Below are 115028 nucleotides of genomic sequence, written 5' to 3'. Positions count from 1 at the left end.
GAACCAGCAGGCGCGGTCGAGGGACGCGGGCACCCCGAGCCGCAGCCCGAGCCGGGGCAGCGGGACGTCCCACTCGCCCTCCGGCGTGACGGACACCGTCAGCCGCAGCCGCCCGGCGTCGCCCGCGGCCCAGCGGTAGACGGTGCGCAGCCCAGCGTCGGTGGCCGCGGGGGCCACCCGCGTGCGCACCACCAGCTCCCCGTCCGCGGCCTCCACCGCGTCCACCCGGTGCCGCATCCGGTGCAGGCCCAGCTCGCGCCAGATCGGCCCGAGGCGCGCTTCGGGCTGCCAGGGGGCGCCCTCGTCGTTGTCGGTGGGGGCACGCCACACGTCCAGGCGCGGCCCGGTGACGGGAATGCCGCCCAGCCGGACCAGGGCACCGCTCGCGGCGTCGAACACCCCCGGGCCGAGGACCACCTCGGCGGACCCGCCGCCCGTGGGCCCGGCCGCGGGCTCCGGCGCCGCCGCGGTCGCGGGGGACGCCGGGGTGAAGGCGGGCACCGTCCGGGGCACGGCCGGGACCTGCCCCCACGCCACCGTGTGACCGGCCTCCGCCCAGGCGGTGTCCCGCGCGAGCACGGCCCGCACCGTCCACCAGCTCTCGCCGTGCGCCTCGTCGTACGGGCGCGGCGGAAGCTCCGCCTCGGCGGACTCGCCCGGCGCGAGCGGCGGCACCTTCAGCTCGCCCTGCGCGACCGAGCCGTCCTCGGCCTGGTACGTCCAGCGGAACGTCAGGTGCGAGGTGTCCGCGAAGTCGTGGCCGTTGGTGACCCGCACCGTGCCCGCCTCGCCGTCGCCCTCGATCCTGACCGGCTCGATGACCTTCTTGTACTCCACGAGCCCCGGCGAGGGGGTGCGGTCGGGGAACAGCAGCCCGTCGCAGACGAAGTTGCCGTCGTGCAGCTCCTCACCGAAGTCGCCGCCGTAGGCGTGGTAGGGCGTGCCGTCGTCGGTGCGCCGGACGAGGCCGTGGTCGATCCACTCCCAGACGAACCCGCCCTGGCACCGCTCGTACCGCTCGAACAGGCGCTGGTAGTCGCTCAGCCCGCCCGGCCCGTTGCCCATCGCGTGCCCGTACTCGCACAGGATGAACGGCAGCCTCCGCCGCCTGGCGTCCGCGGCCGCGAGGTCGCCGATGTCCCGGCGGACGGGGCGCTGCGCGTCGCCGGGGCCGCCCTCCGCCCCGAGCGGCTCCTCCTCGCGCCGTCCGATCAGCTCCACCTCGGCGTGCGGCGGGTACATCCGCGAGTACACGTCGGCGTCGTCGCAGGACAGGTCGCCCTCGTAGTGGATCGGCCGGTCCGGGTCGCGCTCGCGGATCCACTGGGCCATCGCGGTCAGGCCCTGCCCCGTGCCGCACTCGTTGCCCAGCGACCACATGATCACGCTGGCGTGGTTCTTGTCGCGCTCCACCATGCGCGCGGCCCGGTCCAGCAGCGCCGGGGTCCAGCGCTCGTCGTCCACCGGGTTGTTCCGCCAGCCCAGGCCCACGAAGCCGTGGGTCTCCAGGTCGCACTCGTCGATCACCCACAGGCCCAGCTCGTCGCACAGGTCGAGGAAGGCGGGGTGCGGCGGGTAGTGGCTGGTGCGCACCGCGTTGATGTTGTTCCGCTTCATCAGCAGCAGGTCCTGCCGCATGGTCTCGGCGTCCAGCGCCCGGCCGCGCTCCGGGTGGAACTCGTGCCGGTTGACGCCGCGGAACAGGATCCGCCTGCCGTTGACCTTCAGCACGCCGTCCTCCACCACGACGGTGCGGAAGCCCACGCGCAGCGGGATTCGCTCGCCGTCGGTGACCAGTTCGGCGTCGTACAGCCGGGGGGTCTCGGCGGTCCACGGCTCCACGGGCACGGTCGCGCTCTGCCCGGTGGCCACGTCGATGCCCAGCTCCGGCACGGCGACCCGGCCGGAGGGCGAGCAGTCCACCCGCAGGGTGCCCTCCCCCGAGCGGTGGTCGTAGGAGGCGTGCACGAAGAAGTCGGCGACCGAGCCCGCGGGGCGGTGCAGCAGCGTCACCTCCCGGAAGATGCCGGGCAGCCACCACATGTCCTGGTCCTCCAGGAAACTGCCGTCGGACCACTGGTGGACCCGCACCGCGAGCACGTTGCCGCTCGGCCGCAGCAGGGCGCCCACCGCGAACTCGTGGGGCAGCCTGCTGCCCTTGAACACACCGAGCTCCTGCCCGTTGAGCCACACCCGGGCGCAGGACTCCACGCCCTCGAAGCGCAGCACCGTCTCGCCGTCGCCCGGCGCGGGCCAGTCGTCGGGCAGGTCGAACACGCGGCGGTGGTCGCCGGTCGGGTTCTCGGTGGGGACGTGCGGCGGATCCACGGGGAACGGGTACAGGACGTTGGTGTAGATCGGCGCGCCGTGGCCCTCCAGGCACCAGTGCGCGGGCACCTCCAGGCCGGTCCAGCCCGAGTCGTCGAAGTCGGGCCGGGCGAAGCTCTCGTCCTCGGCGGTCGCGGTCGGCGACAGGCGGAACCGCCAGGTCCCGTCCAGGGTCAGCCTCGGCGCGTCGGACGCCGGGAACCACGCGCGCGGCGGCAGGGAGCCGCTGCCCGGCGACCTGTCCTCGTAGTAGGGCAGTTCCGTGTCGGGGGAGGTGCTCATCGTGCTCCTTCACTCGTGTCGCCCGGCTGGACGATAGTCATCCGAATGGACTTCGACAATGGGTTGGACGAAGCCTCTTCACGCGAACTGCCGTACGGGGCGGGGAGCGGGACGGAGGCGGGGCGAACGGCGTGCTCCCGCGAGGGCCGGGCCGGGTTCGGACGGGCGGCCGCGCCCGGGCGCACCACCGGGCGGGCCCACGGCCGGGGGCGGGCCCGGGGCGCGGCCGGCCGCGGACGGAGCGCCGGCCAGGGTGTGCCCGCCGCCGGCCCGCCGCGGCGGGCCTCAACCCTGGGCGCCGGGCCGGGGCTGCCTCGTGGGCGGGCGCTGGCCGACGGAGGCCAGCGCGCCCTCCAGGGCGAAGGTGGCCGCGCCGAGGCTGACAGGGTTGCTCGGGATCGGGGACAGGGTGATCTCGACGGCGGCGTACGGGCGGCGCAGCGCGTGCCGGGCCGCCGCCGCCCGCACCTCGTCGAGCAGCGGCCGGCCCAGCCGGGCCGCGACCCAACTGCTCAGCACGATCACTTCCGGGTTGAGCAGGTTCACCAGGTCCGACACGGCCGCGCCGAGGTAGCGGGCGGTGTCGCGCACCACCTTCACCGCCACCGGGTCGTCCTCGGCCACCCCGCGCGCCAGCGCGTCGACGGTGGCGGTCTGGTCCTCCGGGTGCAGCAGCGGGCTGTCCGGCATCAGCTCCCTGAGGTTCTGCATGATGCCGGGTGCGCCGACGTACGTCTCCACGCAGCCGTGGTTGCCGCAGTGGCACAGCCGCCCGTCCATCACCAGCGTGGTGTGGCCCCACTCGCCCGCGCTGTTGGTCACGCCCCGGTACAGGCCGCCGCCGATGGCGAGCCCGGCGCCCACGCCCGTGCCGAGGTTGACCACCACGGCCTCGCCGCGCCCCCGCGCGGCCCCGAACCACAGCTCGGCCACGGTGCAGGCCCGCAGCGGGTTGTCCAGGTACAGCGGGTACGGCAGGCGCCCGGACAGCAGACCGAGCAGCGGTACCCCGTGCCAGTCCCAGTTGGCGGCGAACACCGAGACGCCGCCCTCCCTGTCCACCATGCCCGGCATGCTCACCCCGACGCCGAGCACCCGGTCGGCGTCCGTCCCGGCCCGCTCCACCACCGACTCCACCGCGGCGGCGATGTGCGCCACGATCCGCGCCGGATCGTGCTCGCCGGGCCGCAGCTCCACCTCGGCGCGGGCCAGCACGGTCAGCGCCAGGTCGAACAGCTCGGCGTGGACATAGGTCTCCGCCACGTCCACGCCGATCAGCGCGCCTCCCGACGCGAGCGGCGCGACGAGGCCGCGCGGGCGCCCCCCGTCGGAGTCCTCGTAGCCGACCTCGACCAGCAGCCCGGCGTCGAGCAGCTCGCCGACCAGGTTCGCCACCGTCGCCAGGCTCAGCCCCGTCGCCGCGGCCAGTTCCCGGCGCGAGACCGGGGACTCGGCGACGATGTGGCGCAGCACCGCGTACCGGTTGGCCGTTCGTATGTCCCGGGACGTCCGCTTCGCGGTCATCTGCCCTCCGTGCCGTGGCCGCGCTGACGAGGCGCCAGGCTAGGCCCACACGCCCCCATCGACAACCCTTGGACGAACCACCCGACGAACTCCTGCCCGCCGCCCACTCCCGGCCGCCGCCTTCACCCCTCCAGCGTGCCCAGCCACCCGTCGACCAGCTCCACCAGCTCCTCCGGCCGCTCCTCGTGGAGGTAGTGCCCGCAGTCCTCCCACACCTCCACCCGGGACCGGGGATGGGCGAGCCCCGCCCGCTCCCACTCGGCCGCCGCCCGTGTCGAGTACACCGCGAGGACCGGGCAGCGGCGGCGCGCCAGGTACTCCCGTGCCGCCGGGCGGGCCCCGAACGCGTCCGCGGCCAGGTACATCCCGTCCCTGCACCGGGCCAGCACCTCCGCGTCCATCGCCGCCACCAGCCGCTCGTGCCGCCGCCTCAGCGCCGCCACCCGCTCCGGCGCCCCCGGCCGGAAGGCCTCCCGCACGAACCCCAACGCCCACCGGGCGCCCTCGCCGCGCAGCGCGCGCTGCTCCCCGGGGACGCGGGCCAGCGCCGCCTCGTCCACGCCGTACGCCGGGTCGAGCACCACCACCGCCCGCACCGCCGCCGGGTGCTCCACGGCGAGCGCGCTGACGACCTGGCCGCCCATGGAGTGGCCCACCGCCACCACGGGCCCCGTGCCGAGTACGCGCACCAGCGCCGCCAGGTCCCGGGCGAAGTCGCGCGGCCCGTAGCCGTCGGGCGGCGCGCAGGAGCGCCCGTGGCCCCGCAGGTCGGGCACGACCACCCGGTGCCGGGGCGCCCACGCCGCCACGTGCGGCGCCCACTCCCCGCCATCACCGCCCCAGCCGTGCACCAGCAGCAGCGCGGACCCCGCGCCGTCATCGGTGACACGCAGCTCCACGTCGTTCACGGTGATCCGGGGCACGCACCGCATCGTGCCACCCCGAAGGGCCCCGCGACGCGCCCCCCGTCTGCCCGGCCCGCGCCCGGCGCCGCCTCCCCGTCAGCCGTCGAGCCCCGCCACGTAGCGCAGCCCGCCCAGCAGATGGCGGCGGAAGGCGGGGTCCCGGTACGCCTCGGGGGCGTGCCCGAGGGCGGTGTAGAAGGACCGGCCGGCGCCCGCCTCGCCCTCGCGGCACCACACCAGCGGGTGGTCCCGGCCCATGCGGCCGCCCTCGTAGGTGCTCTCGTCGGCGCTCGCCAGGACCCGCACCCGGCCCCGCGGGTTGGTGCGGAAGTCGTACCACTCGTCGGTGAACGGCCAGGTGGCGTCCAGGTGCGCGGTGGCCGGGTGGTCCCGGTCCTCGACGACGGCCACGCCCGGCTGGAGCTCGGGGTGCCGGTCGAACCACGCCCCGACCAGCTCGCCGTACCACGGCCAGCCGTACTCGGTGCAGGCGGCGGCGTGGACGCCCAGGAAGCCCCCGCCCGTGCCGACGTGCCGCCGCAGCGCCTCGCGCGCCTCGCCGGTGAGCACCTCGCCGCTGGTGGACAGGAACACCACGGCCCGCTGCGCGGGGAGCCGGTCGGCGAGGACCGCGGGGTCCTCGGTGTGCTCCACGGAGAAGCCCGCCGTGTCGCCGAGCTCGCGGAAGGCGGCGACGCCGTGCGGGATGGACTCGTGGCGGTAGTCGGTGGTCCGGGTGAACACCAGGACGCTGATCGCGGACATGGCACCTCGGCAGCACAGGGACGGGCGTTCGGCGTCGCCGTGGGGACGGCGAGGACGTTCGGCGATGTTCGAACGCCCGAAGTATGGCCTGCCTTCCGCGGAACCTCTAACATCCGAACAAATTCGATCAGTTACTGACAGTCGGTCGCGCTTCCCCGGGTCCTCCCGGGCCGACGACAGGAGCTCCGATGAGCCGCACCGGACGTCCCACGCGCCGTCAGGTCGCCAAGGGCGCCGCCGCCCTGGCCGTGGCCGCCGCGCTGCCCGGCACCGCGCGGGCGGCCGCCGCCACCGCCGCGCCGCGGGCGACGTACACCAACCCGCTGGTCAGGCAGCGCGCCGACCCCCACATCGTGCGCCACACCGACGGCTACTACTACTTCACCGCCACCGTCCCCGAGTACGACCGCATCGTCGTGCGGCGGGCCTCCACCATCCAGGGGCTGGCGAGCGCGAGCGAGAAGGTGGTGTGGCGCAGGCACTCCACCGGCGAGATGGGCGCCCACATCTGGGCGCCGGAGATCCACCACATCAACGGCCGCTGGTACATCTACTTCGCCGCGGGGCGGGCCGACGACATCTGGCGCATCCGCATGTACGTCCTGGAGAACCCCGGCCCCGACCCGCGCTCGGGCACCTGGACGGAGAAGGGGCGGATCACCACCGCGTGGGACACCTTCTCGCTGGACGCCTCCACCTTCGTGCACCGCGGCACCCGCTACCTCGCCTGGGCCCAGCAGGAGCCCGGGATCGCCACCAACTCCAACGTCTACCTGGCCCGGATGGCCAACCCGTGGACCGTCACCGGCCCGCAGGTGCGGCTCACCGTCCCCACCCTCGACTGGGAGACCCGCGGCTTCAAGGTCAACGAGGGCCCGTCGGTGATCCAGCGCAACGGCCGCGTGTTCATGACGTACTCGGCGAGCGCCACCGACAGCAACTACTGCCTGGGCCTGCTCACCGCCTCCGCCTCGGCCGACCTGCTCGCCCCCGCCTCCTGGAGCAAGAGTCCGGTGCCGGTCTTCACCAGCAGCGAGGCCAACGGCCAGTACGGGCCGGGGCACAACTCCTTCACCGTCGCCGAGGACGGGCGCACCGACGTCCTCGTGTACCACGCCCGCCAGTACCGGGACATCACCGGCGACCCGCTGAACGACCCCAACCGGCACACCCGTGTGCAGCGCCTGAACTGGAAGGCGGACGGGACACCGGACTTCGGCGTCCCGGTGCGGGACGGCACCGTCTCCTGGTGACCCCACCGGCCCCCGCGTGGCGCGCGGGGGCGGGCGGCGGCCCGGGGAGCGCACCGCCGCGCCCCGGGCCCGCGGCCTCACCGCTCGCCCGGCCGGTCCACGCCGAAGCCGGTGAACTTGATCAGGTCGGGCATGGTGAAGTCGCCCGACGTGGCGCCCGGCAGCACCGGCCGCCAGCCCGGCGCGCGGCGCAGGTACGACTGCGGGTCGGCCAGGAGCATGCCGCAGAACACCTCCATGACGATGCGGGACCCGACGATGCCGAGCTGCATGCCGCCCTGTCGCGTCTCCGCCTCGCGCAGGACGTAGTACCACAGCGGGGCGGGCCCGCCGCCCGGCAGGTCGAGCTCCTGGTCGCCGAGGGGCGCCAGGCCCATGAACTCCGCGACGTCCTGGCCCGACGGCAGCCCCAGCCGCGCCCCGCGGGTGAGGTTGCGCATGGCGAGGTTCCTGATGCCCTCGGCCTGCTCGGGCGGCATCTCCAGCAGCGGCGGCGCGAGCAGCCGGTCGATCCTGCGCACGCGCTGGAGCTCCGGGCCGGTGCCGTCCACCTCGAAGAACCGGCCCCACTCGATCTGCCACTGGGCGGGCAGCGGCCGGAACCCGCCGAAGTGGGAGAGCGGGTTCTCGTGGGCGGACTGCGGCGTGAAGATGGGCAGCTCCGGGACGACCGTGTTCAGGCGGTACCGCGGCCGCACCATCGAGTGGCCGAACCGGTAGGCCGCCGCGGCGAACTCCACCGGCATGAAGATCTGGCGGTCCCAGGAGAAGAACCGCAGCACCACCTGCTCCACCGGCCTGCCGCCGGGGATCAGCGGCTCCTGGCGCAGCACGTCGCGGAAGGTCGCCTCCTCCACGACCCGCCGCAGGAAGTCGTGCACCACGATCCACTGGTAGTGCCAGCGCACCAGCCGCTGGGCCGCGTCGAAGACGGTCTCGTGGCCCCTGATGTGCCGCGGGTTGTCCTGGAGCCACTCGGTGACCCGGTTGTGGAACATCAGCATCGTCATCTGCAACTCGCAGACGAAGATGTTCTCGTCGTTGCGCGGATCGCCGATCAGCGCGACGCCGTGCTCGTTGCGCGGCAGGTCGAACTCGTTCTCGGTGTCCTTCACCCGGCCGATCAGCATCTGCGGCGGCGCACCCGGCTGCGGGCGGTGGTACAGGTACGGCTGGTCGGCGGGGCCGCGCCCGTACAGCGAGTCCAGGTCGAAGCGCGGGGTGCGGAAGTTGGTGAGGGCGTCCGGGTCGTCGGAGCGCTCCAGGAGCGGGGTGGGGTCGAAGGTGATGTCGTGGTCCACGAACTGGCCGAGGTAGGTGTAGCCGGCCGGGATCTGGCCGTCGCCCATGGCCGGGTCCTGGTGCGCGGGCTCGGCCATCCGCTCCGCGATCGCCCTGATCCGCTCGGCGTCGGGGATGTACGCCTCCAGCTCGCGGAACATCCGGCCGAACAGCCCGGTGCTGAGCTTCGACTCCGGGACGTAGCCCAGGCCCCGCACGACGAAGGCGTGGTTGCGGATCGTGGAGTCGGGCAGGGCGAGGGACTGGCCGCCGCCGGCGATGTCGATCGGCACCTGCGCGGGCTGCCGCGCCTGGCCGTCGTGGTGGATCTTGGGTGTGGGGGTGACCTGTGTTGCCATGGGGATCCTCACGGGGGAGCGCGGAGGTCGGGGAGAGGCGGCAGAATCGGGCAAAACATATCAATATGGCCATAGGATGATGCGCTCATCCTTGAGGTGTCCGGGTGAACATGCGCCCCGCCCCGTCCGGCCCCTGCGCCACCGCTCCCGGCCCCCGCGGCCCCGGCCTCAGTCCCACCAGAGGCCTCAGTCCCACCAGAACGACCAGTGCCGCTTGCCCAGCAGGTTCTGCTCGGCGTAGCGCACCAGGCCGCCACCGCCCTGCCAGACGTTGTCCGGGCAGAACGCGAAGTGCTCGGCGGCGATCGGCAGCGCCTGAGCCACCGTCCGCGGCGGGCACGGCACCGCCAGGTGCAGCACATCGGACTCCAGCGCCACCACCCGCGCCCCGAACCGGTCCTCCCAGGAGCGCAGCACCGCGCTGAACGGCGCGGCGTCGTTGCCGTAGTTGAGCGGGCCCGTCCAGCCGACGGCCGCCAGCACGTCCGCGCCGCGCCGGGCCGGTATCAGGCCCACCCGGGGAGCGGACAGCGCCCGGAAGTCCACCAGCGCCCCCGCGACCCGGGCGGCCACCGCGTCCGGAGCCTCCCCCGGCGACGGCGACGGCGGCGCCGCGGCCGGGCCCGGCCAGCGGGTGCCGAACGGCGCCTGCCCGCCGCCGGCCGCGACGCGCTGGGCCCACCACCGCTCCAGCACGGCCACGCCGTCGTGGCCGTCCGGCTCGCCGGCCAGCTCGGGCGCGAGCTCCATGTGCCACGGCTCCCCGTCCTCCCCGCCGAGGAGCACCGGGTACAGACCGGCCCTCTCCCGCGCGGGGAGCAGCCGGGCCCAACTGTCCGCGCCGGCCGGCTCGTCCGACCGCCACAGCAGCGGCTCGGGCCAGGTGCCGCCGAGGGTCTCGGTGAAGAACGTGCCGGACGGCAGGCCGAGCCCGGCCAGGCCCAGGGAGCGGCCCGAGGGGTCGGCGGCCAGCGAGACCAGGGGATTGGTGCTCGTCGTCATGGTCCCGACGGTAGGGGAGGGGTCCGACACCGGCCGCCCCCGCGACCACCCGCGGCACCCGGCGCGCACGGGCGCCCCGCCGCGCGCCGGCGGGCCGCCGGGGGAGGGCGGTATGGCGCGGCGCGCGCCGCTCGGGGACGCTACGTGGTGCACGGTTTCCGCTCCTGCCGCACCACCCACGAGCCCCACCCGGCGATGAGGAGGATCTGCGCAGATGGCAGAGAGAACCGGATCCAGACGGCACACCAGGGCCCACCGCGCGGCCGCGGCGTCGATCGCCGCGGCCGCCGTGTGCCTGGCGGCCTTCGCGCTGCCCGCGAACGCCGCACCCGCCGAGGGCACCGTCGAGGGCGCGCACGCGCCCGGCGCGGTGCCGGGCAGCTACATCGTCGTCCTCGACCAGGACACCGCGGCCCGCGACGCCCGCGCGGCCGGCGACCGGCTCGCCGCCGAGTACGGCGGCACCGCGGAGCACACCTACTCGACCGCCCTGCGCGGCTTCTCCGCCCGGCTGACCGAGGCGCAGGCCAGGCGTCTCGCCACCGACCCCGAGGTCGACCGGGTGGTGCAGGACCAGCGCGTCCACGCCCTGGCCACCCAGACCGGCGCCCCCTGGGGCCTGGACCGGATCGACCAGCCGTCCCTCCCGCTGAACGGCACCTACGTCTACCCCGACAGCGCGGGCATGGGCGCCACCGTCTACGTCATCGACACCGGCGTGCGCATCACCCACAAGGAGTTCTCCGGCCGCGCCTCGAACGGCCCCGACTTCGTCGACGACGACACCACCGCGCAGGACGGCAACGGCCACGGCACCCATGTGGCGGGCGTGGTCGCGGGCACCGTGCACGGCGTCGCCAAGAAGGCGGACGTCGTCGCCGTGCGGGTGCTGGACAACAACGGCTCCGGCACGATCGCCGACGTCATCGCGGGCGTGGACTGGGTCACCCGGAACGCCAGGAAGCCCGCCGTCGCCAACATGAGCATCGGCGGCGGCCCCAACACCGCGCTGGACCAGGCGGTACGCAACTCCATCGCCTCCGGGGTCACCTACGCCGTGGCCGCCGGGGGCTCCAACAGCGACGCCTCGGGCTCCTCGCCCGCCCGGGTGGCCGAGGCGCTGACCGTGGCCGCGAGCACCCCCACCGACCAGCGGGCCAACTTCTCCAGCTACGGCAGCGTCATCGACATGTTCGCCCCGGGCACCAACATCACCTCCGCCTGGAACACCTCGGACACCGCCACCAACACCCTGTCCGGGACCTCCCTCGCGGCGCCGCACGTCGCCGGGGCCGCGGCCGTGTACCTGGCCAACCACCCCGGCGCCACCCCGCCCCAGGTGGCGAGCGCCCTGATCGGGGGCGCCGCGCTCGGCAAGATCGGCAACCCGGGGTCCGGCACGCCGAACCGCCTGCTCCAGATCGTCCCCTGACCCGGGGCGACCCCCGGCGGCGGGGCGCGGCGGCCACCGCGCCCCGCCGCACACGGGCGCGGCCCGGCCGCCCGAGGGCCCGCCCCCCGGGAGGCACTGTCGTACCCCGCCGCTACTGTGCGGAGTCGAGGGAACACCATCGACGACGGGGGGCTGCCGCCGCATGGCCGCTGACACCACGCACCGCGCCGACGCCGGGCTGCTGCTGGAGCACGCCACCGGGCAGGACGTGCGCGCCCTGCTGGACCGGGCGGCGGACGCGCTCGGCCCGTTCCTCGAAGCGGCCGGCCCGCCCGTGCCGCCCCCGCTGGTGGACGCGGTGGCGGCCGAGGGCGGCCCGCGGCTGGAGGCGCTGCTCGACGCCAGGACCGGCACACCGGCGGTGCGGGCCCGGCTCGCCCGGTCGGGGAGCCCCCAGGTGGCGGCCTTCGCACTGCGGTCCGCGCGCTGGACCCTGCCGGAGCTGCGGACGCTGCTGGCCGCCGCCGACCCCGCGGACGAGCGGTGGACCGCGCGGACCGGCGCGGTGGAGCACCTGCTCCACGACCGGGCGAAGCGGACCGCCTACCCGCCGGCCCTGCGCGCGGCCGTGGTCTCGCCCTTCCCCCGCCTGGTCCGCCACGCCCTGGAACAGGACGTGACGGGGCAGGAGCTCACCCGCGCGGAGAAGCTGCGCGCCCTGCTGTCCCTGCTCACCCACGGGGGCCCGGGGGAACTGGCCGCCGTCCTGGCGCAGCCCGCCCTGCGCGGCGCGCTCGGTGACGCCGCCGAGCAGGGCGCGGCGGCCCTGCGTGACCCCTCGGGCGCCGCCCGGTTGCGGGCGGCGGTGGAGGACGCCGAGGGCACCGCCGGAGCGGTGGAGGAGCTGTACCACTGCGCCACGGCGGCGCGGGCCCGCACCGGCCTGTCCCTGCGCGACACCCTGGACTGGCCCGCCCTGCACCGCGCCCACACCGACCGGCCGTTCCCGCCCCACGCGGTGGAGGCGCTCGCCGCCCGCGAGGACTGCCCGCGGTGGCTGCTCCCCGTGTGGTGCGCCGCCCACCCGCGGCCCGAGCAACTCCTCGCGCACCGGACGGCCCCGGTGCCCGCGGATTTCCTGGACGCGCTGCCGCCCACCGCGTCGTCCCCCGCGCTGCTCGCCGCCGTCGTCCGCACCAGCCTCGGCCGCACGGTCGAGGGCCCCGCCCTGCTGCGGGCCCGCCCGGCCTCCGCCGTGCTCCAGGCGGTCCGCGGCCCCGCCCTGCCCGGCAGCCCGGAGGAGGCCGCCCGGGCGGAGTTCCGCGCCGCGCTCTGCGCCCTGCTCGCGGAGCGGTTCGGGGACCGCGTCGCGCCCTGGCGGGTGCTGCGCCGCAGGCTGTCGCGGTTCCGCGGCTCGGTCGCCGACCTGCTGGACGACGCGGTGGCCCGCGCCGCCAAGGGCGAGGGCGAAGGCCCCTGGCCCGAGCCCGCGGAGCGGCCCGCGTTCACCGAGACCCCCGTCCCCAAGGGCACCAGGGCCGCCTTCCTCACCGTGCTCGACTCGGCCGACCCCGAGGTCCAGTGGCGCCTGCTCGGGCACACCGACGGGCTCACCGCCTACGAGCTGCTGGTGCTCGGCACCTGGCGCCCGCGCTGGCTGGAGCTCGCCCTGGCCGACCCGGACCCCCGGCCGCGCGGGCTGCTGGCCCGCCGCCCCGGACTGCCCGCCGAGGCCGTCACCGCCCTGGCCGGGCTGGACGACCCCGCGGTCAACGCCGGCCTGGTCCACCAGCGCCACGCCACCTGGGAGCAGCGCCTGGCCCTGGTCACCGGCGCCCCCTTCACCCCCGGCCGCGCCGGGCGGCTGCCGGTCGACGCGGAGGCCGCCGCCGCCCTGGCCGGTAACGGCAGGCGCGACAAGAAGGTGTGGCTGGCGCCGTGGGCCGCCGCGGGCGACCCCGCGATGACCGCCGCCGTCCTGGGCTCCGTTCAAATGAGCGCCCAACACCTCCAGTGGCGCATGCTGCTCGGCAGGTGGGAGCGGCGCGGCCCGGAGGGGCTGAAGGAGGAGATCCCGTACTGGTTCGCGGACAAGGTGCGCACCACCGTCCTCGACCTGCTCGCGGATCCCGACTGGGACGCCGCCCTGGCCAGACTGCGGGAGCTGGTGAAGGACGCGGGCTCGACCAGGCAACTGGCCCGGCGGATCCGCCAGTCCGGCGGCGACCCCGTCGAGCGCCTGCTCGCCGAGGGTTACGAGCTGGACTGGGCGGAGCTGCTCGCCGAGCACCAGCGCAGCCCGCTGACCCAGGACCGCCTGGCGGAGCTGGCCCGCATGGACGGCTGCCCGTGGCTGCTGCGCGAGGGCGTCGCCAGGATGACCCGCGCCGAGCAGCGGGCGCTCGGCCGGCTGGAGCGGGGCGAGCCCGCGGCGAAGGTCCTGGGCTCCGTCGCGCTGTCGGCGCCGGGGGACGGCGTGCCGTGGGTGGCGCCGGCCGTGCGCCGCGGTCTGCTCGACCCGGGCGACCTGCTCCGCCACGGCAGGCCGGCCCGGTTCGCGCTCGGCCCCGCGCTGGCCGGCCCGTCCGGTGAACAGGCCCGGCGGGAGCTGGCGGCGCTGATACACGAGCACCTCTCCGGCCGCCCCGACGCCTGGACGCTGGCGCTGCGCCTGTACCCGCAGTTCAGCGGCACGGCGCCGGAGCTGCTCCGGACGGTGGCCCGCGCGCTGGCCCCGGTGTGACGCCGCGCCGGGGGCGCCGTTCAGCCCTCGCCCTCCCCGCCGTGCAGCAGGTCGTGCTCCCGCACGGCCGCCAGGGACAGCGTCCGGTACCCCACCTGCTCGAACAGGGCGGTGACCCGGTCCTCCTCCACCCGCATCACCGTGCCGGCCCCCCACTCCCGGTGCCGCACCCGGGCCCCCGGGGCGTACGGGCCGCCGGTGCCGGCCTCAGGGGCCGGCTCCTGCTCGCGCGGGCTCCCGTGCTCGCAGACGTCGCACCGGCCGCACGGCTCGTCCAGTTGCTCGCCGAAGTAGCCCAGCAGGAACCGGCGGCGGCAGGTGAGGGTCTCCGCGTAGCCGCGCACCATCTCGACACGGGAGCGCTCCAGGCGGCGGCGCCGCTCGAACACCTCGGCGGCGCCCCGCGCGCCGTCCGCCGCGGTCGCGCCGGGCAGCGCCCGCACCCGGCGGCCCGGGCCCCCGGTGTCGACGGCACCCGCCTCCCGCAGCAGGTCCACCAGCACGGACGCCCTGCGGGCGGGGATGCCGCACCGCTCGGCCAGCAGCCGCCGGGTCACCGCGCCGCCGTGCCCGAGCAGCACCGCCATCACCTGCTCAAGCGCCTCGGCGTCCAGGGTCCGCGCGGTGAGGAACTTCTGGAGGCCCAGGTCCTGCGAGCGGTAGAACAGCACGGCGCGGGCCGGGTCCCCGTCCCGGCCGGCCCGGCCGATCTCCTGGTGGTAGGTGTCCAGGGACTCCGGCACCGAGGCATGGGCGACGAACCTGACGTCCGGCTTGTCGATGCCCATGCCGAACGCGGACGTCGCCACCACCACGGCGGGGCTGCCCCCGAGGAAGCCGTCGTGCACCCGGCGCCGCTCCGCGGCCTTCATTCCCGCGTGGTACGGCGCGGCGTCCACGCCCCGCTCGCGCAGCCCGGCCGCGTGGGCGGCGGCGTCCTTGCGGGTGGCGGTGTACAGGATGCCGGGACCCGCCGCGCGCGCCGTCCACTCCCGCACCGCCCGCCGCTTGTCCGCGTCGTCGGTGAAGGTGCGCACACCCAGGTGGATGTTGGGCCGGTCCGTCCCGGTGGCGACCACGTGCGGGTCCCGCATGCGCAGCCGCTCGGCGATGTCCTCGCGGACCGGCGCCGCGGCGGTCGCCGTCAGCGCGAGCACGGGCGGCCGCCCCAGCCGCTCGGCCGCCTCGCCGAGGCGCAGGTAGTCGGGCCGGAAGTCGTGCCCCCAGGCGGAGACGCAGTGCGCCTCGTCCACGACGAACAGGCACGGCCGCAGGGCGCGCAGCCGCTCCGGCACCCCCTCCTTGGCGAGCTGCTCCGGCGTCAGGAACAGGTACTCCGCGTCCCCGCGGCGCACCGCGCGCCACGCCTGCTCGGTGGCCGACTCCGGCTGCGCGGAGTTCACCGCGACGGCGTCGGGCGCGCCGCTGGCCCGCAGCCCCTCGACCTGGTCGCGCTGGAGGGCGATCAGCGGAGACACCACCACGGCGGGCCCGCCGAGCACCAGCGCCGGCACCTGGTAGACCGCCGACTTCCCGGCGCCCGTCGGCATCACCACCAGCACGTCCCGGCCCGCGAGCAGCGCCTGCATCGCGTCGAGCTGCTCCGCGGTGAGCTCGCTCCAGCCGAACGCCTCCCGCGCGGCGCGGCGCAGCTCGTCCGCGTGACCGCCGCGCGCCCCGGAGGGCATCTCCGTCCGCACGCCACCGCCCTCCTCCTGCCACCGGCCGGCCTCCGTCCGCCCGGGTGCCCCGGCCGGGGACGCTCACACACCGCGCCGCGCGCCGGTGCAGTCCGCCCGGCGCGCACCGGCCGGGCCCGCCCGCGCGGGTGAGGGCCCGCACGCCCCGGTCTACCTGCCGGCCCCCTCGGCGGGGCCCGCCTTCGTCGCGGCCGTGGCGGCGTGCACCCTGGCGGCCCCCCACACCCGGTGCAGCACCTCCAGGTCGGCCCCGTAGGCGTGGGCGAGCCGTTCGGTCACCTCCCAACTGGGGAGGCTGTGGCCGGCCAGGATGCGGGAGAGGTGGGAGGGCGAGACGCCGGCGCGCTGCCCGACGGTGCGCAGGGAGAGGCCGGAGCGGCGGTGCAACTGCGCGAGCACGGGCGCGAGGTGGTTGGTGAGCAGGGCGCCGGTGGGCGCTTCCGGTTCGTGGGTCATCTCGGTCTCGCTCTCCGTGGTCAGGGGGCGTGGGTCGTCGGTCGTGGGCTCCTGCTCGCCGATCCAGGGGCGCCCGGGGTCGGGAGCGGCCGGGCCCTGCGGGTGGTGCAGCATGCGCTGGATCACGGCGGCCCGGTAGGTGCGTCTGGCGGTCTCCGGGCTGATCCGCAGCTCCCTGGCGAGCTGCTCCCAGGTGTGGCGTTCGCGGCGGGCCCGGGCGACGAGCCCTCCCGTCAGGTTCTGCACACGCTGGCCGATGGCCACTATCCCGGCCACGTGGTCGAGCGCGGACGTCTCCTCGCCGGACAGGCCCTGCACGAGCCTGCGCACGTCGTCCTGGAGGTCGTGCGCCAGCTCCAGCACCCGCGCGTCGAGGGAGTCCCCGGGTGGCGGCGCCGCGGCGAGGGCCCCGCGGTTCCTGCGGGCGCGGTGGGCGGCCTGCCGGCACCGGGAGTCGCAGTACTCGACGGGCCTTCCCCTGGGCTCCTCGCGGACGGAGAGGGGCTGTCCGCAGTGTCCGCAGACAGCCGGCGTTGCGGCGAACGTCACCGTGGTGTCCCTTCCCTGCGTGGGGTGTGCGTGACGAAAAGGGCGAAGGGGAGGACGGGTGTGCGACGGAACGGCAGGATGCAGACTTTCCGTCCACGCCCGCCGCGGGCCGCCGCCCGCGGGGGCCGGAACCGGGGCCGGCGCGGGTGGCCGGCCCCGGGCGGGGCTCAGCCGGCGCGTCCGCCCTCGCGGTGGTGCCACCAGGTCAGAGCGATCGACACCGCCGACGCGGCCAGCAGGGGCAGCGGCTCGGCGGGGGTCTGCGGCGGGTGGCAGACGAGGACCACGCCCAGCGCCGGCACGGCCACGAAGCCGGCGGAGGCGCCACCGCGGCCCCTGTTGACTCGCCGGGGAACACCTACCGGTCGGCGGTGCTGGTTGTTATCGTTCGGGCGGCGGCTTCGACGCTTTTTCGGGCGTCCGGCGCCGCGGCGAGCAAGGAAATCGAACATTGATGTCCTTTGTTTCGTTCTGTGGAAAGCGGGGCCCCGGCGCGGTTGGTGAGCCGTCGAGAGCCGGGGTCGTCCGCTCGCCGAGCGTAAAACCTGCGGCCTCCCTGACGCCAATTCCACCGACCGGCCGACCTCCGCGCTGCGCAGATCGTTTCTGCGTTTTACGTATCCGGTCGCGGGCGCGCCTGGGGTGAAAACGGTGAAACGCTTCCGCAGGGGTTTGTCGCGTGGTAAGAGCCCGCGCCATGCGCTCCGTCCTCTACATCATCGCAGGTCAGGTGGTCCAGGCGGGGTGATCAACACCATGTGCGGTGAGTTCGCGGACCCCGCCCGTGCGCCTGAGCGAGCCGCCCCGTGCCCCTTTGGGAATGCCTCGCGCAGAAAGCGCGCAAATTCGCGCACAAGGGAACACGGTTTCATCAGTAAGCCCTGACCAGGACTTTTGTGCGTCATGTGATCTGCATAACGCTGACTCGACCGTGGAGGGAGGTGCGCCGAAAAGGGCTAACCCTCGAATTCTTGACCGCACGACGGTATGAGTGCGGCCGGGTCGCTGTCACCGGCTGTTTTTCCTTGGGGATGGATTGAGTTCCGCGCAGGTAAAAGCCGTGGAACCGATCACTCCTCTGTCGCCGTCCTTCGCCGCGTGCGTCACCCCGGCCCCTCATCGCCCCGGTCTCCCGTTCCGGCCAAGGTGGGCACTCCGCCGCGACAGGGATCGAACAATCCGGTTGTCCCCTCGCGAAAGCTCCCCGTGCCCGCCCCGCCGTCGCGGCCGCCGCCGGGTGGCCGGCACCGAGACCACCGCCGACGGCACCCGCCCGCTGCCGCTCCGGGACCGCGGCACGCCCCGGGCGCTGGACGTCCCGCGGCCCTACGGCGTCAGGACCTCAACGAGCACGCCCGGATGGCCGACCTCGGGGTGCCGGAGGACTACGTGACCGGCCAGGGCCTGGGCGTCACCGAACGCGGCCAGGTGCTGGGCACCGCGACCCGCGCGGACGGCAGCACCGACGCCCACCCGCGGACCGTCCGGTGACCGGCGGCCGCTGACCCCGGGCGATCCCTCGGCGCCGCCCACGGGACCCCGCCGGGGAGCACCGGCCCCCGCGCGGCCCGTCTCACCGTGACCACGTGGGGCAGAACTCCACATGGATCTGCTCCCAGTCGTGCGCCTCCAGGTCGGACCAGTGGTACAGGCTGCGGCAGACGTGGTAGTTGCAGGCGCCGGAGATGTACAGGCGCCGCTCGGCGGCAGCGGCGGGGGGACCGTCCCTGGTGACGGCGAAGATGTGCGCCGCGGCCTGCCGGAAGGCCCCCGAGCACCCGGTCAGGAACAGGGTCCTGGCGTGGATGTGCTGGCGCAGCAGGTTGGGGCGCACCGGGTCGCTGGGGGCCGCGTAGGCGATCTCCTCGGCGCCGCCGGCCAGGTCGCGCTCCGGAACGCCCGCGGTGCGCAGCTCACGTGGAGCGTTACCGGCCGCGAGGCGCTCCCGCAGTCGCTTCCAGCGGGACGGGCGGAACTGCACCGCCCGGTGGGCCAGCACGAGGTCGAGCGGCTCCTCGTCCTCGTAGGCCGTCCCGGGCGCGATCCCCGCGGTGGCCCGCATCGGAAGGTGGACCAGGGACCGCGGCGAGCGCGCGGCGAGCAGCCACAGGGCGCCGACACGGTGGCCGTCCGCCCGGTCCACATACATGTCGAACGAGTGGCCGGTCTGGTAGATCGCGGCGTTCCGCAGCGGCCGGGCCGGGCTGATCACCCGGTACTCCTCACCCCCGAGCCGCACCCGCTGAACGACGACCTTCACCCGCAGGCTGTCGCCCGTGAGCACGCCCCTGGACGCGGACATACCGCCGAACTCCCTCCACCGATCCCGCTGCACTTCCGCGATTGTGACAGCCCTCCCGGAGACGGGCGGGACATGGGTTCGGATCACGGGAGAGAGCCCGGGCAGGACAACACCGTTGCACTTGCCCCGACTTGACGTTGCGTCGGCACCGGCCGGGGCGCACGGCCCGCCCGCTCCCGGCGAGGAGCACCCGGCAGATCAGACAGACGCGGTCACACCCGCCCCACCACACCCGTCCCGGCGCCATCCGCCCCGCCCGGGGCATCCGCGCCAGCGGCAGGCGCTTCGCCCGGCCGGCACGGTGCCGAGCGACTCGCCCCCCGCACTCACCGAGCCCCGTGGGCGTCACCCCACTCCAGAACCCGCTCTCACCCCCGCGTCCTCCGCCAACGGCGGCCACCGGCCCGGCGCCAGGCCACCCGTGGCAGCGGGGCGGACCGGATGCCACCGGGGCGGTGGGCGGCGGGCGGGTCGCGTGCTGTTGGGGCGGGTGGCGCCCAGGCAGGTGGTGGCGGGGCGGACCGGGTGCCGCCGGGGTGGGTGGACCCGGCCCACCCGACCGCCGCCTCACCCACCCCAACGCCACGCCACCGTGCGACGCGACACCCCCCAGCGCACGCAGGCAGCCACCCCGCCACCCACCCCGGCCGCCCCGGCCGCCCCCACCGACACCCCGCTCACCCACCCCGGGTGAATCGTTTCACAAGCGGGGCAAGGTAGAGGGCAACCCGTTCGCCGTCAACGCTCCCGAGCGGCGTCGTGCGGACTTCCCGCAGCGTGGCCGAACCGTGGCCTTCGCTTCGCAACTTTCGCCGCCAGACCCCTTGACGCGCCCTTTCGCCGCCGCTTAACGTCCCGGAAACCGGCATTGAATCCTTTCACTGAACTTCTTTCCGCAGCTCACAGCAGCATCGCCCCACCACAGCATCGCCCCACCACGGCACCACACCACCACCACGGCGGCACCCCGAGTGCCACCACCAAGTCCCACCACCCCACCCACTGTCATGGCGACCTCCGAGGCAGGCCCATGAGGAGCCCCACCATGAACCAGTCCGACACCGCCCGGGCACCCGTCCTGGCACTGCGCGGCGTGAGCAAGTCCTTCGGCGCGGTACGGGCGTTGCGGGACGTCTCCCTCGAACTGCACGCCGGGGAGGCGCACGCGCTGGCCGGGGAGAACGGGGCCGGCAAGTCCACCCTGATCAAGACCATGGCCGGGGTCCACCGGCCGGACACCGGCGAGATCCTGCTGAACGGCCACCCGGTCACCTTCCACGGCCCGGGCGACGCCCGCGACGCCGGGATCGCAGTCATCTACCAGGAGCCGACGCTCTTCCCCGACCTGTCCATCGCCGAGAACATCTTCATGGGCCGCCAGCCCCTGCGCTCCGCCCGCCGCATCGACCACGCCGCGGTGCGCTCCGCCACCGAGGCCCTGATGCGGCGGCTCGGCGTCACCCTCCACCCCGACCGCCCGGCCCGCGGCCTGTCCATCGCGGACCAGCAGATCGTCGAGATCGCCAAGGCGCTGTCCTTCGACGCCAAGGTCCTGATCATGGACGAGCCCACCGCCGCCCTCACCGGCAGCGAGGTGGCCCGGCTGTTCTCCGTGGTGGAGGCGCTGCGCGCCGAGGGCTGCGCGGTGCTGTTCATCTCGCACCGCCTGGAGGAGATCTTCCGGCTGTGCCAGCGCGTCACCACCCTGCGCGACGGCCGCTGGATCGCCAGTGAGCCCGTCGCCGGGCTCACTGAGGACGACCTGGTGCGCCGCATGGTCGGCCGCGACCTGGACGAGCTGTACCCGAAGCAGGCCACGAAGATCGGCGAGGTCGCGCTTTCGGTGCGCCGCCTGACCCGGGAGGGCGTCTTCCGGGACGTCTCCTTCGAGGTGCGGCGGGGCGAGATCGTGGCGCTGGCCGGGCTGGTCGGCGCGGGCCGCTCCGAGGTGGCGCAGGCGGTGTTCGGTGTGGACCGGGCGGACGCGGGCGAGGTCCACGTCGCGGGCAGGAGGCTCCCGCCGGGCTCGCCCACCTCGGCGATGGACGCGGGCGTCGCCCTCGTCCCCGAGGACCGCAGGCAGCGCGGCCTGGTGATGGAGATGTCCATCGAGCGCAACATCGGGCTGACCGGGCTCGGCACCCTCGGCCGGGGCGGGCTGGTGCGCCGGGCCCTGGAGCGGGGGCGCGCCGCCGACTGGGCCGCCCGCCTCCAGTTGAAGTACAACCGCCTGTCCGACAGCGTCCACGTCCTGTCCGGCGGCAACCAGCAGAAGGTGGTGCTGGCCAAGTGGCTGGCCACCGACCCGTCCGTGCTGATCGTGGACGAGCCCACCCGCGGCATCGACGTCGGCACCAAGGCCGAGGTGCACCGCGTGCTGTCCTCGCTCGCCGCCGACGGACTCGCCGTGCTGATGATCTCCTCCGACCTGCCCGAGGTGCTGGGCATGGCCGACCGGGTGCTCGTCATGCACGAGGGGCGGCTCGTGGCCGAGATCCCCCGGGACCTGGCCACCGAGGAGACCGTGATGGCGGCGGCCACCGGCCGGGCCGACGACAGGAGGGCGGCATGACCGCGACGCTCCGGCAACCCGCCGCGCCGCCCGGCTCCGACAGCCGCTCGGCCAGGTCGCTGGTGGACACCGTCTTCCGGGCCCGGGAGATCAGCATCGCCGGCGCGCTGGTGCTGCTGATCCTCGGCACCTACCTCGCCAACCACCGGTTCCTGTCCGAGCAGGGCGTCAAGGACCTGCTGCTCAACGCGTCCATCCTGGTGCTGCTCGTCGTCGGGCAGACCGTGGTGGTGGTCACCAGGAACATCGACCTGTCCGTCGGCTCCGTCGTCGGCCTGTCCGCGTTCGCCTGCGGCAAGTTCGCCGCGGGCACCGACCGCAACGTGCTGCTGGTGATGCTGCTCGGCCTGGCCATCGGCGCGGTGTGCGGCCTGGTCAGCGGGTTCCTGGTCAGCTTCGGCCGGGTGCCGGCGCTGGTGGTCACCCTCGGGATGCTCTACATCATCCAGGGCATCGACCACTGGTGGGCCCACGGCGAGCAGATCAGCGCCTCCGAGGTGCCCGGCGGCGTGCTCGACCTCGGCAGCGGCAGCGTCCTCGGCATCCCCTATCTGGCGCTGATCTCCACCGCGGTGCTGGTCGCCGTCGCCTGGTACCTGCGCTCCTACCGCAGCGGGCGGGAGCTGTACGCGATCGGCTCCAACCCGGACGCCGCCCGCCTCGCCGGAGTCCCGATCCGCCGCCGGGTCCTCACCGCGTACATCATCTCCGGCTCCATCGCCGGGTTCGCCGGCGCCCTGTGGCTGGCCCGCTTCGGCACCGTCGTCGCCGACAACGCCCGCGGCTGGGAGCTCACCGTGGTCAGCGCCGTCGTCGTCGGCGGCGTCGCCATCACCGGCGGCATCGGCACGGTGTGGGGCGCGGCGCTCGGCGCCCTGCTGCTGACCACGATCGGCAGCGCCCTGGTCGTGCTGAAGGTCGACTCCTTCTGGGAGGACGCCATCACCGGCGCGCTGCTGCTCGCCGCCATCAGCGTGGACCGGATCGTGAACGTGCGCATGACCCGCGCCCTGAGGAAGAGGAGCGCCCGCCATGGCAATGGCGCCTGAACCCGCCGCCGCCCCCGCCGGGGGGAAGGCGAAGCCCGGCCCCTCCTTCGAGGCGGGCGGCCTGCTGCGCTGGGACGTCGCCGTCGGCATCCTGCTGGTCGCCGTCTTCGTCACCGGCGCCGGCACCACCGGCGACTTCACCAGCTCCGGCAACCTGTCCTTCGCGCTCAACGACATGGCCGAGGTGGCCCTGATCGCGCTGCCGATGACCCTGCTGGTCGTCGCCGGGCAGATCGACCTGTCCGTGGCGTCGATGCTGGGCCTGTCCAGCTCGCTGGTGGGCCACCTGTGGGACGCGGGCTGGGCGTTCGAGACGATCGTCCCCGTGGTGCTGGCCGTCGGCGTGCTCGGCGGGCTGCTCAACGGCTGGCTGGTCACCAAGGTCGGCCTGCCCTCCCTCGCCGTCACCATCGGCACCCTCACCCTCTACCGGGGCCTGGCCTCCGTGGTGCTCGGCACCAAGGCGGTCACCGAGTTCCCCTCCACCTACGCGCAGTGGACGCAGGACAACGTGCCCGGCACGTTCGTCCCGTACCCCATCGCCCTGTTCGCCGTGCTCGCCGTGGCCACCGCCGTGGTCCTGCACGCCACCGGGTTCGGCCGCTCCCTGTACGCCATCGGCTCGCAGGAGGAGGCCGCGTACTTCGCCGGGATCCGGGTGCGCCGGATCAAGCTGGTGCTGTTCGTGGTCACCGGCCTGTTCGCCTCGTTCGCCGGGATCGTCTACACCCTGCGCTACGGCAGCGCCCGCGCCGACAACGGCCTGGGCCTGGAGATGATCGTCATCGCGGGGGTGCTGCTCGGCGGCGTGGACTTCGACGGCGGCCGCGGCACCCTGTTCGGCGCCGTCGCGGGCGTCCTGCTCATCGGCCTGCTGCGCAACCTGCTCACCCTCAACGACGTGGCCAACGAGGTCCAGGTGATCGTCACCGGGGTGCTGCTGGTCCTGTCCGTGCTCACCCCGCGCCTCATCGAGACCGTCACCGAGTGGCGGCACCGGCGCGCCCCCGACGACGGGCCGGGCGCCCCGCCCGGCTCCCGCACCCCCGCCCCCTCCGAGGCCCCGCAGCCCGCCGGCTGACCCGCCCCGGTCCCGAACTCCTCCCCGCGCCGCACCTCCACCGAAAGGCCTCACCCACATGACCATGCGCCTCATCGCGGGACGGCGTGCCGCCGCGGTCGCCGCCGCCTGCGCCCTCGCCGTCGCCGTCGCCGGCTGCTCCGGCACCACCAAGGACGACGAGGACACCGGCAAGGCCGCCGCCAAGTCCGACGCCACGGCCAACCCGGACGCCCCGCTGAAGGAAGGGCTGAAGCTCGCCTTCCTGCCGAAGCAGGTCAACAACCCCTACCTGACGATCCTCGACAAGGCCGGCATCGACGCGGCCAAGGAGTACGGCGGCTCCGCCAAGGAGGTCGGCCCCTCCGACGCGAGCGCCTCCTCGCAGGTCTCCTACATCAACACCCTCATCCAGCAGAACCAGGACGCGATCCTCATCGCGGCGAACGACCCCAACGCCGTGTGCGGCCCGCTCAAGCAGGCCATGGCCAAGGGCATCAAGGTCGTCGCCTACGACTCCGACACCGCCAAGGACTGCCGCCAGGTCTTCATCAACCAGGCCAGCTCCGAGGAGATCGGCCGCAGCCTGATCCGCAACCTCGGCGAGCAGCTCGGCCACAAGGGCGAGTTCGCGATCCTGTCGGCCACCCAGAACGCGACCAACCAGAACACCTGGATCGAGTTCATGAAGGCGGAGCTGAAGGACCCCAAGTACAAGGACATGAAGCTGGTCAAGGTCGCCTACGGCGACGACGACGACCAGAAGTCCTTCCAGCAGACCCAGGGGCTGCTCCAGGCGTACCCCAACCTGAAGGGCATCATCTCGCCCACCACCGTCGGCATCGCCGCCGCCGCCCGCTACGTCGGCGACTCCTCCTACAAGGGCAAGGTCGTCATCAACGGGCTGGGCACGCCCAACCAGATGCGCAAGTACATCAAGGACGGCACGGTCGAGCAGTTCTCCCTGTGGGACCCGAAGAAGCTCGGCTACCTGTCGTCGTACACCGCGGCGGCGCTGGCCTCCGGCCGCATCACCGGCGCCGAGGGCGAGAAGTACGAGGCCGGTGAGCTGGGCGAGTACACCATCGGCAAGGACGGCGAGGTCATCCTCGGCCCGCCCACCGTGTTCACCAAGGCCAACATCGACGACTTCGACTTCTGACCCCTCCCGCCCGGCACCGCGGCTCCCCGCCAGTGGCGCGGGGAGCCGCGGCCCCGGGGCGGAACGACGCGAGGAGCCCCGTTGCAGCGAGTCTGCTTCGTACTGAAGGTGCGCCGGGACCGGCTCGAGGAGTACCGCGAGCGGCACGCCGCCGTCTGGCCCGAGATGCGCCAGGCCCTCAGCGACACCGGGTGGCGCAACTACTCCCTCTTCCTGCGCGAGGACGGGCTGCTGGTCGGCTACCTGGAGACCGACGATTTCGAGGCGGCCCGCGCGGCCATGGCCGCCACCGACGTCAACGCCCGCTGGCAGGCCGAGATGGCGCCGTTCTTCGAGAACGAGGACGGCGTGCGGCCCGACGAGGCCATGAAACCGCTCACCGAGGTGTTCCACCTCCCCTGACCGGCTCGGACAGCCCCACATACCCCGCACGAGCACCGCCGACCCCCACGGAGGCACCAGCCGATGCGACCCCTCACCGCCGCGGCGCTGGCCGCGTCACTGCCCCTCGCGGCCCTGACGGCCGGCCCCGCCCGCGCCGCCGACCCCGCGCCGTCGGTCACCAGGATCACCGACACCCGGCTCGACGCGCAGGCCCTGTACTTCGTGTCCTACAACGGCCTGGTCAACAACAACGCGTTCCAGAAGAACGGGCTGCTCACCTACAAGGGCCACCAGTACGCCGCCTGGTACACCGCCGACCGCAGCGCCGTCGTCGCCCGCCGCGCACTCGGCTCCGCCACCTGGCAGACCGTCAAGCTCCCGCACAAGCTCAAGTACGACGACTCCCACAACGTCATCTCCATGGGCGTCTCCCGGATCGACGGCCGCCTCCACCTCAACATGGACTCCCACAGCGACGGCTTCTTCTACGTCAAGTCCGCCGCCGGGCTGCTGGACGACCCCTCGGGGCGGGCGTGGACCGGAAGCCAGTTCGGCGCCGTGCAGACCACCCTCGACGGCCTCACCCTCACCTCCCAGTTCACCTACCCGCAGTTCATCGCCACCCCCGAGGGCCGCCTCCAGCTCAGCTACCGCGTCGCCGTCTCCGGCAACGGCCGCAACGCGCTCGCCGAGTACGACGGCACCCGGTGGACCGCGCTCGGCGAGTGGACGTCCTCCACCGGCACCTACACCAGCGAGCACGGCTCGAGCACCGCCCGCAACATGTACCTGCACGGCATCGACTACAGCCGCGACGGCACCCTGCACGCCTTCTTCACCTGGCGGGAGCAGAACAGCGCGGTGATGTGCAACCGCGGCGGCATCACCAACCACGACACCGGCTACGTGTACAGCACCGACCGCGGCCGCACCTGGCGCAACAACGCGGGCACCGTCGTCGGCACCACCGGCGGCTCCGACCGGGTCGCCGTCAACGACCCCGGCCTGGTCGCCGACCCGCTCAACCCCGACCACTCCTTGATGAACCAGGAGAGCCAGGCCACCGACTCCGCGAACCGCCCGCACGCGGTCATCTCCTACGTGCCGGGCCGCTTCGGGCAGTGCACCACCGACTACGTGGCCGACCGCACCGCGAACGGCCGCGCCTTCCACGTCCGCAAGGACCCGGCCACCGGCGCGTGGCGGAAGACCGAGATCCCGGTGCCGCTGAACTCCAGCCAGCGCACCCACCTCGCCTTCGACCGCTACGACAACGCCTACGCCGTGATGCCCTACGGCCGGATCGTCGGCGCGTCCAAGGCGTCCGGCTACACCGACTGGAAGGTGCTGTTCGACGGCAGCGGCCTGAACGCCTTCGGCGAGGTCGTCGTCGACGACACCCGCATCGCCCAGGACGGGGTGCTGTCCTTCATGTACCAGCAGAAGTCCAGCGGCACCACGCCGTCGCCGATCCGGGTCGTCGACTTCCGGCTGCCGCAGTGACCACCCCACCACATCCCCTCAGGAGCCGCTCATGCGCATCCCCGCGACCGCGCGCAAGCCCAAGGTCGGCCTGGTGGCCGGCGGGCTCGGCGCGTACTGGCCCCAGTTCCCGGACCTGCTGCCGCAGTTGCGGCGGTCCGCGGCCCGCGTCACCGAGCGGATGAGGGAGTTCGACGCCGAGGTGGTGGACGTCGGCTTCATCTCCGACGCCCAGGAGGGCGCCGCCGCCGCGGAGAAGCTCCGTGCCGCCGGCTGCGACCTCATCGTCGGCTTCCTCACCACCTACATGACCGCCACCATGCTGGTGCCCATCGCCCAGCGCAGCGGCGCCCCCGTGCTGCTGATCAACCTCCAGCCCACCGAGGCGATGGACCACGCCTCGTTCGACACCGGCCAGTGGCTCGCCTACTGCGGCGCCTGCCCGCTGCCGGAGATGGCCAACGCCTTCGAGCGGGTCGGGGTGCCGATCCGCTCCGTCTCCGGCCACTTGGAGGACGAGCGGGCCTGGACGCGCATCGGCCGCTGGATCCGGGCAGCCGGGGTGCGCGCGGCGCTGCGCGGCGGGCGGCACGGCCTGATGGGGCACCTCTACCCGGGCATGTACGACGTGTCCACCGACCTGACCATGGTCCCCGCCAACTTCGGCGGCCATGTGGAGGTGCTGGAGTTCGACGACCTGCGGGTGCGCGTGGAGCAGGTCGGGGACGGCGAGGTGCGGGCCAAGCTCGCCGAGACCCGCGAGGTGTTCGACCTCGCCGACTCCGTGGTCGAGGATGACCTCGTCTGGGCCGCCCGGGTCTCGGCCGGGCTCGACCGGCTGGTGGCGGACTTCGACCTGGACTCCCTGGCCTACTACCACCGCGGCCTGGACGGCGAGATCCACGAGCGCCTGGGCGCCGGCATGATCCTCGGCGCCTCGCTGCTGACCGCGCGCGGCGTGCCCGCCTGCGGCGAGTTCGAGCTGCGCACCTCCCTGGCCATGCTGATCGCCGACCGGCTCGGCGCCGGGGGCTCCTTCACCGAGCTCCAGGCGCTGAACTTCCGCGACGGCGTGGTCGAGATGGGCCACGACGGGCCCGGCCACCTCGCGGTCAGCGAGAACAAGCCGCTGCTGCGCGGGCTCGGCGTCTACCACGGCAAGCGCGGCTGGGGCGTGTCCGTGGAGTTCGACGTGCGGCACGGGCCGGTCACCCTGATCGGGGTCGGGCAGACCAGGGACGGCAGGTACCGGCTGATCGCCGCCGAGGGCGAGGTCGTCGGCGGGCCGCTGCTGGAGATCGGCAACACCACCTCGCGGGTGGACTTCGGCCGCGACCCGGGGGAGTGGACCGACGAGTGGAGCGGCACCGGCGTCGGCCACCACTGGACGCTCGCCGTCGGCCACCTGCTGCCCGAGCTGCGGTGCCTGGCGGACCTGTCCGGCCTCGACCTGGTCACGGTCGGGAACTGACCCACCGCCGCGTCCCCCGTCCCAAGGGCCCGAACGGGCACGGCAACCGGTAGGTGGAATGGTCAGCATCAAGGACGTCGCCCGTCAGGCCGGGGTCTCGGTGGGCACGGTCTCCAACGTCATCAACCGCCCCGGCCTGGTCTCGGAGGAGACCCGCAACCGGGTGCTGGCCACCATCGACCGGCTCGGCTACGTGCGCAGCGAGTCGGCCAGGCAACTGCGCGCCGGGCGCAGCCGCATCGTCGCGCTGCTGGTGCTCGACATGGGCAACCCGTTCTTCGTGGACCTGGCGCGGGGCGCGGAGCGGGCGGCCCGCGCCGCCGGGCTCGGCGTCATGGTCTGCAACAGCGCGGAGAGCGCGCAGGAGGAGGCCGAGTACCTGGCGCTGTTCGCCGAGCACCGGGTGCGCGGGGTGATGATCACACCGGCGGACATCTCCGGGGGCAACCTGGAGTTGTTCCGCCGGCACGGCATACCGTTCGTCTTCGCCGACCGGGTGGTGCCCAGCGAGCAGGCGTGCTCGGTGTCCGTGGACGACGTCACCGGCGGCACGCTGGCCGTGCGGCACCTGCTGGCCGGCGGGCACCGCAGGATCGCCTACGTCAGCGGCCCCACCCATCTGTCCCAGTGCCGGGACCGGCACACCGGGGCGCTGCGGGCCGTCGCCGAGGCGGGCCTGCCGCCGGACGCCGTGGTGCCGGTGCACGCCGAGCGGCTCGACGTGGCCGCGGGCCGCGACGCCGGGGCGCGGCTGCTCGGCCTGCCGGACCGGCCCACGGCCGTGTTCTGCGCCAACGACCTGATCGCGCTCGGTGTGCTCCAGGCGCTGTACGCGGCCGGGGTGCGGGTGCCCGAGGACGTGTCCATCGTCGGCTACGACGACATCGAGTTCGCCGCCGCCGCCACGGTCCCGCTGACCTCGGTGCGCCAGCCCGCCTTCCGCATCGGCCGCACCGCGGCGGAACTCCTCATCGAGGAGACGGGCGAGGACGCCGACGGGCACGAGCACCGCGCGATCGTGTACCGGCCGGAGCTGGTCGTCCGCGACTCCAGCATGGCCAGGGCCCGCGACTGACCCGTCCTGGCCCGCTCAGCGGGACGGCCCCACCAGGCCCGTCTCGTAGGCGAGGATCACCAGGTGCACCCGGTCGCGGGCGTCCAGCTTGGCCAGCAGCCGGGTCAGATAGGTCTTGGCGGTGGCGACGCTGATGCACAGCCGCTCGGCGATCTCGGTGTTGGACAGGCCCTGCCCGACCAGGGTGAGCACCTCGCGTTCGCGGTCGGTGATGCCGCCGAGCTCCGCCCGCCGCGGGGGCGCGGCGGGGCGGCCGGCGAACTGCTTGATCAGCCGGCGGGTGACGCCCGGCGCGATCAGCGCGTCCCCCGCGGCGACGATCCGCACCGCGGCGAGGATGTCGTCCAGCGCCATGTCCTTGACGAGGAACCCGGACGCCCCGGCGCGCAGCGCGCCGTGGACGTCTTCGTCATCGTCGAAGGTGGTCAGCACCAGGACGCGGGTGGCGCCGCCGCCCGAAGTGATCGACCGGGTGGCCTCCATGCCGTCCACGCCGGGCATCCGCAGGTCCATCACCACGACGTCCGGGGCGAGCTCCCCGCACAGCTCGACCGCCTCGGCGCCATTCCCCGCCTCGCCCACCACCTCGATGTCCGGGGTGTCGGTGATGACCATCCGCAGGGCGGCGCGGACCAGGGGCTGGTCGTCGGCGAGCAGCACACGGATCGTCATACGGCCCCGGCCCTCTCCTCCTGGCCCGTCCCGACGGCCGCCGGCACCGGCAGCCGGGCCGCCACCAGGAAGCCGCCCCCGGGGCGCGGCCCCGCGGAGAACTCGCCGCCAAGCAGCGCCACGCGTTCGCGCATGCCGGCCAGGCCGTACCCGGTGTCCGTGCCGGTGCCGCCGCCCCGGCCCCGGTCGGCGACCTCGACGGCCAGCTCGTCCTCGCGGTACTCCACGCTCACCCGGCAGGCGCCGGCGCCCGAGTGCCGCACGACGTTGGTCACCGACTCCTGGACGATCCGGAACGCAGCCAGGTCCACGTCCGCGGGCAGCGGGCGGCACCTGCCCCGCCGACGCACCTCCACCAGGACACCGGCGGCCGAGGTGGCCGCGGCGAGCCGGTCCAGGTCCGCCAGGCCCGCGGCCGGCCCCCGCGGCGGCGGCCCGTGGCCCCGGCCCGCCCGCTCCTGCTCCTGGTCGGCCTGGCGCAGCGCGCCCAGCATCCGCCGCAGCCCCGACAGCGTCTCGCGGCCCGCCTTCTCCACGGCGAGCATCGCCTCGCGGGCCATGGCCGGCTGGGTCTCCACGACCCGGGCCGCGGCGCCGGCCTGGAGGGCGATGATGCCGATGCTGTGGGCGACCGTGTCGTGCATCTCGCGGGCGATCCGCAGCCGCTCGGCGGTCACCGCCTGGGCGGCGGCGCGGGCGTGCAGCTCCTCGGTGTGGGCGCGGGCCTGGTGCACCGAGTTGCCGGCGAGCCAGGCGATGGCCACGGTCAGCGCGACGTACGGCTCGGAGGCGGTGCCGGAGTCGTCCCCCGCCGCCGACCGCACGGCGAGGTAGCCGGCGAGCGCGCCCAGCGCGACCCCGGCCGCGACGAGCGAGACCCGCCGGGGCCGGGTGGCCGCCACATGGCTCAGGGCCGCGTCCACCCCGAGGAACTGGAGCGGCGGTATCTCGTCCTGGCGCCAGGCCAGCGTCGAGACGACCGTGCCCGCGACCACCAGGCAGTACGCCGAGAGGGCCCGGCGGCGCAGCCCCGCGCTGCCGGCCAGCGCCAGCGCGAACGCCAGCACCAGCAGCACCTTGGCCCCGAGCGGGTCGAGACCGTGGCGGGGGTAGCTGAGCGAGTACGTCCCCTGGGCCGGCACCAGCACGTACTCGATGATCGGCTGCACCGCCGCGGTGCACCAGACAAGCGCCGTCCACAGGCCCGGTGGCAGGCGCTTGAGCAGGGGCAGCGGAGGTGAGGCGGACATGCGCAGATCGTAGGCTCGGCGGGCGGCGCGGGTCATCCGCCCACGGCTGTACACCCCCGGTCGACACCCGCGCCCGGCGATTGCCGACCGCGGTCCGACGACGGGCGGGGCCGCCGACCGGCACCGTTGGAGCCATGATCGAAGTCAACGGGCTCACCAAGCGGTACGGCAGCAGGACGGCCGTCAAGGACCTCACCTTCACCGTGCGGCCCGGCCGGGTCACGGGGTTCCTCGGGCCCAACGGCGCGGGCAAGAGCACCACCCTGCGGATGATTCTCGGCCTGCACGAGCCGACCGGCGGCACGGTCACCGTGGACGGCCGCCCCTTCCGCGCCCGCCCCCGCGGCCTGCGCCACGTCGGCGCCCTGCTGGACGCGCACGACGTGCACGGCGGGCGCGGCGCGGCGGCGCACCTGTCCGCCCTGGCCAGGAGCAACCGCATCCCGCCGGGCCGGGTCCGGGAGGTGCTGGGCGAGGCCGGCCTCGCCGAGGTCGCCCGGCGCCGCGTCGGCGGGTTCTCGCTCGGCATGAGGCAGCGCCTCGGCATCGCCGCCGCGCTGCTCGGCGACCCGCCCGTGCTGCTGTTCGACGAGCCGCTCAACGGGCTCGACCCGGAGGGCGTGAGGTGGGTGCGCGACCTGTTCCGGCGGCTGGCCGCGGAGGGCCGCACCGTGTTCGTCTCCAGCCATCTGATGTCCGAGATGGAGCACACCGCCGACCATCTGGTCGTCATCGGCCGCGGCGAGCTGATAGCGGCGGAGAGCCTCGCGCGGTTCGCCGCCCGCGGCGCCCGGCAGAGCGTCGCGGTGGGCACCCCCGCCGCCGCCGCCCTGCGGGACCTGCTGACGGCCGAGGGCGCGGCCGTGCGCACGGAGGGCGGGCAGCTCGTCGTCACCGGCCTGACCGCCGACCGCATAGGCGCGGTCGCCCGGCGGCACGGCATCGAGCTGCACCAGCTCAGCACCCGCTCCGCCTCCCTGGAGGAGGCGTTCATGGCGCTCACCGCCGACAGCGTCCAGTACCCCGCCGGAGGAGAAGCCCGATGACCGCCGTCAGCGCCGCGCAGGCGCCGCCCGCCACCGCCGGCCGAGCGGCCCGCGGCCAGGACCACCCCCGGTTCCGGGACCTGGTCGCCGCCGAGTGGATCAAGCACCGCTCGCTGCGCTCCACCTGGATCGCGTACACGGCCACCGCGCTCGCCGTCGTCGCGTTCAACGCCGGCACCGCCTACGACATCCACGCCCACTGGTCGGAGCAGAGCAACGACGACCTGGCCGCCTTCGTCCGCGACGGGATACCGCTCCAGGTGGCGTTCACCGGGAACGCCGTCATGATCATGATGCTCGCCCTCGCCGTCGTCGGCGCCCTGGTGATCGTCGGCGAGTACGGCAGCGGCACCATCCGCACCACGTTCGCGGCCGTGCCCGCCCGGCGCCCGGTGATGGCGGCCAAGGCCGTCGTCGTCGCGGCGGTCGCCACCGCCTTCGGCGCGTTCGTCGCGGGCACCTCCTTCGTGCTGACCCAGGCCATACTCGACCGGCGGGACGCGGGCGTCCCGATCGACCATCCCGGCGCCCTGCGCGTGGTGCTGGCCTCCGCGCTCCTCGCCCCGGTGTGCGCGCTCGCCGGACTCGCGATCGGCGCCGCCGTCCGGCACACCGCGGCGACGATGACTGCCACGGTGCTGGTGCTGTTCCTGCTGCCCCTGGTCCTCACCGACGGCCGCCACTGGTCGGCGGTCGCCGGGCACACCCTGCCCTACCGCGCGTGGCTGAGGCTCACCCAGACCGGCCCCGCTCCGACCCCTTTCCCGTGGACCACCGGCGGCGCCTGGACCGTCTACGCCGTCTGGGCGCTCGCCGCGACCGCGCTCGCCGTCGTCTGCGTCCACCGGCGCGACCAGTGACGGGGCACCGGCCGGGGCGCGGGGGCCGCCGGGCCGCGGGTGCCCTACGGTGGCCGTCGAGGCCGCCGCCGGGCCCCGCGCCCGGTGCGCGGCGATCGCCGACCCACCCCGAAAGGCGGAGACCCCGTGATCGCCAGCGTGCAGTGCGTGGTGCTGGACTGCCCGGACGTCCACCGGCTCGCCCGGTTCTACCAGGAGCTCCTCGGCGGCGAGATCGACCGCCCCGACCCCCGCTGGGCCGTGGACGACGACTGGTCCACGCTGCACACCCCCTCGGGACAGGTCCTCGCCTTCCAGCGCGCCGCCGACCACCGACCGCCGCGGTGGCCCGACCCGGCCCACCCCCAGCAGTTCCACTTGGACCTCGGCGTCCCCGACCTCGACCGGGCCCACGAGCAGGTCCTCGCCCACGGCGCCACCCCGCTGGACCTGGGCGAAGGCACCCGCTCCTGGCGCGTCTACGCCGACCCGGCGGGCCACCCGTTCTGCCTCGTGCGGGACTGACCGGCCGCCCCGGGCCGTGCCCCGCGGAGCGTCCGGCCGTCGGGACACCGCCCTGGGGTGCACGTTCGCCCGCTGAATACAGGTTCGCCCGCGCCGGGCGCCGGACACTAGGCTCCGCCTCCATGACCACCCTGCGAACGATCCACGACGTGCCCGTCCTGATGTGCGCCCCCGAGGGCGCGACGATCCGCGGCGAAGGCGACGTGCTGGATCTCGTGGGCAACGCCTCCTACCAGGGCGCCCATTGGGTGGTCGTCCCCGCCGAGCGGTTCGACGAGGCGTTCTTCCGGCTGCGCACCCGCGTCGCGGGCGACATCGTCCAGAAGTTCGTCAACTTCCGCCTGGGGCTCGTCGTCCTCGGCGACATCTCCCGCCACACGGCGGACAGCGAGGCGCTGCGCGACTTCGTCCGCGAGTGCAACCGCGGGCGGCAGACATGGTTCCTCACCGACGAGGAGGAACTCCGGGAGCGGCTGCGGGGGTAGGGGGCGCCGGGGGTGGAGGGCCGGGGCGGCGGTGCCGTGCCCGCGGGGCCGGTCGGGCCTCCCGGGGGCGCCGCCGGGCGGCTCACCCGAACCGGGCCGCCAGCCGCCGGTACACCGCGGGGGCGGCGCCGCGGACCCGGCCGGGCAGGCGCAGCCAGTTGGGGACGTACACCTCGTCGCGGGCGCCGGTGACGGCGCTCAGCACCGCGTCCGCGACCCGCTCCGGCGGGACCGGGCGGGGCCGGGAGCGCGGGTAGGGGGAGCCGCGCCGCTCGAAGAACGGGGTGTCCACGACGCCGGGCACCACCAGGGAGACACCGACCCCGGTGCCGTCGAGCTCGTAGCGCAGGCTGTCGGCGAACGCGGTCAGCGCCGCCTTGGCCGCCGAGTACACCGCCTCGCCGCGCACCCCGAGGCAGCCGGCGATCGACCCGACCAGCACCACCCGGCCCCGCTCGCGCTCCACCATGCCCGGCAGCACCTCGCGGACCAGGTGCAGCACCGACCCCAGGTCCACCGAGAGCAGCCGGTCGATGAGGGACGGCGGCATGGCGCGGAACGGCCCCGCCCAGCCGACGCCCGCACTCGCGACCAGCAGGTCCACCCGCTCCGCCGCGCGCAGCGCCCGCCGCGCCAGGCGCTGCGCGCCGCCGGGCTCGGCCAGGTCGGCGGGCAGGGGCGTGCCCCGGGTGCGGAAGGCGACCCGGCCGAGCCGCTCCTCGTCGCGCCCGCTGAGCAGCAGCCGCCAGTTGCCGTCCGCGGCGAGCCGGTCGGCCACCGCCGCCCCGATGCCGGAGGAGGCGCCCGTGACCAGCGCCACCGGTGGCCCGCCGGCCGGGCCTGCGGGGACGGGGGCCGGCGCGGTGCCGGCCGCCCTGGTGAAGTCCGACGTCACGGTGCTCGTACCGCCCTCTCCTGCCGCCCGCCGGGCGCTCCGGCCCGGCCCGCCCGGCTCCGGCCCGCCCCGGCTCGACGCCGTGTGCCCCGACGCCGCGCGACGGCCGTGCCCGGTGCGCGGGCCGCCCGGGGCGGGGCCGCGCTCGCGGGGCCCGGGCCGGGAGCCTGGCCGGCGGCTCCGCGCGGCCTTTCGGGGAGGTGTTCCCGCACCGGCCCCGCATCTGTCATACAAGTCCCTCGGATGGGTCAGGGCCGCCCGCCCCGGCGTCCCGTCGTCACTCCTCCGGCCCAGCGGTCCCGCCGGGCCGGAGCCGGTCCGGCCGCTGGGCCTCCGCGCGCCGGTGCAGGGCCCGCAGCAGCGGCGAGGTGTCGAGCAGCACGACACCGGCCAGCGTCACCGCCGCCCCGGCCGCCGCCAGGCTCCCGGCGAGCCACCCGGTGCGCACCGCCTCGCCGAACAGCGTCACCCCCACCACGGTCGCGACCACCGGCTCGGTCGCGTCGATCACCGGCAGGCTCGCGGACAGCGGACCGGCCTGGAACGCGGTCTGGATCAGCAGCAGCCCGGCCGCGCTCGCCCCCACCAGCAGATACGTCTGCCAGGCGGTCAGCACCGCGCCCGGCCCTTCCCCGAACCGGTCCACGGTCACGGCGAGCAGCACCGACTGGGTGCCCATCACCACGCCCGCCGCCAGCGCGATCAGCGACGCCCTGGCGGGGCCCCGCACCGCGCGGGCCCCCCTGAGCACCGCCGCCGTCACCGCGCCCGCGGCGGCGAACAGCAGCAGCCACTGGCCGGGCGAGGCGGCCGGCTCACCGCCGTACGGCCGGGCCGCGGCGAGCGCCGTGGCGAGCCCGCCCGCCACGGCCGCGGCGCCCGTCCACTCCCGCGCGCCGAGCCGCATCCGGTGCAGCCGCGCCGCCAGCGGGATCGCGAACAGCAGCTCGCTGACGATCAGCGGCTGCACCAGGCTCAGCGGCCCGAACGCCAGCGCCAGCGACTGGAAGCCGTACGCCAGCACCGCCAGCGCCATGCCCGCCAGCCACACCGGCTGCCGCGCGAGGCCGCGCAGCAGCCGCGGCGACAGGGCCTCCGCCTCGGGGCGGCGGCTCGCGGCGGCCTGCTGGAGCGCGCCGGCCAGGGCGAAGCACCCGCCCGCGGCCAGGGCGGCGCCCACGGCGACGGCCCGGCTCACCGGGCCCGGACGGCCCCTGCCGGCGCACGCGCGGCACCGGACCGCCGCCACGCCGCCCGCCGCCCGGCCGCCTCCCGCCACACCGGCAGCAGGTCCTCGGCGAGCACCGCGTCCCAGTCGCGGTGCCTGCGGCGCGCCGTCCCGCCGGCCCGCTCGCCGATCCGCGCCCGCCACTCGGGCCGGTCCACGAGGCCGGCGAGGGCCAGCGCCCACCCGGCGGCGTCGTCGCGCTCCACGGCCAGCCCGTCCCGCCCGGGGCACTCCAGCCACGCGGTGGTGCGGGCGCCCGCGGGCAGCACCACCGGCAGGTGGCAGGACATGGCCTCGGCGACGACGTTGCCGATGGTCTCGGTCAGCGACGGCAGGGCGAACACGTCGCAGGCGGCGTACACGCGGGCCAGTCGTTCCTGCGGTACCGGGCCGAGCAGGGTGGCGCCGCGCCCCAGCAGCGCCGTGACCCGGCCCGCGTCCGGCCCCGCCCCGGCGACGACCAGGTGCACCGCGCGCCCGGTGCCGCGCAGCCGGTGCACCGCCTCGGCGAGCACCATCACCCGCTTGGAGTCGTCCACCCGCCCGGCGAACAGCACCGCCGTCGCCTCCGGCGGTATCCCGTGGGCGCGGCCCAGCTCCGCGCGGGCGGCGGGGTCGGGCCGGAACCGCCGCCCGTCCACGCCCCGGCCGAGCAGCGCCACCCGGTCCTCGCCGACCAGCGCGGCCACCTCGGCCCGCTGCGACGGCGTGGCCACCAGCACCCGCTCGCACACGGCCAGGCACCGGTCGCGGCGCCGCCGCACCAGCGCCGCCGCGAACGCCTCGGGCGGGCCGGACGGCGGCAGCGCGCGCACCAGCCGCCCCACCCCCGGCAGCCCCTCCGCGGTGCGCCGCCCGTACGCGGCGGCCAGCGCGGTCACGTCGGTGTGCACGGACCCGACCACTCCCGGCAGCCCCGGCAGGTCCGCCCGCCGGGCGCGGCGGGCCAGCCGGGCGGCGGTGGCCGCGAACGCGAAGGAGTGCGTCAGGTGCCACACGTCGTGCCGGGGCAGCAGCCGGGCCAGGGCCGGGTGGTGCGGCGCCAGGTCGGTGACGTCCGCACCGGCGGAGCGGGTCAGCGGCGCCGAGCCCAGCACGGGCCGCAGCGCCACGAACCGCACACCGGGGGAGAGGTGCTGCACGCCGGGGCGCCCGCCCAGCACGTACACGGTCAGGTCCACGTCGCCGCGCGCGGCGGCCGCCTCGGCGAAGCGCTCCCAGCACTTGACGTGCCCGCCCGCGAGCGGGCTCCTGACCAGCTCCACGAGGACCGCGACGGACGGGAAGGACATGGCGTGCACTCTCCTCGGCACAGCGGTCACGCGAGGGTCGGCGGGCCTCCGCGCCCCGGGTGCCCCCGCGGCGGCGAGTCATGCCGGGCGGTGCCCCGGGTGGCGGAGCCGTGCGGGGCGACACCCCGGAAGGCGGACGGCGGCTCCGCCCGCGGCCGCGTCGGCGGGCGGAGGCACCGCGGCGTCGCCGGCGTCGCGCCCGGTGCGCCCGGTTCGCGGTACCTCGCGGTGCGGCTCCGACCGGTGGCGGGGCCGGTTCGGCGTACGGCCGCCCCACCGTGGGGTACGGACAGGTGGAGACCCGCGGGTCTCCGGCACGGCGAACCGCCCACGCCCGGCGCCGAGATCCCGTTCCCGACGAGCACGGAGGTGCCATGACCACCGCGGAGACCACACCACGCCCCTCATCGGCCGGGGGCGGCGGCACCACCCGGCGCCGCCTGCTCGGCGCCGCGGCCGCGGCCACCGCGGCGGGGCTGCTGCGCGGCGGCACCGCCGCGGCCCGCGCCGCCCGCCGCGCGCCGTCCAGGGAAGGGCTCGCGCCCCTGTACCTGGGCACCTACACCACCCACGAGGGCGGCGGCACCGGGGTGGGCCTGGCGGTCCACCACCCGCCTACCGGCGAGATCCGCCCGACCGGGGTGGTCGAGGGCGTCGCCAACCCCTCGTTCCTGGTCCGCTCCGCCTCGGGCCGCGTCCTGTACGCCGTCAACGAGCTGGCCGAGGGCGCCGTCACCGCGATAGCGCTCGACGCCCCGGGCGGCCCCCGGGTGCTGGGCTCGCGCGGCACCGGCGGCGCCGACCCCTGCCACCTGGCGCTCGCCCCCGGGGAGCGCCACCTGCTGAGCGCCAACTACAGCTCGGGCAGCGTCGCCGTGCACCCGGTGCGGGCCGACGGCTCGCTCGGCGAGCGCACCGACCTGGTGCGGCACACCGGCTCGGGCCCCGACCCGAGGCAGCAGGGCCCGCACGCCCACCAGGTGCTGCCCACACCTGACGGCCGCCATGTGCTGGCCGTGGACCTGGGCACCGACACGGTGTACACCTACCGCCTCGACCCCGGCACCGGGCGGCTCACCGAGCGGTCCCGCGCCCGGATGCGCCCCGGGTCGGGCCCGCGCCACCTGGCGTTCCACCCGTCGGGCCGGTTCGCGTACGTGGCGGGCGAGCTCGACAGCACCGTCACCGTGTGCCGGCTGGACCCGGCGACCGGCGCGCTGACCCCGGGCGCCGTGCTGCCGACCGTGCCCGGCGGGGCGCCCGGGGGCGTGCGCAACCTCCCGGCGGAGATCCTGGCCTCGGCCGACGGCCGGTTCGTGTACCTGTCCAACCGCGGGCACGACAGCGTGGCGGTGTTCGCCGTGGAGTCGGGCGGGGCCGCGCTGCGGCTGCTGGGCGCGACGCCGTGCGGCGGGAGCTGGCCCCGGCACATGAGCCTCACCGCGTCCGGTGCGGTGCTGTACGTGGCCAACCAGCGGTCGGGCACGGTGGCCCGGTTCCGTGTGGACCGGCGCTCGGGCGCGCTCACCCCGGCCGGCGCGCCCCATCCGGCGCCGGTGCCGGTGTGCGTGCTGCCGGGGTGAGCCGGGGCGGGTGAGCCGCGTCCGCGCCCCGGCTCGCCCGCCGGCCGGCCCGCGGCGCGGGTGGCCCAGGGCCTGTCGTCGAATTCCCGTCGTCGCCCGTGGGGCAGTCGGGGATTCGACGACGGGCCCTACGGGGCCCGCCCGGCCAGGGAGGACACCCGGGCGGAGCGGTCGAACCCGCCGCGGTCCTCGCCGTGGTGGACGTCCTGGCCCGCGGCGGCCGGGACCGGGGACGCCGCGGTCGGGGCCGGCTGCGCGGCGGGCGCGGTCACGGACGGCACCGCCGGGGAGGCCACGGCGGGGGCCGCGGACGGCAGCGCCGGTGAGGCGCCGCCGCCGGACTCCACCCGGTCCCTGGGCGCCGCCGGGGTGGCGGTGGCGGCGGCCCAACTGCTCAGCCGGTGGCCGGCGGCCTCGTCCAGGCTGACCGGGCGCTGCAACCGGGTGGCCAGCCGCCCGGCCTCCCGGCCCAGGGCGGCCACGTCCTCCCAGCGCAGCCGCAGCACCAGGTGCAGCTCGGCGCTGCCGTCCGGCAGCGCCTGGATCGGCAGGCTGGTGGAATCGTTCATCGGTCGACCCTCCACGGTGTCGGCGGCGGCGAGCGGGAGCGCCGGACGGGGGAGCGCCCGGGTGCCTCCGCGGGGAATACGCGTCCGGGCGCGGCGGCGTTCAAGGCCGCCCCGCCCGGACGGCGGGGACGGCCGTCCGGTGCCGTGCCCTGCGCCCCCTCAGGGGACGTGCCGCCGCGCCCCGCTGACAGCGCGTCCGCCCGCCGTCAGACTCGTGACCGCACCTGGTGCGCCGAGGACCCGGCCGGGTCCGGAAGGGCGGGACATGGCGACCACCGCGCGGGGCCACCGGGAGGCGGCGCCCGGCGCGCGGCCCTCGCGCCGGGCGCTGGTGGCCGGCTCCGTGGGCAACTTCATCGAGTGGTACGAGTTCGGCGCGTACGGCTACTTCGCCACGGTCATCGCCGCGCGGTTCTTCACCCCCGAGGGCGGCGGCGAGGCCGAGGCCCTGGTGAAGACGTACGCGTCGTTCGCGGTCGCGTTCTTCTTCCGGCCGCTGGGCGCCGCCTGCCTCGGCCGCGCGGCCGACCGGTACGGGCGCCGCCCCGCCCTGATCGCCGCGCTGTCGCTGATGACCGCCGCCACCACGCTGATCGGGCTGCTGCCCACCCGGGCCACCGCGGGCGCCGCCGCGCCGTGGCTGCTCACCCTGCTGCGGGCGGTGCAGGGGCTGTCCGCGGGCGGCGAGTTCGGCGGCGCGGTCGCGGTCATGACGGAGTTCGCGCCGCCGGGCAGGCGTGGCCGGTACGGGGCCTGGCAGTCCTTCACCGTGGCGCTCGGCCTGCTCGCGGGCGCCGGCCTGGCCACGCTGCTGGCCACCGCGCTGCCCCCGGACGACCTGCACCGGTGGGGGTGGCGGGTGCCGTTCCTGCTGGCGCTGCCGCTCGGGCTGCTCGCGCTGTGGCTGCGCCTGCGTCTGGAGGAGACACCCTCCTTCACGGCGGCCCGCGCGGACCGGGGCGCGGGCGGCGCGGCGCACCCGCTCCCGGCCGCCGCGCCGCGCGCCGCCGCCCGCGCCGTGGTGCTCGCGGTGGGGCGGGTCATGGGCTGGTCGGCGGCCGGTTACACCTTCCTGGTCGTCCTGCCGTCGTACCTCCAGACCACCCTGGGCGCCGGCTTCCGGGAGGCGCTGGCCGCCACCGCCCTGGCCAACCTGGGGTTCGCCCTGTCGATCCTGCCCGCGGGGACGCTCAGCGACCGGCTCGGCAGACGGCCGGTGATGACGGCCGGGGCCGCCCTGGTCGCCGTAGCCTCCGTGCCGCTGCTCGACCTGCTCCAGCACCCGGGCGCCCCGACCGCCGCCAAGGGCGCCGCCGTGTTCCTCGCGGGCGCCCTGGTCGGCCTGCTCGCGGGCCCCGGCCCGGCGATGCTCGCGGAGGCGTTCCCCGCGACGGTGCGCTGCACCGGGCTGGGCCTGGCCTACGCCCTGTCCAACGCGGTGTTCTCCGGCTCGGCCGGGCTGCTGATCACCGAGGCGGTGCAGCGCACCGGCGACGCGGACGTGCCCGCCTACTACGCGGCCGCCACCTGCGCGGTGAGCGCGCTCGCCCTGCTCACCCTGCGCGGCGACGCCCACCGCGGGCCGCTGCGGTGACGGGGGGCGCGCGGTGCGGGTGATCGGGCTGATGTCGGGGACGTCCCACGACGCGGTGGACGCCGCCGCCGCGGACCTCACCCTGGACGGGAACACGCTGCGGCTCGCCCCGCTCGGCATGATCGCCGTCCCCTACCCGCCGGAGCTGCGCGCCGCCCTGGCCGCCGCGCTGCCGCCCGCCGCGACCACCATGGCCGAGGTGTGCCGCCTGGACACCCGCATCGGCCAGGCGTTCGCCGCCGTCGCCGACCGCGCCGACCGCGAGCTGTGCCGCGGCCGCGCCGAACTGGTCGTCTCCCACGGGCAGACCGTCCACCACTGGGCCGAGGGCGGCCGGGTGCACGGCACCCTCCAGCTCGGGCGGCCCGCCTGGATCGCCGAGCGCACCGGCCGCCCGGTGGTGGCGGACCTGCGCGCCGCGGACGTGGCCGCGGGCGGCCAGGGGGCGCCGCTGGTCGCCGCCGTGGACGTGCTGTGGCTGCGGGGGCGGCCCGGCGTGCCCGTCGCGCTCAACCTCGGCGGCATCGCCAACGTCACCGTCGCCGCGGGCCCGCGCGGCCCCCTTGCGTTCGACACGGGCCCGGCCAACGCCCTGCTCGACGCCGCCGTCCACCACCTCACCGGCGGCCGCGCCGACCGCGACACGGACGGCGCCCTGGCCGCCCGCGGCACCGTGCGCCCCGGGCTGCTGCGCCGCCTGCTCGCCGAGCCCTACTACGCCCTGCCGCCGCCGAAGACCACCGGCAAGGAGCTGTTCGGCCCGCCGTACCTGAAGGCCGCCCTCGACGCCGCGGGCCCGCTGCCGGACGCGGACCTGCTCGCCACCCTCACCGAGCTGACCGCCCGCACGGTCGCCGCCGCGGTGCGGGCCGCCGGCGGCACCGAGGTGATCGCCTCCGGCGGCGGCACCCGCAACCCGGTGCTGCTGGCCCGGCTGCGCGCGGCGCTGGACGGTGTCCCGCTGCGCGCCTCCGGCGAGCTCGGGCTGCCGGAGGCGGCCAAGGAGGCGTACGCGTTCGCGGTGCTGGGCTTCCTGACCGTCCACGGCGTCCCCGGCGCCCTGCCCGGGTGCACGGGCGCCCGCCGCGCCACCGTGCTGGGCGCCCTCACCCCGGGCCGGGACGGGCTGCGCCTGCCGCCGCCCGCCCCGGCGCCGTCCCGCCTGGAGATCGTGCCGGGGGCTCAGCCCACCGGGACGTAGACCACCCCGAGCTGGTCCACCTCGTCGCCGGCCCGGCCGGTGAAGCCCGCGATCCGCCAGCCCGCGGGCGCGGTGAACGTGGCGGCGTCGGCGGTGGGGGTGCCCGCGCTCAGCGCGCGGCCGCCGCTGGTGGTGAAGCGGGCGGAGAACAGGCGGGTGCGGCCGTCCTTCTGCCCGCGGGTCAGCGTCACCGACGTCAGGTGCTCGCCCGGGGCCAGCTCCAGGGTGGCCGGGGTGCCGCCGGTGCCGCCGTGCGTGAACGCCGTGCCGTCGCCCAGGGCCAGGGACACCTGGTCGAGCCGGGCGGCCCCGCGCAGGGTGAGCGCGCGCACCACGGGCCGCTCCGGCAGCGCGGGCAGGTCGGTGAACGGGGTGCCGTGCGGACCGCCGAAGGTGTCGCTCAGCCGGATGCCCTCGGCGAGGGTGTAGGAGAAGTCCACGGTGTGCGGGTAGTGGTCGGACAGCGGCAGGCCCGCCCCGTCGAGGAACCTCGGGTGCTCGTTGCGGTAGTCGCGAGCGGTGAGGTCCACCAACCGGCTGTCCCGGTACAGGATCTTGTCCACCACCTCGCAGCCGTCCGTCACCGCCGCCGGGTCGCACACCAGCGCGGGGGAGCCCTGCGCCGGCTCGGCGCCGCCGCGCTCCAGCTCCACCCAGGCGTCGGTGAGCCCGGCGCCGCGCACCAGGTCCCGGATGTTGTCGCCCGCACGGGTGTACCGGGTGTTGGTGTCGCCCATGACCACCACCGCGTTCCCGGCCGACCGCGCCGCGACGTACCGGGTCAACTGGGTGAGGTTCGCGCGCCGCGCCGCCAGGTCGGCGTCGGTGACCCCGGCGTTGGCGTGCACGTTGTACAGGTCCACGTACACGCCCTCGGCGAGCCGCACCCGGGCGAAGGTGAAGCCCTTCGGGGTGAGGCAGTCCGTGCCGTTGCACTGCTGCCAGCGCACCCGCTCGAAGTCGCTGTACGGCAGGTCGGACAGCGTGTTGAGCCCGTCGCCGAACGGCACCCCGCCGCTGGTGGGGGTCCGGTGCGGGTGGTCGTCGCCGGCGTACAGGGCGGCGTGGTAGTTGAAGTCCTCCTGCACGTTGACGATGTCGTACGCGCCGAGCCGCGGGCTGATCAGCGGAGTGTTCTTCTCCGGGTCGCCGGAGGACAGGCCCTCGGGCAGCCCGGCCACGTTGTAGGTGAGCACACTGAACGAGCCGCCCGCCGCCGCGGCATCCGGAGCGGCCCCCGCCTCCGGAGCGGCCTGCGCCCCCGGGGCGGTGCCCAGGGTGAGCAGGGCCGTGAGCAGGGCCATGGCCGGCAGTGTTGCACGACGTCGCACCGTTTCGGTCCCTTCGTCCATGCCCGGCCCCGTGCCGGGACGCGGCGCCTCGCGGGCCCGCGGGCCGCGAGTCTGGCCCGCCCGCGGGAACGCCGTGTGACGGGGCCGCGAACGACCGCCCGCGGCCCCGTGACCACTCCCGGCCCGCCCCCGCCGGGGCTACTGGGGCAGCAGGCGGATCACGTTCCACGACATCGGCGGCAGCTCGGCCCGCAGCGTCCCGCCGGTGACCGCCGACCCCGCGACCCGGCCCGGCGCCACCCGCTCCGGCTGCTCCGCGGTGTTGGCCGCGTCCGGGTCCCGGTCCGCCAGCACCAGGTGCTCGGCCACCGCGAGCCGTCCCGCGCCGCGCAGCTCCACCTCCAGCGGCAGCGGCGCGCCCTGGCTCCGGTTCACCGCGAACACCGTGACGGCGCCGGTGTCGTCGTCCGCGGTGGCGGTGGCGTGCAGCAGCGGCACCTCACCGAACCGCGCGGTGCGGTGCGCGGGGCCCTCCGGCTCCACCCGCAGCACCCGGCCCCGCCCGTACCTGGACGCCTGGGCGAACGGGAAGAAGGTGGTCTGCCGCCAGGCGGGCCCGCCGGGCTCGGTGACGATGGGCGCGATCACGTTGACGAGCTGCGCCAGGCAGGCGGCGGTCACCCGGTCGCAGTGCCGCAGCAGCGCGATCAGCAGCGAGCCCACCACCACCGCGTCGGTGACGGTGTACACGTCCTCCAGCAGCCGCGGGGCCTGTGACCAGTCGGGCGGCGGGTTCGGGTGCCGCCGCTTCTGGTACCACACGTTCCACTCGTCGAACGAGAGCTCCATGCGCCGCTCGCGCTTCAGCTTCGCCCGCACGTGGTCGCAGGTGGCGACGACGGACTCGATGAAGTGCTCCATGTCCACCGCGGAGGCCAGGAACGAGTCACGGTCGCCGTCGGTCTCCTCGTAGTAGGCGTGCAGGGAGACGTAGTCCACCAGGTCGTACGCCTCGCCGAGCACCTCCGCCTCCCAGGAGGCGAACGTGGGCATGCCGGAGTTGGAACTGCCGCAGGCGACGAGCCGCACCCCGGGGTCGACCAGGCGCATGGCGCGGGCCGTCTCGGCGGCGAGCCGCCCGTACTCGCCCGCCGTCTTGTGGCCGACCTGCCACGGCCCGTCCAGCTCGTTGCCCAGGCACCACAGTTTGATCCCGTAGGGCTCGGGCGACCCGTGCGCGGCCCTGCGGTCGGACAGCTCGGTGCCGCCGGGGTGGTTGCAGTACTCCAGCAGGTCCGCGGCCTCCTGGATGCCGCGGGTGCCGAGGTTGACCGCCATCATCGGCTCCACCCGGGCCTTGGCGCAGAAGTCGAGGAACTCCGCCAGGCCGAACCGGTTGGTCTCCACGGTCTTCCACGCCAGGTCCAGGCGCGCGGGCCGCTGCTCCACCGGCCCGGTGCCGTCCTCCCAGCGGTAGCCGGAGACGAAGTTGCCGCCCGGGTAGCGGACCATGGTGACGCCCAGTTCGCGCACCAGCGCCAGGACGTCCCGGCGCAGCCCCGCCGCGTCCGCCGTGGGGTGGCCGGGCTCGTGGACGCCGGTGTAGACGCACCGGCCGAGGTGCTCGACGAACGAGCCGTACAGGCGCGGGTTGACGGTGCCGACCGTGAACGCGGGGTCGAGGGTGAACCGTGCGGGGAGGGCGGGCATGGCTGCCTTTCTCGTGTGCTTCGCCGAACTGCCGACCGGGGGGCGCCCGGTGCGCGGGGTGGCCCGCGACCGCCCCCGGCCGGTGTGTGCCGGGTGCGGGCGGGTCAGTACACGTACGGCCAGCCCGCGGAGTCCCAGCCGATCAGGTTGATGCCGAGCTTGTTGCGGCCGCCGTCGTCGCGGTCGTAGTAGTGGTAGACGAGCAGGTCGCCGTCGGAGTCGCTCATCACCGACTGCCCGCCGGGGCCGATCACCCGGTCGTGGGTGGCCAGGATCTCGGTGCCGCCGCCGCTGAGCATGGCCTTGCCGCTGCGGTCGGTGTACGGGCCGGTGGGGCTGGTGGAGCGGCCCACCTTGACCTTGTAGGTGCTGGAGGTGCCGGCGCAGCACCGGTCGAAGGACACGAACAGGTAGTAGTAGTTGCCGTGCCGGATGATGTGCGGCGCCTCCACGGCGTTGCCGCCGTCGGGCCGGTACGCCAGGTGGTACAGCGTCTGGTCGCTGCTCAGGCGCTTGCCGGTGTTCGGGTCGATCCGGATCATGCGGATGCCGGACCAGAACGAGCCGAAGCTCAGCCACCAGCGGCCCTGCGCGTCCACCAGCAGCGACGGGTCGATGGCGTTGTGGTTGTCGCTGGTCCTCGTCGAGTGCACGATGCCCTGGTCGGTCCAGGTGCCGGGCTGGCCGCTGCTGCTGGTGGCCAGGCCGATCGCGGAGTTGTTGGAGCCGAAGCTGGACACCGCGTAGTACAGCCAGTAGCGGCCGTTGTGGTACGAGATGTCCGGCGCCCACGGGTCGCGGCTCGAGGAGTAGGCGGACCACCACGACGGCAGCGAGGTGAACGCCGAGCCGCTGCGCCGGAAGGCGGTGCGGTCGGTGGAGGTGCGCGCCTCCAGGCCGCCGTGGGTGGAGTACACGACGTAGCCCTGGGAGGTGCGGATCATCGTCGGGTCGTGCACCAGCACGTCGCCGGTGACCAGGCCGGGGCCCGGGTAGGCCGACGCGGTGGAGGGCAGCAGGGCGACGACGGCCGCGGCCACCAGGGTGACGAGGGTCCTGCTGCGGGTGCGGGTGCGGGTGCGGGTTCGCGTTCGGGTCATGGGCTACTCTCCTTGTCCCGTCTTCGGGAACTCGGTGGGGGGTGCGGGTTCCTTGCGGGGGCGGCGCTCACTGACCGGCGAGACCCGTGTGGGCCACGCCGCGGACGATCTGGCGCTGGAAGGCCACGAAGACCACCAGCAGGGGCAGCCCGGCCAGGATGGCGGACGCCATCACCTGGGCGTAGCGGACCCCGAACGTGCCCTGCACGTTCTTCAGGCCCACCGGCAGGGTCATCTGGCCGGGGTCGGTGGTGACCAGGAACGGCCACAGGAAGTTGTTCCAGGTGCCGATGAAGGTGAAGATCGCCACGGCGGCCAGCACCGGCCGGGACAGCGGCACGACGATCTGCCAGAACACCCGCCACCGGCCCGCGCCGTCCACGAACGCCGCGTCCTCCAGCTCCCTGGGCAGCCCCTGGAAGAACTTCACCAGGATGAACACCATGGCGGGCACCACGATCTGCGGCAGGATGATGCCCCAGTAGGTGTCCACCATGCGCATCTGCACCATCTGGGCGAACAGCGGGGCGATCAGCACCTGCGGCGGCACCATGATCCCGGCGAGCACCAGGCCGTACAGGGCCTTGCGCCCGCGGAACTCGGTGCGCGCGAACCCGTAGGCCGCCATCGCGCTGAGCAGCACCACCAGCACGGTGACGACCGCGGAGACGAACAGGGAGTTGAGCGTCCACCGCACCAGGTCGCCGCCCTCCAGCACCTTGCCGTAGGCGTCGAGGGTGAGGGTGGAGCCGATCCACTCCAGCGGTGTGCTGGTGGTCTCGGCCTCCGGTTTGAGCGAGGTGGCCAGCGCCCAGGCGAACGGCACCAGCCACAGCACGGCCAGGCCGAGCGCGGTGAGCAGCAGCCCTATCCGGCCCGGGGTCCAGCGGGGCCTGCGGCCCGCGCTCGCCTCCGCGGTTTCCGCGGCCATCAGCGGTCCTCCTCACGGACGCGGGTCAGCCGCAACTGGGCCAGGGAGATGACGAGGATCAGTGCGAACAGGATGTAGGAGACCGCCGAGGCGTAGCCGACCCGGTAGCCGGTGAAGCCGACGTCGTAGACGTACTCGATGGCGGGCCTGGTGGACAGGTCGGGCCCGCCGCCGGTCATCAGGTACACCTGGTCGAAGACCTTCATAGACGCGAGCACCTGGAGCACCGCCACCAGGCCGGTGGTGCGCCGCAGCATCGGCAGGGTGACGTGCCGCAGCCGCTGCCACGGCCCGGCGCCGTCGAGCTCGGCCGCCTCGTACAGGTGCTGCGGGATGGCCTGGAGCGCGGCCAGGTACAGCAGGAAGTTGAAGCCGACGGTCCACCACAGGGTGGTGAGCACGATCGACGGCATGGCGTAGGCGGTGTCGGTGAGCCAGCCGACGCGAGTGTCCACGCCGAGGTCGGCGAGCCACTGGTCGAGCAGCCCGAAGCCGGGCTGGTACATCCACACCCAGATGAACGCGACCACCGTGGACGGCAGCATGAACGGGGCGAAGAACGACAGGCGCCACAGCCAGTCCGCGAACCGCAGGTGGTGCACCAGCAGGGCCAGGCCGAGACCGAGCAGCACCAGCGGGGGCGTGCTGAGCAGGGTGAAGTAGACGGTGTTCCACAGCGAGTCCCACATGGCCTCGTCGCGGAACGCCTCGGAGTAGTTGTCGAACCCGACGAAGTCGCCGCCGAGGCCCGCGATGTCCTCGTCGGTCAGGCTCAGCCGCAGGCCCTGCACCAGCGGCCAGAGCAGGAACAGGGCGAACGCCAGCAGGAACGGCGCGGTGAAGACCAGGCCGTGCTCGGTCCAGGACCGGCGCACCGGGGCGGGTTTGGCGGCGGGCGCCGCGGCGGGGGCGCGGGAGCCGGGCCGGGGGAGGGAGACGGTCATACGGGTGTGCTCCCTCCGAGCGGGTTGGGCGTGGCGATGAGCTTGCGCAGTGACGCCCTGGCCTGCGCCACGGCCTGGCGGGGGGTGCGGGAGCCGGTGAGCGCGCCGGAGAACGCCCGGGCGAGGTCGAGCCACATCACGGACGCGGACCCGGCGAACCAGGCGCGGGGGTCGAGGGCCACGTGGTCGATCGCCGAGCGGTACTCCGACTGGGGCCGCATCCGCAGGTACGCCGGGTCGTCGAGCACCGGCCGGTAGGCGGGGACATGGCCGCCCGCCGCCCAGTCGACGCTGTTGCGCAGCATCCAGGCGACGAACCGGTGGGCGGCGCGGTTGGCCTCGCCGCCGCGGTCGCGCCGGTGCGGCAGGACGAAGGCGTGGCAGTCGGCCTGCGCGGTTCGCCGGCCGCCGAACACGGCGGGGACCTGGGTCATGCTGAAGGGGAGCTTCGCGTTGACGTACGTGGTGACCTCCCAGTCGCCGTTGAGGGCGAACCCGGTCTTCCCGCCGTGGAAGGTGGCGACGGTGCCCTGGTAGTCCGCCTTCGCCACGGCCAGGCCGTCCCGGGTGAGGCCGCGCAGGAACGTGAGGACCTCCACCGCCGCGTCGTCGTCGAGGGTGATCGTGGTGCCCTCGTCGTCGAGCACGGTGCCGCCGGTCTGCGCGTAGAAGGTGGAGAACAGCCGCCACGGGCCGACCGTGCCGACGCCGAGGGTCTCGAACACGAGGCCGGGCTCCCCGGTGGCCTCCTTGGCGGCCTCCAGCGCGGCGCGGAACCCCTCGGGACCCGAGATGTCCTTCAGCCGCCCGCCCGGCCCGAGCAGCCCGGCCCGCCGGCAGATGTCGGTGTTGTAGTACAGGACCAGCGGGTGGGTGTCGAAGGGCACCGCGTAGGTCTCGCCGCCGACCCGGCCGCGCTCCCAGATGTCCGGCGGGAAGTCGGCGGGCCGCACCCCGAACTCGGCGAGCAGGTCGAGGTCGAACGGGTCGAGCAGGCGGCCGGGCGCGAAGCCGGGCAGCCGGGCCAGGTGCAGCACGGCGACCTCGGGGGCGCGTCCGCCCGCGCCGGCCATGGCGAGCTTGGTGTAGTAGGGGGCGCCCCACTCCAGGGTGGCGTCCTCCAGGTCGATGCCGGGGTGGGCGGCCCGGAAGTCGTCCAGCATCCGCTGCATGTTGGCGCCGTCGCCGCCCCCGAACAGGTTCCAGTAGCGCACCCGGGTCCCGGCTCCGCCGACGCTGTCCGGGGCGGCGCAGCCGGTGGCGCCGAGGCCGGCGAGCCCGGTGGCCAGGGCGAGGGTGCCGCCGACGACGCTCCGCCGGCTCGGACGGCCCCTCGGTGGGGGTGGAGGCTGCCGCATGTACGTCCCTTCCGGCCACGGTCGCTCACGGTGCGGGGCGGTCCCTGGCGCCCGCGCGAGCGGGCACCGGGAACGGGCACCCGGAGGCCGGAGGCCGACATCCAGATGTCCGGGATCTCGAACACGGTGCGTAACTTCGGACAGGACGGTAGGAGCCGGGACATGGCCGCGTCAACACTCGTGCAGCACCCTGTTCACCCGCCCGCTCACCTGGCGGCGACGCTCGGGACCGCGCGCTGCGCCCGGCCGCGGGCCGTGGCGCGAAGGTGCCTATGCTCGTCGGTATGAGCGAGCGGCAGGCCAGGCACCCGGGGGCGCCCGGTGCGCGGTGACGGCGGCGCGCCCTGGCACGAGCAGGGGGAGGAGCCCGACTACCGGTTCTCCCTCGCCAACGAGCGCACCTTCCTCGCCTGGATCCGCACCGGTCTGGCCCTGCTGGCCGGGGCCGTCGCCCTGGTGCAGTTGCTGCCCCCGCGGCACCGGGCCGGGCCCGCCACGGCGCTCGGCGCCTTCCTCGCGGTCACCGGCACCGTGCTGGCCGCCCTCGCCTACCGCCGCTGGCGCGGTGTCCAGCACGCCATGCGGCTCGGCGGGCCGCTGCCGGCGACCAGGCTGCCGCTGGTGGTGGGCGGCGCGACGACCCTGGCGGGCGCCGCCGTGCTGCTGCTGGTGCTGCTGGACGGGCGATGACCCGGCGCGACCCCGGACTGCAACCCGAGCGCACCGCGCTCGCCTGGCAGCGCACCGCCCTGGCCGCCGCCGTCGCCGCGGTGCTGCTGGTGCGCGGCGGAGTGACCGGCCACGCCCCGCTGGAGACCGCGGCCGGGATCCTGGCGGCGGCGGTCGCGCTGCCCGCGGCCCTGCCCGCCCGCCTCCCGCCCACCACGGCGGCGACCCGCGGGCGGGTCCTCGCGGTGGCCTGCGCGGTCGGCGGCGCCGGGCTGCTGCTGGCCGCGCAGCTCCTGACCGGCGCCGGCTGACCCCGCGGCGCGGGTCGCGTCGGCCGGTCCCGGCCGCCGGGCTCAGCCGCCGGACTTCGCCGCCTGCTTCATCCGCTGCTTGTGGGCGCGCACCCGGGCCAGCGACTCCGGCCCGGTGATGTCGGCCACCGACCGGAACGAGCCCTCCTCCCCGTACGGGCCCGCGGCCTCCCGCCAGCCCGGCGGGGTCACCCCGTACTGCTTGCCCAGCAGCGCCAGGAAGATCTGCGCCTTCTGCTTGCCGAACCCCGGCAGCTCGTTCAGCCGCCGCAGCAGCTCGCGGCCGCTGTCCGCGTCCCGCCACACCGCGCTCGCGTCGCCGTCGTAGTGCTCGACCAGGTGGCGGCAGAGCTGCTGCACCCGCTTGGCCATCGACCCCGGGTAGCGGTGCACGGCGGGCTTGGCCGACAGCAGCGCGGCGAACCCCTCCGGGTCGTGGGCGGCGATCTCGTGGGCGTCCAGGTCGTCGCGGCCCAGCCGCTCGGCGATGGTGTGCGGGCCGGTGAACGCCCACTCCATCGGAATCTGCTGGTCGAGCAGCATCCCGACCAGGGCGGCCAGCGGACTGCGGCCGAGCAGCTCGTCGGCCTCCGGCTGCTGCGCGAGACGGACTGCGGGGCTCATGGGCGGCGCCACCTTCCTGCCCCTCGCGCGGGTGTGCCCGCACGCGCGAGAGGGAGAACCGGGGGAGAGGAAACGGTCACTTCACCCTAATCCTCCACCCCGCCCGGCGCCGGGCACGGCCCGCCGCCCGGTCGGCGGGTCCGGCGGCGCGCGGACCCGGGCCGCCCCCGGCGGTACGCGCGCCGCGCCCGGCTCACCGCAGGATCACCGAGCGCGTCAGATGGCGCGGCCGGTCCGGGTCCAGGCCGCGCGCCTCGGCGAGCGCCACCGCCAGGCGGTGCACCCGCACCAGCGCCGCCATCGGGTCGCCCGCGTGGTGCACGAACCGCCCGCCGGTGCGCGCCACCTCCTCCGCGAGGCCGCTGTCCCCCTCGCCGAGCCACCACACCACGCTGCGCGGCCCGGTGACGCTGACCGGCCCGTGCCGGTACTCCATCACCGGGTACGCCTCCGTCCACGCCCCCGCGGCCTCGCGCAGCTTCAGCGCCGCCTCCTGGGCCAGCCCGCAGGTCCAGCCCCGGCCGAGGAAGGTGAACTGCTCCGCGGTGAGCAGTCGCGTCTCCGGCGGAGCGGCGAGCGCGGCCCGCGCGTCCGCCTCCGCCGCCTCCACCCGCTCCCCGAGGTGGGCCCGCAGCAGCGCCAGCTCCGTGGTGGCGAACCTGGTCTGCACCACCGACTCCTCGTCGGCGAAGTCCAGCACCACCGCGGCGTCCGCGGCCCGCGCCGCGGGCGAGTCCGGCACCGCCGTCACCACCGTGGCGGGCACCCGCCCGCGCAGCCCGGCCAGCAGGTCCACCAGCTCCGTGGTGGTGCCCGACCGGCTCAGCGCCAGCACCCGGTCGTAGGCGCGGCCCGCGGGGAACTCCGAGGCGGGGAAGGCGTCGGTCTCGCCCCGGCCCGCCGACTCCCGCAGCGCCGCGTACGCCTGCGCGACGAACCAGGAGGTGCCGCAGCCGACGACGGCGACCCGCTCACCCGGCCCGGGCAGCGCGTCCCGCACGGCCCGGCTGCCGCGGACCAGGTCGGCGGCGCGCCGCCAGCAGTCCGGCTGGCTGGCGATCTCCCGCACCGTCGCGGGCGGCGCGGAGCGGCCCCCGGCGGGCGGCGGCGCGGCGTGGAACCGGCGGTGCAGCTCCCGCACCCGCTCGGCGAGGTCCGGCGCAGGCCCCTCCACCGCCGCGCCAGGGACGACCTGGCGGACGGGCAGGGTGCGCACCGGCGGCGCGGGCACCCCGAGCTCGCCCAGCCAGCCCGCCAACTGCTCGGCGGAGCTGGCGTACACGATGCGGCCCAGGCCCACCCAGCCGTGCGCCGCCGCGCACATCGGGCAGTGCTCCCCCGAGGTGTAGACGGTCGCGGCGGCCCGCTCCGCCGGGGACAGGTGCGCGGCCGACCAGCGGGCCAGCTCGAACTCCGGGTGCCGGGTGTGGTCGCCCGACGCCACGTGGTTGTGGTCCTCGAACAGCACGGTCCCGTCGGCGGCGACGAGGACCGCTCCGAACGGCTCGTCCCCCACCTCCAGGGCCCGCTCCGCGAGGTCCACGCAGCGGCGCAGATGGCGCAGGTCGGTCTCGTCCATGACACGGCTCCCCGTTCGGCGATGGTGATCGGATCATAGGGCGAATTCGGTCCCGGTTCGGGGGCGTTTCCCCCGGGAGCCGCCAGGTTCACGGCGCGGAACGGCGGTCCGGCTGCGCCGTCCGGGGGAATCCCGGCGGCCGTCGCGAGCCGTTGATCGTTTTTCGTGATGATTCCTGGTGGGATCGCAGGCGAAGCCTTCACGGACGCTGCTTCACGGACGCTGGGAGTGGAGTCATGGCACGGCCGCCCGACCCCCGAGCCGGGACCGGGACGTCCTCCCCGGACACCGCGGCGTTCCGGGAGGCGATGAGCCGGTTCCCCACGGGGGTCACCGTGGTGGTCACCCGCGACCGCGCCGGCCGGCCCCGCGGGTTCACCGCGAGCTCCTTCGCCTCCCTGTCCGACGCCCCGCCCCGGGTGCTGGTCTGCCTGGCCAGGTCCGCCGCGTGCTGCCCGGCGTTCCTCGAGGCCCCGCGCTTCGCCGTGCACGTGCTGAGCGCGGACCAGCAGGAGGCGGCCAGGCGCTTCGCCACCCGGGGCACCGACAAGTTCGCGGGCGGCGAGACCGGCGACCACCCGGACGGGCTGCCCGTCCTGAAGGGCGTCGTGGCGCGGCTGTCCTGCACGGCCCGCCCGCCCCACGACGGCGGCGACCACGTCGTCCTGGTGGGGGAGGTGGCGCACGCCGAGGTGTGGGACCTGCCGCCCGCCGTCTATGTGCGCCGCGGCTTCCGGCGGCTGTGCGAGCCGGAGCCCTGACCGCCCCGGCGCGGGCTCACCCCGGCAGCAGCTCCGCGGCCACCGAGCGCAGGAACCCGCCGTCCCGCAGATACCGGACCTCCCGCTCCGTCTCCACGTGCGCCGTCATGTGCCACTCGCGCGGCGGCGCCCCCTCGCCCGCGGCGCGCACCGTGACCTTGCCGCGCGGGGTGAGGCCGCGCAGCCCCGTGACGTCGTAGACCTCCCGGCCGGTGAGGCCGAGCGTGTCCGCGCCGGTGCCGGGTTCGAAGCGGAGGGGGACGATGCCCATGCCCACCAGGTTGCTGCGGTGGATGCGCTCGAAGCCCTCGGCGAGCACGGCGCGCACCCCCAGCAGCGCCGGGCCCTTGGCCGCCCAGTCCCGGGAGCTGCCCACCCCGTACTCGCGCCCGGCCAGCACCAGCGCGGGCACCCCGGCCGCCGCGTACTCCCGGGCGGCCTCGTACACCGGCAGCTCCCGGCCGCTCGGCAGGTGCGTGGTCCAGCCGCCGGGGCGGGCGGGCGCCAGGCGGTTGCGGAACGCGGGGTTGGAGAAGGCGCCGCGCACCAGCACCTCGTGGTTGCCGCGGCGGCAGCCGTAGGAGCTGTGCTCCGCGTGCGGCACCCCGCGGGCGTCGAGGTGGCGGGCGGCGGCGGAGCCCGGGGGGATGGCGCCGGCAGGGGAGATGTGGTCGGTCGTGGTGAAGTCCCCGGCGTGCACCAGGACCCGGGCGCCGCGCAGGTCGGCCAGGCCCGGGGTGCCGAGGGTGAAGAAGGGGGAGCGCACCAGGTACGTCGAGTCCTGCGGCCAGTCGTACACCGGGCCCGACGGGGTGTCCGGACCGGCCCACGCCAGGTCACGGCCCGCCAGCGCCGTCCGCTCCGCCGCGAAGTGCTCGGGGGTGAGGCACGCCGTCGCCTCCGCGATCTGCTCCGGGCTCGGCCACAGGTCCCGCAGATACACCTCGCGCCCCCGCGCGTCCCGGCCGAGCGGCTCGCCCGTCAGGTCGGTGAGCACGGTCCCGGCCAGCGCGAAGGCCACCACCAGGGCGGGCGAGGCGAGGTAGACGGCGGGCACCTCCGGGTGGACGCGGCCGTCGAAGTTGCGGTTGCCGGAGAGCACGGCGGCGGGCCGCACCCCGCGCCGCACCGCCTCCGCCGCCGGGTCGGCGAGCGCGCCGGAGTTGCCGATGCAGGTGGTGCAGCCGTACCCGGCGACCGCGAACCCCAGGCGCTCCAGCGGCGCGAGCAGCCCCGCGGCGTCCAGGTGGCGGGTGACGACCCGGGAGCCCGGGGCGAGGCTGGTTTTCACCCACGGCGGCACGGCCAGGCCCCGGGCGACGGCGGCGCGGGCGAGGAGCCCGGCGGTCACCATCCCCGCCGGGTTGGCCGTGTTGGTGCAACTGGTGATGGCGGCGATGGCGACGAAGCCGTCGGCGGGCGCGGCGCCGCCGCCCGGGGAACGCGTCCCCGGCCCGGGGAACGTCCCCGCCACCTCCCGCAGCGGCACCCGGTCCTGCGGCCGCCGCGGCCCGGCCACGCACGGCTCGACCCGCCCCAGGTCGAACGCGGCCGTCCGGGCGAACGTCAGCTCCTCCTCGTCCGCCTCCGCCGAGGCGAACAGGCCCTGCCGCTCGGCGTAGGCGCGCACCAGCGCCACCTGCTCCGGCGGACGCCCGGTCAGCCGCAGGTACTCCACGGTGGCCTCGTCCACGGGGAACCACGCCACGGTGGACCCGTACTCCGGGGCCATGTTGGCGACGGTGGCCCGGTCCGCGACGGACAGCGCCCGCACCCCCGGCCCGAAGAACTCCACGAACGACCCGACCACGCCCAGGTCCCGCAGGAACCGGGTCATCGTCAGCGCCAGGTCCGTCGCCGTGACCCCCGCCGCGAGCGCCCCGGTGAGCCGGACGCCGACCACGGGCGGCGCCAGCAGCGTCACCGGGTGCCCGAGCATGGTCAGCGCCGCCTCGATGCCGCCGACGCCCCAGCCGAGCACCCCGAGGGCGTTCACCATGGGGGTGTGCGAGTCCGTGCCCAGCACGGTGTCGGGGCCGGCGAGACCGCCGTCCACGCGCACCACTTCGGCCAGGTGCTCCAGGTGGATCTGGTGGATGATGCCCCGGCCCGGCGGGACCACCCGCACCCCGGGGATGCCCTGCCGCGCCCAGCCGAGGAAGCGGTAGCGCTCCCGGTTCAGGGCCAGCTCGGCCTCGGTGTTGCGCCGCAGGGCGTCGGCGCTGCCCCAGGCGCGCACCTCGACGGAGTGGTCGACGACCAGGTCCACGGGGACACGCGGCCGGGCGAGCTCCGGGTCGAGCCCGCGCTCGTGCAGCAGGGACCGGAGCGTCGCGAGGTCCGCCAGGACCGGCAGTCCGGTGTGGTCCTGCATGACGATCCGCGCCATGCGCAGCCCGATCTCCGGCGCGGGCCCGCGTCCGGCGCAGGCCGCAACCACGCGCCCGGCGGTCAGCAGGGCGTCGTCGAGCGGGGCGCCGGGGGCGAGCACCGCCTGCCGCAGAACGTTCTCCACGAGGATGCGCGCGGTGCGCGGGGCCGTGGACACGCCGGCGACACCGAGGCTCTCGGCCCGGTCGAGGCCGACCGCGCGCACCCGCCGCCCGGGGACGCGCAGCGGGACCGTCAGGGTGGTGGGGGTGGTCATCGTCGTTCCCCTGGTGAGGTGTCGTGGCGGGCCCCGGCGGCGGCGCCGCCCCGGGACGTTCCCTGGTGACGCCGGTTCAGACCGCCGTCGTCCCGGCGAGCTTGGCGTGGATCTCGGCGACCTCCCGGCGCGGCACCTCGCCGCCGCCGGTGATGGCCCGCGCCCTGGCCTCGTCCAGGCACTCCTGGAGCAGCTCCTCGCGCGGCTCGACCCCCTCCTGCCGCAGCGCCCACTCGATCAGGGCCCGCCCGGAGTGCTTGCCCACCACCAGCCGGCGCTCCCCGCCGACGTGCTCCGGCGGGAACGGCTCGAAGGTGGAGGAGTCCCGCAGCACGCCGTTGGCGTGGATCCCCGACTCGTGCGCGAACACGTTGTCGCCGACCACGGGCTGCCACGGCAGCACCGGGTGGCGGGCCGCCTCGGCCACCAGCCTGCTGAGCGCCTTCAGCTTCGTCAGGTCGACGCCGAGGTCGATGCCGTACAGCTTGTCCAGGGTGACCGCCATCTGGGCCAGGCACGCCATGCCGGCGCGCTCCCCGATGCCGTTGACGGTGACGTGGAAGTAGCGGGCGCCCGCCATCAGGCCGGCGAGGGTGTTGGCGGTGCCCAGGCCGAAGTCGTTGTGGGCGTGGCACTGGATGTCGATGTCGCAGGTGCGGGCGACCGCCGCGACCCGCTCGCCGTACCCCTCGGGAGTGAGCAGGCCGACCGTGTCCGACATCCGCAGGCGGTCCGCGCCGGCCTCGCGGACGACACCGGCGTACTCCTGGAGGAAGCCGATCTCGGTCCGCGCCATGTCCTCGGCGCTGATGGAGACGAACGCGCCGCGGTCCTTGGCCATGGCCACCATCTCGCGGGCCGTCCTCAGCAGCCAGGAGCGGTCCTTGCGGACGGACTCCCGCAGGTGCAGCGAGGAGGTCGGCAGGCCCATGTGGACCGCCTTGAACCCCAGGTCGAGGGAGCGCTCGACGTCCTCCCTGACACCGCGGTTCCACACCACCAGACGGGCCCGGTCCTGGCGGTCGGCGACCGAGCGGATGAAGTCGAGCTCCTCCCCGCCCATGGCCGGGATGCCGATCTCCACCCAGCGCACCCCGGCGTCGATCAGCGCGTCCAGGATCCTGGTCTTGGTGACCTTGGAGAAGGCCACGCCCGGCGCCTGCTCCCCGTCGCGCAGGGTGGTGTCCTCGAGGATGATGTCGCTTCTCATGCCCATACCGCTCGCTCCTCACTGCTCGGCGCGGCGCCCGCGCACCGCTCGCCCACTTGGCACGCACCGAGAGTACATGGGTAATTACTTTCAGTGACTCATTCGTGCGGCGTCGTGTCCGGCCCGTGTTGACGCCGCGTCCGGTTCTACGTTCGGCGCCTGACCTCGCGGTTCCTCCCACCACCGAACAGCGGCCCGAAGGAGTTGCCACGTGTGCGAAGCGATGCGCGAGCGCGCCCGGTGTGCCCGCGGTGACCACGCCGCCGCCGGCCGGGCGCGCCCCGGGCGCGGCCGCCGGGGCCTCGCGGCCGCCGCCGCGGCGCTCGCCCTGGGGGTGCTCGGGGCTGCCCCGGCGACCGGCGCCGACGGGGACCAGCGGGCCGCGGACGGCGCGTGCGGGCAGGACCGGCGGCCGGGCACCACCACCGTCACGGTCGTCTCCCAGGGCGCGCGCCACCCCGTCCTCGTCCACCTGCCGCCGCTGCGGGACCGGCGGCGGCCGCCGCTCGTCCTCAACCTGCACGGCAGCGCGCTCAACGGCGCCCAGCAGCAGGCCAACAGCGAGTTCGCCCGGGTCGCCGACGAGCACGGCTTCGTCGTGGCCGCCCCGGACGGCGCGATCCCGCTCGGCGCGGACGGCCACGCGTGGAACGTCCCCGGGGTGCCCATCCGGGGCGACAGACCGGTGCCGCCCGGCTCCCGCGACGACATCCGCTTCCTGCTCGACGTGGTGCGCACCCTCACCGAGCGGGGCTGCGCCGACCCGGACCGGGTCTACGCCGCCGGGTACTCCGGGGGCGCCCGGATGGCCTCCGCCCTGGCCTGCCACGCCCCGGAGCGGCTCGCCGCGATCGCCGCCGTGGGCGGGCTGCGGGCCGGCAACCCCGACCCGGCGGACCCCTCCCGGCCCGACCCGCGGACCTGCGCCCCGCGGCGCCCGGTGCCCGTGATCGCCTTCCACGGCCTGCTCGACGAGCTCAACCCCTACGACGGCGGCGGCGCCGCCCACTGGCGGTACCCGGTGCCGGAGGCGGCCCGCACCTGGGCGCGCCTGGACGGCTGCGCCGCGGCACCGGCCCGGCGCGCCGTCACCGCGCACCTGCGCCTGGCCCGCTGGACCGCCTGCCGCGACGGCGCCGCCGTGGACCTCTACACCGTCACCGACGGCGGGCACACCTGGCCGGGCTCGAGCCACCCCGTCCCGGCCCGGTTCGGCGCCACCACCCGGGAGATCCACGCGAGCGAGGCCGCCTGGCGCTTCTTCGAACGGTTCCACCGGTGACCAGGGCCCGGCCACCGGGCGGCGCGGAGGACCCGCACCGGGGCGGGGGGCTGCCGCACGCGATCGGCCTGGGCACGGTGCCGCAGTCGGTCAACTCCTCCATGATGGCCGTCGCCGTCCTCGCCGTCCGCGACGAGTTCCACGCCGGGACCGCCGCCTCCTGGCTGATCACCGGCGCCTACCTGACCACAGCGGTGGGCGCCCCCACCATGGGGCGCCTGGCCGACCTGCTCGGCCACCGCCGGGTCTTCCTGTCCGGTCTCGCCCTGGCCTCCGCCTCGTCGGTGGCCGCCGCGCTCGCGCCCGGCCTCGGCTGGCTCATCGCCTGCCGGGTGGCGCAGTGCTTCGGCACCTCCGCCCAGTTCCCCGCGGGCGTCGCCATCATCCGGCGGCAGGCCGGGCGGTCGGGCGCGCGGCCCGCGGGGGCGCTCGGTGTCGTCGCCGGCTACTCGCAGGCCACCGTCGCGCTCGGCCCCGCCCTCGGCGGGCTGCTCACCGCCCACCTCTCCTGGCGGGCGACCTTCCTGGTGACGGTGCCGCTGGCGGCCGTCGCCGCGGCCGCCGTCCACCGCTGGTGCCCGCCCGACGAACCGGCCCGGCGCACGGGCCGCGGCGGCGCCCGGTCCGTGCTCGCCGGGCTCGACCTGCCGGGGCTCGGCCTGTTCACCGCCGGCGTCACCTGCCTGATCTGCGGCCTGCTCGCCCTGCCCGAAGGCCGGGCCTGGCCGCTGCTCGCCGCGGCGACCGCCGCCCTGGCCGCGTTCTGCCGCTGGGAGCGCCGCACCCGCACCCCCTTCGTCGACGTGAACATGCTCGCCGCCCGGCCCGCCCTGACCCTGGCCTACGCGCGCACCGCCGTGACCTACGCGGTCTTCTACGCGGTCTTCTACGGCCTGCCCCGCTGGCTGCACGACTCCGCGCGCCTGGACACGACCGCGATCGGCGCGGTGATGTTCCCCATCGCCGCCGCGGGGGCCGCCTCGGTGGCGCTCGCCACCGCGGCGGAGAAGCGCTGGGGGTACGGGGGGATCCAGCTCATCGGCTCGGTGACGCTGCTCGCCGGGGGCGCGGCGCTCGCCGTGACCACGGACTCGGCCACCGCGCTGCCGCTGCTGTTCGCGCTCACCGCGCTGCTCGGCCTGCCCAGCGGCTTCAACAACCTCGGCAACCAGGTCGCGATGTACGCCGCCGCCCCCGCCCGGGACATGGGCACCACCTCCGGCCTGTACCGCACCTCCCAGTACGTGGGCGCCACCGCCGCCGCCGTGATCGTCGAACTGGTCTGCGGGAGCACGGCCGACGACGCCGGGCTGCACCGGCTGGGCTTCACGGTCATGGCCGGAGGCGCGGCCCTGGCCGCCGGCGCCGTGCCGTGGCGCGCCCTGCGCCGGGGCGCGCCCCGGGCGGCGCACGGCGCGCACGGCGGCGGCGCCGGGACGGGCGCCAAGGGCCCCGTCACCACCACGGAACACCCGCACGAGCGAGAAGAAGGCGGCAGATGACACTCACCTTCCACTGGTTCCTGCCCACGGCCGGGGACACGCGCAGCATCACCGGCGGCGGCCACCTCATCACCCCCGGGCACGGCATCCGCGAGGTCGGCGGGGCGGCCGCGGCCCGCCGACCGCCGGACATCGAGTACCTCACGCAGATCGCCCGCTCGGTGGAGCAGCTCGGCTTCGAGGGGATGCTCACCCCGACGGGGAGCTGGTGCGAGGACGCCTGGCTGCTGACGGCGGCCCTGACCCGCGAGACCGAGCGGCTGAAGTACCTGGTGGCCTTCCGCCCCGGGATGATGACCCCCACCCAGGCCGCCCTGATGGCCGCCACCTTCCAGCGGCTGTCCCGGGGCCGGCTGCTGCTCAACGTGGTCACCGGCGGCGAGTCCACGGAGCAGCGCCGCTACGGCGACTGGCTGGACCACGACGAGCGGTACGCCCGCACCGACGAGTTCCTCACGGTCGTCCGCGGCGCCTGGCGCGGCGAGCCGTTCGACTTCGAGGGCCGCTACTACCACGTGGCGGGAGCGGTCACCCCGCAGCCGCCCGAGCCGCTGCCGAAGCTGTACTTCGGCGGCTCGTCGCCGGCCGCGGGGCCCGTCGCGGCCCGCCACATCGACGTCTACCTGACCTGGGGCGAGCGCCCGCACCAGGTCGAGGAGAAGGCCCGGTGGATCCGCAAGCTCGCCGCCGAGGAGGGCCGCGACATCCGCGTGGGCCTGCGCGTGCACGTCATCACCCGGGACACCGCCCGGGACGCCTGGGAGGAGGCGCGGCGCCACCTGGACCGCATGGACCCCGCCGAGATCGCCCGCGCCCAGGAGACGCTGCGCACCACCGAGTCCGTCAGCCAGCGCCGCATGTCCGCACTGCACCGCGGATCCGCCGACGACCTGCTGATCGCCCCCAACCTGTGGGCCGGCGTCGGCCTGGTGCGCGGCGGCGCCGGGACCGCCCTGGTCGGCAGCCACGAGGAGGTCGCCGACCGCATCGAGGAGTACGCGGCCATGGGCATCGACGAGTTCGTCCTCTCCGGCTACCCGCACCTGGAGGAGGCGTACTGGTTCGGCGAGGGCGTCCTGCCCGTCCTGCGGGCGCGCGGACTCGCCGAGGAGTCCTGGTTCGCCCGCAGGGCGGGAGCGTGAGGGGCATCATGGCCACCGTGACCACCGACTGGAACCCCGGTCTCTACCTGCGCCACGCCACCGAGCGCGACCGCCCGTTCCACGATCTGCTCACGCCCCTGACCGGCGAGTACCGCGACATCGTGGACCTCGGCTGCGGCCCGGGACCGCTCACGGAGCAGCTCCTGCGCCGCTGGCCGGGGGCGCGGGTCACCGGCATCGACAACTCCCCGGCCATGATCGAGGCGGCCCGGCGGCTGCGGGTGCCGGGGCAACTGGAGTTCGAACTCGGCGACGTGGCCGCCTACCGGCCCACCGGCCGCGTCGACCTGCTGCTGTCCAACTCCACGCTGCAATGGATCCCCGGGCACCGCGAGCTGCTCCCCGGCTGGGTGGCCGCCCTGGCGCCGGGCGGGGTCCTCGCGTTCCAGATGCCGGGGAACTTCGACTCCCCGAGCCACACGATCCTGCGGGAGCTGCGGCACGCCCCGCGGTGGCGCGGGAAGCTCGCGGCGATCCCCGACCGCGGCGGAGTCGTGGCGCCACCCGAGGAGTACCTGGACCGCCTGGCCCGCCTCGGGTGCCGGGTGGACGCCTGGGAGACCACCTATCTGCACGTCCTCACCGGCCCCGACCCGGTGCTGGAGTGGGTGCGCGGCACGGCGCTGCGCCCCGTGCTCGCCGCCCTGGACGACGGCGAGCGGGAGCAGTTCACCGCCGAGTACGCGGCGCTGCTGCGCGACGCCTACCCGGAGCGGCCCCACGGGACGGTGCTGCCGGTCCGCCGGGTCTTCGTCGTCGCGGAGAAGCCGCGGGCGTGAGCCGCCCCGCCCGGCGGCCCCGGGCCCCCGGGCCGCCGGGCCGCCGGGCCGGGCTAGGTTTCGCGCCGCGGCTTCGGGGCCGGGGTCAGGGCGGCGGCGACGACGGCCAGTGCGGTGCAGCCCACGACGGCCAACAGCCCCGGCAGATAGCCGCCGCTGACGTCGAAGAGCAGACCGGTCAGCGCCGGGCCGACCGCCGCCGCGGGGAACACGGCCGCGTTCTGCCAGGCGGTGACGGCGCCGAAGTGCAGGCGCCCGAACTGGTCGCCCAGAGCGGTGGCGCGCAACGGGTTGAAGCCGCCGTAGCCGGCCCCGAACAGCAGCGCGTAGACGACGAACATCCAGGTGCTGTCCGCCACGCACAGCACCACCGCCGACACGGCCATGGCGCCCACCGACACGCACAGCAGCCTGCGGCTCTCCACCCGGTCGGCGAAGGTGTTCAGCACCAGCCGCGCCGGGATGCTGGCCAGCCCGGCGAGCCCGGACACCGCGGACGCCGGCACCGGGGAGAGGCCCTTGGAGATCATGTACGGCACCTGGTGCACCTGGAGCGCGGTGGCCGCCAGCATCGCGGCGCAGCCCGCCGAGGTCAGGCACCAGAACGCGGCGGAGCGCACCGCCTGCCCCGGCGCGTGGCCCGCCGGCGGGGCGGCGGGCGGGCCGGAGCCCGCCGCCGACTCGCCGTCGGGCCGCAGCCCGAGGTCCTCGGGTCGGCGGCGCACGAACACCGCGGCGACCGGGACCATGGCGAGTTGGGCCAGGGCCAGCACGGCCAGGGCGGTGCGCCAGGACCAGGTGGAGATCAGCCAGCCGGAGAGCGGCACGCACAGCGGCGAGGCCAGGCCGCCGAGCGTGGTCAGCAGCGCCATGGCCCGGCCCCGGCGGCGGTCGAACCAGTTGGTGACGACCACGAAGGTGACCGGGTAGAGGGTGAGCGCCATCGTCGTGCCGATGCCGAACGCCCACACCAGGAAGAAGACGCCGAGGCCGGGGCTGGCGGCGAGGGCGGCCAGCGACACCGCCCCGGCCAGGCACCCGCACACCAGCACCGCGCGGGCGCCCCGCCGGTCCACGATCCGGCCGACGGGCACGCCGACCGCGGCGGACACCAGCAGCGACACGGAGTAGGCGGAGGAGATGTCGGTGCGGGAGCCGCCGAAGGCGGCGGAGACCGGAGTGAGGAGCACGCCGAACAGGTACTGGGTGGTGCCGTAGGCGACGATGGAGTGGACGCCCAGCGCGGTGACCAGACGCCAGCCGTAGTAGCGGCTTCTTGGGCGGGGGCCGGTCGCGGTCTGGAAGATGACGGTTCCTTTCTCTCGTGGCCGCCTTCGCTTCCTGCTGCCGGGGCGTGGGGGCGGGGGTGGGGGATGCCCCCGGTGGGTCCAGGGGGCGGAGCCCCCTGGACCCCCACCGGGGGCTCCGCCCCGGGCCCCGGAGTCCTGAGGGGGCTGTGCCCCCGGGGCCCGGCCCCTGGCCCCGGCTTCCGCGGCGTCAGCCGTAGGAGATGCAGGCGGAGCGGATCTCGGTGTAGAAGTCCAGCGTCTCCACCGAGCACTCCGCGGGGCCGGCCTGCGACTCCTTCGTGCCCACGTGCGGCAGGTGCGGGTACGCGCCCACCCCCGGGCGGTTGACGTGGACCATTCCCGCCTCCAGGTCGCGGAGGGCGTGGAAGATGCGTCGGGGGTCGCGGGTGAAGATGGTGCCGGACATCCCGAACCGCACGGCGTTGGCACGGCGGACGGCGTCCTCGTAGCCGTCGCACTCGATGACCGCGAGCACCGGCCCGAAGACCTCCTCCTGCGCGATCGCGCTGCCGGGCCGGACGCCGTCGAGCACCGTGGGCCGGACCCAGTACCCGTCCGGCAGCGGGCCCGCGGGGCGGTCGCCGCCGACCCGTACCACGGCGCCCTCCTCGACCGCCCGCCGGACGGCGTCCTCGCAGGCGGCGATGCGCTCGGCGCTGATCAGCGGCCCCAGGTCGGAGCGCTCGTCCAGGCCGGGGCCGACCCGCAGACCGGCCGCGAGGGCGGTGATCCGCTCCGTCAGCTCCCGCTTGATCCGCACATCGGCGATCAGGCGGCTGGTGGCGGAGCAGCGCTGGCCCGACTGGCCGAACGCCCCCGCGACGACGGCGCGGGCGGCCCGGTCGAGGTCGGCGTCGGCGAGCACCACCACGGCGTTCTTGCCGCCGAGCTCGAGCTGGGTGCGCAGGAAGCGGGGCGCGCCCGCCACCTGGATGGCCCGGCCGACCGGCACCGAGCCGGTGAACGACACGCCCCGCACCCGGGGGTCGCCGACCAGGGCCTCGCCCGCGGCGCGGTCCCCCTGCACCAGGTTGACCACGCCGGGGGGCACTCCCGCGGCCACCGCGAGGGCCACCAGCGCCGCCGCCGTCAGGGGCGTGCAGGGCGACGGTTTGAGCACCACCGTGCAGCCCGCGACCAGGGCGGGGGCGAGCTTCCAGGCCGGGATGGCGAGGGGGAAGTTCCACGGGGTGATCAGGCCGACGACGCCGATGGGCACGCGCAGGGTCAGGGCGAGCGTGTCCGGTTCGTCGGCCGGTTCCGTCCGGCCCGACAGGCGCCGCCCGGCCCCGGCGAAGAAGGCGGTGATCGCGCGGGCCCGCTCCACCTCGGCCCGCGCGTCGCGCAGCGGCTTGCCGTGCTCGCGGACGATCACGCGGGCGAGCCGGTCGGCGTGCGAAGCGAGCAGCCCGGCCAGCCGGTCCACCACCTCCGCCCGGCGGACGGGGCCGAGCCCGGCCCACTCCTCCGCCGCCTCCGTCGCCGCGGCGACGGCCCGGGCGGCGTCCTCCGGGCCGGACTCGGGGAACTCGCCGACGACGTCGCCGAGGTCGCCCGGGTTCCGTTTCTCCTGGAGTTTGCCGCCGACGGGCGGGCACCACTCGCCGGCGACGTGGTTGAGGGTGAGGTACGAAGGATTCGGCACGGTGCTCCCTCTCAGCGGGCGTCGGCCGGTGCGGTCCCGGCCCCGGGCTCGGTCGCGGGTTCGGTCCCGGTCCCCGCGAGCGCGGCCGCGAACCGCTCGCGGATGTCCCGCGCGGACAGCGCGCTCGTGGCGCGGGGCGGCGCCTGCCCGGTGCCGTGCGCCGCGGTCCGCACGGCGATCAGGTGCGGGCCGGGCCCCTCGGTGACGGCGCGCAGCGCGGCGTCGAGGTCGGCGAGGGCCGGGCAGGAGTGGACGGCGCGGTACCCGGCGGCGCGGGCCAGCCCGGCGAAGGACACCGCGCCGCTGCCGGTGGCCTGGCCGCCGGTGGACTCGTAGACGCCGTTGTCCAGCACGACGTGCACGAACTGCGGGGGCGCGACGGCGGCGGCGGTCGCCAGGCTGCCCAGGTGCATCAGCAGCGCGCCGTCGCCGTCGAGCACCACCGTGCGGCGGTGCTCCGCGGCGCGGGCGACGCCGAGCGCGAACGGCAGGGCGTGCCCCATGGAGCCCTGCATGTAGAAGTTGCGGGGGCTGTCGCAGACGGCGAACAACTCGCGGGAGGTGTAGCCGGTGGTGGCCACGTAGGCGGCGTCGGGCAGCGCCTCGGTGATCCGCCGCAGCACCTGCGCCCGGGTGGCGGCGGCGCGGGGCGCCCCCGTGGTGCCGCCGTCGTCCCGCGCCGCGCCCACGGCGCCCTTGGGGACGAGCACGAACGCCGGGCGGCCCTCGGCGAGCTCGGCCAGCGCGGGCGCCAGCGCCTCGTCGAGGGTCGAGGCGGCGGGGGAGAGCGTCCAGTGCCCGACCCCGACGGCGTCGAGCTGGTCGTGGGTGGTGGCGCCCATGACGGCGTGCTGCGGCTCGTCGCCTCCCGGGTCGGGCCAGCCGCGCAGGCTCATGAAGGCCAGCACGGGGATGCGGTAGGGCATCAGCAGCGAGGTGAGCGGGTTGACGAGGTTGCCGTAGCCCGAGTTCTGGAGCAGGACCACCGTCCTGTGGCCCGCGGTGGTCGCGCCCGCCGCCAGGGCGAGCGCCGCCCCCTCGTTGACGGCCGGGGTGTAGCGGCCCCTGCGGGTGAGTTCGACGATGGGGCCGCCGAAGCAGGAGCAGGGAACGCCGGTCGCGGCGTCGAACCCCGCGGCGAGCAGGCGGTCGGCGAAGTCCGCGGCGGGGATCACTACTCCGGCTCGATCCGCTCGCCGGACCGGGTGGGTTTCTTTCGCATGGTCATACGATCGCCCTTCCGCGGGCTGTCGTCGCGGCGACACAAGGCGCATGCGCCGATTGACCATCAAAAGCATCAATGCGGGCAATTCGAAAAGGCGGATGATCGCAACCAAGGGAGTCGTCGCGCCGGGCGGGACCGCGTGCGGTGCCGGTCCCGCCGCCCCGCCGCCCCCGGTGTGGGCACCAGGAGCACACACGTCATTAATTTCGGTGACTCTCCTCGGACACGCTCCGTTCACTCCTGGTTCACTCGGTGTTCGGCCCTAGGTTCGACGGCCGTGACCGGTCGGCGGTCCCGCGCGGCTCCGGGGCCCGCCCGCCCGTGCCATGCACGCCCTTGCGTCCATCGAACGGCCGGATCGAACGGCCAGAAGGAGTTCTCAGGTGAGCGAAGCGGAGCGGAAGCGTGCCTGCCTACGGGAGGCGATGCGGCGAGGACGGCTCGCCCTGGCCGCCGGTGTCCATGACGGGCTCGGCGCGCGGCTGGCGCAGGAGGCCGGGTTCGACGTGCTGTGGGTGTCCGGCCTGGGGGTCTCGGCCGCCCACGCGGTGCCCGACGAGAGCATCCTGACGATGACGGAGTTCCTGGCCGCCGCCCGCTCCGTCAACGAGGCCAGCCACCTGCCCGCCCTGGCCGACTGCGACACCGGCTTCGGCGACGAGGCGAACGTGGCCCGGATGGTGGACCAGTACGAGCGCGCGGGCATCGCCGGGGTGTGCATCGAGGACAAGGTCTTCCCCAAGCGCAACTCCCTCGGCGACGGCGAGCAGGTCATGGAGAGCGTCGCCGGCTTCTGCCGCAAGATCAGGGCGGCCAAGCGCGCCCAGTCGGGCGAGGGCTTCGTGGTGATCGCGCGCACCGAGACGTTCATCACCGGCGGCACGTTCGAGCAGGCCGCCGAGCGCGCCGACGCCTACGTGGACGCGGGCGCCGACGGCATCCTGATCCACTCCAGGTCGCAGGACGGCGAGGAGGTGCTGGACTTCGCCCGCCGATGGGGGCGCAAGGACGTCCCGCTGGTGGCGGTCCCCACCACCTACCCGCAGGTGACCTCGGCCGAACTGCACCGGGCGGGCTTCTCCCTGTGCATCTACGCCAACCAGGCGGTCCGGGCGTCGGTGACGGCGATGCGCAGCACCCTCGGCGAGATCCGCGAGCACGGCTGCTCGGTGTCGGTGGAGCGGCGCATCGCCCGGCTGAAGGAGCTGTTCGCGCTCCAGGTCCCCCAGCGCAGCCCCGCGCCCGGTGCGGCCGCCTCGCCCGGTGCGGCGGGCACGGCGGGAGCCGAGGCGCCCGCGCGCGCCGACGGCACGCCCACGGCGCTCACCCCCTGACCGGGGGCGGGCCGGTCCCGCGTCCGCGTCCGCCCCGGTGGGCGTCAGCTCCTGGACTCCAGGTCCCGCCGCGTGTCGTCCCCGTACACGCCCTCCTCGTCCCCGCGGATCCCGTACCACGACTGGAAGCGGGCCACCGCCTCGGCGAGGGCCCGGTCGTACCGCCCGTCCACGGCTCCGCCCGGGTACACGTCCGGGATCCGCAGCAGCCGCCGTTGCAGGTCGGACACCGCCGGGCCGCTGTCGCCCGGGCCGAGCACCCGGGGGTCGCCGGCCGGGGGCCGCGCGGAGCGGGGGAGCCGCGGCGCGGGCAGGGGCGCCGGGGGCGGGGACGGTGTGCCGGCCGTCTCCCGGCGCGGGGGCGCCGCGGGCCGCTCCCCGGCGGAGGAGGACGGCAGGACGCCGCCGTGCACCAGCAGGACGCCCAGCACGAACCCCGCCCCGCCGCCCGCCGCGACCTTCACCGCCACCCGGGCCCGCCGCCGCCCGGCCAGCGCCCGCGCCCGCCGCGCGTACCGGGAGCGCGCCCGGCCCGCCCGGTGCCCTCCCCCGGCGGCGACCTCCCGCCGCGGCGCGGTGCCCGGCTCCGGCTCCGCCCGGGTCCCCGGCCGCTTCCGCGGAACGTCCCGCCGCCCAGCCGCCCCGCGCCGCCTTCGCGGCCCCCGTCCACCGGGGCCGTCGTCGGGGACGGGGCCGGCACCGGGACCGCGGTTCCCGTCCCCCGTCCGGTCCTGCTCGCGCGGGGGCGGTGGCCAGGGGACGGGCCGGAACATCCCGACGCGTTCGGACCCGGAGCCGCGGCGCGGACCGATGATCCGGGTCGGCTCGATGACTCGTGGCTCGGACGGCTGCCCGGGGGCAGGGCCGGTGGTCACATCGACCTCCTCGTTGACGCGCCCCCGAGGGGAGGTACGCGCGAGGCGGCCGTGTTGCTCACCCGGCGGCGGCCGGGCGGCGTCGTCGAGAGGGCGCGGACGCGCCGCGCCCGTGGCGCTCGTGCCGCGCCCGCCCCGTTCGGTGCCTGCGGGGCGGGCGCGGCCGGGCCGTCCCGGTCAGGCCAGCGAGGCCGACAGGGTGATCGTCGTCCCGGTGAGCGCCTGGCTGACGGGGCAGTTGGCCTTGGCGTCCTCGGCGGCCTTGGTGAACCCGGCCTCGTCGAGACCCGGGACCTCGCCCTCCACGGTGATGTGGATGCCGGTGATCCCGGTGCCCGGCTGGAACGTCACATCCGCCTTCGTCGTCAGCCGGGTCGGCGGGGTCCCCGCCTTGGCGAGCCCGTTGGACAGCGCCATGGAGAAGCAGCTCGAGTGCGCCGCGGCGATCAGCTCCTCCGGGCTGGTCTTCCCATTCGCCTCCTCGGCGCGGGAGGGCCAGGAGACCGCGTACTCCCCGAGCCCGGAGGAGTCGAGGGTCACGGTGCCGCTGCCGTTGAACAGGTCACCTTCCCAAACGGTGTGCGCGGTGCGGGTGGTTGCCATGATGGCTCCCTCCTGTACGGGTTGCGTGTCCGGCACATCCGATCATGTCGTGCCCGGCCGTGTCCGCGCGACCCGCCCCCTCACGCGCGGCACAGCACCTCCCCGTGCGGCACCGCGAACCAGCCGTCCTCCGCCTCGCCCCACTCCCGCCAGCCCGCCGCCAGGCGCAGCAGGTCGTCCCGTGTCGCGTGGCCGCCCTCGACCGCGAGCCGGGCCAGGGTCGAGGAGGTCACGCGCTCCGCCCAACTGCCGCTCCACCAGGCGCGGTCCTCGGGGGTGGCGAAGCACCACGTGGCGGCGGTCGCGGTGACGTCGGCGAAGCCCGCCCGGCGCGCCCAGGACAGCAGCCGCCGCCCCGCGTCCGGCTCGCCGCCGCCGGCCCGCGCCACCTTCCGGTACAGGGCCAGCCACTCCGCCATGGCGGGCGGCTCCGGGAACCAGGCCATGGCCAGGTAGTCCGCGTCCCGTGCCGCCACCACCCCGCCCGGCCGGCACACCCGCCGCATCTCGCGCAGCGCGGCCACCGGGTCGGCCAGGTGCTGGAGGACCTGGTGGGCGTGCACGACGTCGAACGCGCCGTCGGGGAAGCCGAGCGCGTGGACGTCGGCCTCGACGAACTCGACGTTGTCCACCCCGCGTGCGGCGGCGGTCCGCCGCGCCCGCTCCAGTACCTCGGCCGAGGCGTCCACGGCGGTGACCCGCCCCGGCCGCACCAGTTGGGCCAGGTCCGCCGTGATGGTCCCGGGCCCGCATCCGACGTCCAGCAGGTCCATCCCCGGCTCCAGGCTCGGCAGGAGGTAGGCGGCCGAGTTCGCCGCGGTGCGGCGGCTGTGGCCCCGCAGGACGCTGGCGTGGAAACCGTGGGGATAGACGGCCTTCCGGGACATGGCGGGCCCTTTCCGCGAGGCGACGGCGACTGCGGCTCAACCTAATGGGCGTACCGGATGGTGAGAAGATTCGTCTCATGATGCGAGCCGTTGTCCTGCTGCGGCCGCTCCCGGCCGGCAACGCCCGCTTCGCCTGCGTGACCGCCGTCGCCTACCCGCACGCCGGCGGCGAGGGCGTCGACGCCCCCTACGGCGCGCCGGTGGACCTCGCCCGGGAGATCCTGGACGGCAGGACCGACGTCCACGGCGCGGCCGACCGCATCCGCTCCCGGCGCATCCGACCCGGCCGGCCCGCTCCCGGCTCCCGCGGGCCGCTGCCGCCGACCGCTTCCGGCCATCTTCCGCTCCCGGCGCCCCCGCCCCCGGCCCGCCCCCGCGCGCCGCCGGGGCCCGGCGGCGGCCGGGAACTGTCCGCCCGCGACAACGCGGCGGCGCCCGACCCTCACCGGCCTGAGTGCCGCCCGCCCGCCCGGCCCGGCCGGTCCGCGGCGTGATCCGCCCCGCCGCCGGGTGCGGGGCGGGCCCGTTGTGTGCGACTCTCCGGGCAGCAGCCCGGTGGGGACCCGGGCCGCCCCGGGAAGGGCGGCGCGGCGCGGCGCCCGCGAATCGGCACTCGTGAGGCGACGCCGGCCGCCCTGCCCGGCGCGAGCACCGGACACCGCGACGGCCGGGCCGCACACCGCGACGGCCGCGACAGGTACCGGGCCGCCGCGGCGCGGCCTAACCCGCCGTGGTCCACGTCGGCGAGGAAGCACGCGAGCCGCCCGAAGTCCGCGACCGCTCCTCCGGGCCCCGCGCCATGGGCGGAACCTACCGGACCGGCCGCGGCGCCCCGTCCTCCCGCGCGCCCCCGTCCTCCCGCGCGTCCGGACCCGCCTGCGCGCCCCCGTCCTCCCCGCCCGCCCCCGCGGCCCGCGTGAACAGCTCGCCCAGCGACCGCAGGTGCTCCCGCAGCTCGGGCGGGCTCTCCACCTCGAACGGGGCGCCCACCACGCCCAGGGCCATGGCCACCCAGTGCCAGGAGTCCGCGCTGAGCACCATCCGGCAGCTCCGCGCGTCCAGCGGCTCGACCGTCACCCACCGGCCCACCGCCGGCTCCACCTCGGCGGCCGGCGCCCGCACCGTCACCCGGGCCTCCTTGCGCCGCCACAGCCCGGAGATCCCGGCGCGCACGAACGCCACCGGGTCGCCGCCGGGCAGCTCCCTCGGCCGGAACCGGGCCCGGGTGGGCTCCGGGTCCGTGATCCGGTCCAGGCGGAAGTTGCGCCAGTCGTGCCGCTCGACGTCCCACGCCACCAGGTACCAGCGGCGTTCCAGGGCGACCAGCCGGTGCGGCTCCACCAGGCGGGACGCGGTCTCGCCGGAGTGCGTGGTGTAGCCGAACGCCAGCCGCTCCCCGTCCCGGCAGCACTGGGCGATCACCGTCAGCGCGGCCGCGTCCACCGTCGGGCCCTCGAACAGGGCGGGCACCGTGTACGTCCCCAGTGCCTCCACCCGGCGGCGCAGCCTCGGCGGCATCACCTTCACCACCTTTGCCAGCGCCTGCACCGACGCCTCCTCCACCCCGGCCACCGCGCCGGCCGCCGCGGTGCGCAGCCCCACGGCGACGGCCACCGCCTCGTCGTCGTCCAGCACCAGCGGCGGCAGCGCCGTCCCGGCCCGCAACTGGTAGCCGCCCGCCACCCCGCGGGAGGCGTCCACCGGGTACCCCAGCTCCCGCAGCCGGTCCACGTCCCGGCGCAGCGTCCGCGGGCTCACCCCGAGCCGGTCGGCCAGCTCCCCGCCCGGCCAGAACCGGTGGTGCTGGAGCAGGGACAACAGCCGCAGCATGCGTGTGCTCGTGTTCGCCATGGCACCAGCCTGGCGCACACTGCGGCCGGAATCCGTCCGCAATGGGGAAGTGGCGACCGGGCAGGGACCACCGGGCCGTGCCCGGTCCGATCGTGTGAAAACCATGGCGGGCCGGTTGCCGGGAGGCCGCCACCGGTAACCCTCCCTGCGGTCCTGTCAGGCGTCGGTCACCCGGGAGGCGGGAGAGCATGGTCGGAGACGTGGCGCGCACCGCGGCGCTCGGCTCCTCCGAGCCGGAGGAGCCCGCCCCGCGGGAGGACCGGTCGGAGCCGCTCACACTGGAACTCACCTTCGACCAGTGGGCGGCGCTCCACGACGCGTGGCACCGCCCCGGGGTGGACCGCGGCCGGCTGCTGCTCACCGTGAACGGCGCCCCCGTGGTCGAGGCCGGACGGCTGGAGGGCACCCCGCCCAAGCCCTGCGGCTCCCGCGGCGGCGGCGCGTGACCGGGCGCCGGCCGTCGGAAGGCGGCCCGGGATGAGCGTGCTCGCCGTGCCCCGCGTCCACTTCGCCGGGCACGCGGCGTGGGACCCGGCCACCATGAACAACAACGACCAGTGGCCGACCTTCGACTTCCCCCACGCCGAGCTCAACTGGGAGTTCCTCAGCGTCCAGGACCCGCCCATCACCCTCGGCAACGTCCGCGACGCGTTCCCGCGCTGGGCGCGCACCCCGCAGCGGTACGAGGACGGCGGCGGCGTCAAGTGGTGCCAGCCGCCGGGGGAGTGGAACTACTACGGCGGCAACGGCTGGTGGCTGCACACCCGGGACGCGCAGACGCACATCACCGGCGCCCAGCTCGAGCTCGGCGGCCCGGTGGTGGACGACGACCCGCTGGTCGGCGCCGTCCTGGACATGACCGGCGACCCCTACCCCGGCACGGACTTCCCCACCTCCCCCCGCATGCTCGACGTCAACCCCGACGCCTCCTGGACCACCTGCTTCCTGGTCCGCGGCCTCCAGATCGGCACCAGGACCGCGCCGCAGAGCCTGCTGCGCGGCACTGTCGAGCCGGGCACGCACATGAGCTCCCGCTGGCTGCACTTCGGCCGCAACCTCAACCGGACCGGGCGGATGGTCATCGCCGGCGTGGGCGGCTCCGTGCAGCAGATCTGCCTGCCCAAGGAGTCCCTGCGGATCACCGAGGGCGCCTCGGCCGTCCTCGACCACCTGTGCGCCGCCCTGGCCGGTCCCGACGTCAAGGGCCTGATGGTGCGCTTCTCCGCCTATCTGACGCGGTACTTCACCGACCCCAGGCTCCCCGAGGTCACCGGGCCCGACCTCACCGCCCAGTACACCCGCCTCGCCGAGCTGTGGGAGGAGCAGCTCAGCGCGGGCACCACCCCGATGCGCAACCCCGCGGTGTCCCGCGTCGCCGGAACCCTGGGGCTGTGGATGGAGCGGGAGCCGGCCACCGTCCCCGGCGGCAGGTTCCTCGGCACCGAGTGCGGCGTGCAGGTGGGCGAGGGCAGGCCGTTCTTCCTCGGCCCCGCCGCCGTCGAGGTGCACGGCCGGGACGGCGCCCTGTACGCGAGCGTGGACCTGGGCAACACCGTCCCGGAGAAGGACGAGCACGGCGCAAAGGAGGAGGGGCTCGGCGACCTGGAGCTGGTGCTGGCGCCCGACGGCGGACCGGGGGAGCGGACCGTGGCCACCCTCACGCCCGACGAGTACGGCACACGGCGGTACCAGCGGACCTCCGGCATCGTCGACCTGCCCGTCGCCGCCGGTGTCACCGCCGAGGACCTGGCCGCGGGGGAGCTGCGGCTGCGCGTGGCGGGCGAGGGCAACCCGCCGCTGCTGCGCGAGGCGCGGCTGACCGCCCACACCGACCGGCGCGGCATCCACATCGACCAGGGCGAGTCCGCCGCCCTCACCGTGGAGGTCCGCGACCGGGGACGGATCCCCGCAGGACCCGTGCGCGTCCTGCTCCAGCAGTACGTGCCCTACCCCGCGCCCCCCGCCGCGGGCGGCGACCACCTGATCCGCGCCAACCCCTCCCAGCGGCTGGTCCGCTTCCGGCACGCGACCGGCGCGCTGGAGGAGGACGTGGTCCTGGTCGCGGACGGCACCGCGGAGGTCACCCTGGAGCCGGTGCGGCCCGGCTTCCCCGTCGTCGTCTTCTTCCCCTACCTCGAAGGCGGCCCCAGGCCCGTCCCGCCGGAGACGATCCAGGCGTTCGGCACTTCGCCGTCCTTCCTCACCGCCTTCTACTGCTGTGTGCGGGTCCTGCCGTTCGACGACGCGCTGCCGCAGGAGTTCCGGGAGCTGCTGAGCGCCACCGGCAACGACCCGGAGCGGGCCTGGCGGTTCGTCCACGACCGCATCCTGTACCTCTACGACGCGATCTTCCCGGTGATGCGGTACTACGGCAGCCTCGACCTCGGCGACCGGGAGGCCGTGGAGCGCGCCATCGACCAGATCGTGGAGCTGTGCGAGCCGCACCTGCGCCACTCAACCCTGTACATGCCGGCCACCCGCGACCTGTCCCGGGGCAAGCGCGAGGTGCTGCGGATGTACCGGGACGTGCTGAAGTCCCGCCAGGCCGCCGAGACCCTGCGCCTGCGCGCGCCCGCGGGGAGCCCGGCGCCCTCCGCGTCCCCGGGGGGCCCGGCGTGACCGCGACCGGGCCGGAGCCGATCGAGACCCTCCCGCAACTGCGGGGCAAGCTCCAGCACGCCCTCGCCATCGAGTTCGCCACCGTGCCCGCCTACCTGTGCGGATGGTGGACGGTCAGGGACCCGCGCTGCCCGGTGGCGATGATGCTCCAGCGCGTCGTCATCGCGGAGATGCGGCACATGTCGATCGCCGCCAACGTGCTCACCGCGCTCGGCGGCACCCCGGACGTCACCGCGGCCGTGCCCCGCTACCCCGCCTACGTCCCGGACATCTGGCGGGAGCACACCGGCTTCCTGCGGGTGGACCTGCTGCCGTTCGGCGGCGCCTTCCTCGACATGGGCAGGTCCGTCGAGCGGCCCGCCGAGCCCCCCGCGGAGTGCGGCGCCGAGCTGTTCGACCGCTTCATGGGCGCCAGGTTCGTGGCGGAGCCGCCGGAGGGCGCCTACCTGCTGGGCCTGTGCCATCCCTCGATCGGGGCGTTCTACCGGGCCCTGTGGGAGGCCGCGGAACGGCTCCTGCCGCCCGGGCCGCTGGACGACCCGCGGGTGGACCGGCAGTACACCCACTTCGGCGCGGACAACATCACCGTCTGCACCCGCGGGGACGTGGTGCACCTGCTGCGGGACATCGTGGACGAGGGCGAGGGCGACGGCGGCCGCATGTGGGACGAGAACGGCGACCTCGCCCACTACTACACCTTCGACCAGATCGCGCGGGCCCGGTACTACCGCCCCGGCGACCGCCCGTGCGAGCCCGGCGGCGAGCGGTTCCCCGTGCCCAGCGGAGAGATGAAGGTGGTGCCGATGACCGAGAACCCCACGCTGGACAAGTACGGCTCCGGCACCCCCGCCCACGCCCGGGCGCGGGAGTTCGCCCGGTTCTACACCGACATGGTCGCCAACCTGGCCAAGGGCTTCGACGGCACACCCGACCAGGTGGACACCGCCATCGGGCAGATGCACCAGATGGCCGCCCTGGCCCACCGCGTCTTCGCCTGCCCCGCCCCGCACGACCCGGGCCGCTGCGCCGGGCCGACGTTCGAACTGCTCTGACCCCCCGCCCCGGCCAGGGCACCGCTACACGTCCACCGTCACCGCGCACGACCACCCCATGGGCCCCGGGGCCAGCCGCAGGTCCTGCCAGGCCACCGCCTTCGGGGCGGCGCCCGTGACCGGCACCGCCCGGACGTCGGCCACCGCGAGGCGCACGTCCAAGCCCTCCTCGCCGGCCTCCGCCTCCACGTCCACCGGCACCTCGCCGCGCGTCTCCAGACGGAAGATCACCTCGTCCAGCAGCGCCGCCAGCAGGTCCTCGTCGGCGACCTCCGCCACCCGCAGGTGCGCCGCCGCCGTCGCCCGCACCGCCGAGGTGTCCGCGAACGTCTCCACCAGCCCGAGCACCGCCTCCACCAGGCACTGCTCCCGCGTCGTCCCCCACGCCTCGATCCGCACGTCCGCCGTGTGCGGCACCGACCGGTGGCCGCACCCGGCCGTCTCCTGCGCCTCGTCCGTCACGCCGCCCCCTAACCCTTGACCACGCCGAGCGGCACCAGCCGGGCCACCCTCCGGCACAACCCCGCGCCCTCACTGGCCGCCACCACCGCGGAGACGTCCTTGTACGCCTCCGGGGTCTCCTCCGCGAGCCCCCGCCACGACCCCGAGCGCACCATCACTCCCGCGGCCTCCAGACGGGACCGCAGCTCCCGGCCGCCGACCACGCGCGCCGCCTCGTGGCGGCTCATCACCCGACCGGCCCCGTGGCAGGTGGACGAGAACGCGCCCCCGCCGCGCACCCCCGTCAGCACATAGCTGGCCGTGCCCATCGTGCCGGGGATCAGCACCGGCTGGCCCACCGCGCGCAACCCCGGCGGCAGGTCCGGGTGGCCGGGCGGCAGCGCCCTGGTGGCGCCCTTGCGGTGCACGCACAGTCGCCGCCGCCGTCCGTCCACCTCGTGCTCCTCCACCTTGGCCAGGTTGTGCGACACGTCGTACACCAGCCGCAGCCCCGCGCCGGTCTCCCGGCGGAACACCCGGCGGGCCGCCTGCGCCAGCAACTGCCGGTTCGCCCGCCCGTAGTTGGCCGCCGCCGCCATCGCGCCCAGATAGGCCCGCCCCTCGGGGGAGTCCACGGGCGCGCAGGCCAACTGCCGGTCGGGCACCTCGATCCCGTACCGCGCCATCACCCGGTCCATCGCCCGCACATGGTCGGAGCACACCTGGTGGCCCAGCCCCCGCGACCCGCAGTGGATCATCACGCACACCTGCCCCGCCGCGAGCCCGAACGCGGACGCGACCTCCTCGTCGTACACCTCCGCCACCTCCTGCACCTCCAGGAAGTGGTTGCCCGAGCCCAGGCTGCCGACCTGGCCGAGCCCTCGCTCCACGGCCCGCTCGCCGACCCGCGCCACGTCCGCGTCGGCCACCGCCCCGCCGTCCTCGCAGCGCTCCAGGTCACCCGCCTCGCCGTGGCCGCGCTCCACCGCGTACCTGGACCCGCCGTCCAGCACCCGCTCCAGCTCGTCCCGGCCGAGGTGCCACACCGCGCCGGGGCCGGCGCCGCGCGGAGTGGCGGCGCCGAGACCGTCCATCAGTGGGCGCAGCACCCGCTTGATCTCCGCCCGGTCGCGGTCCGCGGCCAGCAGCCGCACCCCGCAGGAGATGTCGAAACCGACACCGCCGGGCGAGACCACGCCGTCGTCCACGCCGGTCGCGGCCACCCCGCCGATCGGGAAGCCGTAGCCCCAGTGCAGGTCCGGCATGGCGTAGGAGGCGCCGACGATGCCGGGCAGCGTGGCCACGTTCGCCACCTGCTCCAGCGATCTGCCCGCCTCCCGCAGCAACTGGTGGGAGGCGAACACCACGCCGGGCACCCGCATCGGCCCGCGCCGGTCGAGCCGGAAGCGGTAGGGGCCTTCCTCCACCACGTCCATGGCCACCCCGGGTGCCCGCGCCCGCGGCGGGCAAACCCCGCGGGCCCCGGCGGATCCGCGGTGGGCGCCGGCCCGCCCGCCCGCCTACCGTGGAGGGGTGCCCGAGCTGCCCGACGTGGAGGGGTTCCGGCGGGTCCTGGCCTCCGGCGGGGCCGGCCGCCGGGTGCGGCGCGTCGAGGTCGCCGACGCCGGGGTGCTGCGCGGCGTCACCCAGGGCGGGTTCCGGCGGCAGCTCACCGGCCGCCGCCTCGGCGAGCCCGAGCGGCACGGCAAGTGGCTGATCGCCCCCACCGACGGGCCGACGCTGCTGCTGCACTTCGGCATGACCGGGCGGCTGCTGCGCCCCGGGCCGGACGAGCCGCGCCACCCGCACGACCGCGTCGTCCTCGCCTTGGACGACGGCGGCGAGCTGCGCTACCGCGACCAGCGCAAGCTCCGCGGCCTGTGGCTGGCCGCCACCGGCGACGACGCCGCCCGGATCATGGGGGAACAGGGCCCGGACGCGCTCGCCGTGGACCGGGCGGGACTCGAACGGCTCCTCGCCGGGCGCCGGCAGGCCGTCAAGGCGGCGCTCACCGACCAGGCGGTGCTCGCCGGGCTCGGCAACCTGCTCGGCGACGAGATCCTGTGGCGCGCCGGCATCCACCCCCGGCGGCGCGCGGACCGCCTCACCCCGGACGAGCGGCGCCGCCTGGGCACCGAAATGCGCCGCGTCCTGCGGGAGTCGGTGCGCGCGGGCCACGTCCCCGCCCGCCCCACCTGGCTGACCGGCCACCGCGACGAACCCGGCGGGCACTGCCCCCGCTGCCGCGGCCCGCTGCACCACGACCGCATGGCGGGCCGGACCACCACCTGGTGCCCGCACTGCCAGCCCCCCGCCACCTGACGGGCCCGGCGCCCGCCCGGCCCCGCCCGGCCCGGGTGCCCCCAGGGCGCGGCGCCCCGTGCCGCCGGTGCTCCCCGCCCTGCCCGCACCCGCCGCCGGCACCCGGCCCGCCGCCCCGCCGAACCCCGCACCCGACCCGCCCCGGTTGTCGAACGGGTGATGGAATGATCACCCGCGGGCCGCCCGGCGCGGGGCGGGCGCCGCGGACGGGCCGGACGGACAGCGCACGGGGGAGACACGATGACGGGGGCGTACCCGACAGCCGAGGAGAACCAGCGGCGGCGGACCCTGGGCCTGCTGCTGCGCTGCCTGCCGCCGGAGGAGGACCCCGCGCCGCTGCGCGCCCGCCTGCCCGAGCGGCTCCCCGACACCGCGCCCGACCCCGACCCCGCCCCGCGGGACGACGCCGCCGCCCTCGCCGCCGCCGGGGCCGTGCGGGACGCCCTCGCCGCCGCCCGCCCCTCCGGCCTGGCCGCGCTCACGGGCGCCGCCCGCGCCGCCGGCGCACTCGACGACGGGCTCGCCCGCGACCTGCTGGACCGCGCCCGGCCCGCCCGCGCCCTGCCCGCCTACCTCGGCGGCACCCCCGCGCCCGGCACCCGCGCCGCCGCCCTGCTGCGCGAACTCGCCGCACGCCACCTCGGCGCCGACCCCGCCCGCTGGCTCGGCCTGCACGACGCCCTCGCCGCCCACCGCGGCACCCTCCCCGAGCTGCTCGCCGCCGCCCCCGCCCCGGCCGCCGTGCCCGCGCCGCCGCCGAAGTCCGTGCCCGCCACCGTCGGCCTGCTCCTGGAGCACGCCGACCCCGGGCACGCGGCCGCCGCCCTGACCCGGCTGCCCGACACCACCCTGCGCGAACTGCTGTCCGGCGGCTCCCTGCCGGGGCCCGGCCTCACCGCCGCCGTCACCGGGCACGGCGACCGCCGCGCCAGGCTCGCCCTGGCCGTCCACCCCCGCCTCGACGCCCGCGTGCTCAAGCGGCTCGCCGCCGCGGACGACCCGGCCGTGAACGCCGCCGTCTACCGCAACCCGCGCTGCACCCCGTCCCTGCGCCGCGCCATCGCCCTGCGCGACCCCGAGGTGCCGCTCGACCCGGGACTGCGGGAGGAACTGCTCACCACCGCCACCGGCCGCACCCTGCTCGCCCCGCTGCTGGCCTGCGGCGACCCCGCCCTCGCCGCCCGGGCGCTGACCGTGGGCCAGCGCCGCGTGGCCCAGCGGTACGCGCTGCTGCGGGTGTGGGAGCGCAACGGGCCCGGCGCGGTGCGCCGCATGCTCGCCGACCCCGAGGTCAGCCGCTACCTGCACACCACCTCCGTGGCCGCCGACGTCGCCGCCGCGCTGGACGAGCCGGACGGCGCCGCCCGGCTGCGCGCCGCGGGGGAGCCCTACGAGGACCCGGCCACGCTGCCCCGCCTGCTCGCCGCGTCCCGCGGCACCAGCACCCTGCGGGACCTGCTGAACGAGCCGTACGCGCACGACTTCCCGGCCCTGGCCGCCGCCAACCGGCGCGCGCCGTTCATGCCCCTCGCCGCCGAGGAGCTGCTCCGCCACGAGGACGGCACCGACGCCGACCGCGCCGAGTTCCGCCTCAGCCTCCTCAACGACGTCTGGCCGGCCGGGGGCCGCCGCGGCGGCAACCTCACCCCGCCCGCCGAGCGGATCGCCGCCGAACCCCTCACCCACTCGGCCGCCGACTGGGCCGTGGCCATGGCGAACGCCGGGCTGCTCGACCCCGCCCACCTGCTGGCCGCCCGCCCGGCCCGGCCCGCGGCCGCCGCGCTGCACGGCGTGCTGGACGCGCGGCCCGACCTGGCCGCCGCCGCCAAGGCCGCCCTGCGCGCCGCCGTCCGCGAGCACCTGTCCGGGCACCCCGAGGCGTGGGCGGTGCTGCTGCGCCTGCTGCCCGACTTCACCGGCACCCTGCCCGAGCTGATCACCGTCAGCGACCGGATCGCCGGCCCCCGGCAGGCCGCGCCGCCCGCCCCCGCGCCCGCCCCCGAACCCCCGCCGGCGCCCCCCGCCGACCCGCCCCCCGCCGACCCGCCGGCCGAACCGCCCCCCGCCACCCCGCGCACCCCCCTGCACCGGGCCGCCCTCGCCGCGGCGGACCTGCTCATCCGCCTCGCCGACACCCCGGCGCCGCCCGGCGCTGCCCCCGGCGTGCTGAGCTTCCTCGCCGACCACGACGGCGCCGACACCCCCGGCTGGGCCACCCCCGACTGGCTGATCGACGCCCACCGCGCGGCCGGCCTCACCCCGCCGGGGCCGTGGCTGGCCGCCCCCGGCCGACAAGCCGTCCTGGACCGCCTCGCCCGCCCCCACGACGACCGCGCCCCGCTGGTCGCCGAGCGCGCCTACCTCCACGGCGTCATCACCCCCGGCGACCTGTCGGCCGCCTTCCCCGCCCGGGCCCTGCTCGGCCCGCCCCACGACTGGCGGCGGCTGGCCTTCCCCGTCGCCTGGCGCCGGGACCTGGCCGAGCTGCTCCACCGCGAGCTCGGCACGGACCCCGACGCCTGGCTGCGCCTGGCCGCGGCCGCCCGCCCCGAGGCCCTGCACCCGGCCGCCGAGCGGGGCGGGGCCACCTGGCCGGAACTGCTGGCGCGCTCCCGCGCCGCGGGCACCCCCGACCCCGCAGAGCTGGCCCCCGTCGACCGGGGCAGCCCGGAGAGGTCCTGGAACCACACCGCGGCGCCCACCACCCCGGAGGAGGCCCTGCGCCTGCTCGACCGCGGCAACCACCTGTGGCTGTGGCCGGCCGGCACCCTGCTGTGCCTGGCCCGGCCGGAGGTCGTCGCCGCCGTCCTGCCGCGGCTCGGCCCCGCCGCCCCCTGGACCCTCGCCGCCTACCTGCTGCGCCAGGAGCCTCCGCCGGACGCCGCCTTCGACCACCTGCTCGCCCTGCGCGACCCCGCCGCGCTGCGCGTCCTGGCCGGCCGCTCCCCGCTGCTGCCCGCCGCGCACGCGCACCGCCTGCTGGACCTGGCCGACCCCGACACCGCCCTGGCCGTCCTCCGCAACGACCACCGCACCGAGCTGTTCCGCCGCGTCGCCGCCGCGCCGGGACCGGTCGCGGCCCGCCTCGCCGCGGAGCCGCCCGGCGGGCCACCGCCCGGCGGCACCGCCTGGCTGCACTCCGCCGAGCCCGACCTGATCGAGCGGGTGCTGCGGCACGGCAGGCTCGACCTGCCCGCCCAGTTGCACGGCTGCCTCGGCCTGCTGCGCCACGGCGGCCCCGGACGGCTGGCCGCGCTGGTCGAGGACGGCGTGCCGGGCGCCGCCGTCACCCGCCTCGCCCACAAGGCCCTGACCGGCCCCGGCGACCCCGCCGCCGTCCTGCGGGCCCGCCTGGAGCGGGAGCACGCGACCCCGAACCTGCTGCGGCGGCTGCGCCGCTCCCCCCACCGCTGGACCACGGCGCGCCTGCTCGACGACCTCCCGGCCGACCCGGACTGGCCCGCCCTCGAGGCCGAGCACGCCCACGACCCCGTCCCCCACTGGGCGACGGTCGTGAACCACCCCCGCACCCCAGAGGACGTCCGGCTCCGCCACGCCCGGCACCTGCCCGCCCCCACCCGGCGCGCCCCCGCCGCCACGCCCGCCGCCGCCCTGGCCCGGCTCCGCCACGGCCTGGGCGACCACCATCACGAGCCGCTCGCCGTCCAGCTCGACCACCTGCTGGGCACCGGCCGGCTCACCGGCCGCGACCTCGCCCGGGAGGTGGCCCCGGCCGCGCTGGTGCTGGCCTGGGTCGGCGGCGCCCTGCGCCGCGCCGACGCCCCGCCCGGCGCCCGCGCCGCCGCCGGCGAGGTCGCCGCCCTGGTCCGCCGCCGACTGGGCGGCGACCCGGACGCCTGGCAGCGCACCTACCGCCGCCTCACCGGCCGCGACCCGGACTGGGACCCGGTCAGCCCGGTCCCCGCCCTGCTGGCGCCCTGACCGGGCCCGCCGCGGGGCCGCCTCGTCACCGGCCCTGGAGCCGCGCCGCCCGGGCCCGGATGTCCGGGAGGCGGGCGTACAGGCCCGCGCCCGGGCAGTGGGTCGGGTAGGCGTCGGTGTGCCCCGCCACCACCGGCACCCGGGCGGGCGTGCCCTTGGGGTAGCGGGCCTCGTCGTTGGTGGACACCAGGGTCACCGTGCCGCGCGGGTCGGGCCCGTCCGCGCCCAGCTTCCACGCGATCAGCCGCGCCATCGCGTCCACCATCGGCTCGGGCACCACCGCGCCCGCCCCGAACGTGCCGATCGCCGCGATGCCGACCGTGCCCTGGTTGAAGCCCCTGGTGTGCGCGCCGACCACCGGCCGGTCCAGGCCCCCGGCCCGGCCCTCGTAGATGGTGCCGCAGGAGTCCACCAGGAAGTTGTAGCCGATGTCGTCCCACGCCTTGGCGTGCGCGTGCCCCGCGTACAGGTTGCGGATGATCTGCGGCGCCACCGAGCAGTCGTAGTCGTTCGGCGTGTCCGTGTGGTGCACGACCGCGGCCTTCACCGCGGGCGCGTACCGCGGCGGCGGCGCGGTGGAGACGGTCTCGGCCCGCCACGCGTCGCGCCGCACGATCGCCGGCTGCGGCACCGCGGGCCGGGCCCGCTCCGCGAGCTGCCGCCAACCCGCGGGCTTGGGCACCCGCGCGGCGGCCTCACGGGGCGGCGCGTCGCCCGGCAGCAGCCACGGCGAGACCACCGCGAAAACGGCGAGCACGGCCAGGGGAACCGCCCCGGGCGGCCGGCGCCCGCACCGCCCCGCCGCTCGCCGGGCCGGTCCCGGCCGCCATCGCACCCAGGCGCCCACCGCTCCTCCTCGGCCGCGACACGGACCTCCGCCCGCCGGACAGGACCGGCACCCCGCCACGTTCCGTCACGGGCCTCCCACTCCAGCACACAGCGCCCGCGTGCCGGAGCCGACACGCCTCACGCCTCATCCTCCGCGCCGCGGCCCCACCCGCCCGCGCCACCGCCCCGCCCGCGCCGCCGCCTCACCCCGCGTCCCGGAAGGGCGGGCCGCCCGCCGCGCGGACCGCCCGTCGGTAGGCGGACGGGGTGGTGCGCAGCGCCCGATGGAAGCGGCGGCGCAGGTTGACCGCGGACGACAGGCCGGTGCGCGCCGCGATCGCCTCCACCGGCAGGTCGGTCTCCTCGAGCAGGGTCCGGCTCGCCTCGATCCGCCGGGCGAGCAGCCACTGCCCCGGGCTGGTGCCGAGCTGCTCGGCGAACCGCCGCGCCAGGGTCCGCCCGGACACCCCCGCCCGCGCGGCCATGTCCTCCACCGTCACCCGCTCCCCGAGCCGCAGGACCGCCCACTCCAGCAGCGGGCCCAGCGCGTCGTCGGCCCGGCGGGGCGGCGGCGGCACCGCGTACGCCGACTGCCCGGTCTCCCGCCGCGACGGCGTGACCAGTTGCCTGGCCAACTGCGCCGCGTGCGCCGCGCCCAGGTCGGCGCGCACCAGGTGCAGGCACAGGTCGAGCCCGGCCCCGGCCCCGGCGCTGGTGGCGACGTCGCCGTGGTCGACGTACAGCACGTCGGGGTCGAAGGTGACGCGGGGGAAGCGGGCGGAGAAGTCGTCGGCCAGCATCCAGTGCGTGCTGGCCCGGCGGCCGTCGAGCAGGCCGGCGTGGGCCAGCGCGAAGGCGCCCGAGCAGATGCCGACCACCCGGGCGCCGCGCCCGTGCGCGCGCCGCAGCGCGGCCAGGACGGCGGGGGAGGGCGCCTCGTCGAGCGGCTTCCAGCCCGGCACCACGACGGTGTCCGCCGTGTCGAGCGCGGCGAGCCCCTCGGTCACCAGCATGTCGTAGCCCGCCAGGGTCGGTACCGGGCCCGGATGCTCGGCGCACACCGAGAACGCGTACGCGGGGGGCAGCCCCGGCCGGTCCGGTCCGAACACCTGAGCGGGGAAGGCGAGTTCCATCGTGGACTGCGGCGGGTGGACCAGCGCCACCACGCGGTGCCGCGGCCCGTCCCCGGTCGTCTGCGCGGTCATGGCAGGAAAGTACCGCACGACGTCATTTCCGACACTGGTGGCCGGGGGAACGCCGCTGCGAGCCTCGGAGCATGGAGATCGACGAGAGCGCGGCGCGCGCCGCGGTGACGGACGGTTACATCTGGGCAGCGGTGGCCGACGCCCCGGTGAGGGAGCTGTTCCCCGGCATCAGGGCCAGGCCCCTGTGGACGGGCGCGAACGGGGCCAAGGCACTGGTGGTGGAGCTGGACCCGGGCAGCAGATGGGAGGGGATCGACGTGCACGAGCCGGGCCCCGAGGAGGTCTTCGTGGTCCGCGGGACCTTCAACGACGGGGACAGGGACTACCCGGAGGGCACCTTCCTGCACGCGCCCGCCGGCTCCTCCCACGTCCCGCAGAGCACCACGGGCTGCACCCTGTTCGTCTTCTACCCCGAGGGCTGACGCCCGCCCGGGGGCGGCGTCCCGCCCGCGGCTGCCCTCCGGGGCCCGCGGCGGGCGGGACGCCGCCGCGCGCCCCGTGCCTCCCGGCGCCGGCGCCCTCGCCGCCGGCTCCCTTCGGTACCGTAGGAGGGCGATCGCCGCCGGACCGACCTGGCAGAACACCGGCACCCTTGCCTACAGTGGGTCCGCAACCGGTGGCCAAGGCATGAGGGAATCGATGACGAAGCTTGCCCCCGAGCCACCATCCTCCTCCGCGGATTTCGGTACCCACACCAGCGCCGTGTTCTCCACCGACGAGGTCCGGGCGCGGACGGCGGCCCGCTTCCTGCGCCAGGGCCTGGAGCGCGGCGAGCGCGTCCAGTACCTCTCCGACGGCGCCCACCCGGACGAGGTGATCGACGCGCTGACCGCCCACGGCCTGGACGCGCGGCGGGCGAGGGACCGCGGCCAGCTCGTCGTGGCCACCGCGCAGGAGACCTTTCTGGCCGCCCCGCCGTTCGACCCCGACCGGCTGATCGGGCACTGGCACACCTCGGTGGTCGCCGCGCTGGCCGACGGGTACCCCGGGCTGCGCGCCGTGGAGGACATGTCCTGGTCCGCCCGCGGGCTGCCGGGGGCCGAGCGGCTGCTGGAGTACGAACTGCGGATGCACGGCGAGGTCCTCGGCCGGCTCCCGCTGTCGGCCCTGTGCCTGTACGACCGCCGAGTGCTCAGGGACACGGCCGTCGCCGTGCTGGAAGGCGCGCATCCGTCCCGGATGCGCGGGGAAGGCGAGAAAACGGGAACCCCGGTGCTTAGTGTCACGCCCCTGCCCGGCCGTCCGGGCCTGCGGATGACCGGTGCGGCGAACCACGACAGCCGCCCGGCCCTGGAGGCCGCGGCCGCCGCGCTGTCCCGGCTCGAGAGCGAGGGCGCCGTGCTCGACCTGTCCGGACTCGACCACATCGACGCGGCGAGCCTGGGCAGCCTCGCCGCGGCGGCCACACGGTCACCCGGGAGCCGGCTGGCCGTCCACGGGGCGCCGCCCTCCCTGGTCCGGCTGTTGGAGCTCTTCCCCGAGCTGACCGGGGTGCTGGAGGTAACGCCCCGATGACGACGACCACTCCCGAGGAATCCGGCCGCCGCACCCGTTCGTTCGTCCATCCGGCGCTGTTCTACCGGCAGGAGGAGGAGTTCCTCGACGGTGTCGCGGGCTTCCTGCGCCAGGGCATCGAGGCGGGCCGCCCCGCCTTCGTCGCCGTCCCCGCGGCCCGCCTGGCGCCGCTGCGGGACCGCATGGGCCCGCTCGGCGCGGACGTGACCTGGCTGGAGATGAACGAGGTCGGCCGCAACCCCGGCCGGATCCTGTCCGCGCTCCAGGGCTTCGCCGACCTCCACCCCGCCGGCGCGCACCTGGTGGGCGAGCCGATCTGGCACGGCCGCAGCCCCGAGGAGATCCGCGAGGCCACCCGGCACGAGGCGCTGATCAACCTGGCGTTCGCCGGGCGCCCGGTGTCCATCCTGTGCCCATACGACGTCTCGGTGCTGCCCGACGACGTCGTCTCCGACGCGTACCGCACCCACCCCGTCATCGCCGAGGGCGAGGCCAACCGCGGCAACGACCTGTACACCGACCCGCTCGAGGTCTGCGCCGACTGCGACACCCCGCTGCCCGAGCCGCCCGCGGACGTGCGCGTGCTGCACTACAAGGAGGGCGACCTCGGCCCGGTGCGGGCCGCCGCCGAGGGGTGGGCGCGCGGGCTCGGCATGTCCGAGCGGCGCCGCACCGACCTGACCCTCGCGGTCAGCGAGGCCACCACCAACTCGGTGCGGCACGGCGGCGGCAGCGGCACCCTGCGGCTGTGGAGCGCGGACGGGACGGCGTTCCTGGAGACGAGCGACCGCGGGTACCTGGCCAACCCGCTGCTGGGACGCAGGCGCCCCGACCCGGTCTCCGCCGCCGGAGGCCGCGGCCTGTGGCTGATCCACCAGTTGTGCGACCTGGTGGAGATCCGCGCCCGGCCGGACGGCCTGGTCCTGCGGATGTCCATCGGCATCGACTGAACCCTCGCCGAGCGGGGGCGACTCGACGGGAGGGGGCCGAAGCCGAACGGCCGGCCCCCACCGCCCCGGCGGCCGGGGCGGCGGATCCCACCTGTCTCCGGCACACATGGCCCGGCACGCGCCCGCCCTTCCCGAGCCCCCGGGCGCCCCCGCGCTCCCGGGCATCGGCGCACCCCTGGCGCCCACCTCCTCACCCCGCTCCTCCTCACCCCCGCACGCCGTCCCACCCCGGCACCCACCCCTCTCCTCCCCAAGCAGCGGCTCCGCGCCCCGGCGCCCACACCCCACCTCCTCACCCCCCACGCGCGCCCTCCCACCCCCTCGCCCACCCCTCCCACCCCAAAAGTGGACTAATGGTGCAAATGTCGGGTAATCCTTCGCTGAAGCACTCGACGACGGCGGCCCCACGCCCGGGAGCCGCCCGGCCCGCCCACCGCGAGGAGGACGTCGGTCATGTCCGGTCGGCACCGCACCACCGCCTACGCCCCCGTCCAGCAGGCCGCCCTGCTGGTGGGCGCGGTCTTCCTGCTCGTCGGCGTCCTGGGGTTCGTCCCCGGCGTCACCACCGACTACGACTCCATGAAGTTCGCCGAGCACCACTCCGGCGCCCAGTTGCTCGGCGTCTTCCAGGTGTCCGTCCTGCACAACCTCGTGCACCTGCTGTTCGGCCTCGCCGGGCTGGCGATGGCCCGGTCCGTGCCGTCCGCCCGCTCGTTCCTCATCGGCGGCGGTGTCATCTACCTGGTGCTGTGGCTGTACGGCCTGTTCGTCGACCACGACAGCGCGGCCAACTTCGTCCCCTTCGACGACGCGGACGACTGGCTGCACCTCGTCCTCGGCGCCGCCATGATCGTCATGGGTGCCCTCCTCGGCCGCGGGGCCCCGGACCGCGCGGAGCACTGAGGCCCGCGCCGGAGCCCACGGCGCACCGGTCCCGCCGCGAAGCAGCAGGTCGCGGCGGGATCGCCCCCCTCCATCGCCCGGTGCCCCTCCCCCTCGGGCGGCGCGTAGGATGAAGCGCATTTTGTCGTGAGGTCGAGGCAGGCGAGGCCGAACGGGCGCGGACGCGCCCGGCCCCCTCCGGGGGTGGCCCGAGCGGTCCGGCGGCAGTGCCGTCGCCGCTTGCGATGAGCGGAGCGAGGGTGGACATGGCGGAGACCACGGCCGAAGGCACGAGCCCGGTGCCGCGGAGCGGGTCGCACGGCGCGGTGGGGGAGCCCGAGCTGCGGCAGTTGCTGGCCGGCCTGACCGCGGTGCGCGACGGCGACTTCGGCACCAGGCTGCCCGACGAGGCGGACGGCCTGCTCGGCGAGATCGCCACGGTCTTCAACGGCATGGTCGACCAGTTGTCGCTGTTCACCTCAGAGGTGACCCGGGTGGCCCGCGAGGTGGGCACCGAGGGCACCCTCGGCGGCCAGGCGAAGGTGCCCGGCGTCTCCGGCACCTGGGCCGACCTCACCGACTCGGTGAACGCCATGGCGGGCAACCTCACCACCCAGGTCCGCGACATCGCCCAGGTGGCGACCGCCGTGGCCCGCGGCGACCTGTCCCAGAAGATCGACGTGGACGCGCGCGGGGAGATCCTGGAGCTGAAGGAGACCGTCAACACGATGGTCGACCAGTTGTCCTCGTTCGCCGCCGAGGTGACCCGGGTGGCCCGGGAGGTCGGCAGCGAGGGCAGGCTCGGCGGCCAGGCCCAGGTGCCGGGCGTCGGCGGGGTGTGGCGGGACCTGACGGACTCCGTCAACTTCATGGCGGGCAACCTCACCGACCAGGTGCGCAACATCGCCCAGGTGACCACCGCGGTCGCCAAGGGCGACCTCTCCCAGAAGATCACCGTGGACGCGCGCGGGGAGATCCTGGAGCTGAAGAACACCATCAATACGATGGTCGACCAGTTGTCGGCGTTCGCCGACGAGGTGACCCGGGTGGCCCGCGAGGTGGGCACCGACGGCCGCCTCGGCGGCCAGGCCGACGTCAAGGGCGTCCTGGGCACCTGGCGCGACCTCACCGACTCGGTGAACTCCATGGCCGGGAACCTCACCGCGCAGGTGCGCTCCATCGCCCAGGTCGCGACCGCGGTCGCCAAGGGCGACCTCTCCCAGAAGATCACCGTCACCGCCCGCGGGGAGATCCTGGAGCTGAAGGAGACCATCAACACGATGGTGGACCAGCTCTCCGCGTTCGCCGACGAGGTGACGCGGGTGGCCCGGGAGGTCGGCACCGAGGGCCGCCTCGGCGGTCAGGCCGACGTCAAGGGCGTCTCCGGCACGTGGAAGGACCTCACCGAGTCCGTCAACGTGATGGCCGACAACCTCACCGCGCAGGTGCGCTCCATCGCCCAGGTCACCACCGCCGTCGCCCAGGGCGACCTGTCGCAGAAGATCCGCGTGGACGCCCGCGGGGAGATCCTGGAGCTGAAGGAGACCATCAACACGATGGTGGACCAGCTCTCCGCGTTCGCCGACGAGGTCACGCGGGTCGCCCGCGAGGTGGGCACCGAGGGCAACCTCGGCGGTCAGGCCACTGTGCGCGGGGTCTCCGGCACCTGGAAGGACCTCACCGACAACGTCAACGTCATGGCGTCCAACCTGACCGGCCAGGTCAGATCGATCGCCCAGGTGGCCACCGCGGTGGCCCGCGGCGACCTGTCCCAGAAAATCATGGTCGAGGCCAAGGGCGAGGTGGCCGCGCTCGCCGGGACGATCAACACCATGGTGGACACCCTCTCGGCGTTCGCCGACGAGGTGACCCGGGTGGCCCGCGAGGTCGGCACCGAGGGCCGGCTCGGCGGGCAGGCCAGGGTGCCCAACGTCGCGGGCACCTGGAAGGACCTCACCGACAACGTCAACTCGATGGCGAACAACCTCACCGGCCAGGTCCGCAACATCGCCCAGGTGACCACGGCGGTCGCCAACGGCGACCTGTCGAAGAAGATCGACGTGGACGCGCGCGGGGAGATCCTGGAGCTGAAGACCACCATCAACACGATGGTGGACCAGTTGTCCTCGTTCGCCGCCGAGGTGACCCGGGTCGCCCGGGAGGTCGGCAGCGAGGGCCGGCTCGGCGGCCAGGCCGAGGTCGAGGGCGTCTCGGGCACCTGGAAGCGGCTGACGGAGAACGTCAACGAGCTGGCCGGGAACCTCACTCGTCAGGTCCGGGCGATCGCCGAGGTCACCAGCGCGGTGGCCGAGGGCGATCTGACCCGCTCCATCACCGTGGACGCCTCCGGCGAGGTCGCCGAGCTCAAGGACAACATCAACTCGATGGTGGAGTCCCTGCGCGAGACCACCCGCGCCAACCAGGAGCAGGACTGGCTGAAGACCAACCTGGCCCGCATCTCCGGGCTCATGCAGGGCCACCGCGACCTCGCCGTCGTCGCCGAACTGGTCATGGACGAGCTGACCCCGCTGGTCTCCGCCCAGTACGGCGCCTTCTACCTCGCCGAGGAGGTGCCCGGCGGCACCGAGCTGCGCCTGGTGGGCTCCTACGGCTACCCCGACGGCGACGACCGGCCCACCCGGATCCCGATCGGCCGCTCCCTGGTCGGCCAGGCGGCGCGGCGCCGCCGCACCATCGTGGTGGACGAGCTGCCGGCCGGGTACGTGCACATCTCCTCCGGCCTCGGCCGCACCGAGCCCACTGCGCTGATGGTGCTGCCGATCGTGGTGGAGGAGCAGGTCCTCGGCGTGATCGAGCTGGCCTCCGTCAGCCGCTTCACCGAGACCCACCAGGACTTCCTGAACCAGCTCATGGAGACCATCGGCGTCAACGTCTCCACCATCGTCGCCAACTCCCGCACCGACGAACTGCTCCAGGAGTCCCAGCGCCTGGCCGGCGAGCTCCAGGCCCGCACCGAGCAGCTCCAGGTGCAGCAGGAGGAGCTCCAGCGCTCCAACGCCGAGCTGGAGGAGAAGGCCGCCCTACTGGCCTCCCAGAACCGCGACATCGAGACCAAGAACCTGGAGATCGAGCAGGCCAGGCAGGAGCTGGAGACCCGCGCCCAGCAGCTCGCCCTGGCCTCGAAGTACAAGTCCGAGTTCCTGGCCAACATGAGCCACGAGCTGCGCACCCCGCTCAACAGCCTGCTCATCCTCGCCCAGTTGCTGGCGCAGAACCCCACCAGGAACCTCACGCCCAAGCAGGTCGAGTACGCGAGCATCATCCACTCCGCGGGCTCCGACCTGCTCCAACTGATCAACGACATCCTCGACCTGTCGAAGGTCGAGGCGGGCAAGATGGACCTCAACCCCGAGCAGGTCCCGCTGCGGCAGTTGCTCGACTACGTCGAGGCCACCTTCCGGCCCATGACCACGCAGAAGAACCTCGAGTTCACCATCAGCACCGCGCCGGGCGTGCCGTCCGAGCTGCTCACCGACGACTCGCGGCTGCGCCAGATCCTGCGCAACCTGCTGTCGAACGCGGTGAAGTTCACCGAGCGCGGCAGGGTGGAGCTGCGCATCGAACCGGCCGGCGACGCCGAGCTGCCCGCCGGGGTGCACCGCGGCGGACCCGTGGTGGCCTTCCGGGTGAAGGACACCGGCATCGGCATCGCCGAGCAGCAGCTCGAGACGATCTTCGGGGCGTTCCAGCAGGCGGACGGCACCACCAGCCGCAAGTACGGCGGCACCGGGCTCGGTCTGTCCATCAGCCGCGAGATCGCCTACCTGCTCGGCGGCGCCGTCACCGCGCAGAGCACCCTCGGCCGGGGCAGCACCTTCACCCTGTTCCTGCCCGCGGCCCGCGACGACTTCGCGGGCATGGTCACCGGCGCCCCGGCCCTGGAGGCCGCGCCGGAGCGGACGGCCGGCGCCCTCACCGAGGCCCGGCGGCCCGCCGCCCCGCTGCCCCGGCAGAAGCGCCGCCTGCTGGTGATCGAGGCACGCGCGCGGGGGCTGCTGTCCCTGGTCGCCGAGAACGCCGTCGCCGACCTCGCGGGCAGCCAGGACCTGGGCCCGTCCCGTCAGGCCGTGGAGGTCGTCACCGCCCTCGGCGCGCAGGAGGCCGCGGCGGCCCTGGCCACCGAGGCGTGCCACTGCGTGGTCCTCGAACTCGACATGCCCGACGGCGAGGCGCTGCGCTTCCTGGAGGCCGTGGAGGGCGACTCGGCGCTGGCCAGCGTGCCCATCCTGGCGCACAACAACCGCCGCCTGGCGGCCGAGGCCGAGCAGGCCCTCCAGTCCCGCGCCGACGCCCGGCCGCTGGAGCTGCTGTCCAGCCTGGACGAGCTGCGCGAGCGCATCGCGCTGCACCTGTCCGCGGACCAGCCCGGCGACGTGCTGCCCCTGGTCCGCGCCGACGAGGCCCCGCAGCCCTCGCCGCGGCCCGTGGACGACACCCTCGCGGGCCGCACCGTGCTGGTCGTGGACGACGACGCCCGCAACCTGTACGCGCTCAGCGGCATCCTCGAACTGCACGGCCTGCGGGTGCTGCACGCGGAGAACGGCCGCGCGGGCATCGAGACCCTCGCCGCCAACCCGGAGATCGACCTGATCCTGATGGACGTGATGATGCCCGAGATGGACGGCTACACCGCCACCATGCGGATCAGGCGGATGCCCGAGTACACGGACCTGCCCATCATCGCGGTCACCGCGAAGGCGATGCCAGGGGACCGGGAGAAGAGCCTCCAGTCGGGGGCGAGCGACTACGTCACCAAGCCGGTGGACGCCGACGACCTGATGGACTGCGTCCGCCGTCACCTGGCCCGATGACCCGCCGCCCCGCCGCCCACGGCACGCCACCCCCACCAGGAGTCAGCGGCACCATGAGCACGTCCGCCAGGCCCCAGGGCCCCAGCAGGTCCGACGGGCTCCCCATCCCCGCGGCGGCCGCGGAGGCCGAGCGGGCCGCCGGGCCCGCCCAGGACCCGGCCGCCGGCGACCCGGCCTCCGCGGTGAGCCGGCTCGCCGCGACCGTGGAGCGGCTGCGCCGCGAGGTGCGGGCCGCCCACGCCGCCGCCGACGGCCGCGCCCTGATCGAGCTCGCCAAGGGCATGCTCGTCGAGCGGCTGCGCTGCGGCCCCGCCCAGGCGGCCGAGCACCTGGCCTCGCTCGCCGAGCAGGCCGGCGTCACCCAGCTCGAGCTGGCCGCGGACATCGTCAACAAGGCGGCCGACGACCCGCTGGCCGAGGCCGCCCACGTCCCGGGCGTGCCCGCGGACGCGGGAGTGCCCGCCGGGGACGGGCGCTCCTCCACGGCGGTGCGGCTGCGCACCGCGGAGAGCGGCGCCCTGGCCGCCGACGACACCCAGGCCGTCGCCGAGTCCCTGCTGCACAACGCGCTCGGCCCGCTCGGCGCCGCCGCGGTCGCCGTGTGGGCCGTCCGCGGCGACGGCTCCCTCGCCCTGTCCGGCAGCGCCGGGTTCAGCGTCGAGGAGGCGGGCCGCTGGCGGTATGTGCCGCCGGGCGTCGCCACCGTCGCCCGCCGGGCGCTGACCTCCCTGCACCTGGTGTGGTTCGAGACCCTGTCGGACGCGGAGCCGCCCACCATGGGCCGACTGGAGTTCCCCGAGGGCGCCAGGGCCGCCGTCCCCGCGACCGCGGGCGGGCGCGTCCTCGGCGTGCTGGAGATCTGCTGGCCGGGGCGGCGCGAGCCCCAGCCGCCGCAGATCCAGCGCCAGCTCCACGCCCTGGCCGAGCTGTGCGGGCACACCCTCCAGTTCCTGCCGGACGGCACCGAGCCCGAGGCCCCCGCCCCGAGGTCGCCGTTCGCCGACGTGGCCGAGCTGGTCGACCTCGCCGAGGGCCTGTACGACCCGGCCCTGGTGCTGCGGCCGTGCCGCGACGCCGCCGGTGAGCTGACGGACTTCCTCATCCACCACGTCAACAGTTGCTTCATCGACCCGGCGGGCCGCACCCGCTCCGCCGTGCAGGGCGCGCTGCTGCTGGAGGCGTACCCGCTGGCGGCGGGCAGCGGCGGCCTGTACGAGCGGGTCGAGCGGGTCTACGCCACCGGCGAGCGGTTCTCCGCCCGGCGGATGACCCTGACCGCCCTGGTGGACGAGGTGCCGCTGACCGCCGTCGGCGACATCAGCATCAGCCGCCACGGCGACGGCGTGCTGCTGATATGGCGGGTCGAGGACGAGGCCGCCCGGTTGGCCAGCCTGCTCCAGCACGCCCAGCGCCTGGGCCGCATCGGCGGCTTCGAGGAGAACACCGTCACCGGCGAGATCACCTGGAACACCCAGTTGTTCGCCCTGTACGGGCGGTCGTCCACCGCGACCCCCGTCCCCCTGGAGGAGCTGCCCGCGCACGCCCACCCGGACGACGCGGTGGCCATCGGCCGGTTCCTGCGCGCGGTGCTGCACCAGCGGCGCCCCGCCTCAAGTGCCTTCCGCCTCCAGCGGCCCGACGGCGTCACCCGCCACATGCGGGTCGTCGCCGAACCCGTCCTGGACGCCGACGGCAGGCTGCTCGCCGTGCGCGGCGCCTACCAGGACATATCGTCCCAGCACTGGACGGAGGTGGCCCTGGCCGCCACCCGCGACCAGCTCGCCCACACCGAGGCGCAGGCCGCCGAGCGCAGCCGCCTCGCCCTCCAGCTCCAGCACGCCATCATGCCGCCCGCCCGGGCGCCGCTGTCCGTGCCCGGGCTGCGCACCGCCGTGCGGTACCGCCCGGCGGAGGCGGAGCACCTGGTCGGCGGCGACTGGTACGACACGGTCATCCTGCCGTCCGGCAAGGTACTGCTGTGCGTCGGCGACGTGGCGGGCCACGGCATCGAGGCCGCCACCTCGATGGTGGTGCTGCGCAACGCCCTGCGCGGCCTCGCCGTCACCGGCGCGGGCCCGGCCCAGCTCCTGTCCTGGCTCAACGTCGTCGCGCACCACCTGACCGAGCAGGTCACCGCCACCGCGGTGTGCGGCCTGTACGACCCGGACACCCGCGACCTGCGCTGGGCCAGGGCGGGCCACCTGCCGCCGATCCTGATCCGCGGCACCGGCGCCCGCGAACTGCCCCTGCTGGAAGGGCTCCTCCTCGGCGCCCACCCCGAGGCCGGCTACCAGGAGGGCGACCTGCGCCTGGAGGAGGGCGACACCCTGCTGATGTACACCGACGGCCTGGTGGAGCGCAGGGACAGCTCCGTGCACGAGTCCCTCACCCACCTGATCGCCACCGCGCAGCGCCCCACCTCCTCCCTGGACCAGCGCCTGGACCGGCTGCTGACCCACAGCAGGTCCGACACCGACGACGACACCTGCGTCATCGGCATCCAGGTGGGCGCCGACCCGGCCCCGGAGGGCGGCGCCGGCGCCTGACCCCGCGTCACCCGGCGGCCCCTCCCAAGGCGGTGAACCCGCCAGGAGGGGCCCATGGGCGGGGGAACAGCGGGAAGGCGCCCGAGGGAAGGGACCCGACCGCACCCCGCGGAGGTGCAGACGCATGACACATCCACGCCGATCCGCGTCGGCCGCCCCCCAGACCCCGCCCGCGGGACCTGACCAGGACCGACCCGACCCGGAGCGACCGTACCCGGACCGACCCGACCCGGACCGACCCGACCCGGAGCGCGGCCACGGAACGTACCGGCCCCACCTGCCGTGGCGGCCGTGGCGGCGCCGCGAGCGCCGCCGCATGCCGCTGTGGGCCTCGCTCGCCGCCGCCCTCGCCGCGCTGCTCGCGCTGCTCCTGGTGGCCGGGCGGCTCGACCTGTGGCCGGACAACCCGTTCCGCACCGAGACCAAGGACCGCACGGGCCCGGCGCTGCTGAAGTCGATCCGGGACATGAGCCGGTACGAGGCGGCGGCCGGCGAGTTCCAGGTGGTGGTGGACCTGGAGAAGGACACCCGGTACGTGCCGGACGCCATCAAGGGCAAGCGCACCCTGTTCGTGGGCGCGGGCACCGTGGAGGCGTCGGTGGACCTCGGCGGGCTCGGCCGGGACGCCGTCACCGTCACCGAGGACCGCAGGGGCGTCACCGTCCGGCTGCCCCGCGCCTCGCTCGACGGGGCCACCCTGGACGTGGACCGCTCCTACGCGGTCAACAAGCAGCGCGGGGTGCTCGACCGTTTCGGTGACGTGTTCTCGGACAACCCCAACGACGAGCGGGAGGTGCACCGCCTGGCCGTGTGGCACATCGACGAGGCGGCGAAGGAGAGCGACCTGGTGCCCAGGGCGGAGCGCAACACCCGCCAGATGCTGGAGAACCTGCTGCGCTCCCTGGGCTTCACCCGGATCACCGTCGAGTTCCCCGAAGCGCGCCGGTGACCGCCCTGCGGCGGCTCGTCCTGACGGCGGCCGCGGGGCGGGCCGGCCCGCCCCGCGGCCTCACCTCCCGAGGCCGCGGTCCAGCCACTCGAACGTCTCCGCCTGCATGTCGGCCGTGAACACATGGCCGCGGTCGGGCCAGAGCCTGGTGGTCAGCCGGTCGCCCGCCCCCTGCGACTCCCACACCGCGCGCAGCTTCGCGTACGCGGCCTGCACGCCCGCCGGGGGGAAGAGGCCGTCCAGGGCGCCCGCGTGGAACATCATGGGGCGCGGGGCGGCCAGGGAGGCGATGTCCGGGATGTCCAGGTGGCGGTACAGGCCCGGGTGCAGCATGTGGAACGCCGACTGGCCGCGCAGGGTGTTGTTGCCGGGAACCATCATCTCCTTGAGCGTGGTCATCCAGCACACCGCCACCGCCGCCCGGACCCGCCGCGACAGGGCGGCGGTCAGCCAGGCGCGGTAGGCGCCCATGGAGAAGCCGAACGCGGCCACCCGGGTGCGGTCCACCTCGGGCAGCGAGGCCAGGAACGCCGCCGCGCGCACGTCCTCCAGGGCCATGAGCCCGGCCATGGAGGAGCCCAGGTTGTAGAAGTTGGCGGCCAGTGCCTGCTGGTCCTCGTAGGTGAGCGGGCCCCGGTCGCCCCAGCCGAGCGCGTCCACGGCGAGCACCGCGTAGCCCCGCGCCGCCAGCTCGTCCCCGACGAACGCGCCGTCGAAGTGCTTCGCCGCCCAGGCGCGCGCCGAGGCGATACGGGCCTCGTCCGACCACGGCTCGATCAGCTTCTCCTTGCCGATGTCGAACTTCGAGCCGTGGTCGTGCAGCAGCAGCACCGCGGGGAACGGCGGCCTGCCGTGGGGGAGCAGCAGCAGGCCGCGGGCCCTGCCGAAGCGGCTGAGGGCGAACTCCACGGTCCTGCGGCGGTACCGGTCGGTGCGGTGCTCCTCCAGCGTCCGCGGCCGGAACGGCGTGGTGTCGCGCGGCTGGAGGAGCGCCTCCTCGACCCGGGCGCGGGCCGCGCGCCGCCAGGCGGCGGAGTCCCGGACGGGGGAGTTCCCCCAGGCCAGCGGGAACGTGAGCTCGTCCTTCAACTGCTGGTGGAAGGCGGGGAGCACCCGCTCGACCAGCCCGCCGCCCGCCGCGGTCCCCGGGGTCGGGACAGGGGCGGGGCCGGAGCCGGGGGAGGCGGCGAGCGCCGGGGCGGCGGGGAGCAGCACGGACGACAGCGGGGCGAGGGAGACGAACGTGCGCCTGTTCATGGGGCCGGGTCCTCTCTCACAAGGGGCCGTGCGGGGCCGTGGGGGCGGTCGCCCCTGCCGTCGCCGGAGCCGATGAGCATGGCCTTGTCGCGGTCGGCGAAGCGGCTGCCTGAGACCGTGACGAAGTCCGTGCCGTCCTCAGGTCGTAGCCGGGCGCGTAGTCCTGCTCGCCGAGCGGGGTGCCGTCGTCGGCCTCGTGCCCCTCGATGTCCCCCACCACCCGGATCACCTTGGGCGCGGCGCCCGCGCCCGGCGCGAGCAGCGCGCGGGCCGGCAGGGTGACGGTGGCCAGGGCCCGGCGCATGGGGCCTCCCGTTCTCGACGTGTCCGCCCGGCGCCCGCTCGGCGCGGCGTCCGGTGTCCCGGGCGGCTCCGGCCGTCGCATACCGCGTCTCGTATACGACGCATGAAGCAGCCGCGTTGACCGTAGGAGCGGCCCCGCGCCCCGTCAATGGATCCGACGCAACCGACCGTCACATCCCAACGGAATCCCACGGATTCGACCGATCAGCTCCGGCGGCGCCCGGCGCGGCTCCCGGGCGGCCGCGGTGGGCGCCCGGGGTGTGCCCGAACGCGCGGCGGAAGACGTCGATGAACGCGCTGGTGGAGGCCCAGCCGCAGCGGTGCGCCACCGCCGTCACCGGCACGTCCTCCGCGAGCATCCGCAGGGCGTGGTACAGGCGCAACTGGGTGCGCCACTGCGGGAACGTCATGCCCAGCTCCCGGCGGAACAGGCGGCTGACGGTGCGCTCGCTCGCCCCCGCGGCGGACGCCAGGGCGGCCAGCGGACGCGGGTCCGCGGGGTCGCGGTGCAGCAGCCCGCACACGGCCGCCAGGCGGGGGTCGGCGGGCGCGGGCAACTGGACGGGCTGCTGCGGCGAGGCGCGGAGCTGGTCCAGGAGGACCGCGCGCAGGCGCCGCCCCTGCGGGGTGTCGTCCCGCGGGGCCCGGGTGCGGGCGAGGATCAGCTCGCGCAGCAGCGGGCTGACGGTCAGCACGGTGGGGGCGTCCAGGCCGAGCGGGTTGGTGTCGGCGGGCAGGCCCAGCAGGTGCAGCTCGATGCGGCCGTGGGCGCGGTGGGCGTGCGCGCACCCCGCGGGCACCCAGATGGCCCGGGTGCCGGGGGCGAACCAGGTGCCCGCCTCGGTGGTGACGGCCACCACACCGGAGCCCGCGTAGACGATCTGGTGGTCGTCGTGGCGGTGCGCGTCGATGGTCTCCCCGGGGGCCAGCGCCCGGATGCGGGTGGGCGCCTCGGGGGTGTGGCGGATGTCCGGCATGCATTGGCACTTTAACGGAAGCGCGCCAGATGGTGCCGTGGCGACGATGACGGGGTGCCGACGAACAGGAAAACCCCGAACCGGCCCGTCGCCCTGCTGTCCCTGGGCCACGCCTGCGTGGACGTGTACCAGGGCGCGGTCGCCGCGCTGGTCCCGTACTTCGTCTCCGAGCGCGCCTACACCTACGCCGCCGCCTCCGGTGTGGTGCTGGCCGCCTCCCTGCTGTCCTCGGTGGTGCAGCCGCTGTTCGGCGCCCTCACCGACCGGTGGCCGCTGCCGTGGCTGCTGCCGGCGAGCACGCTGCTGTGCGGCGCCGGGGTGGCCCTGGCCGGCGTCGGCGGCTCCTACGCCCTCACCCTGGCGGCCGTCGCCGTCTCCGGGATCGGCGTCGCCGCCTACCACCCGGAGGCCGCCCGGGTGGCGCGCCGGGCGGCCGGGGGCAGCCACACCGCGATGGGCGTCTTCGCCCTCGGCGGCAACCTCGGCTTCGCCGCGGCGCCGCTGCTGGTCGCCGCCGTCGTCGCGACGGGCGGCCTGGGCGCCTCCCCGCTGCTCGGCGTGCCCGCGCTCGCCGGGGCGGTGCTGTGCGCGGTGGCGCTGCGGCGCGTCGCGGCCACCGGGGCGGCCGGTCCTGGGCCGGGCGACGCGGGCCCGGTCCGGGGCCGGGACGACTGGGCGTCCTTCGCCCGGCTGACCGGCGCCGTGGTGTGCCGCTCGATCGTCTTCACCGGCCTGAGCGCGTTCGTCGCCCTGTACGCGCGGCAGCGCACCGGCGGAGGGGAGACCTCGGGCACGGCCGCGCTGTTCCTGCTGTACCTCGGCGGCGCGGCGGGCACCGTGGCCGGGGGCAGGCTCGCCGCCCGCTTCGGCCGCCTGCCCGTCGTGCGGTGGTCCTACGCGCTGACCGGGCTGGCCGTGGCCGGGGTGGTGCTGGTGCCCGGCCCGCTGCTGCACCCGTGCGTCGCCCTCACCTCGGCCGGCCTGTACGTGCCCTTCTCCCTCCAGATCACCCTCGGCCAGGACTACCTGCCCCGGCGGGTGGGCACCGCGGGCGGCGTCACGCTGGGCCTGGCCGTCAGCGCCGGGGGCCTGGCGGGACCGCTCATCGGCGCCCTCGCCGACGCCGTGTCCCTGCGCGCCGCCCTGGCGCCGCTGATCGCGCTGCCCGCGGCGGGCTGGCTCCTGCTGCGCACCCTGCGGGAGCCGAACGCGGAGCCGGACCCGGAGTTCGCGCCGGAGCCGCGGCCCGCCGCCGGCACCCCGTGAACCCGCCGGATCCGGGCCCGCCTACACCTGGAAGCTCGGCCCCAGCACCGTCTGGGCCCCGGGCGCCGACGGGTGGCGGACCAGCTCCTTGGCCCTGACCTGCACCGAGTGCATCAGCGACACCGCCTCCTGGAGGTGCGCCGGATCGCCGCCGAACACCCGGTCCAGGGCGCTGAGCAGCTCCCCGTAGATCCGGTCGCAGCGCCGCGCGGCGGCGCGGCCGGGGGAGTCGGCGGGCAGCGCGGAGGTGTCGGGGTCGTCCACCAGCGGGTGCACGCCGTCCGGGTCGAAGGGGACGGGCTCGCCCTCGAACACCCAGGCCCCGTCCTTCTCGATCAGCCGCCGGCCCTTCACGATCTGCTGGAAGCGGTAGTAGTGCGCCGGCTCCCCGCCGGTGTTCGGGTCGTTGACGGTCCCCTCGCCCTGGTGGACGATCTCGTACAGCGCGCTCTGCGCGGTGCCGACGTCCTTCACCCGGAACAGGTTGCCGGGCGGCGTGCCCGGCCACTCCACCACCTGCGGCCGGTCCGCGCCGGTGAACACCCCGTCGCCCAGCCGGGCGATGGCGTCGGCGATCTCCCGGTAGAACCACCCGATGGTGAACTCCTCGAACACCGCCTCCTCGAAGAACGTGCGCAGCGGCGCGTACAACTGGTCGGCGAGGTCCGCCGGCGCGGTGGCCTCGGCCGGGGGCGGCGCGTCCCGGCCCGCGTCCGGGCACCGGTAGGCGACGACGTCGCCGCGCCCGTCCAGCTCGATGCCCTCGGGGCGGACCGGCTCCCGGTAGCGGGCCCGCGCCCTGGTGAGCGGCCGGTCGGGCTTCTCGATGCCCATGAACACCTCCCGCACGTGCGCGGGCGAGCACCGGCGCAGCCGCACGACCAGGCCGGGCAGCACTCCCGCGGGCAGTTGCGTGGGGTACTGGGGCACGAAGCCGGGCCGGCCGACCCGCGGCCTGCCGTCGACGGCCGTCAGCACGTTGGCCACCAGCGCCATGTGCAGCATCTCCTGGAGCACCACGGAGCGGATGATGTCGGCGACCTCCCTGTTGCGCCCGGGCTTGAGCGAGAACAGGGCGTACAGGTACGGCGGGATGGTGGCGTGCTCGAGACGCAGCGCGAGCTGGAGGACGCGGCGCAGGTCGGCGGCGTCCCTGATGGCCAGGAACCGGGGCCGCGGCCGGTCCAGCCACGCCAGGACGGCGTCCCGCTTGGCGGGCGACAGGTCGCGGGTCACCGGCATGTGCGCGGGCGACTCCATCGGCTCCGACAGCACGTACCGCAGCCGGTCCCGGTACCGGACCACCTGGTGGTAGTCGGACATGTCGAGCACGCCGCGCATGACGGGGTACAGGTTGGCGTACTGCTGGAGGATCGGCTGGATGTCGGGGATCCACGCGGGCTCCTCCGGCGCCCGGTACTCGTTCCACACCAGCACGTTGAGCTGGCCGTCGGTGACGGTGAGGGCGCCGCCGCCGTCGCCGGTGAAGCGGCGGCCGTAGTCGAGGGTGTGGATGCGGCCGTCGATGAACCGGCGCGGGTTGCCCGGGTCGGTGGCCGCGAGCCGGACGGTGGCCAGACCGGCGTCGTCGGTGGTCACCGGCGGCACCGGCAGCAACCCGCCGGGGGCGTCCGCGGGGAGGGGCGGCTCGACCAGCGACGGGTCGTCCGAGTGCCTGCGCTCGGCCCGCAGCGAGGCGTTGTCGAAGGTGATCGTCACGCCGGGGGCGGGCCGCCCGAACCGGGTGGCGTGGAAGCGCACCCGCGGGCCCCGGCCCTCGGCGACGGGCGGCTGGAGGCGGAAGACGCTCACGTCCGCCCGGACCAGGCCGGCGTCGGCGCTCTCCGCCAGCAGGATCCGCCCGCCCGGGCCGGTCAGGGCGAGCCTGCCGCGCTCCGCCCGGTCGTCGGGGAGCCGCACGGTGGCGATGCCCGCGAAGGTGGTGAGGAAGTCGGCGTCCACGGGGCCGAGCTCCCCGAGCACCTCGGGCTCCCCGCCGCCCGGCGGCAGCAGCGCCACCAGGACGGGGCCGAGGTCGGCGGGGGGACCGCCGGGGCTGCGGGTCGGGACGCTGTTGCCCAGGTCGATGTGGAGCAGGTGCCGCTCGTCGAGGCGGCAGGGCGCGTCGGTCAGCCCCGCGCGGGTGGAGCGCAGCCGCCGGGCCGCGACGAAGTGGCGGGGCTCGCCCGGGGCGGCCGGGCCGAGCGAGCCGACGACGCGGCCGGTGGTGAACCGGGGCGAGTCCGCGTCGGGCTGGTACCCGTCCAGGGTGAACCGGATCGACACCTCGCCGCCCCCGGCCGCGGCGAGCAGCTCGGCGGCGAACGGCGACGGCGAGGACCCGTCGGCGGGGCGGGGCCGCAGGGTGATCACGGACTGGAAGGCGGCGGAGAACCGCTCCAGGCCCCCGGGCGCGGGCGACCGCTGCCACAGGTCGTCGAACGAGGCGGGCGCGAAGTCGCCGGACAGCACCCGGCGCCCCGCGCTGTCGGACAGCGCCAGCCGCAGCCCCCAGATCTGGGAGACCCCCTGCTGCATCGGGTCCAGGTCCTGGATCTTGGCGCTGACCCGCTGCCCGTCGTCGATCAGCGCCCCGCCCACCAGCGGATCCAGCGCCGGGGACGTCACCACCGTGCCGTCCGCGCGGATGACGCTGGTGACCGCGCAGTCCTCCAGCCGGAAGGAGGCGCCGCCCCGCGGGTTCCAGTCCCCGTTGCCCGGCCCCGGCCGCTGGAAGCGCGGGTGGAAGGCGTCGTTGTCGTAGTGCTCCGGGGTGTTGTTGACGGTGGAGGGGTCGCTGACGAAGGTCCCGGAGAAGTGCAGGCGGGGGTAGCCCAGATAGCTCACGTGCGCCACTCCGTTCGCGGAATCGTCGGCCACCGGGTATGGCCGCTCCGCTACGTATCACCCGCGGCGCCCGGCGAATCGGCCCGTACGGGTGGACCCGGCCTCCGGCCCCGCGGGCCCGGACCGGGCGGCCGAGGCGGCCGGGGTCCGCGCGCGGTCGGCCGCCGGGGCGGGACCGCGGGCCCGGCGGCCCCGCGGTCCCGCCCCGGCGGCGTGCCGTGCGGTTGCGGCGGTCGGGCGGCGTCAGATCTTGCCGACGCCCGCGCCCGCCGTCACCGCCGCCTTCACCCCGGAGGCGGCGTCGGCGGTGTAGCCGTACGGGATGCCCGCCACGCTGCCGTTGGTCTCGCAGGTGCCGGAGTTGGTGAAGAGGTTGTTGCGCTGCACCAGGCGGCCGGGGTCGGAGTCGGCGTAGCCGCTGGCCGAGTAGCACGGGTGGGCGACGTTCTCGAAGTGGTTGCCCTCCACCAGCACCCCGCCGTTCATCGTGGAGGCCACACCGTAGGTCGCGTTGTTGGAGAAGTAGTTGTTCAGCACGTGCACGGGGTCGCCGAAGCGGACGCGCGGGTTGCGCTCGGCGGTGCCGTCGAACCAGTTGTGGTGGTAGGTCACCTTCAGCTTGCCGGTGTCCTGGCCGGAGTTGCCGTCCGAGTGGCCCAGCAGCATGTTCTTGGTCTGGTTGTGGGCGTGGTTCCACGACACGGTGATGTTCGTCGCGCCCCGTTTGATGTCCACGCCGCCGTCGTTGGCGCCGGAGATGTCGTTGTGGTCGATCCACACCCTCGTGGAGTTCTCCACGTTGATCGCGTCGTCGTTGGAGCCGGTGAACCTCAGGTTCTGGATGATGACGTTGCTGACCCCGCTGACGTTCAGCCCGCTGCCGCTGATCCGGCCGGCGGTGCCGACACCGACGATGGTCTTGTTGGCGGCGACCTTGGTCATGCTGCTCAGGCTGATGGTGCCGTTGACCCGCACGATCGTCGGGGAGCTGCTCTGCACGGCGGTGCGGAAGGCGGAGGCGTCGCTGACGGTGACGGTGCTGCCGCCCGCGCCTCCCGTGGTGCCCGCGCCGAATCCGATGGGGGTGGCCGCGGCGGCGACGTCGCCCGCGGGCTCCGCCGGGGCGCCGTTCGCGGTGGTCGTGGCGGTGAGGGCCAGCACGGTGGCGGCGGCGCTCACGGCGCTGAGCACGGTCAGTCGTGCGCTCGTCCTGCGCATGGGGCTCTCCGTCCTTTCCGGGGTGGGTGGGGGTGGGACGTGACTGCGGTGCTGTGCGGGCGGGCTCACGCGCCCGGGCGGGCGGGCCGGGGCGCGTTCCCGGGTCTCAGATCCTGCCGACGCCGGCACCGGCGGGGACGACGTTGGGCACCTCGGCCGAGCGGTGCAGGGTGTAGGAGTAGTACGTGCTCGGCTGGGTCACCGAGCCGCGGGTCTCGACGGCGTGGTTGCACTCGACGAGGGTGTTGTCGCGGGAGACCAGGCGGCCCAGGTCACCGCTGAAGTCCACCCGCGCCGGGTTGTTGACGCTGAAGAAGTAGTTGCCCTCGAGCACCACCCCGGCGTCCATGGTGGACGCCACGCCGTAGCTGTTGTCCCGGTAGTAGTTGTTGTAGACGTGCACCGGCTCGGCGAAGCGGACCCGCGGATTGCGCTGGTCGGAGCCGTCGAAGTAGTTGTGGTGGTACGTCACGCGCAGCCGCCCGCGGTCCTGGGCGGCGTTGTCGTCGTCGTGGCCGAGCAGCAGTGTCTTGTCGTGGTCGTGGAAGCGGTTCCAGGAGACGGTGACGAAGTCCGAGCCGCGCTTGATGTCCACGGCGCCGTCGTCGCCGTTGGAGAAGTCGTTGTGGTCGATCCAGATGTGGTGGGAGAACATCTGGACATTGATCAGGTCGTCCGTGGCGCCGTCGATCGACAGGTTGCGGATGATGACGTTGTGCACGGCGTTCGCCGGCGGCGAGGTGACGTCGTCGTCCACGGGCAGGCCGATGTTCAGACCGCCCCCGGTCAGCCGGGCGCCGGAGCCGACCCCGATGATCGTCTTGTCCGAGGCCACCCGGTGCATGCCGTCCGTGGTGCCGGTCGGCAGCGTGATGGTGCCGCTGACCTGCACGATCAGGGGTTCCGGGCGGGAGATGTAGTCGAGGAACTGCGCGGTGGTGGTGGCGGTGACGGTCTGGCCACCGGCGCCGCCGGTGGTGCCGTTCTGCCCGAGGGCGTTGACCCCGGCGAAGCCGTCCGCGGTGGCCAGGGCCTGGGGCGGGGCAGCGGGGGCGGGCGCGGCGGCGGGGGCGGCGGAGACGCTGCCGATCAGTGCGGCGACCGCTGCCGCGGCCGTCAGGGCGACACGCGCGGCGCCGGGGCGGGCGGCTCCACGGTGCGGGGAGAGCAAGCGCATGGCGGTGGCCCTTTCTGTGGCGGTTCCGGGCATGCGGGTGCGAGAGGCGGGGGCGGCCCGGCGGGCAGGGGGAGTCCTGGGAAACGGCGCGGGCCCCACTGGAGCAAGCGCTTTCTATTGGGACGCTAGGTGGTCGCTCTGAACGCGTCAACAGACGTGTACATGATCAGTGTTCATATGTCGGAACATGAGGGGTGGGGGTTAAGGGAGTCGTTGCATGGTGTTGGTTTTTGAGCGGGTTGCGGCGTGTGGGCGGACGGCCGAGGGGAATTGGCCGAGACTGCCCGGGTTGACTGGCGGTTTCTGCCTGGGTGGGAGGCGGAGGAGTGGCAGGGCGGCGTGCCGGCGGGGGCGGGTGAGGGGGATGGTGGAGGCTCGCGGGCGGAGGGGGAATCTCGACAGGCGCACTCTCGTTCATGTACATGACTCACATGCCGCAACCGGAACGGCTACGGATGCGGCCGACCACGTCCGGGGCGGGGCGCCGACCGGTCGCTCAGGGGTGTGATCCGGACAGGAGCCGCGCTCATTGCGGGGGCGCGTCAGGGCCGCCCCGCCCCCGCCTCCGCCCGAGACGCGGGCCGGGCGGACCTGCCGGACCCGCGACGGACACCACCGGCTCGGGGCGCAGGTGCCGCACCACCCCCTCCGGGTTGCCGAACGACCCGCTCGGCGCCGACGCGCACCGGGCCCGCGCTACGGCAGCGGCCGGGCGCGGGGGACGGCGAAGTCCGCCCACACGGTGGCCGGTAGCAGGCGGCGGGCCAAGGGGACGCGGTGTCCGTGACGCATGGCGGGGCCGAATCCGCCGGGCCACCGCTCCACGGGCAGGTACCGCAGCCCGCTCAGCCGCGGCCGGACGGGCCGGAGCCGGTTCAGGCCCGCGGGGGACATGCCGAAGTACATCGGCGGCAGCCGGAACCCGCCGCACCGCAGCAGGCCGAGGCGGGCCAGGCCGGTGAACCAGCGCGGCGGCGTGTCGAAGATGAGGGAGCCGCCGGGGAACCGCTGGGCGAGCGTGTCGATCAGGCCGGTCACCTCGCGGGGCCTGAGGTACGGCAGCAGGCCCTGCGCGACGATCAGCACGGGGCGGCCCGGCTCGACCTCCTCCATCCACCGCGGGTCGAGCGCGGAGGCGGCGACGGTGCGCTGCCGCCCGCCGTGGGGCAGCACCGAGCGGCGCAGCGCGACCACGTCGGGCAGGTCCACGGTGAGCCAGGTCAGCCGTCCGTTGTCCACGCGCCAGAACTGGGTCTCCAGGCCCTCGCCGAGGGCGACCACGGTGGCGTCGGGGGAGCGCTCCAGGAACGCGGTGATCTGCCGGTCGAACAGCCTGGCCCGCTCGGCGAAGTAGTGCGCCATCAGCGCCGTGCGGCGCCCCATGGTCGAGCCCAGCGGGGCGGCGAGCCGCCGCGCCACCCGCTCGGCCATGGGGTCGGGCAGTTCGAGGGAGCGGTGGTGGAGCGCCCAGAGGGCGGTCGCCGGGACACCGCTGAGCGGAATATTCACCTCCGCTTCGTGTGATGACGGGTCGTCGGCGTGGTGGGTCAAGGGTTCCTGTCTCCCGAGGGGAGGCGGACCGCGCGGTGCGGGGCCGCCACCGGGTCCGTGACGGGGCGCGTCCAGGGGACGGCTCCCAGTCAAGCAAGGAAGGCGTCACGCGGGCGGCAGGCCACCGCCGAAGTCGCTCGGTCCGGTGAACCGGGGGTGCCGGAGAGCGCGGATCCCTGTGCCCGGTCGCGCGCCGGGGCGAGGCGGGCACGCCCCGGCGCGAGGACCGCCGCGGGACCGGTCCGGCCCCCCGGGAAGGGGCCGCCGTCACCCCGTCAGATAGCCGCCGGAGACGTCCACGTCGGTGCCCACCAGCGGAGCGGCGTCCGGGGAGCCCAGCCAGAGCATCACCCGTGCCATCTCCTCCGCCCGCACGATCCGCCCGATCGGGTAGGTGCGGGCGATCTCCTCGTAGGTCAGGCCGAACGCCTCGGCGGCGCGCCGCAGCATCGGGGTGTCCACCGCGCCGGGCGCGAACGCGGTCACCCGGATCCCGTCCGGGGCGTACTCCAGCGCCGCGACCTTCGTCAGCGACGCCACCGCGTGCTTGCTCGCGTTGTAGGGGGCGATCGTGGCGAACCCGGTCTCCGCGGAGATCGAGGCCGTGTTCACGATCACGCCGCCCTTCTGGGCCAGCATCCGCGGGATCTCGTACTTCATGGCCAGGAACACCCCCGCGGCGTTCGTCCGCCACACCTCCTCCATGTCCCGCAGCGACTGCTCGTGCAGCCGCGCCGCCCGCGGGCTCTCCACCCCGGCGTTGTTGAACGCCACGTCGATGCGCCCGTGCCGCTCCACGCAGGCCGCCACGAACGCCCTGACGTCGCCCTCCACCCGGACGTCGGCGCGCACGTAGGTGGCGTCGCCGCCCGCCGCGCGGATCTCGGCCTCCACCCGCCGCCCGAGCCCGGCCCGGCGCCCGCAGAAGAAGACCCGCGCCCCCTGGCTCGCGGCCTCCCGCGCCGCGGCCTCGCCGATGCCCGACGTGGCGCCCGTGATCAGCACCACCTTGTCCCGCAGCGGCCCGCCCCGCGCCCGCCGCCCCGCCGCGGAGTCGGGCTCCTCCGCCGCGGCCCGCGGCGCCGTGACCACCCCGGCCGCAAGCCCCGCCGCGCCCGCCCGCAGCACTCCGCGGCGGGTGGAGGCGCCCTGCCCGTACGGTCGTCGCATCCCGTGGTTCCCCTCTGTGACGAAACACGGCGCGGCCGGTCCGGCCGCGCCCCGGAGCGCGCTGCCGCGCGCACCCTCATTGGATTCGGCCGCCGCGGATGAGGTCCAATGCTTGCGCCCATGCGTCGCGGGCATGGATGTCGGACCGCACCGAAGGAGGCCGGGCATTGGACGTGGACACCCGGGTCCTACGCTACTACGTCACCGTCGCCGAGCAGTTGAGCTTCACCCGGGCGGCGAGGCTGCTGTTCGTCACCCAGCCGTCGCTGAGCCGCCAGATCCAGCGGCTGGAGAGCGAACTGGGCGTCCGGCTGTTCGAGCGGACCAGCAGGGAGGTGCGGCTGACCGCGGCCGGGGAAGCCCTGCTGCCCGCGGCGCGCCGGATGCTCCAGGAATGGCAGGAGGCCATGCGTGAGGCGCGGACCGCTCAGGCGGCGCGTCTGCGGCTGCTGCGGATCGGCTTCGTGGCGACGGGCGCGGGCGCGCTCGGCAGGCGCGCGCGGGCCGCCTTCGCCGAGCGGCACCCGGACGTCAGGGTGGAGCCGAAGCGGTTCGACTGGGGCGGTGAGGCCGAGGCGCTGCGGCAGGGCCTGGCCGACGTCGCCTTCGTCTGGCTGCCCGCGGACCTGACCGGGCTGCGCTCCCGGATCGTCGCGGAGGAGCCCCGCTGGGTGGCCGTGGCCGCCTCCCACCCCCTGGCCGCGCGGGAGGAGGTCGGCATCATGGACCTGCGCGACGAGCCGCTGATGTGGACGCGCAAGGCGCCGCCGCGGTGGGTGGACTGGTGGGCGGTCAACCCCAGGCCGGACGGGTCGGCGCCGGTGTGGGGGCCGGAGAACGACAACGTCGAGGAGATGCTCGAGCACGTCGCCGCGGGCGCGGCCGTCTGCATCGGCACCGAGTCCATGGCGGGCTACTACGCCCACCCGGAGCTGACGTGGCGCCGTATCACCGACGTGGAGCCGCTGCGCATCGCGGTCGCCTGGCCCCGCCACCGCCCCAGCCCGCTGGCCCTGGACTTCGCGGGCATCGTGGACGCGCTCACCGCGGGCGGCGGCCCGCCGCCGGAGGACGACAGCGCGGCGCGGTGACGGGGCTCCCACCGGGCGGCCCGCCCAGGCGCCGCCCGGTGGCCGTCCCCGCCCGGCACCGAGCGGGGAGTGGTCCTCGCGCCGCTCCCCCCGGGCGCCCGGGCGGGGCGGGGCGCGTCCGCCGTCCGGTGCGGCCCCGGCGGGCCGGTGGGACAATGAGACGGAGGAGGCGCCCGCCCCCGCGCCGACGGCCCCGCCGTCCGCCCGCGCCCGGGCCGCCCCCGCCGCGGTGCCGGCCCGCGTGGCCGGGACCGGGCACAAGAGGAGATCACGCGCACCCACCGTGCGCGCGCCGCGCGGCCCGGGAGACGGGCCCGGCGGACGCCCCCGCGCTCCGGCGCTCCGGCTCCCACGACGGCACGGCCCCGGGCCGGACCGCCGTCACGCCCCCGGAAAGGACGGACGATGTCCCAGACAGGACCCGGTTCCTTCAACGCGGTCACCGCGGCGTGGAACACCGTGGCCGGCTACGACACCTACGAGGAGGCCCAGGCGGCGGTGGACCGGCTGGCCGACGACCGGTACCCGGTGGAGCACCTCGACATCGTCGGCTCTGACCTGCGGCTCGTCGAGCACGTCACCGGCCGGATGACCGTCCGGCGCGCGACGGCGGCGGGAGCCGCGAGCGGCGCCTGGTTCGGCCTGTTCATCGGACTGCTGGTGGGTCTCTTCACCTCCGGCGCGACCTGGATCGGGCTGATCCTCGGCGGTGTGCTGATCGGCGCGGTGTGGGGCGCGGTGTTCGGCTTCGTCGGGCACGCGGCCACCGGCGGGCGACGGGACTTCTCCTCCGTGCGCAGCCTGGCCGCCACCCGCTACGACGTGATCGCCCGCGGCGGCCACGCGGAGGAGGCCAGGCAGGCCCTCCGGCGGGCGGGCGTGGATCTCGGCCGCGGCGGCGGGCCGGAGCCCGGTCCGGCGTAGCCCGGCCGTCCCGGCCGGTGCGCAGCCCTGCGCAGGGGGGATCCGACGCGGCGACAACCTCGACCTGGTCAAAACAGCCGGGAGCGATCGCAACACAGGGAACGAGTGTTCCCAAACCGATCAGGTGTCGCTAGCTTCCCTTCAATCTGTTCGCGCAGGAAGGATCCCTGTGAGCGTTCTGTCTCGCAGAGCCGTGGCCGGTCTCGCCGCCACCGCTCTCACCGCACCGTTGCTGTTCACCGCGGCGTCACCCGCCACCGCGAACGGCGACCACCGCGACCCGGCGAAGGAAGCGGCGAAACTGGCCCGTGAGCTGGTGTACAGGTCCGACGCCCAAGACGCGCACCGCCACCTGAGGAAGTTCCAGGCGATAGCGGACGCCAACGGCGGCCACCGCGCCGCCGGTTCACCCGGGCACGACGCCTCGGCCCGGTACGTCCACAGCCGGCTCGAACGCGCCGGGTACGACGTCTCGTACCAGACCTTCACCTTCACGTACATCGAGACGCTGGCGCAGAAGCTGTCGGTGGTGGCGCCCTCCCCGCGCGACGTCACGGTCAGCGCCATGTCGTACACCACGAGCACACCCGTCGGCGGCATCACCGCCCCGCTGGCCGCCGTGCCCGCCGGGTCCGACGCGACCCCGGGCTGCGAGGCCGCCGACTACACGGCCGGGACCTACACCGGCTCCATAGCGCTGATCAAGCGCGGCGGCTGCACCTTCGCCGTCAAGCAGGCCGCGGCGGCCGACGCCGGAGCGGTCGGCGCGATCATCTACAACAACGTCCCGGGCGCGCTCAGCGGCACCCTCGGCGACCCGGCGGCCGGACGCGTCCCGACCGGCGGCGTCACCCAGGCCGACGGTGAGGCACTGGCCGCCGAGGCCGCCAAGGGCGAGGTGAAGGTCTCCCTGGAGATCCGCCAGTTGCGGGAGGAGCGCGAGACCGACAACGTCATCGCGGAGACCAGGGGCGGCGACCCGGGCAACACCGTGATGCTCGGCGCCCACCTGGACTCGGTGACGGCCGGGCCCGGCATCAACGACAACGGCTCCGGCTCGGCCGGCCTGCTAGAGGTCGCCCTGGAGCTGGCCGAGACGCACCGGCAGCCCGCCAACAAGGTCCGCTTCGCCTGGTGGTCGGCGGAGGAGCTGGGCCTGCTCGGCTCCGAAGACTACGTCGCCAAGCTGACGGACGCGCAGAAGGCGCAGATCAAGCTCTACCTCAACTTCGACATGATCGCCTCGCCCAACCACGGCCTGTTCGTCTACGACGGCGACGACTCCGACGCCGTCGGCGAGGGCCCGGGACCCGAGGGCTCGGCCCAACTGGAGCGGGACATCACCGACTTCATGGACCGCAGGGGCCTGCCGCACGAGGGCACCGACTTCACCGGCCGCTCCGACTACGGGCCGTTCATCGCGGTCGGTATCCCGTCCGGCGGCACCTTCACCGGCGCGGAGGGCATCAAGACCGAGGCGCAGGCGGCGAAGTTCGGCGGGAAGGCCGGTGTCGCGTACGACGCCTGCTACCACCTGGCCTGCGACACGCTCACCAACATCGACATGAAGGCGTTCGACGCCAACATCGACGTCATCGCCAACGGGGTCGGCACCTACGCGCACGACCTGAGCTCGCTGACCAGGCCGGTGGAGACGGTTCCCACGGAGGGCGACGAGGGCAGCGGCGGCGGTCTGCACGACGACCACGACCACGAGGTCGCCGAGTGACCGCGGGGCGGTACCCGCTGTGACGCGATGCGGGGCGCGGCGTGAGCCGCGCCCCGCACACCTTTTCCCGGCGGCCCGGCGTGAGGACTCCATTCGTCAGACGCACAGGTGATTGCGGATCATCACGTGCGGCTCCGGCGCCGCCCCTACGCTGAGCCGCGGCACACGTTGCCGCGCCGAGGGGCGGCGCGCGGGGGCAGGGGGAGGGCCGATGGAGTCGAGCCAGTGGGGCGGGTGGGGGTCGGACGGCGGGGTGCGGGTGACGCTGGAACGCCTGCTGTCCGTGGTGGGCGCGGGCGCGGTGGAGCTGTGCGTCGCCCCGCGGGGCCTGACGGCGGCGGTCGCGGGGGTCGCCGTGCTGGACCCGCAGGAGCCGGGGACGACACCGGGGGAGCTGCTGCTCGCGGTCGGCGTCGACCACGAGTCGGCCGTCGCCCTCGACGTCGTGCGGCGCGCGGGCGCCGCCGGGACCCCCGCCGTGGTCTTCGGTCCCGGCGCCTCCGGCCGGCCGGGCCCGGTGCTGCGCTCCGCCGCCGAGGAGGCCGGCACCGCGGTGCTGCTGCGCACGCCGTGGTGCCCGTGGGCGCGTCTGGTGGGCGTGCTGCGGGCGGGCCTGGCCTCGCTGGGCGCGCCGCAGGACCCGGCGGTCGCCGATGTGGCGCTCGGCGACCTCAACGGGCTGGCCGACGCGGTGGCGGCGCTGGTCGGCGGCTCGGTGACGATCGAGGACACCGAGTCCCGGGTGCTGGCCCACTCCTCCACGGAGGAGGACGTGGACGAGCTGCGCCGGCTGACCATCCTCGGCCGCCGCGTCCCGCCGTGGCGGGTGGCCGCGATGCGCGAGGCCGGGTTCTTCCAGGCCCTGTGGGCGGCGGGCGACGTGCTGTACCGGCCCGCGCAGGGCGAGAACCCCGAGCGCCTGGTGGCGGCGGTACGGGCGGGCGGCGAGGCGCTGGGCTCCATCTGGGTCGCCGCGGGCCGCGAGCCGCTCGCCCCGGACGCCGCCGACTCCCTGCGCGCGGCCGCCAGGGCCGCCGCCGCCCATCTGCTCCACCACCGCACCCGCGCCGCGGCCGGGCGCGCCGCGGAGGACGCGGCCCGAGCCCTGCTGGAGGGGCGCGGGCCCGCGCAGGTCCTGGCCGAGCGGGCCGCGCTCCCGCTGCGCGGCCACTGCGCGGTGCTCGCGGTGCACCCGGGCCGGGACCAGGGAGCGGACGCCCTCGAGCGGCTGCGCGGCAGGCTGGCGCTGCACTGCGAGGCCCAGCGGCACCGCGCCGTGGTGGTGCTCGTCGGCGGCCGGGCCCTGGTGGTGCTCGGCGCGCTGGACGAGGACGCGCGCCGGGCCGAGGAGCAGGTCACCCGGCTCGGCACGGCCCTGGCCGGGGACGTCGCGGCGCCCGGCGGGCGGGTGCGGATCGCCCTGGGGGACGTGGTGGCGGGCCTCGCGGAGCTGCCCGCCTCCCGCCGGTCGGCCGAGCAGGCCCTGGCGGCGCTGCTCGCGCCGGGGCAGACCCGCGCGGTCGCCAGGACCCGCGACGTGGCCGAGGCGGTGGCCATGGCGCAGATCATGGACGCCCTCGCGGACGTCGCCCTGCCCGCGCCCACCCCGGTGGCCCGGCTGGCCGCGGCCGAAGCCGAGCACGGCGGAACCCTGGTGGAGACCCTGCGCGCCTACCTGGACCACTTCGGCGACGTGCCCGCCGCGGCCCGGGCGCTCGGGGTGCACCCCAACAGCCTGCGGTACCGGATCCGCCGGATCACCGAGCTGTCCGGGCTCGACCTGAAGGACCCCGAGGCGAGGCTGCTCGCCCACCTCCAGGTGCGGCTGCTCGCCCACGGCGGCTGAGCGCCTGTCCGCGGCGACGAACCGGGCCGGGGCCCTTCGTCGCCGCGCACAACGGCGGCGGCCCCGCCCCGGTCGCCGCCGCCCCGCCGCACCGTACGGCGGCGCCCGTTTCTGCGCGTGCCACGAAGACGCCCCCGCCGGTGCCCGGGCAGCCTGGTGGCACGCCCGGCGCGGCCGGGCGGCGCGAGCGACACGGCAACCGGAAGGCACGCCATGACCGACCTCTCACGTCCGGCCGACCGGCGGGAGCACATCCTGCGGGCGGCCGTCCACCAGGGACTGCTGCACCCCGAGCGGGCCGTGCTGGCCGGCTTCGTCGACCTCGACGGCGTCGCCGGGACCACCGCGGCCCTGCACCGCGCGTTCCCCTCGTCCCCGAGCGTCCTGCACGCCTTCGCCGCCAAGGCCAACTGCCTGGTCCCGGTCCTGGCCGAGCTGCGGCGCAACGGCATGGGCTGCGAGGTCGCCACCGCGGGCGAGCTCGCCCGGGCCGTGGAGGCCGGTTTCCCGCCCGAGCACATCGTCTTCGACTCCCCGGCCAAGACCTGGGCCGAGCTGGAGTGGGCGCTCGACCTGGGCGTCGCCGTCAACGTCGACAACTTCCAGGAGCTGTCCAGGATCGACCGGATCCTCGCCGCCCGGCCCTCCCGGTCGCGGCTCGGGGTGCGGGTGAACCCGCAGGTCGGCGGCGGGTCCATCGCCGCGATGAGCACGGCGACCCGGCACTCGAAGTTCGGTGTCCCCCTGGCGGACTCCGGCGCGCGGCGGCAACTGCTGGACGCCTACCGGGACCGCCCCTGGCTGACCCGGGTGCACACCCACGTCGGCTCCCAGGGCTGCCCGATCGACCTGATGGCCCGCGGTGTCGCGGAGGGTGTGGACTTCGCCGAGGAGGTCAACCGCACCCTCGGCCGGCGCCAGGTGACCGGCGTCGACATCGGCGGGGGCCTGCCCGTGAACTTCGCGAGCGACGAGGTCACCCCGACCTTCGACGCGTTCGCGGACCGACTGCGCGAGCACGCGCCCGCGCTGTTCGGCGGCGAGTACGCCATCGTCACCGAGTTCGGGCGGTCGGTGCTGGCCAAGAACGGCTTCATGGCCGCGTACGTGGAGTACACCAAGAGCGCGGGCGGCCGCCCGATCGCCGTCACGCACGCGGGCGTGCACGTCGCCACGCGCACCGTGTTCGCCCCCGACGCCTGGCCGCTGCGCGTCGAGGCGCACGACGCCGCGGGCGCCGCCAAGCGGGGACGACCCGTGCGGCAGGACGTCGCGGGGCCGGCCTGCTTCGCCGGCGACCTGCTGGCCCGGGACCGCCCGCTGCCGCCGCTGGAACCCGGCGACCTGGTGGTGCTGCCCGACACCGGCGCCTACTACTTCAGCACCCCGTTCCACTACAACAACCTGCCCGAGCCCGCCGTCCACGGCGTCCGCGTGGACGCCGCCGGGCGCGTCGCCTTCGAGACGCTGCGGCCCGCGCAGTCGCTGCCCGAGCTGCCGCTCCGCGCCGGGCAGCCCCTTCCCTGAGCGGGCCGCCCAGCCCCGGCCGCCCAGCCCCGTCCGTCCAGCCCCGTCCCGCGACTCGCCGCACGAGGAGTCAGCAGCCATGACCGCACCGCGCACCCCGCCGGGGTGTCCGACCCGCACCTCCACCACCCCGCCCCGGCGGGCCCGCGGCGCGCGCCCGGCCGCCGCGGCCCGCCGCTGCCGCCGGGCGGCGC

At 75.7% G+C, this 115028-nt stretch carries 90 protein-coding genes and 2 pseudogenes (1 of these 92 running past the window's edge); 46 read left to right on the top strand and 46 right to left on the bottom strand.

The genetic code is table 11. From position 1 onward, the window contains the following. The 4 genes from ACYVO2_RS12690 to ACYVO2_RS12675 form a co-directional block, all read right to left on the bottom strand. A protein-coding gene (locus tag ACYVO2_RS12690; protein WP_461007824.1) for a glycoside hydrolase family 2 TIM barrel-domain containing protein crosses the window boundary here: on the bottom strand, nucleotides 1–2610 show its 5' portion. The gene continues 405 nt to the left of window position 1, outside the view; the window shows 2610 of its 3015 coding nt (coding positions 1–2610); its start codon is at nucleotides 2608–2610; the stop codon falls past the left edge of the window. 285 nt (nucleotides 2611–2895) lie between these two features. Then, nucleotides 2896–4134, bottom strand: a complete 1239-nt coding sequence (locus ACYVO2_RS12685) for an ROK family transcriptional regulator (protein WP_461007823.1) — start codon at nucleotides 4132–4134, stop codon at nucleotides 2896–2898. 122 nt (nucleotides 4135–4256) lie between these two features. Beyond that, the gene (locus ACYVO2_RS12680; RefSeq protein ID WP_461007822.1) at nucleotides 4257–5057 is read right to left on the bottom strand and encodes an alpha/beta fold hydrolase; all 801 of its coding nucleotides are present in this window, start codon (nucleotides 5055–5057) and stop codon (nucleotides 4257–4259) included. Between the two features lie 78 nt (nucleotides 5058–5135). Then, nucleotides 5136–5804, bottom strand: coding sequence for a ThuA domain-containing protein (locus tag ACYVO2_RS12675; RefSeq protein ID WP_461007821.1), 669 nt, complete (start codon nucleotides 5802–5804; stop codon nucleotides 5136–5138). A 188-nt stretch (nucleotides 5805–5992) separates the two neighbouring features. On the opposite strand from ACYVO2_RS12675, the gene ACYVO2_RS12670 reads away from it, so the two are divergent. Further along, entirely contained in the window at nucleotides 5993–7057 is a 1065-nt protein-coding gene (locus ACYVO2_RS12670; protein ID WP_461007820.1) for a glycoside hydrolase family 43 protein, read from the top strand. Nucleotides 7058–7134: 77 nt separating this feature from the next. Here the strand turns inward: ACYVO2_RS12670 and ACYVO2_RS12665 are convergent, their stop codons facing one another. Together ACYVO2_RS12665 and ACYVO2_RS12660 are read right to left on the bottom strand one after the other, a co-directional pair. Next, nucleotides 7135–8697: a peroxidase family protein gene (locus ACYVO2_RS12665; RefSeq protein WP_461007819.1), complete on the bottom strand. Its 1563-nt coding sequence runs from the start codon at nucleotides 8695–8697 to the stop codon at nucleotides 7135–7137. Between the two features lie 186 nt (nucleotides 8698–8883). Next, nucleotides 8884–9699 (bottom strand): DUF4253 domain-containing protein, encoded by an 816-nt coding sequence (locus tag ACYVO2_RS12660; protein ID WP_461007818.1) that lies wholly within the window; start codon nucleotides 9697–9699, stop codon nucleotides 8884–8886. Between the two features lie 214 nt (nucleotides 9700–9913). Between ACYVO2_RS12660 and ACYVO2_RS12655 the strand changes: the two genes are divergently transcribed. Further along, complete coding sequence (locus ACYVO2_RS12655; RefSeq protein WP_461007817.1) at nucleotides 9914–11131, top strand: S8 family peptidase; 1218 nt, start codon at nucleotides 9914–9916, stop codon at nucleotides 11129–11131. 163 nt (nucleotides 11132–11294) lie between these two features. Further along, nucleotides 11295–13835, top strand: coding sequence for a hypothetical protein (locus ACYVO2_RS12650; protein ID WP_461007816.1), 2541 nt, complete (start codon nucleotides 11295–11297; stop codon nucleotides 13833–13835). Between the two features lie 20 nt (nucleotides 13836–13855). Here ACYVO2_RS12650 and ACYVO2_RS12645 read toward each other — a convergent pair whose 3' ends face one another. From ACYVO2_RS12645 to ACYVO2_RS12635, 3 genes are all read right to left on the bottom strand, one after another. After that, entirely contained in the window at nucleotides 13856–15523 is a 1668-nt protein-coding gene (locus tag ACYVO2_RS12645; RefSeq protein WP_461007869.1) for a RecQ family ATP-dependent DNA helicase, read from the bottom strand. A 162-nt stretch (nucleotides 15524–15685) separates the two neighbouring features. Continuing rightward, nucleotides 15686–16540: a helix-turn-helix domain-containing protein gene (locus tag ACYVO2_RS12640; protein ID WP_461007815.1), complete on the bottom strand. Its 855-nt coding sequence runs from the start codon at nucleotides 16538–16540 to the stop codon at nucleotides 15686–15688. A gap of 167 nt (nucleotides 16541–16707) precedes the next feature. Then, on the bottom strand, nucleotides 16708–16848 hold the full coding sequence (locus tag ACYVO2_RS12635; protein ID WP_461007814.1) for a hypothetical protein: 141 nt from the start codon (nucleotides 16846–16848) through the stop codon (nucleotides 16708–16710). Nucleotides 16849–17899: 1051 nt separating this feature from the next. Between ACYVO2_RS12635 and ACYVO2_RS12630 the strand changes: the two genes are divergently transcribed. Next, nucleotides 17900–18031, top strand: a complete 132-nt coding sequence (locus ACYVO2_RS12630; protein WP_461007813.1) for a hypothetical protein — start codon at nucleotides 17900–17902, stop codon at nucleotides 18029–18031. 82 nt (nucleotides 18032–18113) lie between these two features. On the opposite strand, the gene ACYVO2_RS12625 is transcribed toward ACYVO2_RS12630, so the two are convergent. Beyond that, nucleotides 18114–18842 (bottom strand): hypothetical protein, encoded by a 729-nt coding sequence (locus ACYVO2_RS12625; protein WP_461007812.1) that lies wholly within the window; start codon nucleotides 18840–18842, stop codon nucleotides 18114–18116. A gap of 1045 nt (nucleotides 18843–19887) precedes the next feature. Between ACYVO2_RS12625 and ACYVO2_RS12620 the strand changes: the two genes are divergently transcribed. The 8 genes from ACYVO2_RS12620 (at nucleotide 19888) to ACYVO2_RS12585 (ending at nucleotide 29097) form a co-directional block, all read left to right on the top strand. Further along, nucleotides 19888–21414: a sugar ABC transporter ATP-binding protein gene (locus tag ACYVO2_RS12620; protein WP_461007811.1), complete on the top strand. Its 1527-nt coding sequence runs from the start codon at nucleotides 19888–19890 to the stop codon at nucleotides 21412–21414. Beyond that, nucleotides 21411–22463, top strand: coding sequence for an ABC transporter permease (locus tag ACYVO2_RS12615; RefSeq protein ID WP_461007810.1), 1053 nt, complete (start codon nucleotides 21411–21413; stop codon nucleotides 22461–22463). Before ACYVO2_RS12620 ends, ACYVO2_RS12615 begins: the two co-directional genes overlap by 4 nt. After that, complete coding sequence (locus tag ACYVO2_RS12610) at nucleotides 22447–23544, top strand: ABC transporter permease (RefSeq protein WP_461007809.1); 1098 nt, start codon at nucleotides 22447–22449, stop codon at nucleotides 23542–23544. The genes ACYVO2_RS12615 and ACYVO2_RS12610 overlap by 17 nt, the downstream gene beginning before the upstream one ends. A 58-nt stretch (nucleotides 23545–23602) precedes the next feature. Beyond that, nucleotides 23603–24685 (top strand): rhamnose ABC transporter substrate-binding protein, encoded by a 1083-nt coding sequence (rhaS, locus tag ACYVO2_RS12605; protein WP_461007808.1) that lies wholly within the window; start codon nucleotides 23603–23605, stop codon nucleotides 24683–24685. Nucleotides 24686–24766: 81 nt separating this feature from the next. Continuing rightward, on the top strand, nucleotides 24767–25087 hold the full coding sequence (locus ACYVO2_RS12600) for an L-rhamnose mutarotase (RefSeq protein ID WP_461007807.1): 321 nt from the start codon (nucleotides 24767–24769) through the stop codon (nucleotides 25085–25087). Between the two features lie 63 nt (nucleotides 25088–25150). Further along, nucleotides 25151–26572 (top strand): BNR repeat-containing protein, encoded by a 1422-nt coding sequence (locus tag ACYVO2_RS12595; RefSeq protein WP_461007806.1) that lies wholly within the window; start codon nucleotides 25151–25153, stop codon nucleotides 26570–26572. A 31-nt stretch (nucleotides 26573–26603) separates the two neighbouring features. Then, complete coding sequence (locus tag ACYVO2_RS12590; RefSeq protein ID WP_461007805.1) at nucleotides 26604–28022, top strand: arabinose isomerase; 1419 nt, start codon at nucleotides 26604–26606, stop codon at nucleotides 28020–28022. A gap of 58 nt (nucleotides 28023–28080) precedes the next feature. Then, a complete protein-coding gene (locus ACYVO2_RS12585; protein ID WP_461007804.1) occupies nucleotides 28081–29097 on the top strand; it encodes a LacI family DNA-binding transcriptional regulator in 1017 nt (338 codons plus the stop codon). Between the two features lie 15 nt (nucleotides 29098–29112). On the opposite strand, the gene ACYVO2_RS12580 is transcribed toward ACYVO2_RS12585, so the two are convergent. Then, nucleotides 29113–29769, bottom strand: coding sequence for a response regulator (locus ACYVO2_RS12580; RefSeq protein ID WP_461007803.1), 657 nt, complete (start codon nucleotides 29767–29769; stop codon nucleotides 29113–29115). Then, entirely contained in the window at nucleotides 29766–31019 is a 1254-nt protein-coding gene (locus tag ACYVO2_RS12575) for a sensor histidine kinase (protein ID WP_461007802.1), read from the bottom strand. Before ACYVO2_RS12575 ends, ACYVO2_RS12580 begins: the two co-directional genes overlap by 4 nt. Before the next feature lie 134 nt (nucleotides 31020–31153). Here ACYVO2_RS12575 and ACYVO2_RS12570 point away from each other — a divergent pair, with 134 nt between their 5' ends. The 4 genes from ACYVO2_RS12570 to ACYVO2_RS12555 all read left to right on the top strand — a co-directional run bounded on the left by ACYVO2_RS12570 (nucleotide 31154) and on the right by ACYVO2_RS12555 (nucleotide 33914). Continuing rightward, on the top strand, nucleotides 31154–32065 hold the full coding sequence (locus ACYVO2_RS12570) for an ABC transporter ATP-binding protein (protein WP_461007801.1): 912 nt from the start codon (nucleotides 31154–31156) through the stop codon (nucleotides 32063–32065). Continuing rightward, a complete protein-coding gene (locus tag ACYVO2_RS12565; RefSeq protein WP_461007800.1) occupies nucleotides 32062–32925 on the top strand; it encodes an ABC transporter permease in 864 nt (287 codons plus the stop codon). The genes ACYVO2_RS12570 and ACYVO2_RS12565 overlap by 4 nt, the downstream gene beginning before the upstream one ends. Before the next feature lie 126 nt (nucleotides 32926–33051). Next, nucleotides 33052–33429 carry a VOC family protein gene (locus ACYVO2_RS12560; protein ID WP_461007799.1) on the top strand — a complete coding sequence of 126 codons (378 nt, stop codon included), beginning with the start codon at nucleotides 33052–33054 and terminating at the stop codon, nucleotides 33427–33429. A gap of 122 nt (nucleotides 33430–33551) precedes the next feature. Then, nucleotides 33552–33914, top strand: coding sequence for a DUF4180 domain-containing protein (locus ACYVO2_RS12555; protein WP_461007798.1), 363 nt, complete (start codon nucleotides 33552–33554; stop codon nucleotides 33912–33914). Nucleotides 33915–33996: 82 nt separating this feature from the next. On the opposite strand, the gene ACYVO2_RS12550 is transcribed toward ACYVO2_RS12555, so the two are convergent. The 3 genes from ACYVO2_RS12550 to ACYVO2_RS12540 all read right to left on the bottom strand — a co-directional run bounded on the left by ACYVO2_RS12550 (nucleotide 33997) and on the right by ACYVO2_RS12540 (nucleotide 37329). Beyond that, nucleotides 33997–34809 (bottom strand): SDR family NAD(P)-dependent oxidoreductase, encoded by an 813-nt coding sequence (locus tag ACYVO2_RS12550; protein WP_461007797.1) that lies wholly within the window; start codon nucleotides 34807–34809, stop codon nucleotides 33997–33999. 277 nt (nucleotides 34810–35086) lie between these two features. Then, the gene (locus tag ACYVO2_RS12545) at nucleotides 35087–36007 is read right to left on the bottom strand and encodes a DMT family transporter (RefSeq protein WP_461007796.1); all 921 of its coding nucleotides are present in this window, start codon (nucleotides 36005–36007) and stop codon (nucleotides 35087–35089) included. Beyond that, a complete protein-coding gene (locus tag ACYVO2_RS12540; RefSeq protein ID WP_461007795.1) occupies nucleotides 36004–37329 on the bottom strand; it encodes a glycosyltransferase in 1326 nt (441 codons plus the stop codon). The genes ACYVO2_RS12545 and ACYVO2_RS12540 overlap by 4 nt, the downstream gene beginning before the upstream one ends. 374 nt (nucleotides 37330–37703) lie before the next feature. On the opposite strand from ACYVO2_RS12540, the gene ACYVO2_RS12535 reads away from it, so the two are divergent. Then, nucleotides 37704–38912, top strand: coding sequence for a lactonase family protein (locus ACYVO2_RS12535; RefSeq protein WP_461007794.1), 1209 nt, complete (start codon nucleotides 37704–37706; stop codon nucleotides 38910–38912). A gap of 128 nt (nucleotides 38913–39040) precedes the next feature. Here the strand turns inward: ACYVO2_RS12535 and ACYVO2_RS12530 are convergent, their stop codons facing one another. Next, nucleotides 39041–39481: a hypothetical protein gene (locus tag ACYVO2_RS12530; RefSeq protein WP_461007793.1), complete on the bottom strand. Its 441-nt coding sequence runs from the start codon at nucleotides 39479–39481 to the stop codon at nucleotides 39041–39043. Nucleotides 39482–39746: 265 nt separating this feature from the next. Here ACYVO2_RS12530 and ACYVO2_RS12525 point away from each other — a divergent pair, with 265 nt between their 5' ends. Together ACYVO2_RS12525 and ACYVO2_RS12520 are read left to right on the top strand one after the other, a co-directional pair. Continuing rightward, complete coding sequence (locus ACYVO2_RS12525) at nucleotides 39747–41075, top strand: MFS transporter (RefSeq protein WP_461007792.1); 1329 nt, start codon at nucleotides 39747–39749, stop codon at nucleotides 41073–41075. A gap of 13 nt (nucleotides 41076–41088) precedes the next feature. Beyond that, nucleotides 41089–42276 (top strand): anhydro-N-acetylmuramic acid kinase, encoded by a 1188-nt coding sequence (locus tag ACYVO2_RS12520; protein WP_461007791.1) that lies wholly within the window; start codon nucleotides 41089–41091, stop codon nucleotides 42274–42276. Here the strand turns inward: ACYVO2_RS12520 and ACYVO2_RS12515 are convergent. From ACYVO2_RS12515 to ACYVO2_RS12490, 6 genes are all read right to left on the bottom strand, one after another. Beyond that, entirely contained in the window at nucleotides 42258–43580 is a 1323-nt protein-coding gene (locus ACYVO2_RS12515) for a jacalin-like lectin (RefSeq protein WP_461007790.1), read from the bottom strand. The genes ACYVO2_RS12520 and ACYVO2_RS12515 overlap by 19 nt on opposite strands. Before the next feature lie 186 nt (nucleotides 43581–43766). After that, nucleotides 43767–45278: an arabinosylfuranosidase ArfA gene (gene arfA, locus ACYVO2_RS12510; protein WP_461007789.1), complete on the bottom strand. Its 1512-nt coding sequence runs from the start codon at nucleotides 45276–45278 to the stop codon at nucleotides 43767–43769. 104 nt (nucleotides 45279–45382) lie between these two features. Next, the gene (locus ACYVO2_RS12505; RefSeq protein WP_461007788.1) at nucleotides 45383–46378 is read right to left on the bottom strand and encodes an arabinan endo-1,5-alpha-L-arabinosidase; all 996 of its coding nucleotides are present in this window, start codon (nucleotides 46376–46378) and stop codon (nucleotides 45383–45385) included. A gap of 67 nt (nucleotides 46379–46445) precedes the next feature. Continuing rightward, nucleotides 46446–47309 (bottom strand): carbohydrate ABC transporter permease, encoded by an 864-nt coding sequence (locus ACYVO2_RS12500; RefSeq protein ID WP_461007787.1) that lies wholly within the window; start codon nucleotides 47307–47309, stop codon nucleotides 46446–46448. Beyond that, complete coding sequence (locus ACYVO2_RS12495) at nucleotides 47309–48253, bottom strand: carbohydrate ABC transporter permease (RefSeq protein WP_461007786.1); 945 nt, start codon at nucleotides 48251–48253, stop codon at nucleotides 47309–47311. Before ACYVO2_RS12495 ends, ACYVO2_RS12500 begins: the two co-directional genes overlap by 1 nt. Further along, nucleotides 48250–49611, bottom strand: a complete 1362-nt coding sequence (locus ACYVO2_RS12490; RefSeq protein WP_461007785.1) for an extracellular solute-binding protein — start codon at nucleotides 49609–49611, stop codon at nucleotides 48250–48252. The genes ACYVO2_RS12495 and ACYVO2_RS12490 overlap by 4 nt, the downstream gene beginning before the upstream one ends. A 321-nt stretch (nucleotides 49612–49932) precedes the next feature. On the opposite strand from ACYVO2_RS12490, the gene ACYVO2_RS12485 reads away from it, so the two are divergent. After that, the gene (locus ACYVO2_RS12485; protein ID WP_461007784.1) at nucleotides 49933–50301 is read left to right on the top strand and encodes a YidH family protein; all 369 of its coding nucleotides are present in this window, start codon (nucleotides 49933–49935) and stop codon (nucleotides 50299–50301) included. Further along, nucleotides 50298–50591, top strand: a complete 294-nt coding sequence (locus ACYVO2_RS12480; protein ID WP_461007783.1) for a DUF202 domain-containing protein — start codon at nucleotides 50298–50300, stop codon at nucleotides 50589–50591. Before ACYVO2_RS12485 ends, ACYVO2_RS12480 begins: the two co-directional genes overlap by 4 nt. A 42-nt stretch (nucleotides 50592–50633) precedes the next feature. On the opposite strand, the gene ACYVO2_RS12475 is transcribed toward ACYVO2_RS12480, so the two are convergent. The 3 genes and pseudogenes from ACYVO2_RS12475 to ACYVO2_RS12465 all read right to left on the bottom strand — a co-directional run. After that, on the bottom strand, nucleotides 50634–51215 hold the full coding sequence (locus ACYVO2_RS12475; RefSeq protein ID WP_461007782.1) for an HhH-GPD-type base excision DNA repair protein: 582 nt from the start codon (nucleotides 51213–51215) through the stop codon (nucleotides 50634–50636). Nucleotides 51216–51408: 193 nt separating this feature from the next. Continuing rightward, the gene (locus ACYVO2_RS12470; protein ID WP_461007868.1) at nucleotides 51409–52284 is read right to left on the bottom strand and encodes an SIS domain-containing protein; all 876 of its coding nucleotides are present in this window, start codon (nucleotides 52282–52284) and stop codon (nucleotides 51409–51411) included. 216 nt (nucleotides 52285–52500) lie between these two features. Further along, nucleotides 52501–52794: pseudogene (locus ACYVO2_RS12465) on the bottom strand (nucleoside deaminase); the annotation flags it as partial. A gap of 236 nt (nucleotides 52795–53030) precedes the next feature. Here ACYVO2_RS12465 and ACYVO2_RS12460 point away from each other — a divergent pair. Then, nucleotides 53031–53555: a flavin reductase family protein gene (locus ACYVO2_RS12460; RefSeq protein WP_461007781.1), complete on the top strand. Its 525-nt coding sequence runs from the start codon at nucleotides 53031–53033 to the stop codon at nucleotides 53553–53555. A 16-nt stretch (nucleotides 53556–53571) separates the two neighbouring features. Here ACYVO2_RS12460 and acnA read toward each other — a convergent pair whose 3' ends face one another. Then, the gene (gene acnA / locus ACYVO2_RS12455; RefSeq protein ID WP_461007780.1) at nucleotides 53572–56202 is read right to left on the bottom strand and encodes an aconitate hydratase AcnA; all 2631 of its coding nucleotides are present in this window, start codon (nucleotides 56200–56202) and stop codon (nucleotides 53572–53574) included. Between the two features lie 76 nt (nucleotides 56203–56278). Continuing rightward, on the bottom strand, nucleotides 56279–57418 hold the full coding sequence (locus tag ACYVO2_RS12450; protein WP_461007779.1) for a homocitrate synthase/isopropylmalate synthase family protein: 1140 nt from the start codon (nucleotides 57416–57418) through the stop codon (nucleotides 56279–56281). A gap of 205 nt (nucleotides 57419–57623) precedes the next feature. Between ACYVO2_RS12450 and ACYVO2_RS12445 the strand changes: the two genes are divergently transcribed. From ACYVO2_RS12445 to ACYVO2_RS12430, 4 genes are read left to right on the top strand one after another with little or no spacing between them, the layout of a single operon-like run. After that, a complete protein-coding gene (locus tag ACYVO2_RS12445) occupies nucleotides 57624–58694 on the top strand; it encodes a CE1 family esterase (RefSeq protein ID WP_461007778.1) in 1071 nt (356 codons plus the stop codon). Beyond that, nucleotides 58691–60196, top strand: a complete 1506-nt coding sequence (locus ACYVO2_RS12440; protein WP_461007777.1) for an MFS transporter — start codon at nucleotides 58691–58693, stop codon at nucleotides 60194–60196. Before ACYVO2_RS12445 ends, ACYVO2_RS12440 begins: the two co-directional genes overlap by 4 nt. Further along, on the top strand, nucleotides 60193–61338 hold the full coding sequence (locus ACYVO2_RS12435) for an LLM class flavin-dependent oxidoreductase (protein WP_461007776.1): 1146 nt from the start codon (nucleotides 60193–60195) through the stop codon (nucleotides 61336–61338). The genes ACYVO2_RS12440 and ACYVO2_RS12435 overlap by 4 nt, the downstream gene beginning before the upstream one ends. An 8-nt stretch (nucleotides 61339–61346) precedes the next feature. Beyond that, nucleotides 61347–62138 (top strand): trans-aconitate 2-methyltransferase, encoded by a 792-nt coding sequence (locus tag ACYVO2_RS12430; RefSeq protein WP_461007775.1) that lies wholly within the window; start codon nucleotides 61347–61349, stop codon nucleotides 62136–62138. 53 nt (nucleotides 62139–62191) lie between these two features. Here ACYVO2_RS12430 and ACYVO2_RS12425 read toward each other — a convergent pair whose 3' ends face one another. From ACYVO2_RS12425 to aepY, 3 genes are all read right to left on the bottom strand, one after another. Continuing rightward, the gene (locus ACYVO2_RS12425) at nucleotides 62192–63364 is read right to left on the bottom strand and encodes an MFS transporter (RefSeq protein WP_461007867.1); all 1173 of its coding nucleotides are present in this window, start codon (nucleotides 63362–63364) and stop codon (nucleotides 62192–62194) included. Between the two features lie 271 nt (nucleotides 63365–63635). Then, entirely contained in the window at nucleotides 63636–65093 is a 1458-nt protein-coding gene (locus tag ACYVO2_RS12420) for an aldehyde dehydrogenase family protein (protein ID WP_461007774.1), read from the bottom strand. An 11-nt stretch (nucleotides 65094–65104) separates the two neighbouring features. Beyond that, complete coding sequence (gene aepY / locus ACYVO2_RS12415; protein ID WP_461007773.1) at nucleotides 65105–66268, bottom strand: phosphonopyruvate decarboxylase; 1164 nt, start codon at nucleotides 66266–66268, stop codon at nucleotides 65105–65107. Nucleotides 66269–66701: 433 nt separating this feature from the next. On the opposite strand from aepY, the gene ACYVO2_RS12410 reads away from it, so the two are divergent. Then, nucleotides 66702–67652: an isocitrate lyase/phosphoenolpyruvate mutase family protein gene (locus ACYVO2_RS12410; RefSeq protein ID WP_461007772.1), complete on the top strand. Its 951-nt coding sequence runs from the start codon at nucleotides 66702–66704 to the stop codon at nucleotides 67650–67652. A 44-nt stretch (nucleotides 67653–67696) separates the two neighbouring features. On the opposite strand, the gene ACYVO2_RS12405 is transcribed toward ACYVO2_RS12410, so the two are convergent. The 3 genes from ACYVO2_RS12405 to ACYVO2_RS12395 all read right to left on the bottom strand — a co-directional run bounded on the left by ACYVO2_RS12405 (nucleotide 67697) and on the right by ACYVO2_RS12395 (nucleotide 70017). Then, a complete protein-coding gene (locus ACYVO2_RS12405; protein ID WP_461007771.1) occupies nucleotides 67697–68527 on the bottom strand; it encodes a peptidoglycan-binding domain-containing protein in 831 nt (276 codons plus the stop codon). 177 nt (nucleotides 68528–68704) lie between these two features. Beyond that, nucleotides 68705–69130: an OsmC family protein gene (locus ACYVO2_RS12400; RefSeq protein ID WP_461007770.1), complete on the bottom strand. Its 426-nt coding sequence runs from the start codon at nucleotides 69128–69130 to the stop codon at nucleotides 68705–68707. Between the two features lie 80 nt (nucleotides 69131–69210). Further along, on the bottom strand, nucleotides 69211–70017 hold the full coding sequence (locus tag ACYVO2_RS12395; RefSeq protein ID WP_461007769.1) for a class I SAM-dependent methyltransferase: 807 nt from the start codon (nucleotides 70015–70017) through the stop codon (nucleotides 69211–69213). 95 nt (nucleotides 70018–70112) lie between these two features. Between ACYVO2_RS12395 and ACYVO2_RS12390 the strand changes: the two are divergent. After that, a pseudogene (locus ACYVO2_RS12390) lies at nucleotides 70113–70295 on the top strand (toxin Doc); the annotation flags it as partial. Between the two features lie 532 nt (nucleotides 70296–70827). Here the strand turns inward: ACYVO2_RS12390 and ACYVO2_RS12385 are convergent. Further along, entirely contained in the window at nucleotides 70828–71868 is a 1041-nt protein-coding gene (locus tag ACYVO2_RS12385) for a helix-turn-helix transcriptional regulator (protein ID WP_461007768.1), read from the bottom strand. Between the two features lie 188 nt (nucleotides 71869–72056). Between ACYVO2_RS12385 and ACYVO2_RS12380 the strand changes: the two genes are divergently transcribed. The 3 genes from ACYVO2_RS12380 to ACYVO2_RS12370 are packed head-to-tail and all read left to right on the top strand — an operon-like array spanning nucleotide 72057 to nucleotide 75539. Then, nucleotides 72057–72314: a hypothetical protein gene (locus ACYVO2_RS12380; protein WP_461007767.1), complete on the top strand. Its 258-nt coding sequence runs from the start codon at nucleotides 72057–72059 to the stop codon at nucleotides 72312–72314. A gap of 31 nt (nucleotides 72315–72345) precedes the next feature. Continuing rightward, the gene (locus ACYVO2_RS12375; protein ID WP_461007766.1) at nucleotides 72346–74487 is read left to right on the top strand and encodes a hypothetical protein; all 2142 of its coding nucleotides are present in this window, start codon (nucleotides 72346–72348) and stop codon (nucleotides 74485–74487) included. After that, nucleotides 74484–75539 (top strand): ferritin-like domain-containing protein, encoded by a 1056-nt coding sequence (locus ACYVO2_RS12370; RefSeq protein WP_461007765.1) that lies wholly within the window; start codon nucleotides 74484–74486, stop codon nucleotides 75537–75539. Before ACYVO2_RS12375 ends, ACYVO2_RS12370 begins: the two co-directional genes overlap by 4 nt. A 24-nt stretch (nucleotides 75540–75563) precedes the next feature. Here ACYVO2_RS12370 and ACYVO2_RS12365 read toward each other — a convergent pair whose 3' ends face one another. Together ACYVO2_RS12365 and ACYVO2_RS12360 are read right to left on the bottom strand one after the other, a co-directional pair. Continuing rightward, complete coding sequence (locus ACYVO2_RS12365) at nucleotides 75564–76001, bottom strand: archease (RefSeq protein WP_461007764.1); 438 nt, start codon at nucleotides 75999–76001, stop codon at nucleotides 75564–75566. An 8-nt stretch (nucleotides 76002–76009) separates the two neighbouring features. Then, the gene (locus ACYVO2_RS12360) at nucleotides 76010–77416 is read right to left on the bottom strand and encodes an RtcB family protein (protein WP_461007763.1); all 1407 of its coding nucleotides are present in this window, start codon (nucleotides 77414–77416) and stop codon (nucleotides 76010–76012) included. A gap of 97 nt (nucleotides 77417–77513) precedes the next feature. Here ACYVO2_RS12360 and ACYVO2_RS12355 point away from each other — a divergent pair, with 97 nt between their 5' ends. After that, the gene (locus ACYVO2_RS12355; protein WP_461007762.1) at nucleotides 77514–78302 is read left to right on the top strand and encodes an Fpg/Nei family DNA glycosylase; all 789 of its coding nucleotides are present in this window, start codon (nucleotides 77514–77516) and stop codon (nucleotides 78300–78302) included. A 240-nt stretch (nucleotides 78303–78542) separates the two neighbouring features. Continuing rightward, nucleotides 78543–82244, top strand: coding sequence for a hypothetical protein (locus ACYVO2_RS12350; RefSeq protein ID WP_461007761.1), 3702 nt, complete (start codon nucleotides 78543–78545; stop codon nucleotides 82242–82244). Between the two features lie 25 nt (nucleotides 82245–82269). Here ACYVO2_RS12350 and ACYVO2_RS12345 read toward each other — a convergent pair whose 3' ends face one another. Together ACYVO2_RS12345 and ACYVO2_RS12340 are read right to left on the bottom strand one after the other, a co-directional pair. Further along, nucleotides 82270–83001, bottom strand: coding sequence for a peptidoglycan recognition protein family protein (locus ACYVO2_RS12345; RefSeq protein WP_461007760.1), 732 nt, complete (start codon nucleotides 82999–83001; stop codon nucleotides 82270–82272). A gap of 274 nt (nucleotides 83002–83275) precedes the next feature. Next, nucleotides 83276–84277 (bottom strand): GlxA family transcriptional regulator, encoded by a 1002-nt coding sequence (locus tag ACYVO2_RS12340; RefSeq protein WP_461007759.1) that lies wholly within the window; start codon nucleotides 84275–84277, stop codon nucleotides 83276–83278. Between the two features lie 71 nt (nucleotides 84278–84348). Between ACYVO2_RS12340 and ACYVO2_RS12335 the strand changes: the two genes are divergently transcribed. From ACYVO2_RS12335 to ACYVO2_RS12305, 7 genes are all read left to right on the top strand, one after another. After that, nucleotides 84349–84699 carry a cupin domain-containing protein gene (locus ACYVO2_RS12335; RefSeq protein ID WP_461007758.1) on the top strand — a complete coding sequence of 117 codons (351 nt, stop codon included), beginning with the start codon at nucleotides 84349–84351 and terminating at the stop codon, nucleotides 84697–84699. A gap of 217 nt (nucleotides 84700–84916) precedes the next feature. Then, nucleotides 84917–85792, top strand: a complete 876-nt coding sequence (locus ACYVO2_RS12330) for an MEDS domain-containing protein (RefSeq protein ID WP_461007757.1) — start codon at nucleotides 84917–84919, stop codon at nucleotides 85790–85792. Continuing rightward, nucleotides 85789–86742, top strand: a complete 954-nt coding sequence (locus ACYVO2_RS12325; protein WP_461007756.1) for an anti-sigma factor RsbA family regulatory protein — start codon at nucleotides 85789–85791, stop codon at nucleotides 86740–86742. The genes ACYVO2_RS12330 and ACYVO2_RS12325 overlap by 4 nt, the downstream gene beginning before the upstream one ends. Nucleotides 86743–87195: 453 nt before the next feature. Then, entirely contained in the window at nucleotides 87196–87645 is a 450-nt protein-coding gene (locus tag ACYVO2_RS12320) for a DUF4383 domain-containing protein (RefSeq protein WP_461007755.1), read from the top strand. 245 nt (nucleotides 87646–87890) lie between these two features. Beyond that, nucleotides 87891–92456, top strand: coding sequence for a HAMP domain-containing protein (locus ACYVO2_RS12315; RefSeq protein WP_461007754.1), 4566 nt, complete (start codon nucleotides 87891–87893; stop codon nucleotides 92454–92456). Nucleotides 92457–92509: 53 nt separating this feature from the next. Continuing rightward, nucleotides 92510–95002 carry a SpoIIE family protein phosphatase gene (locus ACYVO2_RS12310; protein WP_461007753.1) on the top strand — a complete coding sequence of 831 codons (2493 nt, stop codon included), beginning with the start codon at nucleotides 92510–92512 and terminating at the stop codon, nucleotides 95000–95002. A gap of 316 nt (nucleotides 95003–95318) precedes the next feature. After that, nucleotides 95319–95951, top strand: a complete 633-nt coding sequence (locus ACYVO2_RS12305) for a DUF4230 domain-containing protein (RefSeq protein ID WP_461007866.1) — start codon at nucleotides 95319–95321, stop codon at nucleotides 95949–95951. A gap of 60 nt (nucleotides 95952–96011) precedes the next feature. On the opposite strand, the gene ACYVO2_RS12300 is transcribed toward ACYVO2_RS12305, so the two are convergent. The 3 genes from ACYVO2_RS12300 to ACYVO2_RS12290 form a co-directional block, all read right to left on the bottom strand. Continuing rightward, a complete protein-coding gene (locus tag ACYVO2_RS12300; protein WP_461007752.1) occupies nucleotides 96012–97208 on the bottom strand; it encodes a dienelactone hydrolase family protein in 1197 nt (398 codons plus the stop codon). A gap of 16 nt (nucleotides 97209–97224) precedes the next feature. Further along, nucleotides 97225–97512: a hypothetical protein gene (locus ACYVO2_RS12295; protein WP_461007751.1), complete on the bottom strand. Its 288-nt coding sequence runs from the start codon at nucleotides 97510–97512 to the stop codon at nucleotides 97225–97227. 169 nt (nucleotides 97513–97681) lie between these two features. Next, entirely contained in the window at nucleotides 97682–98488 is an 807-nt protein-coding gene (locus ACYVO2_RS12290; protein WP_461007750.1) for an AraC family transcriptional regulator, read from the bottom strand. A gap of 54 nt (nucleotides 98489–98542) precedes the next feature. Between ACYVO2_RS12290 and ACYVO2_RS12285 the strand changes: the two genes are divergently transcribed. Next, nucleotides 98543–99754 carry an MFS transporter gene (locus ACYVO2_RS12285; RefSeq protein WP_461007749.1) on the top strand — a complete coding sequence of 404 codons (1212 nt, stop codon included), beginning with the start codon at nucleotides 98543–98545 and terminating at the stop codon, nucleotides 99752–99754. 21 nt (nucleotides 99755–99775) lie between these two features. Here ACYVO2_RS12285 and ACYVO2_RS12280 read toward each other — a convergent pair whose 3' ends face one another. The 5 genes from ACYVO2_RS12280 to ACYVO2_RS12260 all read right to left on the bottom strand — a co-directional run bounded on the left by ACYVO2_RS12280 (nucleotide 99776) and on the right by ACYVO2_RS12260 (nucleotide 107717). Continuing rightward, nucleotides 99776–102634 (bottom strand): ferritin-like domain-containing protein, encoded by a 2859-nt coding sequence (locus ACYVO2_RS12280; RefSeq protein WP_461007748.1) that lies wholly within the window; start codon nucleotides 102632–102634, stop codon nucleotides 99776–99778. Between the two features lie 210 nt (nucleotides 102635–102844). After that, nucleotides 102845–103819 (bottom strand): pectate lyase family protein, encoded by a 975-nt coding sequence (locus ACYVO2_RS12275; protein WP_461007747.1) that lies wholly within the window; start codon nucleotides 103817–103819, stop codon nucleotides 102845–102847. A gap of 106 nt (nucleotides 103820–103925) precedes the next feature. Continuing rightward, on the bottom strand, nucleotides 103926–104996 hold the full coding sequence (locus tag ACYVO2_RS12270) for a pectate lyase family protein (RefSeq protein ID WP_461007746.1): 1071 nt from the start codon (nucleotides 104994–104996) through the stop codon (nucleotides 103926–103928). 696 nt (nucleotides 104997–105692) lie between these two features. After that, complete coding sequence (locus ACYVO2_RS12265) at nucleotides 105693–106505, bottom strand: class I SAM-dependent methyltransferase (protein ID WP_461007745.1); 813 nt, start codon at nucleotides 106503–106505, stop codon at nucleotides 105693–105695. A 309-nt stretch (nucleotides 106506–106814) separates the two neighbouring features. Continuing rightward, nucleotides 106815–107717: an SDR family NAD(P)-dependent oxidoreductase gene (locus ACYVO2_RS12260; protein WP_461007744.1), complete on the bottom strand. Its 903-nt coding sequence runs from the start codon at nucleotides 107715–107717 to the stop codon at nucleotides 106815–106817. 173 nt (nucleotides 107718–107890) lie between these two features. On the opposite strand from ACYVO2_RS12260, the gene ACYVO2_RS12255 reads away from it, so the two are divergent. From ACYVO2_RS12255 to ACYVO2_RS12235, 5 genes are all read left to right on the top strand, one after another. Beyond that, entirely contained in the window at nucleotides 107891–108808 is a 918-nt protein-coding gene (locus ACYVO2_RS12255) for a LysR family transcriptional regulator (RefSeq protein ID WP_461007865.1), read from the top strand. Between the two features lie 405 nt (nucleotides 108809–109213). Then, nucleotides 109214–109732, top strand: coding sequence for a YflT domain-containing protein (locus ACYVO2_RS12250; RefSeq protein WP_461007743.1), 519 nt, complete (start codon nucleotides 109214–109216; stop codon nucleotides 109730–109732). Between the two features lie 169 nt (nucleotides 109733–109901). Beyond that, the gene (locus tag ACYVO2_RS12245) at nucleotides 109902–111461 is read left to right on the top strand and encodes a M28 family metallopeptidase (RefSeq protein ID WP_461007742.1); all 1560 of its coding nucleotides are present in this window, start codon (nucleotides 109902–109904) and stop codon (nucleotides 111459–111461) included. A 211-nt stretch (nucleotides 111462–111672) separates the two neighbouring features. Beyond that, nucleotides 111673–113307: a PucR family transcriptional regulator gene (locus ACYVO2_RS12240; RefSeq protein WP_461007741.1), complete on the top strand. Its 1635-nt coding sequence runs from the start codon at nucleotides 111673–111675 to the stop codon at nucleotides 113305–113307. Between the two features lie 213 nt (nucleotides 113308–113520). Next, on the top strand, nucleotides 113521–114834 hold the full coding sequence (locus ACYVO2_RS12235; protein ID WP_461007740.1) for a type III PLP-dependent enzyme domain-containing protein: 1314 nt from the start codon (nucleotides 113521–113523) through the stop codon (nucleotides 114832–114834). Nucleotides 114835–115028 lie beyond the last annotated feature (194 nt).

Source organism: Streptomyces capparidis (assembly GCF_054782095.1).
This window is presented reverse-complemented; position numbering and strand designations above follow the sequence as displayed.

What these genes read in the sequence shown, in the direction of transcription:
- ACYVO2_RS12315 (WP_461007754.1), top strand. Translation starts at nt 87,891, where the DNA reads ATGGCGGAGACCACGGCCGAAGGCACGAGCCCGGTGCCGCGGAGCGGG.
- ACYVO2_RS12665 (WP_461007819.1), bottom strand. Translation starts at nt 8,697, where the DNA reads ATGGCAACACAGGTCACCCCCACACCCAAGATCCACCACGACGGCCAG.
- ACYVO2_RS12340 (WP_461007759.1), bottom strand. Translation starts at nt 84,277, where the DNA reads ATGACCGCGCAGACGACCGGGGACGGGCCGCGGCACCGCGTGGTGGCG.
- ACYVO2_RS12580 (WP_461007803.1), bottom strand. Translation starts at nt 29,769, where the DNA reads ATGACGATCCGTGTGCTGCTCGCCGACGACCAGCCCCTGGTCCGCGCC.
- ACYVO2_RS12290 (WP_461007750.1), bottom strand. Translation starts at nt 98,488, where the DNA reads ATGCCGGACATCCGCCACACCCCCGAGGCGCCCACCCGCATCCGGGCG.
- ACYVO2_RS12505 (WP_461007788.1), bottom strand. Translation starts at nt 46,378, where the DNA reads ATGACCCGAACGCGAACCCGCACCCGCACCCGCACCCGCAGCAGGACC.
- ACYVO2_RS12685 (WP_461007823.1), bottom strand. Translation starts at nt 4,134, where the DNA reads ATGACCGCGAAGCGGACGTCCCGGGACATACGAACGGCCAACCGGTAC.
- ACYVO2_RS12400 (WP_461007770.1), bottom strand. Translation starts at nt 69,130, where the DNA reads ATGGCAACCACCCGCACCGCGCACACCGTTTGGGAAGGTGACCTGTTC.
- acnA (WP_461007780.1), bottom strand. Translation starts at nt 56,202, where the DNA reads ATGACCACCCCCACCACCCTGACGGTCCCGCTGCGCGTCCCCGGGCGG.
- ACYVO2_RS12495 (WP_461007786.1), bottom strand. Translation starts at nt 48,253, where the DNA reads ATGACCGTCTCCCTCCCCCGGCCCGGCTCCCGCGCCCCCGCCGCGGCG.
- ACYVO2_RS12260 (WP_461007744.1), bottom strand. Translation starts at nt 107,717, where the DNA reads ATGCGACGACCGTACGGGCAGGGCGCCTCCACCCGCCGCGGAGTGCTG.
- ACYVO2_RS12310 (WP_461007753.1), top strand. Translation starts at nt 92,510, where the DNA reads ATGAGCACGTCCGCCAGGCCCCAGGGCCCCAGCAGGTCCGACGGGCTC.
- ACYVO2_RS12275 (WP_461007747.1), bottom strand. Translation starts at nt 103,819, where the DNA reads ATGCGCAGGACGAGCGCACGACTGACCGTGCTCAGCGCCGTGAGCGCC.
- ACYVO2_RS12480 (WP_461007783.1), top strand. Translation starts at nt 50,298, where the DNA reads ATGACCCGGCGCGACCCCGGACTGCAACCCGAGCGCACCGCGCTCGCC.
- ACYVO2_RS12625 (WP_461007812.1), bottom strand. Translation starts at nt 18,842, where the DNA reads ATGTCCGCGTCCAGGGGCGTGCTCACGGGCGACAGCCTGCGGGTGAAG.
- ACYVO2_RS12350 (WP_461007761.1), top strand. Translation starts at nt 78,543, where the DNA reads ATGACGGGGGCGTACCCGACAGCCGAGGAGAACCAGCGGCGGCGGACC.
- ACYVO2_RS12460 (WP_461007781.1), top strand. Translation starts at nt 53,031, where the DNA reads ATGGCACGGCCGCCCGACCCCCGAGCCGGGACCGGGACGTCCTCCCCG.
- ACYVO2_RS12270 (WP_461007746.1), bottom strand. Translation starts at nt 104,996, where the DNA reads ATGCGCTTGCTCTCCCCGCACCGTGGAGCCGCCCGCCCCGGCGCCGCG.
- ACYVO2_RS12320 (WP_461007755.1), top strand. Translation starts at nt 87,196, where the DNA reads ATGTCCGGTCGGCACCGCACCACCGCCTACGCCCCCGTCCAGCAGGCC.
- ACYVO2_RS12500 (WP_461007787.1), bottom strand. Translation starts at nt 47,309, where the DNA reads ATGGCCGCGGAAACCGCGGAGGCGAGCGCGGGCCGCAGGCCCCGCTGG.
- ACYVO2_RS12475 (WP_461007782.1), bottom strand. Translation starts at nt 51,215, where the DNA reads ATGAGCCCCGCAGTCCGTCTCGCGCAGCAGCCGGAGGCCGACGAGCTG.
- ACYVO2_RS12570 (WP_461007801.1), top strand. Translation starts at nt 31,154, where the DNA reads ATGATCGAAGTCAACGGGCTCACCAAGCGGTACGGCAGCAGGACGGCC.
- ACYVO2_RS12375 (WP_461007766.1), top strand. Translation starts at nt 72,346, where the DNA reads ATGAGCGTGCTCGCCGTGCCCCGCGTCCACTTCGCCGGGCACGCGGCG.
- ACYVO2_RS12250 (WP_461007743.1), top strand. Translation starts at nt 109,214, where the DNA reads ATGTCCCAGACAGGACCCGGTTCCTTCAACGCGGTCACCGCGGCGTGG.
- ACYVO2_RS12645 (WP_461007869.1), bottom strand. Translation starts at nt 15,523, where the DNA reads ATGCCCTCCGGGGCGCGCGGCGGTCACGCGGACGAGCTGCGCCGCGCC.
- ACYVO2_RS12670 (WP_461007820.1), top strand. Translation starts at nt 5,993, where the DNA reads ATGAGCCGCACCGGACGTCCCACGCGCCGTCAGGTCGCCAAGGGCGCC.
- ACYVO2_RS12630 (WP_461007813.1), top strand. Translation starts at nt 17,900, where the DNA reads ATGGCCGACCTCGGGGTGCCGGAGGACTACGTGACCGGCCAGGGCCTG.
- ACYVO2_RS12565 (WP_461007800.1), top strand. Translation starts at nt 32,062, where the DNA reads ATGACCGCCGTCAGCGCCGCGCAGGCGCCGCCCGCCACCGCCGGCCGA.
- ACYVO2_RS12575 (WP_461007802.1), bottom strand. Translation starts at nt 31,019, where the DNA reads ATGTCCGCCTCACCTCCGCTGCCCCTGCTCAAGCGCCTGCCACCGGGC.
- ACYVO2_RS12430 (WP_461007775.1), top strand. Translation starts at nt 61,347, where the DNA reads ATGGCCACCGTGACCACCGACTGGAACCCCGGTCTCTACCTGCGCCAC.
- ACYVO2_RS12590 (WP_461007805.1), top strand. Translation starts at nt 26,604, where the DNA reads ATGCGCATCCCCGCGACCGCGCGCAAGCCCAAGGTCGGCCTGGTGGCC.
- ACYVO2_RS12615 (WP_461007810.1), top strand. Translation starts at nt 21,411, where the DNA reads ATGACCGCGACGCTCCGGCAACCCGCCGCGCCGCCCGGCTCCGACAGC.
- rhaS (WP_461007808.1), top strand. Translation starts at nt 23,603, where the DNA reads ATGACCATGCGCCTCATCGCGGGACGGCGTGCCGCCGCGGTCGCCGCC.
- ACYVO2_RS12240 (WP_461007741.1), top strand. Translation starts at nt 111,673, where the DNA reads ATGGAGTCGAGCCAGTGGGGCGGGTGGGGGTCGGACGGCGGGGTGCGG.
- ACYVO2_RS12610 (WP_461007809.1), top strand. Translation starts at nt 22,447, where the DNA reads ATGGCAATGGCGCCTGAACCCGCCGCCGCCCCCGCCGGGGGGAAGGCG.
- ACYVO2_RS12335 (WP_461007758.1), top strand. Translation starts at nt 84,349, where the DNA reads ATGGAGATCGACGAGAGCGCGGCGCGCGCCGCGGTGACGGACGGTTAC.
- ACYVO2_RS12360 (WP_461007763.1), bottom strand. Translation starts at nt 77,416, where the DNA reads ATGGACGTGGTGGAGGAAGGCCCCTACCGCTTCCGGCTCGACCGGCGC.
- ACYVO2_RS12540 (WP_461007795.1), bottom strand. Translation starts at nt 37,329, where the DNA reads ATGTCCTTCCCGTCCGTCGCGGTCCTCGTGGAGCTGGTCAGGAGCCCG.
- ACYVO2_RS12330 (WP_461007757.1), top strand. Translation starts at nt 84,917, where the DNA reads ATGACGAAGCTTGCCCCCGAGCCACCATCCTCCTCCGCGGATTTCGGT.
- ACYVO2_RS12380 (WP_461007767.1), top strand. Translation starts at nt 72,057, where the DNA reads ATGGTCGGAGACGTGGCGCGCACCGCGGCGCTCGGCTCCTCCGAGCCG.
- ACYVO2_RS12585 (WP_461007804.1), top strand. Translation starts at nt 28,081, where the DNA reads ATGGTCAGCATCAAGGACGTCGCCCGTCAGGCCGGGGTCTCGGTGGGC.
- ACYVO2_RS12305 (WP_461007866.1), top strand. Translation starts at nt 95,319, where the DNA reads ATGCCGCTGTGGGCCTCGCTCGCCGCCGCCCTCGCCGCGCTGCTCGCG.
- ACYVO2_RS12650 (WP_461007816.1), top strand. Translation starts at nt 11,295, where the DNA reads ATGGCCGCTGACACCACGCACCGCGCCGACGCCGGGCTGCTGCTGGAG.
- ACYVO2_RS12385 (WP_461007768.1), bottom strand. Translation starts at nt 71,868, where the DNA reads ATGGCGAACACGAGCACACGCATGCTGCGGCTGTTGTCCCTGCTCCAG.
- ACYVO2_RS12325 (WP_461007756.1), top strand. Translation starts at nt 85,789, where the DNA reads ATGACGACGACCACTCCCGAGGAATCCGGCCGCCGCACCCGTTCGTTC.
- ACYVO2_RS12525 (WP_461007792.1), top strand. Translation starts at nt 39,747, where the DNA reads ATGGCGACCACCGCGCGGGGCCACCGGGAGGCGGCGCCCGGCGCGCGG.
- ACYVO2_RS12395 (WP_461007769.1), bottom strand. Translation starts at nt 70,017, where the DNA reads ATGTCCCGGAAGGCCGTCTATCCCCACGGTTTCCACGCCAGCGTCCTG.
- ACYVO2_RS12620 (WP_461007811.1), top strand. Translation starts at nt 19,888, where the DNA reads ATGAACCAGTCCGACACCGCCCGGGCACCCGTCCTGGCACTGCGCGGC.
- ACYVO2_RS12450 (WP_461007779.1), bottom strand. Translation starts at nt 57,418, where the DNA reads ATGGGCATGAGAAGCGACATCATCCTCGAGGACACCACCCTGCGCGAC.
- ACYVO2_RS12530 (WP_461007793.1), bottom strand. Translation starts at nt 39,481, where the DNA reads ATGAACGATTCCACCAGCCTGCCGATCCAGGCGCTGCCGGACGGCAGC.
- ACYVO2_RS12555 (WP_461007798.1), top strand. Translation starts at nt 33,552, where the DNA reads ATGACCACCCTGCGAACGATCCACGACGTGCCCGTCCTGATGTGCGCC.
- ACYVO2_RS12490 (WP_461007785.1), bottom strand. Translation starts at nt 49,611, where the DNA reads ATGCGGCAGCCTCCACCCCCACCGAGGGGCCGTCCGAGCCGGCGGAGC.
- arfA (WP_461007789.1), bottom strand. Translation starts at nt 45,278, where the DNA reads ATGCCCGCCCTCCCCGCACGGTTCACCCTCGACCCCGCGTTCACGGTC.
- ACYVO2_RS12675 (WP_461007821.1), bottom strand. Translation starts at nt 5,804, where the DNA reads ATGTCCGCGATCAGCGTCCTGGTGTTCACCCGGACCACCGACTACCGC.
- ACYVO2_RS12295 (WP_461007751.1), bottom strand. Translation starts at nt 97,512, where the DNA reads ATGCGCCGGGCCCTGGCCACCGTCACCCTGCCGGCCCGCGCGCTGCTC.
- ACYVO2_RS12655 (WP_461007817.1), top strand. Translation starts at nt 9,914, where the DNA reads ATGGCAGAGAGAACCGGATCCAGACGGCACACCAGGGCCCACCGCGCG.
- ACYVO2_RS12535 (WP_461007794.1), top strand. Translation starts at nt 37,704, where the DNA reads ATGACCACCGCGGAGACCACACCACGCCCCTCATCGGCCGGGGGCGGC.
- ACYVO2_RS12515 (WP_461007790.1), bottom strand. Translation starts at nt 43,580, where the DNA reads ATGGCCCTGCTCACGGCCCTGCTCACCCTGGGCACCGCCCCGGGGGCG.
- ACYVO2_RS12595 (WP_461007806.1), top strand. Translation starts at nt 25,151, where the DNA reads ATGCGACCCCTCACCGCCGCGGCGCTGGCCGCGTCACTGCCCCTCGCG.
- ACYVO2_RS12435 (WP_461007776.1), top strand. Translation starts at nt 60,193, where the DNA reads ATGACACTCACCTTCCACTGGTTCCTGCCCACGGCCGGGGACACGCGC.
- ACYVO2_RS12660 (WP_461007818.1), bottom strand. Translation starts at nt 9,699, where the DNA reads ATGACGACGAGCACCAATCCCCTGGTCTCGCTGGCCGCCGACCCCTCG.
- ACYVO2_RS12235 (WP_461007740.1), top strand. Translation starts at nt 113,521, where the DNA reads ATGACCGACCTCTCACGTCCGGCCGACCGGCGGGAGCACATCCTGCGG.
- ACYVO2_RS12300 (WP_461007752.1), bottom strand. Translation starts at nt 97,208, where the DNA reads ATGAACAGGCGCACGTTCGTCTCCCTCGCCCCGCTGTCGTCCGTGCTG.